This is a genomic window from Pantoea cypripedii (genome assembly GCF_002095535.1).
In the GTDB taxonomy this organism is placed as follows: Bacteria; Pseudomonadota; Gammaproteobacteria; order Enterobacterales; family Enterobacteriaceae; genus Pantoea; species Pantoea cypripedii.
Map to the genome: position 1 here is coordinate 1,955,775 of NZ_MLJI01000001.1, position 115,343 is coordinate 2,071,117.

Consider the following 115,343-nt stretch of genomic DNA (forward strand, 5'->3'; position numbering starts at 1 on the left):
GCTCTGCACGATACGCAGGCCATCAGCCAGGTCACCCTGCTGGATGTCACGACGCTGCGCTTTGCCGCTGGCGTCCACCACGTAAACGTATTTACGATCCTGGTCAGTCAGCACGGCTTTATCGTCGATCAGCAGAGCGTTGAAATCAGCGCTGCCGGGCAGGCGTACGCGGGCAAACAAGCCGGGAGTGAACTGACGTTGCTGATTATCCAGCGTGGCACGCATGCGGATAGTGCCGGTGCTGGCTGTCAGCTGGTTATCAAGGAAATCGACTTTACCGACATGGGGATAGCCCTGTTCACCGGTCAGACCGATTTCCACCGGCAGAGAGCCGCGATTTTCTCCCTTGCGCGCCATAGCCTGGTAACGCAGGAAGGTGCCTTCATCCACGTCGAAATAGACGTAGACATGATCCTGCGACACCAGCGTGGTCAGCACGCTGGCGCTGTCTCCGGCGGTCACCAGGTTGCCGATGGTGATCATCGCGCGGCTGGCGCGGCCATCAATCGGTGCGGTAACACGGGTAAAGTCGAGATTGAGCTGGGCCATATCCACCGCCGCCTGCGCGGACAGCACGGAAGCCTGCGCCTGGCTGGCGGCGGAACGGCGCTGTTCCGCCTCTTCACGCGACACCGCCAGCGTACCAATCAACTTATCAGTACGTGCCGATTCACTGCGTGCCAGCGCCGCCTGACTGCGTGCCTGCGCCAGTTCCGCCTGCGCCTGCTCCAGTGCCGCGCGGTAGGTGCGATCATCGATAGTGAACAGCACCTGGCCTTTCTTCACTTCATCGCCTTCGCGATAGTTAACCTGGTCGATGTAGCCGGATACGCGCGGGCGCAGCTGTACGCTCTGCACCGCTTCGATACGGCCATTAAAATTGTCCCACTGGCTGACTTTCTGCTGTACCACCTGCGCCACACTCACTTCGGGCGGCGGCGGTGGGGCACTTTTGGCCACACCCCGATCACAACCGGCCAGCAGGCTTCCCAGCAGCACCACTCCTGACAGGCTTACGCCCAGACGAACCCCATATGTCTGCAGATGCATTGTAGTTATTCCGCGTTAGTCAAAAAATTGAAAGGTCTTGTACAAAAAATTTTGCAACTTTGACGGTTGCATTAAAACCTGATGAGTGTAGGCTTGTGTAAACTGCATCTGCAAGAATATCTGATACACTTTATGTGCGGTTTTGATCGCAACGGATCATGCAGGGAATACCCCTACGAGAAGTGCGGCATTTAATGCAATAATAAAACTTGCATTAAATGGCATAGTCAGTACCCTTAAAGTGTAACTGCAATAGATACTGATACTGATCGCCACGGCGACGGGAGAGAATGGAATGATGAGCGACGCATTTATTCACGATCTGATCGACTGGATTGATAACAACATTGAAGCACGTCTGGATCTGGACACCGTAGCGGGTCGCGCCGGTTACTCAAAATGGCACCTGCAACGGATGTTCAAAGAACACACCGGCTATCCGCTGGGTGAATACATCCGGGCTGAGAAACTGAAACGATCGGCGGACCGACTGACCACCACCAACGAACCGATCCTCAATGTGGCGATCTCGCTGGGTTTTGACTCACAACAGTCATTCAACCGCAGCTTTAAACGCCAGTATGGTGTGGCACCCGGTGCATGGCGTCGTCATGCCGGGCACCAGCCAAGCGTTATGCAATAAACTCCGCCAGGGCCAGCGTTGCTGGCCCGCGTTTTTCCCGCCTGAAAAGCCTGCTATTATCGGCCTCCTGAACTTCAGGAAGGCACTATGTCAAAGAAACTCTGGATTGGATTGATTATTGCGCTGGTCGCCAGTTGGGCCGGGCTAAAACCGCATTTCTCCGCAGCACCCAAAACCGATATCGCGCAGCAGACCGATGCCGAAACCGTGGCGCGCTGGTTACAGCAGCATCATAAATTGCCTGATCTCTACATCACCAAAAGTGAAGCCCGCCGTCAGGGCTGGAATCCGGCCAAAGGGAATCTGTGCGATGTGCTGCCAGGCCGGGCGATTGGCGGTGATCGTTTTGGTAACCGTGAGCAGCGACTGCCGCAGCAGGCTGGACGACAATGGTATGAAGCAGACGTCAATTACGATTGCGGCCACCGTGATGCCGATCGTCTGCTTTACTCTTCAGATGGCCTGATCTTTCTCACCACCGATCACTATCGCAGCTTTAAGCCGGTACCCTGACAATGCTGACGCTGACCTTTGATTTCCATCAACTGCCCGATCGTCAGGCGTTCTATCACGCGCTGGCGCACCAGACTCATTGCCCGTTTGCCTTCGGCAACAATCTCGACGCGTTATGGGATTGGCTGACGGGCGGCATGGCGCTGCCCGCGACGCTGCATTTACGTCATTTCGATGCCTCCAGCGTGGAATTTGCGCCGGTGCTGGCGCTGCTGGAAGAGGCCGAGGCGCAGCTGGCAGGTGAGCTGCGCCTGGTGCGCGATTAAGCGTGCAGTGGCAGCAACATAATAGCCAGCGTCTGGCGGGCGCTGGCAGGTAAGTCGCCACCGCCGGTGTAGCCATTATTCTCGACAATCACGCTGTTCAGCCCCACCAGCCAGTCATAAATGTAATAGGCGGTGTGGTTAGCCGGTGCGGCAGAGAGTCGCGTCAGGCGCTGACCTGACGAGAAACTGACGCTGGGCGCGGGCGGACGGGCAAAAATAGTCTGGCCGCGATTGACCCGACTCGCCGGACGCTCCGCTTCCGGGCGCTGTAAAAAGCCCAGCCAGGCGACAAAATCCCCCAGCACCGTCATGGCACGCGAAACCTGACGATCGGTACGCGCCTCATGCGCGCTGGCCTGTGCATCCGGCTCATTCAGTGCCGTCTGTAGCTTACTCAGCATCTGATGACGGAAGCTGGCGGTGATCAACTCCTCCACCAGCAACTCCAGCGTAGGTTTATCGACGTTAAGCAGTGCCAGCAGGCTACGACTTTCCGGCAGCTGGCGCAGGTGATCCAGCCACAACGCAAAGACCTGCTGCGGAAATTGCTTATCGTTCGGGCTGCTGTGATGACGCGGTTCACTGGCGGTGACCGGCTCGTCTTTAAACAGATCGAACTCAAATCCGATGCCGAAATAGCTTTGTCCGGCGGGGGTGGCCTGCGTCTTTTGCGGTGTGCCGCCGCTGTTCTGGCTGAGCCACAGCTGACGCACCGCGTCACGTGACGGTTGCAGACGCTCCAGCAATTCACCATGCAGACCGGTACGATGTTGCAGACATTTCAGCAGCGTATCGGCGATGGTTTGTTTGCGTGCTGCCTGCTCCGGCGTGGCACTGGCTTCCGTCCAGGGTTGCAGGCGATCCACCAGTTTTTGTTGCAGCGCACTGAGTTGCAATGCCAGGCGGTCGCGACGTGCATCCGGCTGCATTTCATCCTGCAACCAGCTGCCCATGCGATCAACGCCAGCACGGTCCAGCGCCAGCATCGATCCCCAGCTCTGGCCGGGCTGCCCAATCTGACGTTGCACTGCTTCATCCACATTGATCTGTTGATGACGCGCATCGTAGGGGGTGATGGCCCAGATCAGGCGCGGTTTCTCACCGCTGGCAGGGATCGGCTGGTGCAGATGCCATTCGCGTAATGCCTGGCTGGCGAGGTCGGCATCCTGACGCTGGCTGGCGGCGGTGCAAATCAACAACAGGTCGATATCCTGCCGTGCGGCGTAAAAACCTGGCAGCAACGCGCGCTTTTGTTCCAGCAGCCGGGCGCGCAGTGCATCACGCGTTTGCAGACGCTGGCGATCGTCAAGCTGCGCACGGTCCGTTGGCGTGCCGGGTGCCGGTAGCTCCAGCATATCGGCTTCATCATACAACGCCTGACGTGGCGTCGAGCTGAGCGGGATGGTGATTTCCAGCGTCAGCAGGGCCAGCAGTCCGAGCGGCACCTGCTGTGCTTTGCCGACGCGATTGGCGACGATCGGGCACACCTCGATCATCTCCAGCAGGTCGGCATCGCTGGCAATCAGTTTCTCGGCGGGCAGTGACGCGTCATCCACCAGCAGGCTGAGCGGGGCCAGCACGCGCGGCGCGTGGCGCAGCTGATGACGCAGGTGCATCAGGCTGCGCAGGCTTTCGCTCAGTGCCGTTTGTCCCGGCCATAGCAACGCGAACAGCTGCACGCGGTCATCCACGTTCAGCCACGGGGCGAGGGCGACTGCCTGCGGCCAGAAGTGGCGATCCAGCACCTCGGCATGACGATGATAGCGACGGCTCCACGCCCACAGCGTGACCAGCGCATCACTCTCCAGTCCCGGCTCTGGTTCACTGAGACGATGGCGTTGCAGACGTTGCAAAGCGCTATCGATAGCGGCGGTATCCGGCTGTGCTTCGGTGGTGGCACAGGCCAGCATCAGGCGGATCAGTTCTGACTCGCTGAGCAAGGTGATCTCCAGCGGCCAGGCGCTGGATGAGGTTTCCCGCTGGTGGCTGAAACGGGTGGCGCTGGCAAAATCGAGATTGCCGGGATTGATATGCTGAAAATAGTTCAGGGTTTTGTCGCCAAGACGCGCCATCAGTTGCCCCTGCGCGTCGCCGACCATTTCACTCAGCAGCCAGGCTTTACCCGCCTGCGACTGACCAAATAACGCCAGCGTCACCGGACGCGCCAGCTGACGTGCCAGTGCATGGCTTTCCACCCGGGCGCGACGCAGTTGCAGGCTCAGGGTATCGCCTTCCATCGTCAGACGCGTGGAGTGCGGTTGCTGCTGTTCCACCCAGTTAAGGGCACCATCAAGGGTTTCCTGGAGCAGGCCCAGGCGTTTTGCCAGCGTGGCTGGCGGCTGTTTCTTGGCGGTTCTCATTTTTTGCAGACGCTCCCGCTATCAATCCAGTATTGCGCATTCGCATTGCCCGTGGCGGAAAGCGTATTCAGTTTCAGACTCAGCTGCTCCAGCGGAATGCGGCTGCCATCATCCAGGCGCGCCTCGCTCAGCACCAGACGTTCCGGACCGGCATTGTCCGGACCGGGTTGCACGGCAAGTTTAATCCGCAACACGCTTTCACCCGCCACTTTGCGCGCTAACGCCGGGTCGGTGATGCTCAGGCTGTAAAGCGGCGAAGCGGGCCAGCGGTCGTTTTCCAGCTGGCGGAAGCCGAGACAGACGTTACCGCGAATGCGGAAGCTGCTCTTACGATCCAGCGCGAAGGCACCGTTATCGAGATCGATCTCGCTGTAGCACAGGTTGTCATCGCTCAGCGCCTGGGTTTCATCCAGCACGCCAAGGTAGCGGATGGTGGAGTAAGGTTCGAAATCCCCGGCGCGGAACCAGAAACTGCTGAGGCGCAGATCCAGCGCCAGCAGGCACAGCATGGCACCGACCGCAGCGGTCGATTTCGGGTTATCAATACGGCCTTGTTTGTTGAACGGATACCAGTCGCTGGTGTGATAGCCTTCCAGCGACAAAATACGGCTGCCCGGCAGCGGTTGCAGGTGGCGTACCAGCGCCTGGATGCCGGGGAAGCGCGACGGGCGGCCGGTCAGCAGCAGTACATCACATTGGTACAGCGAGACCACTTCACACATGGCACGCAGCGCCGGGATGATCGCCATCCGGTGTTGCAGGAATTCGCCATGCAGCTGGGCGAGGCTGACCACCAGCGGCACTTCCAGCAGGTCAAAGCGACTGTCACCGCCGAGGGTACGCTGAATTTCACCGTTGACGAACGCCAGTACCGCGCTGCCCGGTTTTTGCGGCACCAGCTCGCCAAACAGCGCGTTGATCTCGCTGTGGCTGTCGAGCGGGTTCCAGTTTTCATAACGCTCCAGCACCGCCTGCGCCAGCGGAATAAACAGTTGCAGGGTGACCTGCTGACGCAGCGTGGCTTGCCCATCCATGCGGCTGTCGTGGCCAAACAATTTATTCATCAGCGGTTCGGGCAGCAGCAGACCGGCTTTCTGCAAACTCTGTTGTAAAGCGGGCAGGATCCACAGCTGGATCACATCCAGCAGGATGTCGTCCCCGGCCACTTTAAAGCCTTCACGGAACAGCAGCCGTGGGGTGATTTTGACGTTATTGCCCTGGCCGTCATCAAGGCGATATTGCGTGATGGCGAGATCGGTGGTGCCTCCGCCAATATCTATCGAGGCGATACGCAGGCTTTTGCCCGGCAGCTCATCGGCTTCACGCGGGCGATCGGGGCGGGCCATGCTGGTAAAGAAATCTTCGGCGCGACCGGCAAAGTTGACCTGAGTTTCGTTGAACAGCCACACCATCTGACCGCAGGTGGCTTCATCCCACTCCATCTGCACATCCGGTACCGGGCGCAGGCTTTTGGCCTGCGTCTCGGCGGTAAAGGCTTCTTCCGCCGGATGCCAGCCTTCCGCTTTCCACACCAGCGCGATGGCTTCCTGCATGCGGCGACGGAAAATTTCACGTTCCGGTTTCGGCATCGCGGAAGGCAGGGTGAGGATGACATGGCGCAGCTGACGCGGCGTCTGGCTTTGCGGCATGCGCTGCCGTTGCGCCACGCTGTTCATCTGCATCATCGCCTGCGCCAGCAATTCGCACAGCATAAAGGTCATCAGCGAGCTGCGGCTGTAGCTGGCGGAAAATACCGGCAGACGGTCATCCGCCGCCAGCGCATGTAGCGGCTGGCCTTCATCATTCAGCAGCAGGGTAAAGGGCAGCGCGGTAGCCTGTGGTTCGTCGCCGCTGCCGTTGGCATTGAAACGCCAGCCCGGCTGATAGCGCGCTTCATCCCACAGATAACGGCGTGGGCTGGAGAGGCCGGTGCTGCCCTCCGTACCGGCACGCAACAGCGCGAGGCGACTGGCTTCGCGGCCAACACGCGTCAGTGACGGCCACATAAAGGCGTTTTCACGTCCACTTTCCAGCGAGAAATTGGCTTTGCCAAAGCGGGGCTGGGCGAACTCCAGACGGCTGTCGAACAGTTCGTTGTACACCTGATGGGGTTCAGACAGGTCGCGCAGTTGTAACTCATAGGTCTGACGCAGGCCGTTGCTCTCTTCCGGGTGATCTTCCACCAGGATGCCGCAGGTGTGGGAGTTGCCGACATCAAGAATGATATCGACATTCACCGCCGGGGTTTGGGGTGACGCCGCCTGAATGGTGATTTCCGCCAGATCGAGCTGTTCGCCCAGCAGTTCCAGCAGATTCAGGTAATGCGCCTGATATTCGAATTCACGCAGTGCCTGATTCAGTTCCTGCTCGCGGCGTGATTCCAGCGCGCTGACCTGCTGGCTAAAGGTTTCGCGCAGCCAGCCATCAACCCAGGTGTGATCGAGGAATTCACCCAGTTCATAGTTGTGCCAGGCAAGGGCAAAACTGACGCCGTTCTGCGCATCGGCCTGGCTCAGACCCAGTTGCTCGCCGCCCTCGCTTTCGGCTACCAGTCGGGTGTCAAAGGCGAGGGTGATGCGATGGGTATTGCCCGCCGCATCTGGCTGTGACAGCGGAGCCAGATGCAGACGTGCCCAGTTTTCCGGGCCACCAATAAAACGACGGCCACTGGTGCAACGCAGCACCGGTAATGGCAGCCATTGATTAGCCAGCAATGTCAGTGAATCGGCCAGCGCAATATCGGATTCGGGGCGTACCACTTCTGGCGCGCTGCCATCTTCCGGGTAGAGCAAAAACTTGCCGCTATTGCCGTCAACGTTCAGGCGCAGCAGCGGGCCATTGGCTGTCTGGCGCACAAACTGGCGGCGCGCCTGCAATGCCGGCAGACGCAGGCCAAAATCGAGAAACTGCACACCGCTATCTTCAATCAGCGTGATTTTTTGTTTGTCATCGATGAGGGGTGCCAACATGGTTATTTACTCTCACGCTTGATCGTCAACGGGAAAACCTGATCCGCGCCATATTGCGCGTCACAGCTGGCAATGCCATCGCCCTGTTTACATACCAGTTCCGGCATGCGGTAGCGCGATTTGTCGCTACAGCTGGCGGTGTATCGGCTGCGAACGACCATGGTGCCCGCACTGGTCATGGCGGCGGTGACGTCGGCCTTACAGCGAATACCATCGCCCTGGGTAATCAGCGCGGTGCCTTTGCCGTTTCTGATTTGATAACGCAGGCTCGGTGGTTTGCCGGTGGGCAGATTGGTCTGGCGCAAGGTGACACGCCAGCGACCATCGAGGAAACGCACCGAACCGACGCGCACATCTTCAGCGGTGATCACCAAATCGTCGGCTTGTGCTGGCGCGGTCGGCACTGGTGCCGCAGCCACCGGGGCTGGCGGCGTCACCGCTGCGACTGGCACCGGTTCAGGGGCGACGACCGTGGCGCTGGCCTGTGGCAGGGTGGTGGCGAGTTTTTCTGCCTGGACCAGTACCGCAGGTGGAGCAATCGCTTTGCTGACCACGGGAGCCGGAGCCTGGACGACCGCAGGTGGCGCAGCTTCCGGCGAACTGTGTAGCCAGAATGCCACACCAGCGGTGGCAGCAATGGCCACTGGCAGCAGCAGTAACCATGGACGCCATGAGCGTGCCGCAGGCGGTGGCGGGATGATTTCTGCCTGCTCCGGTTCTGGCGCGGTCATCTCCGGCAGCGGTTCTTCGCTGGCGATGACTTCGGGTTCAGGTTCTGCCACCAGTAACGGCGTATCCACCACTGGCGGCGGTTCCGGCAACAATGACGGCAGTTGCTCATCAAGGCTGTCACGCAGACAGGCCAGCGCGTCATCACGCGTGCGCGCCTGTGGATCGACAAAGCCCCAGAAAGTAATCACGGGTTTGCCATCCACCAGATAGACATATTGCTGATCGGGGAATTGCAGGGTTTTACTCAGCAGCGCGCCAAACAGGCGCATAGCCGGATTCTCGGTGTCGCGCGCGCGCTGGCTCAGGGCCTGGAGATCCTGCTGATTAAGGGTGAGTTGTTCCAGTGCCTGGCGACGTTCATGATCGCTGGCCGCCAGCCACGAACGCACTTTGCCGCTGAACGGCGCGTACCAGTCGAGGCGGTCGCCGCGTTCATTGGGCTGCGGAATGGCGAGGCAGTTCGCCAGCGTGGTTTGGCGGCGCAACCGCAGGGTTTCGCGAATTTGCAGGGCAGAGGCCCAGACCGGCTGGCCGTTCTCACCCAGTGCCAGTAGCGCGTCGAGATTGCCGCTACGCAGAAAAGTTTTTGCCACTCGTTGGCCCTTATCGGTGGATGTCTGAGGCAGAGAATCGTGTGTGATTAGCGATGGTGGTGATCTTAAGCCAAATGCAGGTGAATCAAACGGCGGAAATAAGGGGGAAAACAGGGCGGTTTTCCCCGGCTGGGCGATAAATTGTGGAAAATTTAAGCGCGGGAGCGCGGTGACAGCACCAGCCAGGCCAGCATACCGCCGACCAGGCCCCAAAAGGCGGAACCGATGCCGAGCATCGATACGCCGCTGGCGGTGATCAGAAACGCGATCACTGCGCTATCGCGATGTTGTGGTTCTGCCAGCGCGCGATGCAGGCTACCGGACAAGGTGCCCAGCAGCGCCAGACCCGCCAGCGTGGCGATCAACACCTGTGGCAGCGCACTCAGCAGCATCGCGATCAGTGCGCCGGTAAAACCGGTCAGAATATAGAAGAATCCGGCCAGTGCCGCAGCCATCCAGCGACGGGACGGATCGGCATCGACCTCTTCACCCATACAAATGGCGGCGGTGATGGCAGCAATACACACCGAAAAGCCACCAAACGGTGACAGCACCAGCGCAATGGCGCCGGTCCAGCCGGTGAGTGCAGACACCGGCGGCTGATAACCATGCGCCTGAAGCGTGGCGATACCCGGCGCATTTTGCGACGCCATCGTCACAAGGAAATAAGGTATGCCGACCCCGATCAGCGCCGCCAGAGTAAAGTGAGGCGTAATCCATTGTGGCACGCTGATGCTCAATGCCTGGGGCGGAATGGCAATGGCGTGTTGTCCCAGCGCCACCAGCACACCGGCGATCAACGCCAGGATGACCGCGTAACGCGGCAACCAAAGGCGGCTGAACAGCCATACCAGGCACATGCTGCCGCACAGCGCAAAATTGCCCTGTAAGCCGGTAAACGCATTCAGGCCGAAGCGCAGCAGGATGCCCGCCAGCATGGCTGCGGCCAGCGATTGCGGAATATATTTCATCACACGGGCAAACAGGCCGGTGATTCCGCACAGGACAATCAGCACGTTGGTGAAGACAAAGACGCCCACCACTTCATGCAACGTCAGGCCGTGCAGGCTGGTTGCCAGCAGCGCGGCTCCCGGTGTTGACCAGGCCGCCAGCACCGGCATGCGTGTCCACAGGGAGAGGCCGAGCGAGGCCACGCCCATGCCAATCCCCAGCATTGAAAACCAGCCACCAATCTGTGCCGGTGTCGCACCGGCGGCCTGGGCGGCCTGGAAAATAATGGCCGCTGAGCTGCTATAGCCAATCAGTACGGCAACTAAGCCAGAAATCAGTATGGGCAGCGAAAACGAGCTGCGTGTAGTGGCGCTGATCATGCAGGGCGGTCCTTTGTGCGTTATAGCGCACATTGTTGCATGGGACGCTATAGCGCACAAGTGCTACACTGCGCGCGAGCTTGTCAGGAGATCCCATGGAAAATCTGCATCAACACCTGAGCCTGGCGCTAAAACAGTTGCGGCAGGCCAATGGCTGGAGTTTAACGCAGGCGGCGGCACGCACCGGCGTCAGCAAAGCGATGCTTGGCCAAATCGAACGCGGTGAATCCAGTCCTACCGTGGCGACGTTGTGGAAAATTGCCACCGGCTTTAACGTCCCTTTTTCCTTCTTTATCCAGCGCAGCGAACAGCCTCCGGGCATGGTGGCAACCTTTAGCCAGAGCAATGCACAGATGCAGGCCAAATCGCTGCTGCCCTACGATGCGCAACTGCGTTTTGATCTGCTGGAAGTGACACTGGCAGCGGGGGCGCAAAGTGATTCTTCGCCGCATGAAGAGGGGGTGATTGAACAAGTGGTGGTAATCGAAGGCGAGTTGCTGCTGGGGGTTGAGGGCACCTGGCGCCGTTTACAGCCGGGTGAAGCCAGCCAGTTTGCTGGCGATAAACCACATAGCTACCGCAATCCCCAGAGCACGCCATTGCGCTTTCACAGCCTGATCCACTACCCACGTCGGCCATAAGGCTTACAAATTGATACGAAGGTAAACTACACAGTTTGCCTTCGTATTTATATACTCGCGTTTCATTGTAAGGGAGATGTCGTCATGAGCGATCTGAACAGCGCCGCCGCAGCGCTGCGTAGCGTCAACGGCAAACTGGCCAGGCGTTTGCGTGAATCGGCACCACCGGGGGATCTCACCTGGTCGCAGGTGGCGGTACTCGGCTATCTGGTACGTGATGGCGCGATGACCGTAACGGAGCTGGCGCAGGCGGAGGGGGTGCGCACCCAATCAATGGGGGCGACAGTCGCCAGTCTGCTAACCGCAGGCATGGTGCTGGGTGAAGCCGATCCGCATGATGGTCGAAAAACCCGCTACTATCCAACCAAAGCCTGTCGTGAGCTGGTGGCGACTAACCGCGCCCAGCGTGATGACTGGCTGGTGAAAAGCATGGCGACGCTCAGCCCGCAGGAACAGCAAACGCTGCTGGCCGCTATTCCCTTACTGCAACGACTTGCCGACCAATAATCCTGAGAGGACTCAACATGGCTTTATCGACACTCGACGCCAAAACCGCCCTGATTGTGATTGACCTGCAACATGGGATTGTGGCGCTGCCAGTGGTGCACGATCCGAAAGTGGTGATCGAACGTTGTGCACGCCTGACCGACGCATTCCGCGCCAAAGATCTGCCCGTGGTGCTGGTTAACGTGGCTGGCGGTGCGCCGGGTCGTAATGAGCAGGCGCGCCACAGCGGCGAGCTGCCAGCAGACTGGGCGGTACTGGTACCAGAAATGACGCCGCAGCCGGGCGACATCAGCATCACCAAAAAAACCTGGGGTGCGTTCCATAACACCAGCCTGCACGAGCAGCTGCAACAACGCGGTGTGACTCAGGTGGTGGTGTGCGGTATCGCGACCAGCATCGGGGTGGAATCCACTGCGCGTCAGGCGTATGAATTAGGTTACAACGTCACGCTGGCCACCGATGCCATGACCTGCCTGAATGCGGATACGCATCAGAACAGCGTCGAACGCATTTTCCCGCGCCTCGGTGAAACCGGTTCAACGGCGGATGTGCTGGCGCTGCTGGGATAGTTCCCGGAAAAAGCGCGATAAATCGCGCCGCTACGATGGGTTGCACTTGATTCGTCGCGGCGCGATTTTTCGCGCAAATTTAATTACTGGAAGGCGTAGCTTACGGTCAGGCCAACGCTGTAGTTGCGGCCAGGCGCCGGTTCGTAGTAACGACCATTGCTCTCGTTCACAATCACCGAACCAATATAGTTGCGGTCGAACAGATTATCGACGCGGGTAAACGCATCCAGCGTCCAGCTCTCGTGGATCAACCATTTGTAACCGGTGTTCAGACCCACCACGGTGTAAGCCGGGGCTTTCACATCGTTTTCATCATCAGCGGCGATATCGCTCATATAACGCACATCGGCTCCGGCATACCAGCCGTATTCAGGCGCGTATGACAATCCGGCGTACGCCATGTTGCGCGCAATTCCTGGGATGCGATTACCGTCGCAACTGTCCGTACCACAGGCGTTGCTGCGATAGCGCGCATCCAGCAGGGTCCATGCCGCTTTCAGCCGCCAGTTCTCACCGAACTGCTGATCCAGGCCCAGTTCCAGACCACGACGACGGGTTTGTCCGGCATTTTTATAGCTGGTCCGTCCGTTGCTGCTGCTATCCGCGACGATTTCATTATCCGTATCGGTCTGGAAAATAGCGGCGGTCAGCAGGCCATAACCGATACGTTTTTTAGTCCCCAGTTCAACGGTATCGCTGGTAGCGGGTTTCAGACCGAGATTGAGTCCGGACTGTCCATCAGAGCGGTATGACAACTCATTAATGGTCGGGGTCTCAAAACCACGACCTGCAGAAACATAGGCGTTCCAGCTATCGTCGATGGCATATTTCAGAGAGGCCGCAGGCAGCCAGCGATGGTAGGTGGCGTTGCCACTGTCGTCGCCGTTGCCGGGGGTGATGTAGAAATCGTTGGAGTCAAAATTGACGGTGCTGTAACGCACGCCAGCATCCAGCGACCACTTATCCGTCAGCTGCCAGGCGGTTTGCAGATAAGGATCAAGATTCCACATCAGATTGCGTTCATTACGACGCATATCGCCCATCACGCCGTAATCGGTCACGCCGTTACTGGTGGTGAAGTTTTCGTAACCTTTGCGGCGTTCGGTCATGGTTTCATAATCGAGACCGCCGGTTACCGTGAGCGGAATGCTGAACAGGGTGTCGCGATGGGTCCAGCGAGTATCGATACCCTGATAATGACGGGTAAGGGAAATCACGCCACCCGGATGTGCCGCGTTGGTCTGCGCACTGGCCGGAATAGACTGATACTGGGTGGTTTCACGCACACCGGCGTACATCATCACGCTCAGGTCGTCGTTTTCGCTCATCTGACGCTGATAATGCAGGCCGCCCTGGGTCTGATCGACAGTTTTACGCGCGTTGTACAAGGTGACATTGCTCGCCACCTGGCGCGGGTTTTGCTGCCACTGTGCTTCGGTTAATCCGCCCGGATCCTGCGCATCCACATGAACGCTGTTGAACAGCAGCGTCAGGGTGCTGACATCATTAATACGCACACCCAGCTTCGCGTTACCGAGATTTTTCTCGGCCGAGCTATGGTCGCGATAACCGTGCGTGGTAAAGCGTGAAGCGGAGATGGTGTAGTTGACGTCCCCGGCATGGGTGCCATCGCCGGTCGCGCCGCTGGCTTTAATGCTGTTGCGCCAGCTGCCGTAACTGCCGTACCAGCTGCTGGCTTCCAGCGTGGTGGGCTGCTGGCCGGTTTGGGTTTCAACATTGATCACGCCGCCGGACGAGTTGCCATACAGCGCAGAAAAGGGGCCGCGCAGCACTTCAACGTGGTCGATCGATCCGATGTCAACGTTTGAGGTCTGGCCCTGACCATCCGGCATGGTGGCTGGGATCCCGTCCACGTACATGCGAATGCCGCGCAGGCCATAAGTGGAACGTGAACCAAAGCCGCGCACCGAAATCTGTAAATCCTGGGCATAATTTTGCCGGTTCTGGATTTGCAGACCGGGCACCCCATAGAGATTTTCCGACAGGTTAACGCGCGGTGCCGCATGGCGCATATCTTCACCAGAAACCACGCTGACCGCTGCTGGCGTATCCAGTTCGGACAAACCAGAACCGGCGGGAGTGGCGCTGACCACCATGGTATTGCTGGCGTCATCCGCTGCCAGTAACGGTAAGGGGAACACCGCAGGCAGCGCCAGCCACAGCCCCTGACGCAGTAAAGCTATTTTCATTATGAAAGACCGTAACAAAAGAAGTGAAATGTACCGGACGGAACATTATGGCGCATATGTTAATGGTTTTATCCGTTGTTGGCATTACTTTTCAAGTCTTTGATTCCGTTTTAAGAAGTTATATGGCCTCCTTTTTACTCGTTAGTTGGCTCTGAGTTTTTTCGCATATAACTCACTCTCAATTCGCCGCCAGTTCCAGACAACGATCACGGCGACAGAACAGGCAAAATCCTCACTGATGAATTCATGTTTATTTATTGCTCTGCCAGTGAATGGTGATGCATCGCAGAAGGATAGTGCGCTGTTCTGTTCTACGAATGGCGAAACACCCTATTCGGTTGAGCGCACTGCGGTGATCGCGAAAGCAGTAGCTACGACGGGAGTTGGTGTGGGTTATTTTACATATATGGCCTCAGCTGCACAGACTACCGTTAACCTTGCTGTTGCTGAATAGGCTATTTTAGCATGGCTAAGTCACCATCTGACTTGGCGGCAATGTATACGCAGGCCAAACGCCGCATGACAGCCAGAGACCTCACATTGCTTTAATGCGTAGTTTAAACAGTCACATAAAATAACGCGCATTAAATTAGAAACGATTAATACATGCCAGGTTCTAATTGTATTTGCATCACTACTCCCTTTAGCTAATAAACATCAAGGAGATTGATTATGGCCGAAGTAGATAGTCAGAAGCTTACCTCTGCTGAGTTGAGTTCATTGTTTACACCCGAAGATTATGGCGTGATTGCAAACGATCAAACCTATGCACATACCAACTCACTATGCATTTACAATATGCTGGAGGCAATCCGGACAGCAGGAGGTGGGGTAATTTGGATGAACCCAAATGCAACTTACTGGGTTGACTTTGTTAACTTCATTCCAGGTAATGTTGTTATTTATGCAAACAATGCCACTATCAAACATGTGAATCCTACTTCGGCATATGGGCGCGGTGGTCTGGTAATTGGCAGTAGCAGGGAATGGAATTACGCCACTGCTAAAGCGCTTTATGTTGCCGGAACTTATCCAGGTTCTATCAGCACATCTGGTGTTACGGACCTGCCGCTCGGCACATATCTTAGAGATAATCAGTCTTATGTTCAGGCTCAGAACGTAACAATCCACGACCTGCGAATGGAAGCATATTTCTCCAGTTCAACATCCTGGGGTGGTTATGCGATCAACTGCGTTAATGCGCAGCATGTGAGAATTTACAACCTCAAAACATACGGATGGACTCAGGCATTTAATTTTGGAAACGACTCTTCAACATCATCTCCATCATGCCATGATGTAATGGCATATGGAGTGACTGTTGAACAGGCTGATATGGTGCAGACCTATTATGCACTCGGATTTATTGCCAACTCTACAAACTGCGGTGTTGATGGTGGCACTCTGTTAACTGCAATGACAGCCGGGTCTACAAATGGTTCTGGTGTGGCTACGAACTATGTTGAAAGTGCAATAATCAGGAATATAAAAATTCCAAGCCTTGGGCTTACAACTCAATCAGAAGGGGTTTTATTAAATAATTCCAAAGGAGGGATAGTAGAAAATATCGACATAAGAAACTGCACTAACGTGATATCTACATATTTCACCGTGAGTGGTTACAACGATTCAACCATGCCGAATGTGATAAGGAACATCACAGGGCAGGGGGTAAACATAATTTCAATTTACGCTCAGTATGCACATATTGAATCCTTTGAAGGTGTTGGTAACTTTACCTATGATATTTATTTTGCAAATAATAATGCTGCAAACAACACAATCAGCCAGACACCAAAGGTAATGGGTTTTGGTGGAACTAATCTTGTGTCATGGTTTATTCAGAACAACGTAATAAGTGGCTGGATTCGTAAGTATTTCTATATCCGGCCTGCGGCAATCCTACTTAATGACAAGGCTGATACAACATCATGGAATGATAATATCACCGTTGCGACCAAGAGCGGTACCAACCTCTACTTTGAGTGGCAGATTCCGGAGGGAGTAAAGGCAGTTGATGATATCAGGGCTTATATAACGTTTGGTCCGGGTTCTCAGGATGCAGGGTCAAACTTTGAGATAGCCCTTACACAGATGGTTGCGTATGACGGTAATGCAAACACTGCACCAAATGTACTCTTCAGCAATAGCAAAACAGCCGACGGAAGTACGGGAACAACTTTAGTTGCTCAAATCACGACTGACCTTGGGATGGTTAGATTATCTGACACAAGTAATACGATATCAGGCACTACATATACAGGTCTGGCATATAGCCATTACATACGAATCCGGGCTACATCAAATGTTGCCAATAACGTTTTCAAGCATATGCGAGTTGCGGGGTATAACTAATGACTGGTTCTGAATCAAAACAAGCTTCCATGCTTTATTTTGTAAACGTTAATTATTACACAAACTCTGCGCAGAAGACGGCCATATAATCGGCGATACAACTGCTCACCGCGTAATCCCTGAACACGTACGGGAAAAAGCTAACAGGCTGCCATCTGGCAGCTTTTTTTTGAAAAAAAATCAATTGATTATAAAATCATCTCCCTTGGAGCGATTCCACTCGAAACCGATCTTCTAACACGAATAGCGCCATTTCTGCCATCAGATGGTCGGATTGATGGTATTCAGTGCAATACCAAGCGTCAGCAGACATCGGTGCAGCTAACGCCTATGTGATGAACATCAGCTCCGGTATCCTCTCGCTGAACAGATTGGTATGGATTGAGGCATTATTCTGTTGTTCCTGATTTAACGCTATGCTATTTGCTCTTACGGGTAGACCATCTCATTTCAGTAGTTGATTTTTAGGATCGACGCGGCGTAAAGGCACCGCCCATGTGTTATATCACACATAATTAAAAAAAGGACAGACAGATATTAACTCTTCTGGCGGAACGTAATATTACTGACAGAAAAACGCACCAGTATGGTCAGATGTGCGGTTTAGGTGTCATTTACTACGCAGTTGTCGCATTAAATGACGCCAGCCACGTAGTCTCAGTGACATCAGAAGGCAGATCTGCGAATATCAGAGCGTCAATATTACGGACATAATTGTCTATGATGCGTTCGTTTGAATAGCCATAATCAGGAGTGACAATACAAAGATTATCTGATGTTCGCTGAATTACTAATACAATTGAAACATTCTGCGTCGCTGAATACAGGTTATACTCAGCAGTTGAAGTCGTAAGATACATATAATATTCCTCACATGGAGTTTAAATTCAACTCAATTACTGCGGACAAGGCATCAGTACTGGTGTTGGTAAAACTGATTGAGGTCCCACTGAAGGTGGCGTAACAGAATGAGTGCGGCCAGAGGCCCGTGTTAATCGCTCCCCCGGTATCAATTGCTGCCAGATATAATGTGTCGAACGCATCGCACTTTAAAGCGAAACGGTAGGTTGCTTTTTTCTTAGACGCCAGCATCAGTGTCGCGTGACAGTGAATAGCATCAAAATTTGAATGATAAAAAATACCGGCCGCGAAATCTAATTCACTTCCTGATGTGTTTTGTATTCTTATTTTCTGGTTATTCCAGTAAATTGCTCCCTGGCCAATGCTCACAGGCCAGGTTGCTGGGGAAGTGCCAACAAAGTCGGGGAGGTCCATATTGTTCAGTATCACGGTCCTTGCGGTGCTAGTCTGGTCGATGCGAAGTAATACATATCCTGCGGGTCCTCGTAATATCCAGGAATCAAGCTCCAATTTGGCATCATTTGCAGCCTGAGAATTATTCAATGTTAGCGCATAGGTTGTCACGGTTGCTGCGGTATCAATGTCAAGAAGGTTACCTCTTGCTTTGAATGTTCTCAGGTCACGAAGCTCACCGAGAGCAACAGCGACAGAACCCTTATACCTGATTTCACAATTGTGCATTTCTCTATCCTGGCGGTCATAGAACAGAATTGTTCTGCCAGAGACTGATTCATAGATGCAACCACGCTGAATAATTTTTGCTGAACCAGATGCGTTACTGGTTCGACTTCGGTGGCAGAAAAGTGAGTTTCCTGAAGTATCAAGGACGCGAACCCTGTTCCTCTCAAATATAAGGGAACCATCCTGAATAAGATCCAGGCCTCCATATATCATTTCACCAGCGGCGTCAGTTAAGGCATTTGAGACTGCCGTCCCGGACCTGTCATTTGCCGTTGAGTATCGGTCAACATTGTTATTGGCGAAAACAATGTTCCCCATAGTGATTGCCGCCGCAACCAAATCTGACTCGCTCCCTGTTGCGAAAATAGCAAGCTCACCATTTCGGCAGTTGGTTACATAATTGTTATAGACAAAACAATTTCTTCCACCTTCAATATCTATTCCTACATCAGCGCAATGAGATACGTAATTGTCATGGATGAAAATTTTCTGACCTACAGCACCCCAAATTCCACCACCGTTGTTAAGAGAGGGGTGCGAAACTTTAGTGATGATATTCGATGATATTTCGATGTTGGTGGCTAGCCACCACATGATCCCATGACGAACGCCTTCAATATAATTATTCTGAGCTTTGCAATTTGAACACTTATAAAATTTAACAGGGATTCCTGATGTATTCAGGAACTGACAGTTGAGCACTTCGGCTCCTGTTTTTCCTGTAGGGATAAGAACACCAGCCCCATTGTAGAATATTTCTCTTACCCCATTGAAAATAATGGAACTAATTTTGCTATTGCTCCCAGCTACAAGGCAATGTGACTCTGACCCGGTGATTGTTGTGCCTGTCACATCTGCTGTTAGGGTAATTTCACAACCATTAATTGCCCTGAGACTGGCGTTGTCTGCAAGGATGCCTTCACCAGAAATACCAATTGAAACATCAAGAACTTTACTTCGAGGCTCCTGGCAAAATAGCTTCCATTTTTCCGTCTCATCACCGATGCCTGTGAAGCCATAATCAGAAGCATATAGCTCTATTGAATTAACAAAATCCTTTGCAATCGTTACTTCAACACTCATGCTTCCCCCTGGAATGTGAACTGTATGGATGTACAGCTAAGTTATATACTGTAAATTTATACAGTTCAATATGCAGAGGTGAAAATCATGGACCTCCTGCGCCAGTTAAGTGACTACTTCGGGTGACGCATCGACCTGAACGAGATAATGAATGCCCGCTATGAAGGCACAATCACGGTGGAGACTGTTGGCGGTCGGGTAGTGGTGGACACATCAATCAGATCGGGGCAGGTCCGACGATATAATGTAGGTACCCCATTGCCGTGAAATTCAATCAAACCGCTATTGTGCATTTTTGCGATGATTTACTATGCAGGAAAGCTGTAAATTATCTTTGTAAATCATCGTACTATCTGACTTTCACAACCATCCGGATTGCGCACTAAAGCTTTGCAGGGATGCAAAGAGTTGTTGTATGCTCTGCGTTACCAGATTGGTGACACTTCATACAATTCCACTCTGTGACTTCACTGTCTGGTTGGTTTTTTTGACTCTTTATTGTGACCCCTTGAGCCGTGATCGGGAGGTTTGGATGACAACTTTAGCGCGACGCTCTGTGCAAACGATTAAAAATCGCACGCAGTACGTTGACTCATTTATCGATTCTGAAACTTCAAATGAATTCACTGTGCTTCGTTTAAGTGAGCGCCAGTCCCCTCAGCGTCAACTTTTTATCGTTACACTGAATGACACTCAGGCTGATGGTGAAGTTATTCCATTCGCTGAAATTGCCACGTCATCAACGAACAAACTCCGCTATGTCGTAAAACCTTCAGAACAGTATCCGCAACTGGCGGACGCTCATCTTCTCGACATGATAGAGACAGTTATTACAATCTTTATGAATAAACATTGGAATAATAATATTCACTAATAGGTTCGCAGATATGCCCCCAGACCTGATTGGTAACTACAATAAAGATATTCACATCGAGTTGGATGGCATAAAAAGTCATCTGGAAACGAATTATCTATTTACTCGTGAAGGTGGTCTTTTCCGGGTTGATGAATATGTTCTAAATGGTGGGGCATATCATTACTACCTGGATATTTATTCAATAGGCTGCTCTGAACCTGATTTTTATCTCGACTTCGGCACGGACCTTGATGATCAGGGAATGCGGCACGATGATATCGTTGAAAATCTTTTGTCTCTTAATATGGAAGATGAGCGACGTACCAAAAAAATCGGTCGGGTTGCTTATAAGGATATGTTACTACAGGATAATGGTTTCGTGCTTTCTGCCAAACAGATAAAAAGTGTTGTCATTGACGAAGATTACCGCGCAGCTGGCCTGGCAAGGAATATATACAAAACGTTGACGATGAAGCATGAATATATTGTTTGTGATAATACACAAAGTATCTCCGGCGGATCGTTATGGGCGAGCAGTATCTTAACTATTGGCGAAGTCAGAATTTATGATACGCGCCTGAATGCTTTTGTTGATGTGCTTGCCAAAGAGGGAAAGGCTATTGGAGGATTGATTCCCTGGAGTTGCCAGACGCTCACTGCACAACAAATCGTGGAGTGGGGGCGTTCTTTTAATCCAGACTCCTGCCATCATATCGTTAATGTGCTTAATAAAGATGCACTCTATTGATAAAAAACCACCACCCGGTTTTTCCTTCTCTTTGGGATTATTTTGAATAAGTTACGAGACTTATTAATAATTACTGACCCGCGATGCGGGTTTTTTTATGCCCTTGTAACGCAATTTCTATAGCATGACGGGTTATTGCCAACGCTCAGGTTTAAAAATGTTTTTTCACCGCACCTCTGGCCTGGCTGTGCAGCTGAATTCCTGTCAGGCTAGCGTTTTTGTCCGAAACCATAGAAGGGAATGAAGATGAGTCAGCAACCCGTAGTCGCGGTATTGGGGCTGGGCGCAATGGGCCATGCCTTTGCCGCTAACCTGTTGAAGAAAGGCTTTGTGGTGCAGGGCTGGAACCGCACACGCGCCCGTGGCGAAGATTTAGTGTCTGCCGGACTGCTCCTGAGTGACAGCGCCGTCCAGGCGGTGGACGGGGCGGACGTGGTGATTGCCATGCTGTCTGACGGTGAGACGACGCTCCAGGTCATCAGTGAAGCGCAAGGTGCGTTCAATCAGGGTGCCACGCTGTGCCAGATGGGCACCATTGGGGTAGAGGCGACCGATGCGCTGATTGCGCAGCTGGCAGAAGCGCGTCCGGATATGGTGTTTATCGATGCGCCGGTTTCCGGCACCAAAGCGCCAGCGGAAAACGCGCAGATTCTGGTGATGGCGAGCGGTGATCAGAGCAAAGCCCAGGCGGCAGAACAGGTGTTTGCGGCGATTGGCAAGGGCACCCAATGGTTAGGTGCTGCCGGGGCCAGCTCACGCATGAAGCTGGTGGTTAACAGCTGGCTGATTGGTCTGATGCAGAGCCTGGCGGAAAGTACCCGTCTGGCAGAGCAGTTCGGTTTCAGCACCGACGACCTGTGGAAAGTGCTGGACGGCGGTCCGCTGGCCGCACCTTACGCCAAAATGAAACTCGGTATGATCGCCAGCGGCGACTTCACTCCGCAAATGCATCTGATCTGGGCGTTGAAAGATGCGCGTCTGGCGCTGGATGCCGCCGGTGAGGCAAAACTGCCCGCGCTGGAGAACATCGTGGATGTCTGGCAGCAGGCGGTGGACGCCGGTTATGGCGAACAGGATCTGGCAGCGGTTTATCAGTTCCTGAAGCCGTAATGCGATGACGGCGGTGCTGAACTTCGACTTCACCAGCCGTCCGCTGGTGCCCTATGCCCATGATTATGCCCACGGCGATGCAGAGCCGTGGCATTACCATGACTGCGCCCAGCTGATCCACACCCTGAGCGGCGTGGTGAAAGTGGAGACACAGCACGGCAACTGGATTGTGCCGCCCAGTCGCGGTGTCTGGTTGCCCGCCGGTACGCGGCATGCGTTGCAGATTGTGGGTCAGGTGGCGGCGCGCACGTTGTTTATCGATCCGCTGGCAAGAGCCGACCTGCCTGCCAGCTGCCAGGTGGTGCAGATCTCGCCGTTGCTACGTGAACTGATTGTCAGCGCGATTGCCTTGCCTGCAAGTTACTCAGCGGGCAGCCGTGCCGAGCGGATCTACGAACTGATTCTGGATGAAATCCGGGTGATGGATGTGCTGCCGTTCGGTTTCCCCTGGCCGGAAAGCGCCCGGCTTCTGGCGTTGTGCCAGCAGATCCAGCAACAACCCGGCGAAAATTGGACGCTGGTACGGGCCGCGGCAGAACTGTGTGTGGCGGAGCGCACCCTGGCGCGCCACTTCAGTCGCGAAACCGGTTTGCAGTTCAGCGACTGGGTGCGACGGGTGCGCATCAGTGTCGCTTTAACCCGCCTGGCGCAGGGCGACACGGTGCTGGCGGTGGCGCTGGACCTCGGTTATGACAGCCCCGACGCCTTCAGCGCGATGTTTCGCCGTCTGCTCGGGGTTACGCCAGCGAACTACTTTCCAGCGGCAGAAAAGCGTGGGCGGCGTTAAGCAGCGCCTGTAACGAGGCGCGCGCCACGTCATTGTCGATACCCACACCCCAGGCGCGCTCGCCACGACTATTCACACAACTGAGGTAGGTGACGGAGCGACTGTCACTGCGTTTGCCCAGGGTGTGTTCATGATAATCCTCAATACTCAGCGTCAGGCCATAGCGCTGGCGTAAGGCGGTGACCGCTGCGGACAGCAACCCGTTGCCTTTGCCTTCCAGACTGACCTGCTGTGTCCCTTGCTGCAGCCGGGCTTTCAGGCGCGTTTCCCCTTTCTCATCGCTATGACTTTCTGCTTCCAGCAATCGTCGCGCTGGTTGCGTCAGGCCGTAGTGTTCGCAAAACAGTTGCCACAACGCGTGGTGGGTCATCTCCTGACCATGCGCATCGGTCTGCTGCTGCACGATGCGGCTGAAGTCCTGTTGCAGGCCGCGCGGCAATTGCAGGCCGTGGTTCTGCTCCAGCAGCCAGGCGGCACCGCCTTTGCCGGATTGGCTGTTAACGCGGATCACTGCTTCATAGCTGCAACCGATATCCGCCGGATCGAGCGGCAGATACGGCATTTGCCAGATTGTTTCTTCACGTTCAGCACGCTCGGCAAACCCTTTGCGAATCGCATCCTGATGCGAGCCGGAGAACGCGGTAAACACCAGCTCACCGGCATAAGGGTGGCGTGGATGCACCGGCAACTGGTTACAGCGCGTCACCACTTCCAGCACTTGCTGGATATCGCTGAAATCGAGCTGCGGGGCCACTCCCTGGGTATAGAGATTCAGCGCCAGCGTGACGATGTCCACGTTACCGGTGCGTTCACCGTTACCGAACAGGCAGCCTTCAACCCGATTGGCACCGGCCAGCAAAGCCAGCTCGGCGCAGGCGATGCCGGTGCCGCGATCGTTATGCGGATGCACGCTGATGCTCACCTGCGCGCGCTGGCTGAAGTGGCGGCAGAAATATTCAATCTGGTCGGCATAGACATTCGGCGTATTCACTTCAACGGTCGCGGGCAGGTTGATGATCATCGGGCGTTGCGCACCAGGTTGCCAGATGGCCGCCACCGCTTCACAAATCTCCAGCGCGAATTCCGGTTCGGTAAAGCAGAAGGTTTCCGGCGAATACTGGAAGGTCCATGCGGTGTCCGGCTGGCTTTCACAGCGGGCGCGGATCTGGCGTGCACCGGCGCAGGCCAGTTCAATAATCTCCGCTTTGCTCTGGCGAAACACGCGCTCACGAAACAGCGGGGCGGTGGCGTTGTACAGATGGACGATGGCACGCGGTGCGCCGCGCAGCGCGGCAAACGTCCGGTCGATCAGATCGGCGCGTGCCTGGGTCAGTACCTGAATCGCGACATCGTCAGGGATGTGGCGCTGTTCAATCAGCAGGCGCACAAAGTCGAAGTCAGTTTGCGAGGCGGCAGGAAAGGCCACTTCAATCTCTTTAAATCCGCAGCGCACCAGCAGTTGCCAGAACTCCAGTTTGCGTGCGCTGTCCATCGGCGTCGCCAGGGCCTGATTGCCGTCGCGCAGATCAGTGGAAAGCCAGCGCGGTGCCTGGGTCAACTGGCGTGATGGCCACTGGCGTTCCGGCAGGTCAATCACCGGGTAAGGACGATATTTTTCAGCGGGTTGGGTAAGCATAGGGGTTCTCCTTAGGGTCTGCTGTCAGTCTCGCTGAAGTCATCCCGCTGCGGCTCGCCCATTGCTGACAACCACCCGTGCAAAACTGACAATTAAGACGCCACAGCCACCCCGCTTATGCACCACCTGTTTATAATTTAGAACTGAACAAAATCGGACCGGTCGGTAGGCCGGTTGGCGACCCGCCTTTTGGCTCAAGACTGATGGCTATCGAAGCATTATTCAATGGATTCAAGCCGTTTAAAGCAAAGTCACTGGTGGCCTCGCTGTTCACTAAGCCCAGCGACACAGGTGCTTTGCCTGCCGGGATTAGCCAGAGCTGCAGGCTTCGGTCGGGTTCGACGTTAACCTGGCCGAGTGGAAAGAGGCTGATCCTGTCCTGGTGACTGTTGGTGCTCACAACCCATTGTCCGGTACGCTGGGCATTATCCAGCACCGTTAGCGGCGTCAGGGCGGGTTCTCTGTAGAGGTAAGCTGAGACCAGTACCGCAATGGAAATACCCGCAGCAGCAAGCCAGGGAAGGAAACGCCTCTGCGGTGTAACCTTGTTTCTGGCAGGAAGGGCAAGGGAAATTCTCTTCCATATGACGTCAGGCGGTTTGACAGGGATAAGATGGTTATCCATCCCGGCCAGCAGAGACTCCCATCGGAATACACGCTCAGCCAGTTGAGCTTCATTCAACATCCTTCGCTGAAAGCGGATTCTGGCGCCCCCTTGCAATGTCCCCAGCGCATATTCTGCCGCCAGTGATTCATCAAGTTTGTCTCGTTCGCTCATAACCCAACGCACTCCCGAAGGTGTTCCATGCCGCGACGAATCCAGCTTTTTACCGATCCGACAGGCTGCTGTAGCCAGTCGGCGATATCCGTATGCGACATGCCCTGATAATAGGCGAGTGATATGCTCTGACGCTGCTCACTGCTTAAATGTTTCAGGCAATGATGTAGCCGCGCAACCCGCTCGGCATCCTGATTATCCTGATGTTCAGCAACCGCTGGCGTTATCTGATCTTCAACATATTCTTCGTCCGCACGGAACTGCCGGACATATCCACTTCGCAGCCAGTCAATACAGCGGTTGCGAACGATGTGCGTCATCCATGTCAGCGGCGAACTCAGGGTGCTATTAAAAGATGCCGCATTGTTCCAGACGGTGATAAAGCAGTCATGCAGGACTTCTTCTGCCCAGGGACGGTGGCGCAGCATACGCAGTGCAATCGCGAACAGATGTGGTGAGGTGAGTCGGTAGAGCTGTTCAAAGGCAGAGCGGTCGCCATCCGCAACCGCCCTGAGTAACGTTTTTTGCTGCTCAGCCTGAATTGAATCCATATTCTTTCCGGATGGTTTCACTTCCCGTTCGGAGTATAGACAATTACTTCGGCATCAGAACGTTATCAATCACATCAATCACGCCGTTTTTCTGGTTGACGTCATAGGTACTGATATTCGCGACATTACCTTGTCCGTCCTTCAGCTGGATGTTATGCGGACCATTATTCATGATCCACACAGGCTGACCGTTCACGGTTTTTAGTTCAGCGTGACCACCGCCTTGTTTAATTTTTTGTTCCAGCGCCTTCATATCATATTTCCCGGCAACCACATGATAGGTCAACACGCTGGTCAGTTTGGCTTTGTTTTCGGGCTTGAGCAGGTTATCGACCGCTCCTGCGGGTAATTTGGCGAAGGCGGCATTTGTCGGCGCGAATACGGTGAACGGACCTTTGCCCTGTAACGTATCAACGAGGCCTGCGGCCTTCACTGCGGCGACGAGCGTGGTATGGTCTTTTGAATTTACAGCATTTTCAATGATGTTCTTTTGGGGATACATTGCAGCGCCTCCAACCATGACAGAGTCATTGTTCATTGCCGCGCTAACGCCCGTTGCAATGAAAAGTGCTGCGGATACGACGGTAAGGCTGATTAACTTTTTCATCATATACCCTCATTGAAGGAGCAAAGAAGTTGCTCACGATCGGATATACGAGTGGGAAGGGGTAATGGATGCAGCTGAAAATGACTTTTTTGTGCGCCGCGATTTGGCGAAAGCGCGGCAGACGCGTAGCATAGCCCCTATGTTATCCCGTTGTTATCAGGCTATGCCTCTTTCAATTTTCGATGGTCACAACGACCTGCTGCTTAACCTGTGGCTGCATCATCGTGATGCGCCCGCTCAGGCATTTTTCTCCGGTATAGAAAATGGACACCTCGACTTCCCGCGTATGCAGCAGGGCAGTTTTGCCGGTGGCCTGTTTGCGCTGTTCGTCCCGCCGCAACGTTATATCGAGCAGGTTGCGCCCCAGCGGGCGCAGGAGCGCTGGTCGCCGCTGGAAATCCTCTGGCAGCAGCTGGCGATCCTCAAAACGCTGGTGGCTGAATCGCAGGGCCGCGCCCGCTTATGTCTGACCCACGCCGATATCGCCGCCTGCCGGGCGCAAGGGGTGCTGGCGCTGGTGGCGCATATCGAAGGGGCCGATGGTTTTGATGGCGAAGGTGAAACGCTGGCCGCGTTTTATCAGGCTGGCGTACGCAGCATCGGACCGTTCTGGAATCTGCCCAACCGCTTTGGTGTGGGCGTCACCGGTAACTTCCCCGGCTCACCGGACAGCGGCCCCGGTTTAACCGCAGCGGGCGCAGCGTTGATTGCCGCTGCGAATCAGCATCGCATGCTGATTGACGTTTCCCATATGAACGCTAACGCGTTTTGGGATACCGCGCGTTTATCCTCTGCGCCGCTGGTGGCGACGCATTCCAATGCCCATGCGCTGTGCCCGCAGCCGCGCAATCTCACCGATGATCAGCTGCGCGCCATCCGCGACAGTGGCGGCGTGGTGGGGGTCAATTTTGGCAACGCTTTTCTGCGTGCCGATGGTAAACGCGACACCGACACGCCACTGATCGAAATTGTTAAACATGTTGATCATTTAATCGCGATAATGGGCCGCGATCATGTGGCCTTTGGCTCCGATTTCGATGGCATCAGCGCGCCAGAGGCGTTGAAAGATGTTTCCGGGTTGCCACAGCTTTGCGCCTTGTTGCGCGAAAATGGCTATGATCAGGCGATACTTGAGCAAATTACCTGGGGCAACTGGCAGCGGGTGCTGAAACAGATTTGGGGGGAATAACACAATTCCCTTACCTAATCGGGGTTGATCTGTTCGTCACATTGGCGCAACATCAGCCCGCGTTGTGTATTGCGATCGGGATCACAGATCCTGGCGCAAGCATTCCATGCAGAGTTCGCTCTGCGTTAAGAGACTTAGAGGAAGAATATTATGTGGAAAAAACCTGAATTTGTTGACCTGCGTCTGGGCCTGGAAGTGACTCTGTACATCTCCAACCGCTAAGACTTCTGCCCGCCACCTGCGCGGGCATTTTGTTTTCCTTCTCCGGTCATTTCTCATGTTTATTAAAGTTCTCGGTTCGGCGGCGGGCGGTGGTTTTCCGCAGTGGAACTGTAACTGCGCCAATTGCAGCGGCCTGCGCAATGGCACGATCCAGGCTCAGGCACGCACGCAGTCATCGATTATTGTCAGCGATAACGGTGAAGATTGGGTGCTGTGTAACGCCTCTCCCGATATCAGCCAGCAGATTGCCCACACGCCAGAACTGAATAAAAAGGGCGTCCTGCGCGGCACGGCGATTGGCAGCATCATTCTTACCGACAGCCAGATCGACCATACCACCGGCTTACTCAGCCTGCGTGAAGGTTGCCCGCATCAGGTCTGGTGCACCCCCGAAGTGCACGCCGATCTCACCAGCGGCTTCCCGATTTTCACCATGCTGCAACACTGGAATGGTGGTTTGCAGCATCATGCGCTGACACCGCTGGAACCGTTCCGCGTTGATGTCTGCCGCAATCTTGAATTCACCGCCATCCCGATCCTGAGCAACGCGCCGCCGTATTCGCCATTCCGCGATCGTCCGCTGCCGGGCCATAACGTGGCGTTGTTTATTACTAACCACGCCAATGGTCAGACGCTGCTGTATGCGCCGGGCCTCGGTGAACCGGATGCGGTAATTATGCCGTGGCTGCAAAAAGCCGATTGCCTGCTGATTGACGGTACCGTCTGGCAGGATGACGAGCTGCTGACCACCGGCGTCGGTAAAAATACCGGCAAAGCCATGGGCCATTTAGCGCTTTCCTCAGCCCAGGGCATGATGGCGCTGCTGGGGTCATTACCGGCTAAACGCAAAATTTTGATTCATATTAACAACACCAATCCCATCCTGAACGAGCAGTCACCGCAGCGCCAGTTCCTGACGCAGCAGGGCATTGAAGTGAGCTGGGATGGAATGGCGATTCATCTGCAGGAGTCTTCATCGTGATCATTACTGAAGCCCTGACGCCAGCCGCCTTTGAACAGGCACTGCGCGCCAAAGGTGCCTATTATCATATTCATCACCCGTACCATATCGCCATGCACAACGGCGAAGCGACGCCGGAGCAAATTAAAGGCTGGGTGGCGAACCGTTTTTATTACCAGACCAATATCCCGCTGAAAGATGCAGCGATCATGGCGAACTGCCCGGACCCGGCGACGCGACGTAAATGGGTGCAGCGTATTCTCGATCATGATGGCAGCAACGGTCATGAAGGCGGCATTGAAGCCTGGCTGCAACTGGGCGAAGCGGTAGGGCTGACGCGTGAAGAATTGCTGTCTGAGCAGCATGTGCTGCCTGGCGTGCGTTTTGCGGTGGATGCTTACGTCAACTTTGCCCGCCGGGCCAACTGGCAGGAAGCGGCCTGTAGCTCGCTGACCGAGCTGTTTGCACCGCAGATCCACCAGTCGCGTCTCGACAGCTGGCCACAGCACTATCCGTGGATTAAAGAGGAAGGTTATTTCTACTTCCGCAGCCGCCTGAGCCAGGCGAATCGCGATGTGGAGCACGGTCTGGCGCTGGCGCTGGAGATTTTTACCAGCGCTGAGCAACAGAATCGGATGCTGGAGATTCTGCAATTTAAACTCGACATCCTGTGGACCATGCTTGATGCCATGACCATGGCCTATGCGTTGCAACGTCCGCCTTATCATACGGTCACCGACAAGGCGGCCTGGCACACCACCAGACTGGTATAACAACATGAAAGATAACCTGATCCCTGCTTTCCGTCGCGGCTATCGTCTGCAATGGGAACCCGCGCAGGAGAGCCATGTGGTGCTCTATCCGGAAGGGATGGCGAAACTGAATGAAACCGCCACCGCTATTCTGGAGCTGGTAACGGGCAAACAGGATGTCGCCGCCATTATCGCTACGCTGAATGCTCGCTTCCCGGAAGCGGGCGGCGTGGATGAAGACGTGAAAGCGTTTTTGCAGTCAGCCGTTGAACAAAAATGGATCCAGTGTCGTGAACCCGAATAAACCAGGCATTACGCCGCCGCTGTGGCTGCTGGCCGAGCTAACCTATCGCTGCCCGTTGCAGTGTCCGTACTGCTCGAATCCGCTCGATTTTGCTCAGCAGGAAAAAGAGCTGACCACTGAACAGTGGATTGAGGTGTTCCGCCAGGCACGCGCCATGGGCAGCGTGCAGCTCGGTTTTTCCGGTGGCGAACCCCTGACGCGTAAAGATTTGCCGGAGTTGATCAAGGCCGCGCGCGATCTCGGTTTCTACACCAACCTGATCACCTCAGGCATTGGCCTGACACAGAACAAGCTTGATGCCTTTGCTGACGCCGGTCTGGATCATATCCAGATCAGCTTCCAGGCCAGCGATGAAACGCTGAACGCCGCGCTGGCTGGCTCGAAAAAAGCCTTCCAGCAGAAGCTGGAAATGGCAAAAGCGGTAAAAGCGCACGGCTATCCAATGGTGCTGAACTTCGTGCTGCATCGCCACAACATCGACCAAATCGATAAAATTATCGATCTGTGTATCGAACTGGAAGCGGATGACGTGGAACTGGCAACCTGTCAGTTTTATGGCTGGGCGCACATCAACCGTCAGGGCCTGCTGCCGACGCGTGAGCAAATCGCGCGCGCCGAAGCCATCGTGGCGCAATATCGCCAGCGCATGGCGGCCAGCGGTAACCTCACCAATCTGCTGTTTGTCACGCCGGATTATTACGAAGAGCGTCCGAAAGGCTGCATGGGTGGCTGGGGATCGATCTTCCTGAGCGTCACGCCGGAAGGCACGGCGCTGCCATGTCATAGTGCACGTCAGCTGCCGGTGGAATTCCCATCCGTGCTGGAGCGCAGCCTGGATGATATCTGGTATAACTCGTTCGGTTTTAACCGTTACCGGGGTTATGACTGGATGCCGGAGCCGTGCCGTTCCTGTGACGAGAAAGAGAAGGACTTCGGTGGTTGTCGTTGCCAGGCCTATATGCTGACTGGCAATGCCGACAACGCCGACCCGGTGTGCAGCAAGTCACCGCATCACGACAAAATTCTCGAAGCCCGGCGTGAAGCCAGCTGTAGCGATATCAAAATCGCCCAGCTGCAATTCCGCAACCGCACCAATTCACAGCTGATCTACAAGCAGCGCATTCTGTGATGACCACGCGCAGCCTGCGGCTGAAGAACGGCCTGTGCTGCCATTTGCATCATCAGCCCGATGCCCGCGCCGCCGCAGCGCTGCTGCGCGTGGAGGCGGGCAGCTTGCAGGAACCGGACCGCTGGCCGGGGCTGGCACATTTGCTGGAGCATCTGCTGTTTTGTGGCAGTGAGGGCATCACAGACGATCAGCGTCTGATGCCCTGGGTGCAGCAGCAGGGCGGTCAGGTTAATGCCACTACGCAGCTCAGTCAGAGCGCCTTTTTCTTTCAGGTTCCCGCCAGTGAACTGGAAGCAGGGGTGGCGCGGCTGGTGGCTATGTTGGCGGCACCGTTACTGACGCCCGCAGCGATTACGCAGGAAAGCGCGGTGATCGACGCCGAGTATCGCTTGTTGCAGCGTCATGCGGAAACCCTGAGCGAGGCAGCGTTGCTGGATATGCTGGTGGCGCCACGTGAATTTCAGCGTTTTCGCGTCGGCAGCCTGGCCGTGTTTGGTGACAATGTCACCAGGCTGCGCCAGGCGCTTTGCGCCTTCCATCAGCAGTTCTATGTCGCGGGCAATATGACGTTGTGGTTGCAGGGGCCGCAAACGCTGGATGAGCTGGCGACGCTGGCGGAACGTTATGGTCAGCAGCTGTTATCTGGCGCGTTACAGGCGTCACCGGTATCCCCACAACCGGCCGCGCTGCGCCAGCGCCTGCTTCAGCTACCCGGCAGCGAAAGCTGCTGGCTGACGCTGCTGTTGCCGGGTGAGATGGCATCGTTGCGCGATGAAATCAGCCAGTTACGTCGTTTCTGGCTGGATGACGCGGCTGGCAGCCTGCTGGCACAATTACGTGCTGCGGGGCTGTGTGAAGATCTGAGTGTGCAGTGGCTGTGGCGCGATACGCAGCACAGCTGGCTGGCGCTCAAATTCAGCGGGCAAACCCTGACAACGCAGCAGGCACAGCATATTCAGCATCACTTCCGCCAGCATCTGCACGCTCTGACGCAAAGCAGTCCGGCGCAACGTCAGCATTATCAACAGCTGGCGCGGGAGGATTTCAGCCAACTGTCGCCGCTGGAACAACTGCGCGGTCGCGCGCTGGGTTTTGCGCCGGACGCATCCTGTGACTTTTCCCGCGTGCTTAACGCCTTGCAACAGACGCCCCCGCTGGTGCTGTTGACGCAACGCCAGTTGGCGACTAAATCGCATCAAACCCAGGGATTCAGCTTATCGGTTGCTGACTGGCCGACAGAGGCCAGCCAGCACGTAGCAAGTTTACCGTTCTGGTTTTATCCGCAGGCAGAGGCGCAAGCTTCCCGTGCGCTGCCTGACCGTGTCTTTCCGTTACTGAACGTGGACCCGGTTCAGCCGCTGGAGACCTTGCTACTGCGTCCGGCGTTTTACCAGCCTTGCAGCGATGAAGATGGCGAGGCGCGTCAGCGTTTGCTGCGTCCGGTGCTGGCTGCGCTACGTCATGCAGGCGGGCGTGGCAGTTGGCAGCTGATACAGGGCATCTGGCAACTGGTCATGCACCTCCCCAACGATGACGATGCTGCGCTTGCGGCGGTGACTCAGGTGGTGCAGGTGCTCAATATGCCCCTGGAACCTCAACCCGTCAGGGCTGCGGCAGGCATTGCGATTCGCCAGTTATTATCGGCATTGCCGCAGCAGTTGATCACCCCGCGATCCTCAGTGGGCTGGCAGGCTGCCTGGTGCGGCCAAAGTACCGCGTTGCGTGCTGATGTCGCGCGGGTGCTGAGTGATCTCCCGCAGGGGGCGACCACCTCGGCAGCTCGCTTAAACCAGGGTGTGACGGCCATCCCGTGCACAGGCAGCGATCAGGCGCTGCTGGTGTTTATCCCGCTGAGCGAGGCTGATGATGACGCGCTGGCGGCATTACGCGCGCTGGCGTTGATCTATGAACCGCGTTTTTTTCAGCAGTTACGCGTGGAGCAGCAGATCGGTTATGTGGTGACGGCGCGTTATCAGCGTGTGGCAGATGTTGATGGCATCCTGCTGGCGTTGCAGTCGCCCGATATTCCCTGGCGCGAACTGCTTGGCCATTGCAAACGCTTTCTGCGCACGCTGGATATCTCTGCCGCGCCATTTGAAGCTTTGCAGCAGTCGCTGCTGCAATGTGTCGTGAGTGACAATGCGGATGCTGCACTGAGTGCGCTGCGTCAGCAGCAGGGTTTACCCGAACTGACCAGCACGGCGATCCGCCAGCTGGAAGGGGCGCAATTGCAGCACTTGCATCAGCGCCTGCTGCGGCAACGTCGGCGCTGGCGGATTTTATTGGCGATAGGCCAGCCATGAAACTGTCGCTGGTGTGAATTGTTTCATATTGATATTGCTGAATTTTTTTGAAAATTTCGTCCAAAACTCTTCACTGTTCCCGCGCCGCATAATCCCGGACACTCTTCGGTATATTCTGAACCAAGAGGAACAACTGGTGAAAAACGTTACCCGCTTTGCGCTGCCCCTGCTGGCCGCTGCCACTCTGTATGCACCGCTGTCTCAGGCTGCTGCCATGCACTACGATCTGAACCCGGAACACACGTCAGTGATTGTGACCTGGACCCATTTCGGTTTCTCGCATCCGACTGCGGATATCCCGAACAGCAAAGGCACCCTGGTGTTTGATAAAGACCATCCGGATCAGTCACGCGTTGACGTTACGCTGCCAGTCAGCCAGATCGACACCCACGTCCCGGCACTGACCAAAGAATTCCTCGGCAAAGAGTATTTCGATACCGCGAAATATCCTTCAGCGGTATTCCACAGCACCAAAGTGGTGGCGAAGGGCGACAACAAGTTTGATGTAGAAGGGAATCTGACCTTGAAAGGCATCACCAAACCGGTAACGCTGCACGCCACGCTGAACCAGCAGGGCGAGCATCCGATGGTGAAGAAACAGGCGATTGGTTTTGATGCCACCGGCACCATCAAGCGCTCTGACTTTAAGCTGGATAAATACGTGCCAGCAGTCAGCGACGATGTGACGCTGACCATTTCGACTGAAGCGTACGCGAAATAATCGTCACTATCGCGCGGTGTTGTAAAACCCGCGCGATAAATCGCGTCGCTACCAGGCCGTGCAGGCCCGAGCCTTTAATTATTCCGCCCAGAACTTCTTCTTACTGGTTTTGCCGATGCCTGGATTACAGGTGTTGGTGGGATCGAGCTGTTTCCAGTGCTCCACATGTTCGCAGGATGCGTGATATAAATGGCCGACGTTATGTTCTGCCGGATACTTCGCCCCGCGCTGCTCCAGATACACTTTCACCGCTTCTTTGAACGCCTTCGCATCCACACCCGCCTTCAGCACATAATCCTGATGATTGACGTAGCAAAAGAAATGCCCGCAGCAGGAGTCTACCTGTACCTGCTCAGCCAGATGGTCCGGCAGGGTTAAGCGCCATGCATCGTCATTACGGCGCAGCGCCACGTCGAATGCCACCAGACGCTCATTCGGGTTATAACCGAGGGCATCACAATAGGAGATGGTGCAGCCGCCCACGCCAAAACGCACCAGAAAGGCATCCGCCGCTTCGCGCGCATCGCAGTGGAAAAAGCCGCCGCTGTGGCTGGCGAAAAACGTCTCCAGCAAGGTCTGCAATTCAGCGGTTTGCGCCGATTCCACCTTAATCATCAGATGATGTTCATATTCGCTGCGGTAATCCATGATGCGCGGTGCCACGAAGCGCGGCGTGATCTGGTTGAAGAATTGCAGCACCCGATCAACAAAATTGCGTGGCAGAAATTTCAGATGGCTGACGCGCACATCCCATTTGGCTTTATTCGCCATCAGGCGCGGCAGCGCCTGCGGACCGAGCTTACGAATCGCCAGATACATATGCTTGGCGTAGCGCACGGTGAGATCAAAGGCGTGGCGATGGATGTACTCCGCCTGCACCGGTAACTCGCTCATCTGCGTCAGCAGATAGCGGCGCAGGGCCACCAGCACCGCTTCATCATTGGTGCCGATATAGAAGGTGTCGCTGCCTGCACTGGCTTCAAAGGTGGGGAGACGGACAGCAAATACCACCACTTTGCCTGCACTGCCGGAGCTGTCATGCAGATAACGAATATCACCGTTAAAGCGGGAAGGGCTGTCGGCGGTGACGTCACGCAGGCGCTCGGCGTAATCCTCCGCCCAGATTTTGCCCTGCCAGTCCGGCTGCTCGCCGGTCTGATACTGCTGGCGGGTCAGATTGTCCAGCATGGCTTCCGGCGTGTCTCCGAGGTCAATACCCAGATGGTTGACCATCTCCAGTCGGCCATCGTCATGTATGCGGGCAAATAACGATTTCTCGGTAAATGCCGGGCCGCGACGAATCAGCGAACCGCCGGAGTTGTTGCAGATGCCGCCGACCACGGACGCACCAATGCATGAAGAACCAATCACCGAGTGCGGTTCGCGCCCGAGCGGTTGCAGAGTCTGCTCCAGCTCCGTCAGGGTCGTACCAGGGAAAGCAATCACCTGACGAGCCTCGTCGATCACCTGCACACCTTTCAACTGGCGTGTGCTGACAATCACCACTTCACGATCATAATCGTTGCCATCCGGCGTAGAGCCGCCGGTCACGCCGGTATTCGACGCCTGCATCAGAATAATGGCGTTATGCGCCACGCATACCTGAAGAATTTGCCACAGTTGCGGCAATGTCTGGGGCAGCACCACGGCCAGCGCGTCACCGCGCCCAACGCGGAATCCTTTGGTGTACCAGGCTTTATCATCAGAATGGGTTAACAGCTGTTTTTCACCTACCACGTCACTCAGTTGACGCAACATTTCCTGCGGGGATGTCATGTTTTCTCTTCTGTGTCATGTGTCTGCTGGGTTATTGGACAGGCGCAGACCGCGGAATGTCAATGATTGATCGGCGCTGACGTTAAAATAACGCACGCAAGCATTATCCCTTTATCTTCTGCGAAAAAAACGCCGCGGACCGATAAAAATGCGCGAGGTATCACAAAATAGATTTAAAGAAAAACGGCGAACAAGGAGTTAAATAGCCATGGAGGATTTGATGCCTGAAATAAATATAACCACATGAAAAATATAATAATTACTTTCTGTTGGAATAATTTAGCATGTGATGAAAGTCACAAAAAAGGCTATGAGAACATCCTTGTCAATGATCGCAGCGAATAAATTAGTGATGAAAATGTGATCTTCATTGCAAATAGAAACCCTCTTCATCGGAAGAATGAATCACAGAAGCACAGCGTGAGGAGTGGGAACAATGAGAATTGGCATGGTGATCAGTGGTGGTGATGTTACCGGCATCAATAACTTTATTTTTCAGATTTCTCGTTTAACGCAGGCCGAGATGGTGTTATTTAACGGCGGCATTCCGGGCCTGCTGGAAAATAAACATCAGGAAATTTCCCAGCGTGATTTGGTGGATTACGCCATCGCGCCTATTCCGGTCATGCAATCCGGCAGACCAACGCGGAAACTCATTCGGCCAGAATATGAATCTATTGCCAAACAGCTTAAGTCGCTACGTATTGATGTGCTGATTATGGCGGGTGGTGATGGTTCGCTGCAATTTCTGCATACGCTGAGTGAATTTGGGGTGAATTGTTTTGGCGTCGGCATGACAATTGATAATGACGTATTTGGCAGCGATTACACCATTGGTTTTTCTACCGCCTGTGAACAGGTATTAAAAGAAGTTACGAAGTTACGTAATACCGGTCGTGGTTTGCCGGGGCGGGTATTTATGGTGGAACTGCTGGGGGGCTACTGCGGTGAGTTAACGCTGCAATCGGCGATCAAATCGAATGCGGATTTTGCCCTGATCCCGGAGTGCCAGATCCCCTTACAGGAGCTGGCGCAGCGCGTCTCGCAGCGTCTGGCGGAACAGAATAGCGTGGTGATTCTGTGCTCTGAAGCCTACACCCGCGAATACTCCCCAGGATTTCAGGGAGCGATTGATACCTTAATTAAACAACTGGAACCGATGATTGCCGTGCGTATCCGTAAAACCATCATCGGTTATGGCCTGCGTAATGGCGATCCCACCTGTGAAGAAATTTACCAGGGCACCATTATGGCCAGTGAAGTCGCGCGTTGTATTCAGTCGGGAATGCGCAATAAAGCGGTCATTATTAATGGCAGCAACAAACCGATACCCATTGATTTAATAAGCATGAAAAAACGCCTGGTCGACACCGAAGGGCATCATTACAAACTCGCTAAACAACTGCATATTCTGTGAGGAGATAGCCATGCTGAAAATATTATGTGTATGCGGATGTGGTCTGGGATCCAGTTTCGCCATCGAAATGAGTGCCAAAGCGGTATTAAAGAAGCTGGAAATCGAGGCGGATATTGATCACACCACCATTTCCGAAGCCAACGCATTTAAATCCGACATCATTTTAACCCAGAAGGCATTTGCCGATGTATTAAATGCCGATGCCAGCCCGGAGCAAATGAAACGGGTGATTATTCTCAACCGGTTGACGGATAAAGCGGAAATTGAGCAAAAAATCGTGGCATTTATGAAAGAGCACAACATGAAGGTTGCTAACCATGAATAGTGTGATCAACTTCCTGGTAAAAGATCTGCTGGGGCAGGCATCGATTCTGATTGCCTTTATTGCCCTAGTCGGTTTGTTACTGCAAAAAAAATCAGCAGGCAAGGTGGTGGAAGGCACCTTTAAAACGCTGCTCGGTTTCTTAATTATGATGGCGGGTATCAACATTATTGTTGGCACGCTGACCTTCCTCAATACCATCTTTACCCACGGCTTTGGCATGCAGGGTTATATCACCGACGTTGCTGCGATTGCCGGGTTAGCGAACCGCGAGCTGGGTTCAGAAGTGGCGCTGACGCTGTTGGTGATCTTTATCGTCAACATCATCATTGCCCGCCTGACACCGTTCAAATACATTTTCCTTACCGGACAGGCGCTGTTGTGGATGGCGACCATCGGTGCGGTGATCGGCTACAAAGCGGGGCTGACAGGCTTACCTCTGATCCTTACCGGCGGCATTTTTGGTGGCGTGATGGCGGTGGTGATGCCCGCGCTGGCACAACCGGTGGTGCGGCGCATTACCGACTCGGACGACGTTGCCCTCGGCCACTTCTGCACCATTGGTTACCTGGTGACGGCGGCGGTGGCGAAAGTGGTCGGCAAAGGCTCGCGTTCTACCGAAGACCTGAAGCTGCCGGATAACTTCAAATTTCTCCAGGACACCTATTTGTCGATGGCGGTGGTGATGGTGCCGATGTACCTGATCCCGGCGGTGGCAGCAGGCCCGGCATTTATCGCTCAGTACAGCAACGGCATGAATTACCTGATGTACGCCTTTATGCAATCGATTCAGTTCGTGGCCGGGGTGTTTGTGCTGTATAGCGGCGTGCGCCTGCTGCTGAATGAGCTGGTCCCGGCGTTTCGCGGTATCGCCATGCGCATCGTGCCGGATGCCAAACCGGCGCTCGATTGCCCGGTGATGTTCCCTTATGCGCCAAACGCGGTGATCGTCGGCTTCCTTGCCACCACCCTGGGTTCCGTCGTCGGCATGCTGGTGTTCCCGATGTTCGGTCTGGCGATGATTTTACCGGGGCTGCTCACCAACTTCTTTGCCGGTGGCACGGCCGGGGTGTTTGGTAACGCGCTCGGTGGCCGTCGTGGTGCGATGATCGGCGGTTTTGTCCACGGCCTGTTTATTACGCTGCTGCCCGCGATTCTGGTGCCGATGCTGGAAAGCTACGGTTTCACCGGCGTGACCTTCAGCGATTCGGATGTCATCAGTACCGGCCTGGTACTCGGTCATGCGTTCCAGAATAACTGGCTGTTCGTCGCCCTGTTTATTGTCTTCATTACCCTGATCGCCTGGTTTGTTAACGGAAAATCTACGAAACCTCACGAGGAAAATGTTCATGAAACTTTATAACTTTACCGATCTGTTACAGGTGGCTAAACAACGTGAATTTAAAGCGCTCGGATCTTTTAATTTGCACTGTCTGGAAATGTTACCGGCTTATTTTAAAGCGGCAGAAAAAACCAACAGCCCATTAATGATTCAGATCTCCACCGGTACGGCGAAATATCTCGGTCATAAATTGCTGGTCGATGCGATTTGCTCACTGGCAGAAAGTAAAAATGTACCCACCTGCCTGCATCTCGATCATTGTTCTGATCTTGATGCGATCCAGACAGCGCTGGATGCGGGTTTCAGTTCGGTGATGTATGACGGCTCGCATCTGTCGATTGAAGAGAATATTTCCAACACGCGTAAAGTGATTGATATGGCGCGCCCGTTACATGTGTCGGTCGAAGCGGAACTGGGGGCGATTGGCGGCTCAGAGGATGGTAAATCGGTGGAAATGAACGAAACTTCGTTCACCACGGTGGACGATGCCAAACGCTTTGTGGATGAAACCGGGGTTGATATGTTAGCCATCTCCATCGGCACGGTGCACGGCCTTTACACCGGCAAAGCGCATATCCAGCATCAGCGGCTGGCAGATATCACCGAAGCGACCCATACACCGCTGGTACTGCACGGTGGCACCGGCGTCAGCGATGAAGATATGCGTCTGGCGGTGCGCAGTGGCATTGAAAAAGTGAACGTCGGCACAGAAATGAACGTGCAATGGGTGGCGCGCTGTAAACAGACGTTCGAAAAGGGCAAAGTAAACGACAGCGTGCGCAATTTTCTGGTGCCCGCTAACGATGCCGTTACCGATGTATTGGTCGAAAAAATTCAGTTGTTCCGCTAAGCATCTTTCATGACGTATTAACCTGAGGTGCCCTGGCGCCATTCGGGGCAGGAGACGCTATGTTTGGATTCAGGAAAAAGGCCCCTGAGAATAAAGGGGCGGATGAGCAGGAAATAGATCGTCAGGCTGAAAGCATCAGCGAGAAAATAACCACGCTGGAGCAGGAACTGGCAAATAATCCGCGCGCAGGTGAAACGCAAAAACAATTAATGCTGGAATATAATCGGGCATTAAGTTTATTTGCCAAAAGCCGTCGTTTCCGTCAGGAGATTGATCCACTGTTCATCAAAATCGATGAACTGCGTAATACCATTCGCAAGTCGATATAAGGAGGAGGCATGAGCATCAAACAACTGTTGCAGGAGGCGAATGCTATTCAGGTGGGCATTGACGCCCGCGACTGGCGCGAGGTGATTACGCTGGCTGCCCGGCCACTGGTCAGCGGGGGCTATGTCAAAGCCTCCTACCCGGAGGCGGTGATCGCCAACACCCTGACGCACGGCGCGTATTACGTGTTCGAAGAGGGCATCGCCATCCCCCACGCCCGACCGGAAACCGGTGTGCTGAAGGATTGTTTCAGCCTGATCCTGCTGGAGGAACCGATATCCTTTGCCGGGAGTGACAAGGCCGATATTGTCATCATGTTCGGTGCAAGCGATAGCAACGCGCATATTGAAGAGGGGATTCGTGCCATTGTCTCTCTGCTCGAAGACGAAGAAACGCTGGTGCGGTTGCGTAAGGCCGCCAGTGTCGCGGAGGTCATCGACATCCTATGACAACGCTCACTGAAGAGAAATGCGTGGTGCTGGTCAACGGTATCCCGGCTTCCGGCAAAAGCACCCTGGCCCGCGCTGTGGCGCAGCGCTTTAGCTTACCGGTGCTGACGCTGGATAGCCTGAAAGAACCGTTTATGGCCAGCTTTGCACCGGTGGATCGCCTGCGTAATCGTCAACTTGGCTGTGCGGCCTACCAGGCGATCTGGAAAATCGTCGCCCAGGCACCCGCCAGCTGTGTTTACCTGATTGATGCGTGGTTTGGTTTTCAGCCGAAAGCGGTGCTGGAGGAGGGGTTGCAAAACGCCGGAGTGACGCGGGTGCTGGAGCTATGGATGGCGATCTCACCGGATGAGGTGGTGGCGCGTTATCAGGCGCGCCTGGCACAGCGAATGCCGGGGCATCCGGGGGCAGAATACTTGCCCGAGCTGCGGCAACTGGCTGAACGGGCGCAACCGATGGCGCTGGGTCCGGTGTTGCAGCTGGATGCCTGCGCACCGGACGAGGCCGCTGCACAGGCGTGGTTACAGCGTCAGTTGCAGCGTCAGCCTGCGCGTTCGCTATCGGTATCCGGGTGAAAAAAGGTTGCCAGCAGGGCGCTGAGTTGCTGATCACCTTTGCGATCCGCCGCCAGCTGGCGACAAATATCCCCCAGTGCCTGATAGAGGCGATCGGTTGCCAGTTCACCCTGGTTAAGCGTCGCGATCTCATCCATTTCAGCCGCCCAGCGCCAGGCTTTTGGCAGCATATCCGGGGCGGCTTTTTCCATCCTTTTCAGCATGGCTGCCTGGCTTTCTGCCATCTCCTCACGCAAGGCATCGGCTGCACCAACCCGGCTGGCGTTAATCAGCATCGCTGACGTGAGCAGGGTGATGCCTTTATTGATCCCGGCATAGGACATCTTCAGCGCCGATGCCGCACCGTTTTCCGCTGACATGATACGCACCCGCAGGCCCAGATCGCTCAGGGTTGCCAGCTGGCTGGCATGGGGACCAGAAAACCAGAAGCGTGGCCCGGTGGGATTGTTCTCTCCCGGTGGCAGACCAATGATTGCCCCATCGACAAAAGGCGTGCCGGTGGCCTCAATCACCGCTGCCACCTGGTGCAGCGTTTCCGGGCTGATAGCGTTGCAATCGACATACAACGGCTTACGTGTGGCGGCGGCTAAGTGTGGTGCCATCTGCTGCGCCCAACTGAGGGCCGATTCCGGCGGCAGAATGGAAAAAATCATATCCGCCTCGCACAGCGCGGCTTCACTGGCATCGGTGATCTGTGCGGCATGCGCGCGTTGTTGGGAATCGGCAGAACGCTGGCTTAACGGGCTGATGACGCGCGCACCGTGCCGGGTCAGCACCGCTGCAACCGCCGCGCCCATCGCACCCGGTGCGGCAAAGGCAAGGGTTTTCATGATGTGATCTCACAGGAGTTAAAGAATTGAGTGTGGCTGTATTTTGTTCTGGCGAATTCCACTCTTTGGTTACAAAGCATGTTTCGTTAATGCAGATACGCCAGCATCCACCAGGCTTCTGTGATGCTGATCTCAATTTATCGTGAAACATGGAGAATGTTATGAAAATCGATCTACACGGCAAAACAGCGTTAATCACCGCATCCACCGGCGGCATTGGTTTCGCCATCGCTCAGGGGCTGGCTGCCAGCGGGGCGGAAGTGGTGCTGAACGGGCGCAGTGAAGCCTCGGTCAGCCTGGCGCGGGAAAAACTTAACGCGGCGGTTGTCGGGGCCAAAATTCACACGGTGATTGCGGATTTGGGCAGTGCGCAGGGCGCGGATACCTTGCTGAAGGGGCTGCCCGCGATTGATATTCTGGTGAATAACGCCGGGATTTACGGTCCGAAGGATTTTTTTGCCACCGAAGATGACACCTGGGAAGCGTACTGGCAGACCAACGTCATGTCCGGCGTGCGACTGTCGCGGGCGTTGCTGCCGGATATGGTGAAAAAAGGCTGGGGTCGCGTGGTATTTATCTCGTCAGAATCGGCACGCAATATTCCCGCCGATATGGTGCATTACGGCGTGAGTAAAACCGCACAGCTGTCGCTGGCGCGCGGGCTGGCGAAAGTGGTGGCGGGTTCCGGGGTGACGGTGAACAGCGTATTGCCTGGCCCGACTATTTCCGATGGCTTTGCCAGCATGATGGAAGCCGAGGTGAAACGTACCGGCAAATCGCTGGAAACGCTGGCAAAAGAGTTTGTGATGAGCCAGCGCCCGAGCTCGGTGATCCAGCGCGCCGCCACCGTTGAAGAGGTGGCGAATATGGTGGTGTATGTCTGCTCAACCCAGGCATCGGCGACGTCCGGCGCTGCGCTGCGCGTTGATGGCGGTGTGGTGGATGATATTGTGTAGCGGCGCGATTTATCGCGCAATTCTGTACACCTAATTAAGCAAAAAATCCTCACGCTGCGGGGTAAAGGTATCCAGCAGCGTGCCCGCCTCCAGACAGACGCAGCCGTGCACCACATCGGGGGCTTTATACAGCGTATCCCCGGCGCTAACTTCTTTGGTGACGCCATTGATGGTGAAAGCAAAGCGACCAGAAAGTACGTAGGTCAGTTGCTCGTGCGGATGATGATGCAGCGGGCCGACGGCTTCTTTTGCAAAACTCACCTCAACTGCCATCATGCGGCCGCCGTGTGCCAGTACCCGGCGGGTGACGCCGTTACCCAAATCTTCAAGCTGTGTGGCTTCGCGGTAAATAAACATGGTAGCTCCTCACCTGTTGTCTCGCCGTTGTGTGAGCGAACTCACAACTAAAAAGGGTTTTCACTGCTGCATTTTAGCGTCCTTTGATTAAAATGAAACAGTGTTTCAATTTAATATGAAGGATGGATCATGAAAATCGCGTTAATGATGGAAAACAGCCAGGCAGCGAAAAACGCCACTGTACTGAAAGAACTGGAGTCCGTGGCACAGCCGCTGGGCCATCAGGTGTTTAACGTTGGCATGAGCGACGAGCAGGATCATCATCTTACTTATATTCATCTCGGCATCATGGCCAGCGCACTGCTGAACAGTGGCGCGGTGGATTTTGTTATCGCCGGTTGTGGCACCGGTCAGGGCGCACTGATGTCGCTGAATATCCATCCTGGCGTGGTGTGCGGCTACTGTATCGACCCGGCCGACGCGTATTTGTTTGCCCAAATTAACAACGGCAATGCGTTGTCGCTGCCGTTCGCCAAAGGCTTTGGCTGGGGCGCGGAACTCAACCTGCGTTTCATCTTCGAAAAAGCCTTTACCGGTGCGAAAGGGCTGGGCTACCCGCCCGAACGCCGCGAGCCGCAGGTGCGTAACGCCGGGTTGCTGAACCAGGTAAAAGCGGCCGTGAACAAGGAAAATTATCTCGATACGCTGCGCGCCATTGACCCGGAACTGGTGAAAACTGCTCTGAGCGGTCCGCGTCTCCAGCACTGCCTGTTCGAACACGGGCAAAACGACGAGATCGTGCGTTTTGTCCGTGAGGTTGTGGCCTGATTCTGGTTTTTCCATAAACGACGCGCGATAAATCGCGCCGCTACAACCTGTGCAGATCCGTAGCGGCGCGATTTATCGCGCATAGCCTCAGGCGATGGCAGAGCCCATCTGTGGATGTCGGCTCGCCTCCACCAGCATTTGGGTATAGGGCACCGTTGCCTGGCCCGCCACCAGCGCATCCACTTCCAGCGTCTCCAGAACCTTGCCGTGCTGCATTACCGCCACGCGATGGCACAGATGCGCCACTACGCCCAAATCATGTGTCACCATCAGGTAGGTCAGGTTTTGCTGTTGTTGCAGGTCACTCAATAAATTCAGGATTTCTGCCTGCACTGACACATCCAGCGCGGAGGTGGGTTCATCCAGCAACAACACGCGAGGCTCCAGGATCAAGGCGCGGGCAATCGCCACGCGCTGGCGCTGTCCGCCAGACAGCTGGTGAGGGTAACGCGTCAGCCAGGCACGGTTCAGCCCCACTTTTTCCAGCATGGCAATCACGCGCTGCTGGCGCTGTCCGATACCGTGAATCTGTAGCGGTTCCTCCAGAATATCGCCGATGGTATGGCGGGGATGCAGTGAACCGTAAGGATCCTGGAACACCATTTGTACCTTGCGACACAGGTTGCGTGCGATGCGATGGGGCAGCGGCTGGTCATCAATCATCAACTCGCCCTGCCAGTGAGTGAACAACCCGGCAAGGCATTTCAGTACCGTGGTTTTCCCGGAGCCGGATTCGCCCACCAGGCCAAAAATCTCCCCGGCACGCACCGCCAGGTTGACGTCGAACAGCACCTGATGGCGCTGCTCATCTTCGCCAAAACTGAGGTTGAGATTACGTACCCCGATCATCTGTTTCATGACTCTCTCCTTAAGGTTGCAGCCAGCTGTCCTGGCGTTGCAGCACCGGCAGACGCGGGCGACGCTGGTCCATATCGGGTAACGCCGCCAGCAGCCCCTGGGTATAGGGATGCTGAGCCTGGCCCAGCTCCGCAGCGGCTAATGACTCGACCACGCGACCGGCGTACATCACCAGCACCCGGTCACAAAAGTGGCGAACCAGGTTGATGTCGTGGCTGATAAAAATCAGCCCCAGTCCGCGCTGTTTCACCTGCTCATCCAGCAATGTCAGCACCTGCAAGCGCACCGACACATCCAGCGCCGAAGTCGGCTCATCGGCAATCACCAACTCGGGATCGGTGATCAGCATCATGGCGATCATTACGCGTTGCCCCTGGCCGCCGGAGATTTCATGGGGATAGAGCTGGTAAACCCGTTCAGGATCGCGGATGCGCACCACATCGAGCATCGCCAGCGCCCGGTGTCGCGCTTCATCACGCTGTCCGGGGTGGTGGCTGCGCCACGCCTCGGCAATCTGTTCGCCGATACGCACCACCGGATTGAGCGAATATTTCGGGTCCTGCATGATCATCGAAATACGTTTGCCCCGGATGGCGCGCATCTCCGCCGGGGTGGCGCGTAACAGGTCCATCCCGGCAAACTGCATACAGCGGGCGGTGACTTGCGCGCTACGCGGGTGCAGTTGCAGCAGGGCGCGGCCCACGGTGGATTTGCCGGATCCCGATTCGCCAACAATCGCCAGTTTTTCATGGCCGAGCTGAAAAGAGACGCCGCGGACCGCCGGAGTGCTGTGGCGTCCATTGACGAAGCTGACCTGCAAATCCTGCACATCAAGCAAGGGTCGGGGGTTATTCGCTACGGGGATCGAGGATGTCACGCAGGCCATCTCCTAAGAAGTTAAACGCCAGACTATTCACCAGAATCGCCAGACCTGGCACCGTCACCACCCACCAGCACTCCAGCATGTAGCTGCGGCCGCTGGCGATCATCGCCCCCCATTCGGGATCCGGTGGCTGCGCCCCCAGACCGAGGAAGCCCAGCCCGGCAGCGGTCAGGATGATGCCCGCCATATTCATGGTGATGCGGATAATCACCGACGGCAGACACAGCGGGACGATATGCTTCCAGATTACGCGCACAGGGGAAGCACCCTGCAAACGTACGGCGGAGATAAAATCCGCCTGACGCAGCGACAGCGCCTCGGCCCTGGCCAGACGCGCAATCGGCGGCCAGGCGGTCAGGGTGATGGCGATGACCACATGCTCAAGGCCTGGACCGAGTGCCGCAACGAACGCCAGCGCCAGCACCAGGCTGGGGAAGGAGATAAAAATATCGGTGACGCGCATCAGCACGCTATCGACCTTGCCGCCGAAATACCCGGCAGTGACGCCGAGCAGCAGGCCAATCGGCCCCACGGTGACCGACACCAGCAGCACGATATACAGGGTGATACGCGCGCCCCACACCAGGCGGCTAAAGATATCGCGACCAAATTCATCGGTGCCAAACCAGTGCTGCGCGCTGGGCGGACTCAGCGCGTTATTCAGGTCCTGAATCAACGGATGATAAGGCGCAATCCACGGCGCAAACAGCGCCGTCACCAACAGCAGCAGGATGATCGCGCCACCGATGGCGGTCAGCGGGTTACAGGCCATGCACCAGAGAAACTGACCGGTGCGGGCCGCCAGACGCCGACAACGTTCCAGGCGCTCGCGTGTGGCGCTGGCGTAAGGTGTTTCCAGCGAAATCGTCATACCTTGGTCCTCGGGTCGAATACCTGATAAAGCAGATCAGAAACCAGGTTGAGCAGGACAAAAATCAGGCCGACCACCAGCACGCAGCCCATCACTGCATTCATATCGCCCAGCATCAGGCTGCCGGTGAGATAGGAACCAAATCCCGGCCAGGAAAACACCGTTTCGATCAGCACTGCGCCTTCCAGCAGTGAACCGTAAGCCAGCGCCACCACCGTCAGCAGCTGGACCAGAATGTTGCGGAAGGCGTGTTGCCAGATAACCTGCCACTCGGTCAGCCCCTTAACACGCGCGGTCAGAATGAATTCCTGCGACAGTTGCGCCAGCATAAAGCTGCGTGTCATGCGGCTGATGTAAGCCAGCGAGTGGAAGCCGAGCAGCGAGGCGGGCAGAATCAGGTGATTCAGCGCGTTGGCGAATACCGTGCCATTACCGGCCAGCAAGGCATCCACCAGCAGCAAACCGGTACGGCGCGGCACCACGCCATCGAGACTGAAATCCACCCGTCCGGCCCCCCCGACCCAGCCGAGATGCGCATAAAACAGCAACAGGCCAATCATGCCAACCCAGAAGATCGGCGTGGAATAACCGGCGAGGCTGATGATGCGCACCATATAATCCACCGGACCGTTGCGGCGTGCTGCCGCCCAGACGCCGAGTGGCACACCCAGCCCGGTACCGATGACAATCGCCAGTGTGGCCAGCTCCACCGTGGCCGGGAAGACACGCAGGATATCGTTGATCACCGGTTGACCGGTCAGCAGCGCCTGGCCGAGATTGCCGTGCAGCAGGCCGTTAAGGTAGATACCAAACTGCATCCACAGCGGTTTATCAAAGCCGAGCTGGTGATATACCTGCTGATAAGTGGCGTGGTCGGCGTCCGGGCCGACAATCGCCAGCACCGGATCGAGTGGCATCACCCGGCCAATAAAAAAAGTCAGCAACAGCAGCCCCGTGAGGGTGATCAACACCTGCCATCCACGGCTGCGCAGCTTGCGCCAGTGGCTTCGCGTCAGTTTCATTGCGCACCTCCCGCCAGGTTGTCCGGCGTTTTCCATACGTCACGTAAGAAGGTGGTCGCCGAGGGATGCGGCACATAATCCTGCACCCGGTTGTTAACCACCACCGAGTCGACCATCTGGGAAATCGGCATCAGAGCCGGGATCAATTGGTCATAACGGCGCTGGATAGCGAAGTAATCCTGCTGCTGCCGGGCGCTGTCGCGCTCCAGTAGCGCCTGGTCGATCATCTGATTCAGCTGCGCATCGTAGAAACTGGTGCGCCAGCCCTGAAAGTTGGTCAGTCGGGCGCTGTCAGCGTTATTCGGGTTGTACACCAGTGAACGCAGGCTGGAGTGGGGATGGGGTTCCACACCGCTGCCACCACGCCCGACCAGCAGGTTAAACTGCCGTTCGCGCATCGCCCCGTAGATCTGGTTACCGGTGCCGGTAATGATTTTGGCGCGGATACCGCCCTGCATCAGGGTGGATTGAATGGCGATGGCGATATTGAGAAACGGCTGATCAGCCAGCACGCGCAGCGTGGTATCAAAGCCGTGGGGATAACCCGCTTCCGCCAGTAAAGCTTTGGCGCGTGGGATATCCAGTTTGTAGCCGGGGTCGGGCAGAGTGGCGGGCATACCGGCCTGAATCGGGCGCTGATGCAGTTCGCCATAACCGGCCATCAGGGTGTGATTGATCCCCTGATAATCCACCAGATAACGCACCGCCTCACGCACTTTGGCGTTAGCGAAGTGGTCATCCTTCATACTCATCGCCAGATAATAAAGGGTGCCTTTTGGCACGGCATCGACGGTGAGATCCGGGTCGTGACGCAGCGCTTTGACATCGGGGATCGCCATATTGCTGGCAATATCGATATCGCCTTTTTCCATCATCAGCCGCAGGGTTTGCGATTCCTGTAAATGACGGAACACCACGCGCGACAGCTTCGGCGCACCGCGCCAGTAGTTATCCGCGCGATTCATACGCAGCACGTCTTTCGCCTGCCAGACATCCAGGCGGAACGGGCCGGACCCGGCTTCGTGGGTGGTCAGCCAGCGATTGCCCCAGTCACCGTTGCTGGCATGGGCCTGCACGGTTTTGCTGTCGAGCACCACCATGCTGCCGAGTGCTGCCAGCGAATAAAGCACCAGTCGCGGATCGTTGGCTTTGGGCAGGCGAATCTGCACGGTACGTGCATCCGGGGCGCTAATCAGCTGGTCCACATTGTCTTTGCTGAAACCGTAGGATTTCCACACCGAGGCCTGCGCCAGATTCAGGTGCAGCACGCGGCGCATCGACCACACCACGTCGGCACTGGAGAGTGGGTTACCGGAATGAAAGGTGACATTGTCACGCAGGTGGAAGGTGAGTTGCCTGTTATCCGGGCTGATCTCCCAGCTTTGCGCCAGCGCCGGACGCACGTCGGTTAGCTGACGTGGATCCAGCTCCACCAGCCCGTCATACAAATTGACCACGATACCCACCACTTCATTGCCGGTCATGGCGGCGGGATCGAGCGTCAGCAGGTTGTTCATATTCATCCCGACGATCAGTTGATCGTCGGGTGTGGCGGCCAATCCAGCGGGGCTGGCCGTCAGCAGCAGCAACGCGACGCAGCACGTTGTGCAACGGGTAAAGAGGTTCATAAGCAAAGTCCAGCAGGTCAGAGGTTTATTGTTGTTTGCCGTACTGCTTGTGTCGGGTATTACCAGCGATTCAGGGTATGGGTTTCAATCCAGCTAAAATTGATGTCTTCGCCCAGTCCGGGACGGGTCGGCAGATGGACAAAACCGTCGCTGTCCATCGGGTCGACCAGGCTGTGGAGATAGGCCGGGGGTTGTTCATAATCGAGGAAAGGATGCAGCAGGCCGCGCTCATACCAGCGACAGTTACGGATGGCACCCACCACGGCGAGGCTGGCGGCACCGTTGCCGTGCACTTCGCAATCCATACCGAAGGCTTCGGCCAGGCTGGCGACTTTCAGCGTGGCGGAAATCCCACCCACGCCGTTGGCCCCGGCGCGTAAAATGTCACAGGCACCGGCCTGCACCCAGTCGGCGCGGCTGTGGTGTTTGCCACCCAGGCTTTCCGGGCCGAGTACATCAATGCTCAGGTTATTCGCCAGCCAGGCATAGGACGCCATGCTTTCTTCTTCCATTGGCTCCTCAAACCAGGTGAAGTTGAGTTTTTCCAGCGCTTTGCCGATGGTGAGGGCGTCGCTGCGGCTATACCAGTGGTAGCCATCCAGCATCAGGGCGATATCCGGTCCCACCGCTTCACGCACGGCGGCGCAGGCTTTGATATCCATTGCCGGACTGGGGGCAAACGACACCGGTGGCATCCAGGTATGCAGCTTGATGGCGCGATAACCACGCGTCACCAGCTGTTCGGCAAAACGGGCGTAGTCGTCCGGAGTTGCCAGACCGCCTTCCAGTTCATCGCCACACATGGTGCTGCCATAGGCGGGAATTTTCTCGCGATAACCGCCCAGCAGCTTATGCACGGGTTGTTGCAGTTTACGACCGATCAGGTCCCACAGCGCCTGTTCCACCGCCGACAGCGCACGCTCCGTCAGTTGATGGGCGCTGCCGCGTTGCCAGTGCACCAAATCCTGCCACAGCCGTTCACGATCAAAGGCGTTTTGTCCGAGTAAAACCTTACGAAAGAAAGCATTCACCACATGCGGGCGGATCACCTCGGCGGGCGCAAAAGCGTGGCCGCAGTGGCCGTCTTCGCTGGTCAGGGTCAGTAACGCCAGCTGAGCGTCACTTTCTGCGCCGGGATGCGAATGCCCGGCGCTATCGGATACGCGGCGTGTAGGGTAGGTAAACAGGGTGACATCAATGGCGCTGATCTTCACGGCAACTCCTCCGGTAAACACATGTCCATGCCCATGACGGGCGTTATCAGGAAATTAAAACGGTGTTTCATTTCGTAATTTAGTCTTCACCTTTTGTTAACGCATTAGCCAAAGCGCGGATCATTCCGGCGATAAATTGGGCAATTGCCTGGCGGGCTGTGAGCGTTTTCACGAAAGGAGGGCGTTTTGTGAGCGGCGACACAGCGGGAGGAATGTAAAAAAATGTGTCGCCGGGGGCTTTTCATTTTGTTGCCGCCAGGTAATAGTGACGCCGCGAAATGCATTAATAATAATCATTATCATTTGTAGGGTTAGATGACATGAAGAAATGGATGTTAGCGCTGGGGTTGCTGACGGTTGCCTGTGGTGCATCCGCCAAAGTCATTACCGATGTGGCCGGGCGGCAGGTCGAGGTGGCACAGGAGTCAAAACGTATCATTCTGGGTGAAGGGCGGCAGATGTACCTGCTGGCAGCCTTCGACACCCAGGCACCGTTCCAGCGTGTGGTTGGCTGGCGTGATGATTTCCACAAAGCGGATTATGACGGTTATATGGCGTATGAAAAACGTTATCCGCAGATTAAGCAGTTGCCGACCTTTGGCGGAGCCAAAGATGGCACCTTTAATGTCGAGCAGGCGCTGACGCTGAAACCCGATTTGGTGCTGATGAACCTCGAATCAAAGCGGCGACTGACGAAGGTAAATTGATCGAGAAGTTGCAGGCGGTGGGGATTCCGGTGGTGTTTATCGATTTCCGCGAGAAACCGATGGAACATGCCGAGCAAAGCATCCGCATTATGGGCGAACTGGTTAACAATCCGCAGCGCGCAGAGGAGATTATTGCGTTTCGTCGTTCTGCCATTGCCAAAGTGACCGACCGCCTGAAAAATTTTAACGGCAAGCAGCCAAAAGTGATGATTGATCGTGCCGGCGGTTATACCGATGAATGCTGCATGTCATTCGGTAACGAAAACTTCGGCCAGATGGTTGAGCTGGCGGGGGGAAGGAATATCGCGAAGGATCTGATCCCAGGTACCTTCGGTACCCTGAATCCGGAGCAGATTATTGCCAGCCAGCCGGATGTGGTGGTGGTCACCGGCGCGAACTGGAAAAACTACAACACCGTCGGTAAATGGGTCGGCGTGGGACCGGGTGCCGATACCCAGGAGGCCGAAGCGCGCCTGCGTACCCTGATGATGCGTGATGCGTTTAAAACCCTGCCGGTGGCGCATAACGGCAATGCCCACGCGATCTGGCATCAGTTCTACGACAGCCCGTATCAGTTTGTCGCCATTCAGGCGCTGGCAAAATGGCTGCACCCGGAATTGTTCGCTGATCTCGATCCGGATGCCACTTTCCGCGCGTTCCATGAAAAATTCCTGCCGCTGCCTTATCAGCCAGGTTACTGGGTGACACTGCCAGCGGATCGTTCCTGATAAATCGCAGGCAATAAAAAAGGATTTGGCAGCAACGCCAAATCCTTTTTTTCTGTTCACACATCGGCTGGTAACCGGGTGTTGAACGGGGTGCTCAGCACTCCTCACAAAACGAATCATAAAATGTGCAGAGAAAGATTTCAAGTTTGGCTCAACTACTGTATGGTTGTACAGGTGTTGAGTGTCGGGCGTCGCTTCATTGTTTTCTGATGACTCCCAGGGGCGCGGATTGTCAAATCCCGGCAGGTACCAGGTGGTGCTGGCCTGTGGCTTTCACAATGAGCGTCGCTCAGCACTCCTCACAGATGTGCTCAGGCGTTCGGCGGGTGGAGTCAAAGTCCCGGATGCCGGAAGGCGCGCTCCTGCAGAGGAGAAGGAAAGTGATGGAACTGATTAGATTGCTGCTGGATTTAGTCCGCGTCATCTTGCAGATCATCGTTGCCCTTTTGCAACTGACCGGTCAGGCACACTGATCGGAACTTGAATCAAGGCGGAGCTAACCACTCCGCCTTTTTTCGTGGCTACGCCAGCAGGGCGGCGGCGGCCAGCAACCGGCGGTCGTCGCCTGCGGCAAATTGCAGTTCGATCCCGACCGGAATGCCATCCGGCGTTTGCGCCAGCGGCAGGCTGATACCCGGCAGGCCCACCACGGTTGCCGGTTCGCAATTGGCAATCAATTGACGAAACAGCGCGTTGGCCTGTGCAATCAGTGGTGGCAGCAACGGCACGCTGGGAAAGATCAGGCCATCGAGCTGATGCTGATGAAAAACCGCCTGATAGCGTGCGGTGAGCAACGGTTTCCAGTGGTTTACGGCTTCCTGATATTGTTCAGCGCTGACGGTGGCGGCATCCGCCAGCAACGCCTGCACATCCGGGCTTTTCACCGCCTGCTTAAGTTGCTCAAAAGTAAACTGGCTGCCGCGCTGTTGCAGATAATGTGGCAGATCGCGCAGCATTTCATAGGAAGCCATTGGATAGCCGGCTTTCACCGCCAGTTCCGCCACGTCGGCGATTTCCACCTCAATCAGCGTCACGCCGCGTTCGCGCAGGCGCTGCAATACCGGCTCCGCTGCCTGCACCACCGCAGTTTCACAACCGGACCAGAAATGCGCGCGCGGTATCCCCAGGCGCAAACCATCAAGCGCCACCGTGGGCAGTTCGGACTCACCGCTAATGGCGGCATCGAGCGCGATCACCTCGTCGATGTGTTGCGCCAGAATTCCAGCGGTATCGCGGCTGACCGAAATGGGCGCGATACCCTGTTGCGGATAACGCAACAGCGAAGGGCGAAAACCGATCAAACCACAAAATGAAGCGGGCAGCCGGACAGAGGCCCCGGTATCGGTGCCGATACTGGCAGGGACGATCCCCGCCGCCACGGCCGCCGCGCTGCCGCTGGAGGATCCCCCCACCACGCGTCCGCAGAGAAACGGATGCAGCACATCCCCCTGAGCCACGTTCAGCCCGCTGGTGCCGGAAGCCAGCTCATGCATACTGGCTTTACCGATAATAATGGCCCCAGCCTGTTGCAGGCGGGTGATGATTTCAGCATTACGGCCGACGATTTCTTCCGCCAGTAACGCGGTGCCGATGCTGGTCGGCATCCCCGCCACATCAATATTGTCTTTGACCACCAGAGGCAAACCGGCGAGCGGTGCTGTGCCGGTGCTTAACGCGGCAGCCGCTGCCAAAGCAGGCTCCGTCGCCAGCCAGCTCAGGCTATTAAGATGGCGTTGTTTATAAGCCTGCAACAACGCCCGATGCAGTCGTTCACCGGATTGCGCCATGGTTTACCCCATCGCCTGCGGGCGTTCGCTGCCTTTTACCGTGGCGCGATGCATCACGCGGCGGTAAGCAACATCATCGTAAGGGGTGGCCTGATGCATGGTGCAACGGTTATCCCAGATCAGCAGGTCATGGGCCTGCCATTTATGGCGATAGGTAAAGGTTTCACTGATGGCGTGGGCGTTAAGGCGTGCCAGCAATGCTTCGCTCTCCTCCGGCTCCAGGCCGACGATCTCTTTCACGATATCCTGGCCGACAAACAGCGACGGACGCCCTGTTTCCTGATGGCGGCGCACCAGCGGGTGGACGACATCCGGCGTTGCCGCTTTTTGCTCGGCGCTGAGCGGTTCGCGGTCGGCAAAGGCTTTGGCGTAGTAGGTAGAATAGGAATGCACGGCGCTCAGCGGCTGAATCAGGCGTTTGGTGTCGTCATCCAGCGCATCATAAGCAGCAAACATTGAGGAAAACAGCGTATCAGCCCCCACCGGCGGCACTTCCACCGCGTGCAGCACCGAGCCAAAGCAGGGCACTTCGTAGTAGGACCAGTCAGAGTGCCAGTTCCAGCCTTCTTTATGGTTGCCAATCGGCTTGCCGTCCTGTTTCACATTCGACAGCACATACAACTCGGGGTACGGCGTGGTCAGAAACTGGCTCAGTACATGGACCTGAAGCTCACCGAATTCACGCGCAAACGCGACATGCTGTGCTTCAGTCACTGGCTGGTGACGTAACAGCAGCACGGAGTGGGTATTGAGCGCGGTGCGAAGTTCAGCAAATGTCGCCGGATCAATGGGTTGTGTCGCATCGATGTTCAGCACTTCCATGCCGATATGATCTGTTAACGGGCGTAACTCTAACATCGGTAACCTCCTGAATGTTTACTGACGATAGCTGGGATCGAGTTTGTCCAGCAGACGGATAAAAGCGGGCCACTCGCGCTCACCACGCAGGCGGATATCCCCTTCACATTGATTAAATTGACGGGCGGCTTTCTCGGAGACCGCTTCCGGTGGCAGCAGCAATTTGCTGCCGCTGCCCTGCGCCATCAGCTGAATGCGCGCAGCGCGTTCAAAGTAGTAAGCGAGCATAAAGGCTTCCGGAATGGTGCGACCGGCCGCCAGGATGCCGTGGTTGCGCAGCACCATTACCTGGTGCGGACCCAGATCGCGTACCAGCCGGGCGCGTTCATCGGTGTCCAGCGCCACGCCTTCATAGGCGTGATAACCGAGGCGATTCCAGAAATGCATCGCGAACTGGCTCACCGGCTGTAAGCCTTCTTCCAGCGCGGAAACCGCCGTGGCGGCATCGGAGTGGGTATGCAATACGCAGATGGCGTCTTCACGGGCCGCGTGGATGGCGCTGTGGATGACAAACCCGGCGCGGTTCACCTCATAGTCACTCGGTTCCAGTGCATTACCTTCCAGATCAATTTTGATCAGGCTGGAAGCGGTGATCTCAGGGAAAAACAGGCCATACGGGTTGATCAGAAAGTGGTGTTCCGGCCCCGGCAGGCGTACAGAAATGTGGTTGTAAATCAGGTCATCCATGCCGAAATGCGCCACCAGCCGATAACAGGCGGCAAGCTGAATACGAAGTTGCTGTTCGGTTTGCGTCATGATTATTTCCACCAGATAAAAGTTGTGTCGATCCAGGCCAGCAGGCCATACAGCGCGATGCTGACCAGTGAAGAAACCACCACGGCCGCCCACACCGTGAGCAGATCCACCTGCTGGGTGGACTGGAAGATGGTCCAGCCGATGCCCTGATACGCCCCCAACATCTCAGCAACGATGGCCACGATGATGCTGCGCACCAGGCCAACACGCAGCCCGCTGACAATGTTGGGCAAGGCGGCAGGCAGTTGCAGCTTGCGCATGATGGTGACGCGGCTGGCACCGAAGCTGCGCATCAGGTTGATCATCTGCGGGTCAGCTTGTTTCAGCCCATGCAGGCTGTTGACCAGAATCACAAAGCTGACGGCCAACACCACCAGCACGATTTTTGACATGGCCCCCATGCCAAACCAGATCAGCGCCAGCGGGATCCAGGCCACGGTGGGCACCGAGTTAATTGCCACCGCCAGCGGCATCAGGATGGCTTCCAGTGGACGAAACACGGTCATCAGCATCGCCAGCAGCAACCCGGCCAGCAGGCCCAGCGCGAAGCCACTAAGTGCCTCCAGCAGGGTCCAGCCCATCGATAACCACAGGCTGCTGCCGCTGCTGATGATCGCCAGCACGATGCTGTGCAGCGAAGGCAAAACAAACGGAGGAATATCAAACAGCCAGATACTGCCTTCCCACAGCAGGATCAGGCTCAGCACGCCGCAAATCGGCGGCAGAAGTTGGCGTATCACGGCTATTTTCCCCACCATGCTAATTTCCTCTCACAGCGCTCCACCACGGCATACAGCAGCGCCCCCGTTAACCCGCAAATGACGATTAACGTCCACATACGCACCACATCTTCGTTGTACATCGACTGGATCAGCAGCACGCCCAGCCCAACGGTGTCGCCAAACCACTCGCCGACAATCGCGCCGACCAGGCTCAGGGAAATGCCCAACTTAAGGGCGACGAAAATCGAGGGGGCGGCAGCGGGGAAGTGCAAAACCAGAAAACGCTTCATCCCGCTGGCGCCAAAACTGCGCAGCAGGCTGATATGCAGCGGGTCCACCATTTGCAGCCCGCGTTTGGTATTGAGCGTGACCGGCAGAAACGTCAGGTAAAAAGCAATCATCACCTTGGCAAACAGCGTATTGCCGAACCAGATCACCACCAGCGCGCCAAAGGCGATCACCGGCACGGTTTGCGAAACGACAAACAGCGGAAACCAGGCGCGATCGATCCAGCTGACGTAGAAAAACAGGATGCCGCAAGCCACGCCAAATGCGGTGCCGAGCGCAAAGCCCAGCAGCGTCTCCAGCGCGGTGCGTCCGGTGCTGGCCAGCAGCTGCGCCGCATTTGCCTGGATATCCTGCGCCACCATCATGATTGACGGCAGGTAGCGCGGGCTGATGGAGAACAGCGTGACGCTGCCCTGCCAGAACAGCAGCACCAGTAGCACCGTGACCAGCAGTGGATGAGTCAGCAGGCGCTTCGTCATGATTGCCCCTCAAGCTGGGTAAAGCGGAACGACTTCATGCTTTCTTCTTCGATCGCATCGAGCAGGCGCTTTTTGATGGCGATAAATTCAGCAGAAGTCACGATATCCGCGGTACGCGGCCGGGGCAGGTCAATCGGTTCGATACATTTGATGGTGCCAGGGCGCGCGCTCATCACCACCACTTTGCTGCCAAGAAAAATCGCTTCGTCAATGTCGTGGGTGATAAACAAAATGGTGCGGCGATGCTGTTCCCACAGCTGGAGCAGCCAGCGCTGCATCAGCGTACGCGTTAGCGCATCCAGCGCGCCAAAAGGTTCATCCAGCAGCATCAGATCGCGCTGAAACAGGAAGGTGCGCATCAGGGCGACACGTTGTCGCATGCCGCCGGACAACTGATGGGGGTAGCTCTGTTCAAAACCGCTCAGACCGAAGCTGGGAAACAGCGCCTCGGCCCGTTTGCGCGCGTCCTTGCGCGCAATGCCTTCACATTCCAGTGCCAGAATGGCGTTATCCATAATGGTGCGCCACGGCAGCAGCAGATCGCGCTGCGGCATAAACGACACTTTGCCCAGCAACTCGCCATCCTGCTGTGACAGGCCTTTAAACAGGATGGCACCGTCGTTATCCGGATTGATCAGGCCAGCGATCATGTTAAACAGCGTCGATTTGCCGCAACCGGAAGGACCCACCAGCGTGACAAACTCCCCTTCATTCACCGTCAGGTTGACGCCAGAGACGGCGACCACCGGCTTCTGCGCATCGCCAAAGCGTTTCCATAAATTATCCAGCTGCAACAGGGGCAGTGAGTTTTTGGGTGCAACGGTCATCAGGCTTCTCCGCGCGGGCTTTAGTTGAGGGTTTTGTCTGCTGCCGGGACTTTCTGCCAGAAACTCAGATCAAAGGTTTGATTCACGTCCACCGGCTGTTTCAGCGCGCCGTATTGCACCAGCAGCTTCATCATCTTCTCTGCCTTCGGCATATCGACGTAGCCCAGCCCCGGTGAACCCTGCGGATACATCAGCGTGGCGATGGTATCGAGCATCGCCACCTGGTGTTTACGGTCGAGGCTCGGGTTGGTTTTCATCAGGATATCGATGGTTTCAGCGCGGTGGGTAAGGGCGTATTTCCAGCCTTCCAGCGTGGCATCCACAAACGCCTGAACTTTTGCCGGATCTTTTTCCACCATGGCTTTCGAGGTGATCAGCGCATCCTGCTGCGTGGTGACGCCGACATCGTCCGGCGAGATCAGCTTCAGATTGGTCACGCCTTTCTCTTTCAGCGTGTTGTATTCGTTGTACAGGGTGACGGTCGCGACATCGACCTGCTTATCAATAAACGGGTTAAGCGACACCGATTGCGGCAGCAGGGTGATATCGTCTTTCTTCAGGCCCGCAGCACCCAGCGAGGCCAGCAGGGGATACTGCACCCCGGTAAACCACACTGACACCTTCTTACCTTTAAAATCTTTGAAACTGTTGATACCGGAATCGGCATAGGTGACAAAGGCAAACGGGGTGCGCTGCTGCGACATGGCCAGCGCCACAATCGGCAGGCCTTTTTCCCGTGCTGCCAGCACGCTCTCCATGCCGCCCGCCAGGCCGAAGGTATCGGCACCGGAAGCGACTAAAGTCTCAACGTTGATGTTCGGGCCACCGGGATTGATAGTGACATCCAGCCCATGTTGTTGATAAAAGCCTTTTTCTTTTGCGACATAAAAACCGGCGAACTGCGCCTGGGCCAGCCATTTCAGGCGGACTGAAACTTTCTCCGTGGCAGCCTGCGCGGCACTGGCGAGCAATGCGGTGCAGAGTAATCCAGTCAGACAACGGCGGACGAACGGTGAGGTGAATCCTGGCATTGGTTTATCCTCTGGTTTCGGGTGTCAAATAGCCTGGTAATGTCTTACGTACTCAATTTATGTATACATCTCATCGCTTCTGAAATAACGGTGATGCATTACCGGACTTGCAGGATATGTGCCAGCTTCGATAAAGGGCATTGACCCGCGCCAGAAATCAGCGACAATACGCATTAGGTAGTGATGCAATGGATGTATACCTAAAGTAATTTAAGGTATGCAAAAAGGATCATATCAGTGCAACCTGACGAGCAAAAAGCACCATGAGTGAGCAAAAAAGTCTCTCCCGCCTGGCGGGAACATCGCTGGCGGATGGCCTGAAGCAGAGCCTGGAAAAAGAGATCGCCAGCGGTGTGCTGGAACCCGGTAAACGTCTGGACGAAAAGGAAATTGCCGCACGCTTTGATGTCTCACGCACCCCGGTACGTGAGGCTTTTCGCCTGCTGGCAGCGGATGGGCTGGTGGATCTGAATGGCCGCCAGGGCGTGATGGTCCGGGCGCTTGGCATGAATACGTTGCTGGAAATGTTTCAGGTGATGGCCGAGCTGGAGGGACTCTGCGCCCGGCTGGCAGCGCGGCGGATCGCGCCGGATCAGTTGCACCAGCTACGCCAGATCCATCAACAGATGGCAGATCAGGGCACCTCGATCTCACCCGCCGCGTTCTATGACATGAACCTCAGCTTTCATGAGGCAATCTATGCCTTTGCCCGTAATGAGTTTTTAGCCGAGGAGACGCGGGCGCTGCGTAATCGTGTGGGCGTGTATCGCCGTCGAGTCACCTTTCATCCGGGTCGGGTCAATAAAACGCTGGAGGAGCACGGCGCGATTGTCGAAGCCATCGCCCGTAACGATGCTGATGCCGCACACGATGCGATGCGTAAGCATCTGACTTTACTGGGTGACGATCTGGTGGATTTTATCGCGGGTTTCGCCGGATAAATAAATTTGCTTTCCTGGTATGCAAATTGCTTTGTTTTGTATACCTAACACGGAGAGCACAACATGAAACTGAATCTGAATGGCAAAAGCGCGCTGATCACGGGCGCATCAAAAGGGATTGGTGAAGCGACAGCACGGGTGCTGGCTGCGGAAGGTTGCACCTTACATCTGGCGGCGCGCAATGGCGCGGCGATGCGCGATTTGCAGCAGGCGTTAATCGCGGAATATGGCGTCAGCGTCTCGGTTTATGAAAAAGATCTCAGCTCCACGGCGGCGATGGAGTCGCTGGCGGCGGAAGTAGGGGCCATCGATATTCTGGTCAACAACGCCGGGGATATTCCTGCGGGATCACTGGATATCGTCGATGATCAGGCCTGGCGCGCCGGTTTCGATCTGAAAGTCTTCGGCTATATCTCGCTGTGCCGTCTTTATTATCCGCAAATGAAAGCCGCCAAAAGTGGCGTGATCATCAATGTCATCGGCAATTCCGGCGAGAACTGGGACGCCAGCTACATTGCTGGCAGCACCGGCAACGCGGCGCTGATGTCGTTCACCAAAGCGCTGGGGGGCCGCAGTCTCGATGACGGTATCCGCGTTATCGGCATCAACCCTGGCCCGGTAGCGACCGATCGCATGCTGAAAATCATGAAGCGCAAAGCGATTGATATGCTGGGTGACGAAGCGCGCTGGGAGGAGCTGTTCGCGCTCTATCCGGGCAAGCGTCCGGCGACGTCAGAAGAAGTGGCGGACCTGGTGGCGTTTATGTCTTCCGATCGCGCCGGTTATATCAGCGGCACCAATATCACTATCGACGGCGGCATTGCTGCGCGTGGATCGGTCATCTAACCGGGAGCGCAGCATGTCAGATATCTATACCCGTAACGCCTGGTTTGATCAGCTATTTGCCACCGAAGGGCTGATCTGGATGGGGCAAAATACCAACCATTTACCTGCACACCCGGCGGTGCTGGCGGCGCTACAAGCGTCGGTGGCTGCCGCCGAGTTTAACGCCTATGCGCCGCCGCTCGGTTTTGAATCGCTGCGCCGTGCCATCGTTAATGACATTGGCGTCGCTGGTGTCGAAGCGATGGTAACCGATGGCGGCGTGAATGCGCTGGCGACGTTGTGCCGGGCACGCTGCCGTCCCGGCACCACCTTCGTCACCACCGATCCCAGCTGGAAATGGCCATGCCAGTTTGCGCAGCAGATGGGATCGCAGGTGATTCAAATCCCTATCTGGAATGAGGTTTGTCATTATCGCCTGACCCCGGAAGCACTGGCGGCGGCGGTGGATGACAACACCGCCCTGATTTACCTCGTCGATCCGAATAACCCGCTGGGTATTCACTACAGCCGTGAAGAGTTGCAGGCGTTTATCGCCATTGCCCGTCGCCACAATGCGTTGCTGATTCATGACTGCACCTATCGCGATTTCGCCCCGGACCATGTTGCTGCGCTGGGACTGGATAGCGAGCAGGTGGTGATGTCGGTGAGCTTTTCGAAATGGCTGGGACTGGCAGGGTTGCGCGTCGGCGCGTTGATCGCCGCCCCGCAATTGCTGGCAGAACTGGCGCCGTACAACGGTGGCGTGCTGGGGGCCAGCGTACCGGCACAGCGTGCGGCCGAAGCCGGGCTTCAGGTGAAAGAGGAATGGATGGCCCGCTTACTGGCGGCCGATCACCACAATAAGGCGTTGATTGCTGAAGCGGTCCGGGCAGTACCCGGTTTGTCTTTGCCGGTATATCCCTCTGGCGGAAACTTCCTGGTGATCGATGTCACTGGCGCAGACATTCGCCCGGAAGCGCTGGTGGAGTGCTATCTGCAACAGGGCATTCAGATCCGTCATGGCGGTTATCACACCGCAACCTTCGGCGATCGTTTTATCAAAGTCAGCACCACGGTTCCCGCTGCCTGGGCAGAGAAGTTTGCTGCACTGCTGCCGGAAATGGTGGCGCAGGCCGCGCAACAGCAGGAATTCCGTCAACCCTTCTGAGGATCGAACCATGTTTATCACCACCAATGATGATGTGCAGCTGTGGGTCGAAAGCACCGGTACTGGCCTGCCGATTCTTTTTATCCACGAATTTGGCGGCAACTACGATAGCTGGCAGCCGCAAATTCATGCCTTCAGCCGTCGTTATCAGTGCATCACTTATGCGGCACGTGGCTATCCGCCCTCTTCGGTGCCGACGCAGTTAGAAGCCTACTCACAACAACGTGCGGTGGAAGATGCGCTGGCGGTGCTGGATGGTCTGGGTATTGAGCAGGCACACATTGTCGGTTTATCGATGGGCGGGTTTGCTGCATTGCATTTTGGCCTGAATGCGCCTGAGCGTGCGCTGTCGCTGACCATAGCCGGGGCGGGTTACGGCTGCGAGCCGGAAACCGAAGCCTATTTTCGTCAGGTCTCGCTCCAGGTGGGGGAAAACTTTGCCAGCCAGGGCGCTAAAAAGTTTGCGCCGACCTATGCGCTGGGTGCCAGCCGTGTGCAGTTCCAGAATAAAGATCCGCTGGGCTGGCAGCGTTTTGCCGATCGGCTGGCAGAGCATGACTCGCTCGGGGCATCACTCACCATGCGCGGGGTGCAGGCGCGTCGTCCGGCCTTTTATCAGCTGGAGCCACAGATTCAGGCGTTGCAGTTGCCCGTGCTGATTATGGTGGGGGACGAGGACGATCACTGCCTGCAACCGGGCCTGTACCTGAAAAAGCATCTGCCCGCTGCCGGGCTGGCGATCCTGCCGAAAACCGGCCACACCCTCAACCTGGAAGAACCGCAGCTGTTTAATCAACTGCTGGCGGAGTTTTATGCCCAGGTGGAGAGCGGCAACTGGGGCGAGCGCGATCCGCGCGCCAATCCGGCGCAGATTATGCGTACCGACTGATACCAGCGAGCAGGAGATATGATGAAAATTGCGGGTGAACGCCTGTGGCAGCGGTTGATGCAAATGGCACAAATCGGTGCCATTCCCGGTGAGGGTGTTAATCGCCAGGCATTGAGTCGGGAAGAGGAGGAGAGCTGGCAGCTGATGCAGCACTGGGCGCAGGAAAGCCAGCTGGAAACCTGCGGCGATGCGGCAGGAAATTTGTTTGTGATTTTACCGGGGCTTGACCGCCAGGCAGCGCCTTTGCTGCTGGGCAGCCATCTCGATAGCCAGCCCACGGGTGGACGCTTTGATGGCGTTTACGGCGTGCTGGCCGCGCTGGAAGTGTTGACGGTGCTGCGCGAGAGCGGCCTGCAACCTGGCTGCGATGTGGTCGCCGTCTCCTGGATGAATGAGGAAGGATCGCGCTTTGCACCCGGTATGATGGGTTCCTCCTGGTTCGCCGGGGCGCGTGATCTGGCGGCGATTCACGCCGTCGCCGACGCCGGTGGGGTGACGGTGGGTGAGGCGCTGGCAGCCATCCGACAAAGGATGCCGTTGCCGGTTTGGCGCGGCAGCTGGCCTCCGGCGGCTTATCTCGAAGCGCATATCGAGCAGGCAACCGTGCTGGAAAAAAGCGGAGCGACCATCGGGGTGGTGAGCGGGATTCAGGGGAAAGTCACCTGGCAGGTGACGCTGCACGGCGAACGCGGCCATGCGGGCACCGTCCCGATGAAAGAACGGCGCGATGTGCTGCGCAGTTTTACCCGCATTGCTCAGCAACTTTATCAGGTCACTGGCGACGCCGATCCTCAGGTGATGTTTACCATCGGGCGGGTGGAGATGCAGCCCAATGCGCCTTCGGTGATCCCGGATGAACTGACGTTTCGTATCGACCTGCGTCATCCACAGGAACCGAGGCTGACAGCGTTGGCAGCGCAAATCGAACAGATCATCAATGCGCTGGCGGCACCCTGCCAGGTGGAAATCTCCCGGCTGAGCGAAGCTGCACCAAATGCCTTTGATCCCCGCCTGCAGCAGATGATCGCCGGGTCTGCCCGCGAGCGGGGTTATCCGGCTATTTCGCTGCTTTCAGCGGCCGGTCATGATGCGCGCTATCTGGCAGCCATTTGTCCTGCGGCGATGATCTTTATTCCCTGCCGGGCGGGGATCAGTCATGCTCCCGAGGAGTGGTCTGAGCCAGAACAGGTGTGTGCCGGGGCACAAGTGTTACTGGATGTGGCGGTGAAGTGGTTGGGGGGATAACACCGGCCACTTACCGCACGGACCGGTAGCGGCGCGATTTATCGCGCAGTTTTTGTGGCTGCATCTTGAAAAGAGCGCGATAAATCGCGCCGCTACGGCTATCCTGTGGATTCTTCACGCAATTTGTTACCTGAAACAGGATGCCACAGGAATGTCTCACCCCTCGTCGCAAACCCCCTCAGCAGCAGGCAGTCCGCTCTGGCTGGCGCTGCTGGTAGCGCTGACCTTTTTTATGGAAAACCTCGATGCCACGGTGATTGTCACCGCGATACCGCAAATGGCGCATGAGTTTGCCGTTGGCCCGGTGGCGCTCAACGTCGGCATCAGCGCCTATTTGTTAGCGGTGGCAATATTTATCCCGATCAGTGGCTGGCTGGCGGGACGCATTGGGGCGCGCAACCTGTTTGCCGCCGCCATTCTGTTGTTTACCCTGGCATCGGTGTTGTGCGGCGTCAGCGACAATCTGCCATTTTTCACCTTTAGCCGGGTGTTGCAGGGGATTGGCGGAGCCTTGATGGTGCCGGTGGGGCGAATGGTGGTGCTGGGCGTCACGGCGAAAAAACATATGGTGAAAACCATCGCGGTGATTACCTGGCCTGGCTTGATTGCACCGGTGCTGGGGCCGCCGCTGGGTGGTTTTATCGTCACTTATGGTCATTGGTCGTGGATCTTCTGGCTGAATATCCCGTTAGGCATACTGGCGCTGCTGGCCACCTTCAGACTGGTACCGAAAACCCATAACACCTCAGCGCGGCCGTTTGATGGCCTCGGCTTTGTTTACACCGCCTTAGCCTGTGTCGCGCTGGTCACCGGGCTGGAATTGCTGGGACACAGCGAGTTGACCAGCGGATTGTTGCTGATGGCGGTGGGCATCGTCAGTGCGGTACTGACCTACCGCCACAGTCTGCACCATCCGGCACCGTTGTTGCCTTTCGGCACGCTGTCGATCCCAACCTTCCGCAGTACGGCGATTGCCGGATCGTATTTCCGTGCCTCCATCAATGCGATTCCTTTCCTGCTGCCGCTGTTGTTTCAGCTCAGTTTTGGCTGGAGCGCGGTGCAGGCGGGATCGATGGTGTTGTGGGTGTTTGCCGGTAATCTGGCAATGAAACCTGCCACCACCTGGCTGATGAATCGTTTTGGATTCCGCCGCATCCTGCTGTGGAATGGCTTGATTAGTCTGCTGGCGATTCTCAGTTGCGTGCTGCTCAGCCCCTCACTCAGCTATTTCGCCATCGCCACTATTCTGTTTATTGGTGGTCTGACGCGCTCGCTGCAGTTCAGTTGCTATAACAGCCTCGGATTCGCCGATGTACCGCAGGAAAAGATGGCGGATGCGTCGGTCATTTTCAGTATCTTCTTCCAGTTCAGCATGAGTGCCGGGATCGCGATTGCTGCGCTGCTGATGCGTATCTCGATGGGATGGCGCGAGAGTACCGTGCCAGGCCAGGCGGATGTGAACGTGGCATTTATCGGTGTGTCATTGCTGGTGGCTTGTTCGCTGATCAATGTCTATCGGCTGGAAAAGAATGCCGGGCAGCAACTGCTGAAGCAGTGAATGAATACGCTATGTGACTTGCCATCTGGCTGTCATCCAGGCCGGTTAAATTGATGTCTCGTCGCTGCCCTGTGGCAGCCAGGTTATCCAGACATCTGACCACTACGGAGTTTTCGCTATGGCACTCGCTGCTGTGCAACCGGCCAAATTACAACATACCGTTATCGATCCCAGCGTGCGTATGCGTGAGACCAGCATTGGTCAGCAGTGTGAGATCCTCGCACACAGTTACCTTGAATACTGCGAGCTGGGGGATTTCTCTTACGTAGGTGAGCATTGTTGTATTGCTGATGCGCACATTGGTCGCTTTACGGCTATCGCTAATCAGGTACGCATTGGCGCACCGAATCATCCGATGGATCGGGCTTCCCAGCATCGTTTTACCTATTGCCCGGAATATTATGATAACCAGGCACAACGTGATGCCTCCTTCTTTGCCGATCGCCGTGCTGATCGGGTGATCATTGGTCACGATGTGTGGATTGGTCATGGGGTGATTGTGCTGCCCGGCGTCACGGTGGGTGATGGGGCGGTGCTGGCGGCGGGGGCTGTGGTGAGCAAAGATGTGCCACCTTACACTATCGTCGGCGGCGTACCGGCCAGGCCAATTCGTGTGCGTTTTACGCCAGCCATCGCTGCGCAGCTTCAGGCGATCGCCTGGTGGCACTGGCCGCTGGAGAAGATCATGGCACATCTGGCGGATTTTCAGTCCGGCGACATTGACGCATTTTGTCAGCGCCACGGTCAGTAAATCCGTCGGACTTGTTTGTGGTTTGCCCCACCCGGTTATCTCAAGTAAACTCAAAATGACCCATTTTTGAGATTGCTTGCGATGAAGATACGCCGTCCACCCACTACGTTGGTTGAAACCATGAGCGCCGCAGAGATGACGGCGCTACTTGAGGTGCACGCCGAGTGGGACGAACGCTACCTGCATTATGATGAACTTTATCGCAGGCTGAGTAATCGTACAGCACGTGATGCGGTCTGGACCGCCTTAAAATTTAAACGGCGGAGTACCGCACAGGTATTTTCGCTGGCGGCTCAGCCCGTCATGTTCAATCTGACGCATAAAATCAATACCGCGATTTCAACCGTCGATCGGCTTACCTTTGCGCGCAATGGGGCGCCTTCGGACGAGGATGCCGCATCTTACCTGATGTCACAACTGGTGATGGAGGAAGCGATTTCCTCCAGTCAGCTGGAGGGGGCGGCAACCACCTCGCGCGTGGCGATGGAATTGCTGGCTATCGGACGCGCCCCGCGCAACGAAGACGAAAGCATGATCATGGGTAACTGGCGTCTGATGCAACATATCGTCGCGTTGGGCGATGCACCGCTGACGCGCAGCGATATCCTGGCTATTCATCGTATTGCCTGTGCGGATATTAATGACGGGAAATATCATCCGGGTGAAGTGCGGCGTAACAATGATATTTTTGTTGCCGGACGGGATGGCGAAATCATTCATCAGCCGCCTGATTTTCAGCAGCTGGATGCCATGCTGGATGCGTTGTGTGAGGAAGTACAGCAACTGGAAGCAAAGGGCACGCATCCACTGCTGGTCGCCTGTGTGCTGCATTTTGCCATTGGCTACATCCATCCCTTTAGCGACGGGAATGGCCGCACCGCACGCGGGTTGTTTTATCATCATCTGATTCGTCGGGGTTATAGCGCTTTCCGCTATATTTCGATCAGTAAATTACTCAAAGCGGCGGCGGTGAAATACGGCATCTCTTACCTGTATAGCGAAACTGATGACATGGATCTGACTTATTTCATTCAGTTTCAATGTGATGTGGTAGTACGTGCCGTGAATGCTTTTACCCAACAGTTGGCGACCCTGCACCAGGAGCGTGAACGGCTGACGCAGTGGGTCGAGACGCATTTAACCCTGAGCAAAGGCGAGCTGGATATCATGGCGATGGCGCTGAATGCGCCTGGCTCGTTACTCAGTGCCTCGGGCGTAAAAGCCCGGCTGGGGATTGCGGATAATACCGCACGCAGCCGCCTCACCGCGCTGGCAGAACAGGGGATTCTGCGCCCGCTGAAAGAGGGGAAAGGGACGGTATATCAGGCGCCGGTGTCATTGCGCAAACTTAAGGAATGGCTGGCGAAGTCAGGCTGACGTTGCCAGCCATTCACATTATCTTCTGACGCAGCGGTTGGGCTGTTGGCACCGCTTCCGGTTTCAATCCCACATGCAACAGAATTTGACTGCGATAATTTTCATCATTGTCGCGAACCTCATCGCTGAGTAACACGCCAGCTTCATTAACATTTTTTCCGGCCACTTTCACTTTGTCGCGTGCCGCGCTGCGCATCCACTCATACTCAATATCGATATGGCCGCTGTCGATGCAGCGAATGCCTTGTTGACTGAGATCATAGGCCAGCACTGTCGCGGTAGGACCAAGTGAAATCAGTACCAGGTCGAAATCACGCCCGTGTGCCAGCACGGCGCTGTAAAGATCGTTGTAGAGTGAAAAAGCATTACGATTCAGCGTGGTGATACGTTTAATTTCTGCCGCCCCCGCCAGCAGATCATTACCCATACCTAAACGCGTGCCACTGCCTTCCACAATTAAAATTTTTTATTTTCAAACAGCTGTTTAAATTTGGTAAACATCACGGCGGATAACGCCTTGTCTTTATAATCATGGTACGGTCTGGTGACTGAGGTATTACCATACAGATATTTTCTACTTAATAATGGCTCATAACGCAGAAAGCAAAATGATTTATGGAAAAACCAGAACAGGGCCGAACCGAACCGCATATTCCCGGTGCCACGAAATGCATCGGGCATACAGATCAGACAACTGGGGTTGTTATTAACGCCTCGCCGCATGATCTCTTTTAAACGAATGGAAAGGCGTTCATCAAATGCCTGAAAACCAATGTTTTTGAATAACGTCATTTCCAGCTCACCATCGCCATAGCGGCTGATGGAGAGGTGATCGTTTTTCAGCAGCAGGTCAATGGTTTGCTCGGGTGAGAGTACCTTATATTGTTTAACACGCGCATTGGCCCGCGGGTATTTGAAAGCGGCATGGGTAAGTTTAAACGGAAAGCGTAATTTGCGATAAAGTGAATTAGCGCTGATCATCATTAACCTTCTGTTATAGGCGGGCTTGCCGCAGGGCAGTCGCGTGACTTATATCACGGCATGTTGTTTATTGGCGTCTGAGGAAACTCTCAAATTAACTTCCTTGCAGAATTACTTATCATTGAGAAATAAAAACCCTGCGGAAGAAAAATAAAAAACCTATAAAATCGTGAGGTTCTATTATTTTACCCAGGATAATCCTTATCGCCCTATTTACCACTGGTTAAATAAATTCATTTGATGAATGAGGGTAATTGCTGCGCGTGGGCACCGTTCTCCGGGCGTCCCGCTCGGGTTATCGCGTCGTTAAGATAATCCCAGCAATTTCAGCAGCAGCTGCACGAAGTTTTGCAGGGCAAAAATCACCAGCACCGCACCCCCCACCACATTAATGAAGTAACCGATTTTCTGGATGTTGATGAGTTTGGCCGAAGTCAGCAGGGCGCAACATACCACCACCAGCCACAGACTCATAATCAGGATATGTACCGTGGCTAACAGCAGAAAGTGACTCAACGCCGCCTGTTTACCGGCAAACTGCGACACCACGGTGAGATAAAGCATCACCGCTTTAGGGTTCAGCACATTGGCCAGCCAGGCATCAATGATGGTGGTTTGTCGGGGACGACGGGAAACATAAGGCGACGCCACATTGCGCCCCCGTTTAATCAGCTGTAACCCGAGCCAGAAGAGATAGATGGCTCCGGCGAAACTGAGCAGGGTAAAAATAGCCGGGGAGCGTATTAGCAGGGCGCTGATCCCGGAGCCAATCAACAGCGCATGGGTATAGATACCCAATGTGGTCCCGATAATAATCGCTGCCAGGCCACGGTAACCCGACGTCAGGGTATTGTTAATCGCCAGCGTGAAGCTGGCTCCCGGTGACAAGGCGATTGGCAGGATGGCGATAATAAACGCAACGAGATTCGAATCCATAATGGCAAGCGACGGGCGATAAGCTGCTGATGGCAATGTGAAATAATTCTGATGAAAATTCGTGACTAATGCAATGTGGCTAAGCAGGATAGTGATAAGTATCCGCTAATAATCACAGAAAGGATTTGCTATGACCCTCGCCTGTTTACATACCGCTGCCAGCAATATCGCTATTTTTGATCAGGCCGCCGCCAGCCTCGGCATGCCACCCACGGCCTTAAACCATCTGGTGATGCCACATCTGCTGGCCGAAGCCGAGTTGAGTGGCGGCATGACGGGCGAGCAGCAGGCGCATCTGACCGCGTTGCTGCATAGCCTGACACCGTGGTTTGATGCGATTCTGATTACCTGTTCTACCCTGGGGCCGGTAGCGGATAGTTTCCACAACGATGCCAACGGCTGCGTTGTCTGGCGCACTGACGGCATGCTGGCCGATGAAGTTCACCGCCGGGAGGGGAAGTCCGTAGTGTTATGTGCGGCGGAATCGACGCTGGCAGCAACCACCGCCTTGTTTTGCCCGCCTGCATGGAGCGGGCAACAGCCTGAAGTGCGCCTGATTCCCGATGCCTGGGCCACGTTTAAAGCCGGTGATCAACTGGGGTATCGGCGGCTGATTAAGCAAGCGGTGGAGAAAGCCCGTGAGCAGGGCGCGGTGAATGTGGCACTGGCGCAAGTGTCGATGGCGATTGCGGCGCAGGATTTCAGCGAAGAACAACGCCCGTTAACCAGCCCGCAGCTGGCATTGCGTTGCGCGATAAATCGCTCGTTTTCGTAGCTACCTACCGTCTTGAGCGTCAATCCCTGGTGCGAATAAATTCGCACCCTACGCCTGTAGGGGCAGCATTAATGCCAACCAGGTCAATAACCGCACGGAGCCGTAGCGGCGCGATTTATCGCGCAATTCTGTGCACCGTGCCGGTAAACCCCGCGCAATAAATTGCGCCGCAACAATCCGGTGCGATATTTCACTGCGGAGTTCAATTATCGCCCCGCAATCCCGCAAAGGTGCCGATCATGCGGCATGTTCGATCTTTTCACTTTACTTACATACACCATCAACGGTTGTTTGTTAGACTCCCGCGCTGAGAATGAACGTTCACTATAGGGTTAACCATGATGGTTTTTCAGCGATATGTCATTGCGGGTCTGGCGTTTCTCATTGTCGCCTGCGACCAGAGTGCAGAGAACAAACCCGGGGCAATGGTCACGGAAGTTGGCGTAAAAACGCTGCAAACAGAACCGGTGACACTGACCAGTCAATTGACAGGGCGGGTCACCGGCACCATGACGTCAGATGTACGTCCGCAGGTGGGAGGGATTATCCAGAAACGCCTGTTTACCGAAGGGGATGAGGTTAAAGCCGGTCAGGTGCTTTACCAGATTGACCCGGCCAGTTATCAGGCCAGTTATGACGAAGCGGTCGGGCAACTCAAAAATGCCATCGCGGTGGTGAAAAGCAGCAAACTGAAAGCCGAACGTTATGCGGCGCTGGTGAAAGAGAACGGTGTTTCCCGTCAGGATGCCGATGATGCGGAAGCCACTTACCAGCAGAATATTGCTTCGGTTGCGCAGTACAAAGCGGCGGTAGAAAGTGCGCGTATCAACCTGAATTATACCCAGATCAAAGCGCCGATCAGCGGCCGTATTGGCATTTCATCGGTGACACCCGGTGCGCTGGTGACGTCCGAGCAGACCACGGCACTGGCGACGATTCGCGCCCTCGATCCGATTTATGTCGATCTGACCCAGTCCAGCGTGCAATTGCTGAAGCTGAAACGCCAGCAGGCGTCACTGAACCAGAACAGCGATGAGGTGCCGGTGACGGTGCAGCTGGAAGACGGCTCTACTTATGATCGCACCGGTAAGCTGGAACTGACTGAAGTCTCGGTGGATGAATCGACCGGTACCGTCACGCTGCGCGCCATCTTCCCCAACCCGGATCACCAACTGCTGCCTGGCATGTATGTCCGAGCCAGTGTCACCAATGGTGTGAAAAACGATGCGATCCTGGCGCCGCAGCAGGGGATTACCCGTGATGCGAAAGGCAATGCCACCGCGCTGGTGGTGGATAAAGACAACAAAGTGGCAAGCCGTGAAGTGGTGACCGATCGGGTGATTGGCAACAAATGGCTGATCGACAGTGGCCTGCAAAGCGGCGACAAGCTGATTGTCGAAGGGACTGGCAAAGTGCAGCCAGGCCAGACCGTGAAAGCGGTAGAAACGGGCACCACCACCACGACTGACACCAGCGCGAATACCGCCGGAGGAAACTGATTATGTTGGCTCAGTTCTTTATCCGCCGACCGGTGTTTGCCTGGGTGATTGCCATCTGCATCATGATGTTCGGTATCCTCAGCATCAAAAACCTGCCGATTGCGCAATACCCTGATGTGGCACCGCCGCAAATCAGTATTCAGGCAACCTATACCGGTGCGTCAGCGGAAACGCTGGAAAGCAGCGTGACCCAGGTGATTGAGCAGCAACTGACCGGTCTTGATGGTTTGTTGTACTTCTCGTCTACCAGTACCGCGTCAACCGGCCAGGTCAAAATCACCGTCACCTTCGAACAGGGCACTGACCCTGATATTGCCCAGGTCCAGGTGCAAAACAAGGTGCAGCAGGCGGAAAGCCGTTTGCCGGACGCGGTGACCCAGCAGGGTGTGACCGTCGAGAAGGCACAGAGTGACTTCCTGCTGATCATGGCGCTGTACGACAAAAACAACAAAAGCACCTCTGCGGACGTGGCTGACTACCTGGTCAGTAACATGCAAGACACCTTGGCTCGTCTGCCGGGCGTCGGTAGCGTGCAGGTGTTTGGTGCGGAATACGCGATGCGTATCTGGCTGGACCCGGCGAAACTGGCTTCCTATTCATTGATGCCTTCTGACGTGGAAACCGCGCTGGAAGCGCAGAACACCCAGGTCTCATCCGGTCAGTTGGGGGCACAACCCGCCAGTAAAGAGCAGCAACTGGTCGCCACTGTGCGTTCCCGTTCGCGTCTGCAAACGCCAGAGCAGTTCCGCAATATCGTACTGAAAAGCCAGACAGATGGTTCAGTGGTACGGTTGAGCGATGTGGCGCGAGTGGAAATGGGGGATGATGACTACAGCGCCAACGTGCTGGCCAATGGTCATCCGGCCTCGGGTATCGCGATTCAGCTGGCGTCCGGTGCCAACGCACTGTCCACCGCCGAGGTCGTTAAATCCACGGTCGATGAGTTCCGTAGCAGCCTGCCAACCGGTTATGACATCGCCTATCCGCTCGACAGCACCGACTTCGTTAAAATCTCGATTGAAGAGGTGGTCAAAACTCTCGTTGAGGCGATTGTGCTGGTGGTGATCGTGATGTTTGTGTTCCTGCAAAACATCCGTACCACGTTAATCCCGGCGATTGCCGTTCCGGTGGTGTTGCTCGGCACCTTTGGCGTGCTGGCGGTGTTCAACTACTCGATCAACACCCTGACGATGTTCGGGATGGTGCTTGCCATCGGGCTATTGGTGGATGACGCCATCGTGGTGGTAGAAAACGTTGAGCGCGTGATGCGTGAAGAACATCTGCCGCCACGGGAAGCGACCGAAAAATCGATGAAGGAGATCACCGGTGCGCTGATCGGTATTGCGCTGGTGTTGTCGGCGGTGTTCCTGCCCATGACTTTCTTCAGCGGTTCAACCGGCGTTATCTATCGCCAGTTCTCCATCACCATTGTGTCTTCGATGGTGCTGTCGGTGATCGTCGCCCTGACGCTGACCCCGGCGTTGTGCGCCACCATGCTGAAACCGCACGATCATGAAAGCGGGCAGAAAGGCTTTTTCGGCTGGTTTAACCGCAGCTACGAGAAAATCCAGGCGCGTTATCACGATAAAGTCGGGCATGTGATTCACAGCTCGGTGCGTTACCTGCTGCTGTACGCGGTGCTGCTGATTGGTTGTGCCTTTATGTATCTGCGTCTGCCGACCGGCTTCCTGCCGACTGAAGACCAGGGTTATATCATGGTGCAATACACGCTGGCTCCGGGTGCCACGGAAAACCGTACCAGCGAAGTCCGTCGTCAGATCCAGCAATACTTCGCCACCAAAGAGAAAGATAACGTCAACGTCAGCATGCTGGTGAACGGCTTCAGCTTTGCCGGTAGCGGGCAGAACGCCGGTGTGGGCTTTATCTCGTTGAAAAACTGGAGCGAACGTAAGGGCGCGGCCAATACCGCTGATGCCATTGCCGGACGCGCCATGATGAACCTGTCCGCTATCCGTGATGCGCAGGTGTTTGTCCTGTCGCCGCCGTCCATCTCAGGTTTGGGTCAGTCGAATGGCTTTACCTTCGAATTACAGGGACGCGGCGCCACCGATCGTGACCAGTTGCTGAAGCTACGCAACCAGTTGATTGCCGATGCCAATCAGGACCCGGTGCTCAGCAGCGTTCGTGCCAATACCTTGCCAGATCTGCCGCAGTTGCAGGTGGATATCGATGACGAGAAAGCCCAGTCGCTTGGCCTGACCATCAGCAATATCAACAGCACGCTAAGTGCGGCGATTGGCGGCACGTACGTCAATGACTTCACCGATCGCGGCAGGGTGAAAAAGGTCTACATGCAGGGTGATGAAGAGTTCCGCAGTAAACCAGAGGATATCGATAAATGGTTTGTGACGGGTACCGATAGCGACGGTGACACCACGATGGTGCCGTTCTCGTCATTCTCTACCTCGCACTGGACTTATGGCCCGGATGTGCTGTCTCGCTACAACGGTCTGTCGTCCTATGAGATTCAGGGGGCGTCGGCAAGCGGCAAAAGTTCCGGTGATGCCATGACGGCGATGGAGAAGCTGGCGAGTAAATTGCCACAAGGCACCACCTTTGCGTGGAGCGGTTTGTCCTACCAGGAGCGACTGGCCGGTAACCAGGCGGTATCGCTGTATGCCATCTCGCTGATGGTGGTGTTCCTGTGTCTGGCGGCGCTGTATGAAAGCTGGTCGGTGCCGTTCTCGGTAATGATGGTGGTGCCACTGGGTGTGTTTGGCTCCCTGCTGGCGATTACGCTGCGCGGTCTGGAAAACGATGTTTATTTCCAGGTGGCACTGCTGACCATCATCGGTCTGTCGACCAAGAACGCCATCCTGATCGTGGAATTCGCTGAGGATAACTACCGCCGAGGGGAAAACCTGGTGAAAGCGGCGATGCACGCGGCATCGATGCGCTTGCGTCCGATCATTATGACCTCGCTGGCGTTTACTGCCGGGGTATTGCCGCTGGCAATATCGACCGGTGCGGGTGCTAACAGCCGTATCGCCATCGGTACCGGCATTATCGGCGGTACCATTTCCGCCACGTTGTTAGCCATCTTCTTAGTTCCGCTGTTCTTTGTGCTGGTCCGTCGCGTATTCCCTGGGATGCCGCATAGCCATGCGAGCCACACTGCAATTGCTGAGAAAACGGGGGAATAACATGTCAGCAAAACTTTTAGTGATCTTTTTACCCTGTTTCCTGGCGGGCTGTGTCTCACTGGACCCGGACTATAAACGACCAGAAGCCCCGGTGAGCAAAACCATGCCTTCCGGCGAGGCCTATCGTTCATTGCAGGGCGCTCAGGCGGCTAATTATCGTGATATCGGCTGGCAGGAATATATTCTCGATCCGCAACTGCGTCAGGTGGTGGCGATGGCGCTGGATAGCAGTCGCGATCTGCGTGAAGCAGTCGCCAGTGTCAAAGCCGCCCATGCGCAGTACGGTGAGGAACGGTCGGAGTTATTCCCAACCATCAATGCGGGTGTCAGTGGCACCCGTTCACGAGCCCTGACGGGCGAAGGCAACCAGACTGCGATCAGCAACAGTTATGAAGCCGAGGGCAGCGTCAGTTCATTCGAGCTGGATTTGTTTGGCAAGAACCAGAGCCTGACGCGCGAGCAATATGAAACTTATCTCGGCACGCTGGAGGGGGCACGCAGTACGCGCCTGACGGTGTTGTACAACACCGCAGATTACTGGTTACAGCTGGCGGCCGATCGCAGCAATCTGGCGATCGCCAAAGATACGGCGGAAAGCGCCCGTCAGTCGATGGAAGTGACGCGCAAGCAGATGGAACATGGCACCGCCTCAATGGTGGATCTCTCCTCTGCTGAAACCACTTATCACTCGGCGATGGCGGATGTGGCCAGTTACACCACGGATGTGGCGCAGGATAAAAACGCGCTGGATTTGGTGGTGGGACGCAGCGTGCCGGATAACCTGTTGCCACAGGGTATTGATGCGCTGGGGCAGGCATTCCGCGAGGTGCCAGCCGGTGTTTCGTCGGATGCGCTGTTGAATCGTCCGGATGTACTGGAAGCGGAACATAACCTGAAGTCAGCCAATGCCAGTATTGGCGCGGCGCGCGCCAACTTCTTCCCCACCATCTCGCTGACCACCAGCGGTGGCGTGGGCAGTTCTGACCTTTCTTCACTGTTTAAAAACGGTGCCGGGATTTGGTCGTTTGCGCCGAGCATCTCGCTGCCGATTTTCACCGGTGGTTACAATATTTCGCAGCTGAAATACACCAAAGCGGAGAAGGAATACTACGTCGCGGCGTATGAGAAAGCGGTGCAAACGGCGTTCCAGGAAGTGGCGGATGCGCTGGCACGGCGTGGCACCATCAACGACGAGTTAACCAGCCAGCGTAATAACGTGACGGCCTCGCAGACCTACTACCATCTGGCAGATCTGCGTTATCGCAACGGCATTGATACCTACCTGGATGCACTGACCGCGCAGCGCACGCTGTATAGCGCGCGCACCAGCCTGGTGACCACCCAACAGGCCTATTACCTGAATCTCATCACTTTCTACAAAGTGATGGGTGGCGGGACCGCATTGAAAGAGTCGGAACTCAAGCTGTAAAATCCCGTGGGCCGATTAAATATCGGCCCACGACGACGAATTCGTACATTTTTTTTGATGAGGTTTCAAATTGACCAGGAAAGACTTTGAAGATTTTACGCTCCAGCGCAAACAGCTGATTATTAGTGCGGCGAAAGTCTGTTTCAGTCGTTCTGGTTTTCATGGTGCCAGCATGGCAGAGATGAGTGCTGAAAGTGGGCTGGGTGCGGCACAGATATATCGTTACTTCAGCAGCAAAGAATTATTGGTGATTGAAACGGTAAAGGTCATCGCGACAGAATGGCGCACCTTTCTGGAAAATAAACTCAGTCAGCAACCGCAGATGGCAGATATTATTGCCAGAGATTCGGTATTCTGGCAGGGATGGTCAATTAAGGACCAGTGTTTATTGCTGGAAGTCTATTCTGAGGCTTCACGTAATGCCAGTGTGCGTGACATTCTCGCTGAGCAAGAGCAACAATTAATTGCCATGCTGGATAATGTATTTCAGCAGCGGGAACCCCAGGCGACGGCGGAGCAACGTTTTAATCAGATCCATTTTTTGTTACTGCTGATTGATGGTGTGGCCTGTCGTACTTTTGTTGACGATGGTTTAGATCAACAGGAACTGGCGCGTCTGAGCACGATTCTCAGCGAGCATTTATTGCCTTAATTTATTGTTTAACCACGGTATTGTTCACGTCGTTGATAATGCCGTCAAAAAATGGCACAAAGGACGGTGCAATGTCGCGTTGTTTCATACTGCGGCGGATAATAATGCCGTCAATAATCAGTGACAGCACATATAAGCGGGTATGGATAACATTGCTGTCTTTCTCAGGATGCAGTGCCTGTTCTTTAGCAATAAAATTATCTTTCAGATTTTGCCAGGCATTGGTCATGATTTGCATAATGCGCGGGTTACGCATCGATTCAGACGATATTTCCATTAATAACACAATATCATTTTCCACTTCACGCGGTACCAGCCCGGCGGAAAACAACGGCAGGCGTGCCTGACCCCCTGATTTGGCAATTTTTTCCAGATCATCATTTAAGCGATCTTTTAAACGTTGCGTGATGTTTAACACCAGCGCTTCGATAATCGACTCTTTATTGGTGAAATATTTATAAATCAAACCCACGCTGATATTTGCCTCACGGGCAATATTCTGGATTGAAGTCTGGTGAAAGCCTTTAAGCCGCATGCATTGTTCTGCTGCGGCAAGAATTTGCTCTGTCCGATTCATTTTGTATGGCCTGCGGAAAGTAAGCGCTTATTTTACGTAATTTCCGCAACGATGGCGAATGATCAATTGTCAAAAAATTTGATTTAACCGAGCAAATCCCCCTACTGGTGTGCAATTTTCCAGTCACTATCATGGTTGCCATAAACTGATTTTGTGGAGGCTGAAAATGAACGTGTTACGTGCACAGCGCGACCAGCTGTTTGAATATGGTCCTTTTACCATTCGCCGCCAGCGTCCTGGCGAGGCGTTTGGCCCGCTGGCGATTGTGGATCAGATGACGCTGAAAACCGGCGCGCGCGTACCGATGCACAGCCATCAGAATGATGAGATCTTCACTTACGTCTGGCGCGGTTCCTCCCAGCATCAGCATGAAGATGGCGAACGCACGCCGCTTAACGCCAAACGCGTGATGGTGGTGAATGCTGGTGACGGTTTGCGTCATGAGGAATCGGCACCGCTGATCGAAACCGAAATGTTGCAGGCGTATATCCGGCCCGCCAGCGCGGGTGGCGAAGGGCGGGTGCAGCAATTCACGCGTGGCGAGGGCGCAGCGATAAATGCCTGGACGCTGTTGGCCGGACCTGAAGGCAGTGATGCACCGCTGACGTTACGTCAGGCGGTGTATGCCTGGGATCTGAAACTGGAAAGAGACCAGCAAATTCAGGTGCCGCAGCGTGAGGGCTTTGCCGTCTGGATCACCCTGCTGGAGGGTGTGGTGCGTATCGGTGAGCAGCGGTTGCATAAAGGTGATGCGGTCAGCGATGCGGCATCACTGCCGGATATTCGCGGAGAACGTGATGCCACGCTGATCTGTTTCCTGGTGAAAGCCGATGCGCCCGCGGTGCTGAGTGGTACGGTCAGCGGGCAATAATCATCGCGCGCTGAGTGCGGTTGTAGGCAAGAATGCTGATAACCGCACATTCCCCCCCCGATCAAAACACTTCTCATTTTCACATCCTGTTAACGATCCGTGACCCGCCTCTTAGTTTTGCAGCGTCGAGCCGTGCAATATTCTGACATATCGCAATACTAGATATATCTAATTATTCGTTATCGCACCGTCATCCACGTCATCAATGCAGGGAGAAATCATGGATCTGGGCATACGCAATAAAATCGCTTTTGTCTGCGCGTCGTCACAGGGGCTGGGGCTGGCGTGTGCGCAGGCACTGGCGGCAGAAGGGGTGCGCGTCACGCTGAACGGGCGTTATGAAGCCAAATTGCAGGACGCTGCTCAGCGGTTGCGTGAGGAAAATCCAGCGGCGGAAATCAGCTACATCTGCGCGGATTTAACCAGCGAGGCCGGGCGTAGCAGCATCATCAGCGCTTTACCGCAGGTTGATATCCTCGTTACCAACAATGCCGGGCCACAGCCTGGGGCATTAACGGACTGGGAAGCGAGCGCGTTGCGTGAGGCGATGGAAGCCAACTTTATTCCTGCGATTCAGCTGATCCGCGCCTGGCTGCCTGCCATGCAGACACAGGGCTTTGGCCGCATTATCAATATCACTTCGGCGATGGTGAAAACGCCACATTACATGATGGGGCTCTCCACCTCGGCGCGTGCGGCGTTAACCGCGATGTGCAAAGCGATCAGCCAGGACGTGGTGCGTGACAACGTCACCATAAATAACCTGCTGCCGGAGCGGATCGATACACCACGCCAGGAATTTATGCTGCAACGCCTGATAGCCAAAGAGGGCATCAGCCGCGAAGAGGCACGCCAGAGGAATGTGCAATCCATTGCCGCCAGACGCTACGGCACACCGGCTGAATTTGGTGCCGCCTGTGCGTTTCTGTGCAGCCAGCAGGCCGGGTTTATTTCGGGTCAGAACCTGCAACTGGATGGCGGCTCCTATCCGGGGTTGATCTGATGACTGAGCTGATTCATCAATTGCTGGCGTTTGAACAGCAGCGGCAGCGCGCGCTTATCGAAGCGGATTTAACCGCGCTGGAAAACATGCTGGCAGCGGATCTTATCCATATCCACAGTACCGGCATGGTGCATAACAAAGCGCAGTTTCTGGCGCATGTGAAACGGATGGGGGGATTTGTGGCTATCCAGCGTGACCCTCCGGAAATTCGTATCGAAGGTGATATCGCCATCCTGACGGGCAACACCCGTAACCGGGTGCGGCGGCTGGAAACCGGTGAAGAAGCAGAGCGTTACGGCTTCTCGACGCTGGTACTGCGCCGTATCGCCGGTGGCTGGCAAATTCTGCTCTCGCAGTTAACCCCTCATCAGGTCTGACAGCAAAGGAAAACAGCATGAAACTGGTACGTTTTACCGAACAGGGCCGCACCCGCATTGGCAAAGTGGTGGGGGATCAGGTGATTGATCTCTCTGGTGTACCTGGTGTGGGGGATTCCATGCGCCAGCTGCTGGCAGGATTAACGCCGCTGCGCCCGCGCCTCGCAGCAGCAGGTTCTCCGGCCTTCGCGTTAAGTGCGGTACAGCTGGAAGCGCCAATTCAGGACGCGCAGAAATTTCTCGGCATTGGCATGAATTACCGCAAACATGCGGAAGAAGCGCGTCAGGCGGGCATTCCGATTCCGCAAAGCCAGCTGTGGTTTAACAAACAGGTTTCCTGCATCAACGGGCCGTTCGCACCGGTGGTGAAACCCGATGCCAGCAACAAAATGGATTACGAAATCGAACTTGGCGTGGTGATCGGCAAACGCTGTCGTCACGTTAAAGCCAGTGAGGCGGCAGGCGTGATTGCCGGTTATCTGATCGTCAACGATGTCTCGGCGCGTGACTGGCTGCACAAGTCACCGACCTTCACACTGGGTAAATCCTTCGATACCCATGGTCCGATCGGGCCGTGGATCACCACTGCCGATGAAATCCCCGATCCCCTGCGGCTGGAGATGAAGTTGTTCGTCAATGGCGAACTGCGTCAGCATGCCGACAGCGGCGACATGATTTACGACATCTATGAGCAAATTGCCTATCTCTCGACGGTGATGACGCTGGAGCCGGGCGACATTCTGGCGACTGGTACGCCCTCCGGCATCGGTGCGCCGACCGGACGCTTTTTACAACCCGGTGATGTGATGCGGCTGGAGATTGCAGGCCTCGGTCATATCGAGAATCCGGTGGTTGCCGAAACCTGCCAGGAGGCATGATGACCCGTGACAACTTTCGTGATTACCTGATGCCTGCGGATGCCGAACGTATCGGGCTGGCGCGCGGTGTCGATCTGCAAACCTATGGTGCGCGGATGCTGGCTACCGACAAAGCGCAAAAACTCAGGGCGCACTGGCAGGCGATGCTGGATGAAACTTTTCGCGGTATCACCAGCAATGGCGAAGTGCAGCCGGATCTGTTTGCCCTGCGCGATGAAGGGTTTGCGGTGGAGGAGGCGGTCAGGGCGGCACAGGCATTATTGTCCACGCTGGATAGCGCGCAACAGCAGCAGGTGAGTTATGCCATCGACGCCAAACAGTGGCGTGCCTGGTACAACCCGGAAATTCCTTTCAATGATTATGGTGTCCGGCTGGATGAAACCGCCGCGCCAACCCGTGAAGCTTTCTGGTCCTTACTGCAAAGCTGCACCAGCGCACGCGGTTTCCGCAAAGTGCAGCAGGTGATGGATGCCAACCATTTTCTCGGTGAACTCTACGATCTCACCCACATCATGAACCGCTGGAGCTTCCATTTTCTGCTGTTTGGCACCCCCTCGACCACGCAGCCGTGGGGTTGGTCGATCTACGGTCATCATGTGGCGTTTTGTTGCTTTATCAGCGGCAGGCAACTGGTGATTGCGCCGACCTTTTTTGGCGTTGAACCCAATGTGATCGAACGGGGTGATGCCAGCGATTGCGTGCTGTTCCGTGAAGAGGAGCAGCTCGGTCTGGCGTTGATGCAATCCCTTAGCAGCGATCAACAACAACGCGCCACCATTTATGCGTTGATGGAAGACCCGTTGATGCCTGCCGAACGCTTTAATTTTGCCGATCAACGCCATCTCGGTGGCGCGTTTCAGGATAACCGGGTGATCCCGCTGGAAGGGGTATGCGTGGCGGAGTTTACCCCGGCGCAGCGCGCCAGCCTGATGGCGCTGGTGGCGGTATTTGTCGATTTTCTGCCGGATGGCCCGCGAGCCTGGCGTCTGCGCCAAATCGAAGACCATCTGGATGACAGCTGGTGGAGCTGGATTGGCGGCCACGGTGATGACGATGTGTTTTATTACCGCCTGCAAAGCCCGGTGGTGATGCTGGAGTTTGATCATCACAGCGGCATGTGGCTGACCAATGAGCAACCGGCGCGTTTCCACATTCACACCATCACCCGCATACCCAACGGCAACGACTACGGCAAGGCATTGCTGTCGCAGTTGCAGAAGTAATCTCAGGCTGCAAAGCCTGAACTCCTGTCGTACCGGGTGACGTCGTTTTGCCCGGGTAACCCAAAGTGTCAATTGACCGTTCCCTCACGGGACGCGGATGGTTTCGCTGTGCCTAAAAAAGGTCGGCATTAATGCCGACCCTACAAGGACGTAGGGTGCGCATTGATGCGCACCTGCAAACCCTACACATTATTACGAGGTTATCAGGCAATGCATGTTCAGAAAAAAACCAAAATTGCTGCATTAACCGTAGTGCCTCTGGCGTTGTTCTGCGGTAACTGCTTTGCGGAGGCAGCACCTGCATCTGACTCCGACAGCTTTAATGACTGGCTCACACAAGGCAATATCTCGGGCGAGCTAAAAACCATGACCTTCTTTAAAGAATTTAGCGGCACTCTGCCCAATAAACGCACCAGCTCGGCGGGAGGGGATATCCAGTACCGCAGCCCGCAGGCGGCGGGATTTAGCGTGGGATTGGGGGTCTATGGGGCCTATAACTTTGGATTAAACAACGACGATCCGGAAAAGACCGAGATCTATCTGCCATCCGAAGACGTGACCGTGCTGGGTAAGGCCTTCCTGCGTTATCAGGGATATGGCTTTGATCTCCAGGGCGGACGTATCGGGCTGGATACGCCCTTCGCCAATGAAGGTGAAGGCTGGACCATGATCCCGGCGCTGTATGAAGGGTTTGGCGGCAGCTATGCCCTGAATAACACCGGCGACTTCCGGCTGAATGCGTACCGCATTTATCGGTTCAAACCCGAAAGTTCGGACGAATTTGGCAAAGGCGATGCCGGTGCCCCTGAGATTGAAGACACCAGCATGCCATCGGTGGACAGCAATGGCTTCACCACCGTGGGCCTGCGCTATGGGCAGCAATGGAACACCCTCGCCGAAGCCTGGTATTACAACTTTGATAAACGCGCCCAGCTGGGTTATGGCGGGGTGCAACTGCCGGTCTCCGCGCTGAAGTTTGGTAACTGGACGCCGTACTGGGGCGCGCAATATCTGCATGAATGGGACGCCAGCGATCAGGCGTATCCCTATCACAACATCGATACCGACCTTTATTCCGGGCGTATCGGCATGAAAACGCGCAATCACGATCTCTATTTCGCCGCGACCTATGTGCCGCGTAAAGAGGATGCCTTCCTGAGTGGGGGGTTCTTCGCCCCTTATAGCTACGGCATTTATGACCATACTCCGCTGGAGAGCGGTCAACCACTGGTTTCGATGGTCACCACCAACCAGCCCGGTAAGGCGTTTGCCCTGCGCTATGCGTATCACGACGAGAAGTACCTCGGGGTGTTTGGCCTGACGCGGCTGGAACTGGAAGACTCCAGCGGCATTTACTATCCGCTGCCGGCCGAGAATATCAACGCGGCCTTTATGATTCTCGGTTACAACGTCACGCCACGCCTGCATCTGGAATTCGAGTTTGACTACGTCCATTCCCCTAATGAGGTGACGGGCAACTATCACGCCGAGCGCCTGCGTCTGGTGTACCGCTTTGGCGCGAAAATGGCGGATGACGATTATTAATCAGGAGGCAATATGGCTACACGCGAAAGCATTTATATCGACGCTTTTCCCCATGCGAATCCGATCCCGGCTGCGTGTCGGGTGGGATCGATGCTGTATTCCGGGGTGATTTATGGCCGGGACCCACAGACGCAGCAGGTGCCCGCCGATTTGGGCGAGCAGTGCGCGCTGATGTTCCGGCATATGGCGAGCATCGTCTGTGCGGCAGGCGGCAGCATGGAAGATGTTATCAAGGTGACGTTATGGATGCAGGATAAAACCCAGCGCGAGGTGGTGAATCGCTACTGGCTACAGGCTTTTCCGCAGCCACATTCACGCCCGGCACGTCACGCGCTGGAGGGCAACTTCAGCGGCAATACCTTAATTCAATGCGACTTTATTGCCGTGCTGGCACGCTAATCCCCTGATAGCGGGCAGTATTTGTATCTGCCCGCCGCTTTCTCTATATTGCCTGTGAGTCATATCCATCTGGACTATATCGAAAATTTCGATATATTTAAATTCAGTGAGATTTGTGTGGTTATTCAGGTAACAGCGCGGGGGCAGACATGGTCGGACAGAGCGAATTGGACACGCAACCTGCGGGTGGCAAAACGGGCCGCCGGGCGCGCGCCTTTGATTATGGCGAATTACGTCTGTTATTGCTGGCAATTATCGCCAAACAACCCAGCCATGGCTACGAACTGATTCATGAAGTCAACGAACGGCTGGGCGGCACCTATAAACCCAGCCCCGGCGTACTCTATCCGGCCTTAACCTGGCTCTACGATCGCGGCTACGCCGAAATCGATTTAGAGAAAGGTGGACGCAAACGCTACACCATCACCGAGGAAGGGAATGCATTCCTCAGCGCCAATAAAACCGTGATTGATATGCTGGTGGCGCGCGTGGTGCCGAAGGGGCAAGGGCACGGCAAGTCACCGCAGGCGATTGTGGAGGCGATGGATCATCTGAAACGTGCACTCAGCCTGCGCGCCAAAATGGAACCGGTAGCGGAGCAGGTAGTGACGCGTATCGGAGAGATTATCCATGTCGCGGCCAACCAGATCGAAGCCCTGCTCAATGCGCCGATGCTGAGCGATGGGGCGGCAACATGCGTGGCCAATATCGTCACCCCTAACGGTGAGCGTTTTCTGCGCCGCCTCGGCAGCCATTTTCAGCATCGCACGCCGGTGGTGATGGATGAAAACAGCGGCCATTTCCGCATGAGTATGGGCGAAGTGCGGATGGAAGCGCTGGACGGCATTTTTCGTGTCACCTTAACCGCGCTGAATGACGAAAAACTGATTGAGATGCAACATATTCTGGTGCGTCATCTGGAAGAGGCCGCAGTGCGGGAAACGCTGGACGTGGTGTGGCAGCCAGCCTGACCCGCGCCGCCACGGTTTTGTGCAATTAACGGAAATCCGCCGCCAGTGCCGAGGTGGCTTTCACCAGCAGCCCGACATCACTGCCCACCGCGACAAAGGTGGCACCCAGCGCCAGATAACGCGCACAAAGTTTCGCATCGGCACTCAGAATCCCCGCCGCCTTGCCATGTGACTGAATGCGCAGCAGCGCCGCTTCTACCGCCTGCTGTACCTCAGCGGCGGCGGGTTGTCCCGGATAGCCCATATCTGCCGCCAGATCGGCCGGACCAATAAACACCCCATCGACACCCTCAGTGGCGGTAATCGCATCCAGCTGCGCCAGGCCCGCACGGCTTTCCACCTGCACCAGCAGACAAATCTGCGCATTGGCGGTGGTCAGATAATCCGGCGTGCGGTTAAAGGCCGAAGCCCGTGCCAGCGCCGCACCCACACCGCGTATGCCGTGCGGCGGATAGCGCACCGCTTTCACCAGCGCCTGCGCCTGTTCTGCACTCTCCACCATCGGGATCAGCAGCGTCTGCGCGCCAATATCCAGCAGCTGTTTTATCAACCAGGGGGCATCCATCGGTGCACGTACCACGGCATGTGCCGGTGCTGCCGCCAGTGCCTGGAGCTGGCTCATCAGCAGCGGCACATCATTGGGCGCGTGTTCACCATCCAGCAGCAGCCAGTCAAAACCGGCAGCGCCGCAAATCTCGGCGCTGTAGGGGCTGGCCAGTGCCAGCCACAGGCCAATCTGCGCCTGTTTGTGTTGCAAAGCCTGTTTAAAACCATTGATCGGTGCGGACATCGTTGCCTCACGCAAAGTAGCAGCTGACCGAGCCATGACGGCCATAGTCAGCATGGATGGTATCGCCATGACGGGCCTCAATCGGGCGGATAAAGGAACCGGCCAGCACAATCTGTCCGGCGGCGAGGTGGTCGCCATACTGCGCCAGCCGGTTTGCCAGCCAGGCAATGCCGCGTGCCGGATGGTTCAGCACTCCCGCCCCCAGCCCGGTTTCCTCAACGGTGGCATTACGCGACACAATCGCGCCCAGCCAGCGCATATCAACGTTTTCCGGGGAAAATAACTGGCTGCCCAGCACCACACCGGCATTGGCGGCGTTGTCGGACACGGTATCGACGATGGTGCGCGCTTTGCCACTGGCGGCATCGCTGCGCACGATGCGGGTATCCAGAATTTCCAGCGCGGGTAACACGTAAGCCGTCGCCGCCAGCACCGCTTCGACATCCACATCCGGCCCGTGTAACGGTGACTTGAGTACAAAGGCCAGCTCCGCTTCAATACGCGGCTGAATAAAACGTTCGGCGGGAATGGTGGCACCATCGTCAAACACCATATTGTCGAACAACACGCCGGAGTCGGGGGTGTCGATGTTCAGGGCGTATTGCATCGCTTTTGAGGTCAGGCCAATTTTCCAGCCAATCACCTTGCGCCCCCCCTCAATCTTTTGCCGCACCCACGCCTGTTGCACCGCGTAAGCATCGTCCAGCGTCATCGCCGGGAAGCGCAGCGATAGCAATCCGGTCTGACTGCGGCTGTGTTCGGCCTGATCGAGCGCCTCTACGGCGGTTAATAATTCGCTCTGGCTCAGCATCATCACACCTCATCCTGAACGGTATTACGCAGGGTGCCGATACCCTCGGCATGCACTTCAATCACATCGCCCGGTTTCAGCCAGACGGGAGGATCAAAACGCGCTCCAGCCCCGGTGGGGGTGCCGGTAAAGATAATGTCGCCGGGATTGAGCGGAATAAAGGTGGAGATATAGGCGATGATCCAGCTAAACGAGAAGGTCATATGGCGGGTACGATCGTCCTGACGCAGCTCGCCATTCACATGGGTGGTTAAACGAATATCAGCCAGCTGTGCGGCATCGCTGAACGGCACCAGCCACGGGCCGATTGCCCCGGAGCGATAGAAGTTTTTACCCTGGGTCACGTTAAATTTGCTGTGGCGCACCCAGTCGCGCACCGTCCCTTCGTTACCGACGGTAATGGCGGCGATATGGTTCAGCGCCTCACTTTCAGCAATGCGGCGACCGGCTTTACCTATCACGATCACCACTTCACCTTCGTAATCGAGTTGCTCGCTCTCGGCGGGGCGCAGCAACGGTTGCTGATGGCCGGTGAGGGACTCGATGAAGCGCACAAACATCGACGGATAATCCGCTGCCGTCTGCCCGTCTTTATATTCCGCGTTGCGGTTGGGATAGTTGACGCCGATGCACAGGATTTTACCTGGCTGGCTCAGCGGCACTTCGTACTGAATATCGGCCAGCGCGTAATCCACCGGCAGGTTTTGCGCCTCAGCCGCCAGGGACGCCAGCGCCTGATCGGCAATCACCGCATCCAGCGTCGGCCAGCGTGTGCCAAAGCGCGGCGTAAGATCGATAACACCGGCACCGCTGATCAAACCATATCCCTGCAACCGACCTTTGTCGGCTGAAAAACGGATAAATTGTGGTCGTTCCACGGGTTTTCTCCTTCTTTTAGCAAAAATACGGCGAGCAGAAGCCCGCCGCTCCCAGCATGGTGGCTGAGCAGTGTTCAAGACACAGGAGGGTTTACGGCGTTGACGCAGCGCCGTGGCGCGTTATGCCAGGTTAAACATGCGCGCGGCGTTGCCGCCCAGAATATTGGCTTTATCCTCAGCGCTGATATCCAGACCTTCGATGGTTTCAATGCCCTTGAAGAACCAGTCTTTACGGATCGGATAGGAGCTGCCGTAGAGGATATTTTTGCCGCCAATTACCTTCACCGCGGCTTCCAGCTGCGCTTTACCCCATTGCGGCGCACCGGAGGTGTCGAAGAAAATGTTGTTGCTCAGCTGCGCGCGCAGGTTGCCGGTGCCGGTCTGGAAACGATCGACGGCATCGTTGAACTGATGTTGCGGCGGAACCAGCATATCGGCGAAGGCATAAAACGCGCCGCCCAGCATGGAGTGGATAAAGCGCAGGTTGGGCAGCTCATCGAACATGCCGCTGAACAGCTCGCGACCCACCGCTGTTGCCTGGTCAATGCAGCGACCAAACTGACGACGCTGGTTGGTGTAAGGCAGCACCGAGTTGAAATCCACCGGCAGCGGCGTGTGGTGCACCACCACCGGGACGCTCAGGTCGTTGAGGAATTTCAGGTACGGACGGAATGCCGCGTCGTCGAGGTAAATCTGGCCGTAGTGGGCGACGATCTGCGCGCCACGGAAGCCCAGCTGATTCAGGCAACGATCCACTTCGCGCAGGCAATCTTCGGTGCCCCACGGCGGCACCACCGCCAGCGCCGACATGCGGCCTTCACTGCGTTGCACGTATTCGGCCATGCGGGTGTTGACCTCTTTGCAGGTCTCCAGGTCCAGCCACTCCTGCCACACCGGCAGACGGAAAATGGCGTGATCAACCCCGGCTTTTTCCATGTCAGCCAGCTGGCTTTCCAGCGTGTATTGCCCTTCGGCGTAGTTCAGGTTAACGAAGCCTTTCGGCTGCTCGATGATCAGCTGGCTCAGTTCTTTGCCTTCGATTTTCTCTACGCGGGTATGCACGCCATATTGTTTCGGTACGCAGTTGAGAAATGAATTCAGCAGCTTCTTGTCAGAAAACAGCTCGCCTGGCAGCCAGTGCATATTGGCATCGATGATCTTGCTCATAGTCAGTTCCTTTATCTCAATTATTTAGGGGTGGCAAAAACCGATTGGTACTTCGTCGGTTGGTCGGTCTCTTTTTCTGTCGGAATGCGCATACCGGCTTTGGCGTGGTATTCGCTAAAAATCGACAGGGCTTCTTCATGGGGAAAGATTTTTTCGATGTCGTCGAACGGCTTACCGCCGCTGCGTTCCTCGACGATACGGCGTACCACTTCCGGGCCTTCGCCGCGTGATGCCAGCACCAGCCAGTTCACTTTTTCACGTCGTTCCAGCTCGTAAGCCTGCAAGGCGGCAACCGGGTCACTGATACTGGCGAGTTTCTCCGCCACCACGCGCGCATCGACAAAGGCCTGGCAAACGCTGTTGCCACCGCGTGGATACATGGCGTGCGCGGCGTCACCGAGCAGGGTGATGCGGCCAAACGACCATTGCGGCAATGGGTCATGATCGATCAACGGGAACAGATAACATTCGCGGGCGTTGCGGATCATCGCGCTGACATCGAGGAAATCGAGCTGGCAGTCATCAAATACCTGTTCGATCTCTTTGACGCCGGTTTCCTGGTTCCAGTCTTCTTCGGTTTGCGGCTTCTCGTCCTGTTCAATCACCCAGTTCACCAGCTGGTTGCCCTGACCATCGACGTTGTTCTGAATCGGATAGACGATCAGCGTGCCCTGACGAATCGGGTCGCCGATGTGCAGAATGCTGCCGCCAGTTTTGAACGGCGGCATCACCGTGACGCCGCGATACAACGTCAGGCCGGAGAAGTGGCTGCGGGCGGATTCCGGCAACAATTTGCTGCGTACCACCGAACGGATACCATCCACGCCAATCACCACATCGGCACGCACGCTGTTCGGCGCATTGAGGTTTAAGCGGGTATCGAAATGGACGGTCACGCCGCTGTCATCCTGCTCGAAATGGCTGCAACGACAGCCGAGGGTGATGGCGTCAGCGCCCAGACGTTGCTGTACCGCTTTGTACAGCATCATTTGCAGGTGGCCGCGATGGACAAAACGCTGGTCATAGTCGTAGCCCATATGCTTGCCGCACTGCTCGCCGAAGATTTGCTGACCGTAGCCGGTGTAAAAAATCGATTCTTTCGCTTCCACCGAGATGTCGACAAAGGCGTCGTACAGGCCCAGCTCGGTGATTTCTTTTACCGCGTACGGCTTGATATCAACGCCGACGCCCAGCGGTTTAATCTCGGCCACCGCTTCAAACAGGCGGGGGCGAAAGCCCTGCTGATGCAGGCGCAGAGCGGTTGCCAGTCCGGCCGGGCCAGCACCAATAATGACGATATCCAACATGATGACTTCCTCTTGTTATTCAGCGTTCAACTATGACTTTTCAGGGTATTGGTTTTGAGGTCGTGACCGGTTTGCCGCTGCACATCGCGCAGCCAGATCGGCAGCCCTGCCAGACACACCACCAGCCCGGCGATCACCAGCAGCGCCAGCGACTGCGGGTCTTCGCTGCTTTGCGCGGCGATAAACAGCGGCGGGCCTAAGAACACGCCGACCAACGTCAGCTGGGTGATCAGCCCGCTGGTGGCCCCAATGCTTTCGCGTGAGGGCGCGACCACCGGGGCCAGTGCCCACATGCCCACCAGCAGGCCACTGCCAAACATAAACACCCACGAGGCAACGACGGAAACCATAAAGCCGAGCGGCAGGGTGTAGATCGCCAGAGCAGGCGCACCGGTGAGAATCAGGCCGACCACGCCAATTGCGGCGGCTTTCACGCCCCGGTTCAGCATCGCGCCGACCATCAGGCAGCCGATGCCGTTGCACACCATCGCCACCACGTTCCAGTGCGCGACTTCCAGCACCGGCACGCTGTAGCGTTTGGCAAGATAAGGGGCGAGGGTGGAGATAATGCCGGTCTGCAAAAAGGCGTCGGCACCGAATGAAATGCCCAGCAGGTAGATCAACGGGCTTCTCAGTACCGCGCGTAAACCACGGGTACGCGAGAACTGCGCTTTCTCCTCAGCGGTGCGGCGCGGCAGACTCACGGTGGCGACAAACGCCAGCGCCAGGGTGAGGGCCGAATGCGCCACGAAGGCGGCTCGCCAGCTGCCAAAATGCTCCGCGAGGCCCGCTGAGAGAAACGGCAGCAGGAAACTGGCGGGGACAAATGTCGACCACAGCGCCATCGCCATATTGCGTTGTTTGCCAGTGGTGATGCGGATCAACAGCGTCACCGCCGCCACGGCGGTTAATACATAACCGATGCCGGTGATGATGCGTCCGGCCAGCAACAGATTGAAGGCCGGGGCGGCGACCACGCAGATATCGCCTGCGACAATCACCACCGCACCTGCCAGCAACACCACCCGGTCACCGATCCGGTCAACGAGGTAACCCGCCAGCAGGGCGCCGAGCGCCACCATCAATGACGGCAGCGACATAATCAGCCCGATCTGGCTGTGTTCAAATACCTGGAACTCTTTGGCGATGGAACCTAACTCGGTGACTGCTTCACTGACGGTCATCGCCGCCATTACGCCAAGCGCATAGGCGACCAGAATTCTGACCAGCGGATTTTGAATGAATGTACTCACGATCCTTTCTCCCAATGGCTGATTTCATAACGTGCTCAGGGTTTACCGGGGATGGCCGGTACGCCTAACCATCATTGGCAAGGGCGAGAAAGCGCTCCAGCGTGGGCGGATCGACGGGGATTTCCGGCTGAATAACCGGGACATGGGCGAAAGGCGTCGCTTCGGTGAACCATTTGTTTTGCGCCGGTAATCCCCACTGATCGGCGCGTTTGGGATCGGCCAGGTTCCAGCCGAGGGCCGGTTCGATATCGATATGCTGGTAATGGGTATTAAACAGCTCGATACGATGTCCATCCGGATCGCGGAAGTAGACAAACAACGCGCCACTGATACCGTGGCGGCCCGGGCCGCGTTCGAGCTGTGGCGCGTAACCCAGCGCTCCGGCCACATCGCAGGCGCGGATCATGTCGTTGGTATCTGGCAGGGTGTAGGCAAAATGATGCAGACGCGGCCCCGGCCCCTGGGTAAAGACGATATCGTGCGGATTCCCCTTGCGTTGCAGCCAGACGCCCCACAGATGCTGATCCTGCTCAACCTGAGACCAGGTATATTCACTGACGCGAAAACCCAGCGGTTGATAGAACGACCAGGCCTGGCGCACATCGCTGGTCTGGAGCTGGTAATGATCGAGACGCTGGGCGCTGGCACCACGGTAATGCTGATACTGTTTCAGCATCCGCTCACAGGGTGCCATGGACGCGCAAAACTCCAGCGGTACGCCAACATTGTCACTGACATGCAGGGTCAGGCCCTGATAAGGTCGCTCCACCACGGCGGTTTCCCGGCCCTGTAAGGCAAAATATTCTTCCGCTTTGTAGATATCGTCATCGCTGCGCACCCGCATGCCGATGCGAGCACAGTGAACATCCGGCGATTTTTTTAATACCAGGCTGTGATGGCCGCGTTCTTCCAGACCGCGCAGATACACGCTGGAATCATCCTCGTCACTGACCACCAACCCGATGAGATCGGTATAGAACTGTTTGCTGACCGCAAGGTCGCGAACGTTCAGGACAACATGACTGGCACGCGTCACGTTGAAAGGTGGCTCCAGAACCAACTCGTCGATCTGTGGCATGGGTATGTTCTCTCTTTCAGATTAAACCAAGGGTAGCGCTGTTGTAATAAATTTAGATATATCGTGTTAATAGATATATCTCATAATATTGCCGCGATAGGAGATCGCGCGCACAGTTCGAAGGGAAAATTTTGGAAAGTTGTGAAGGCGCTTTGTATCGCACTGTATCTGCGTCGCTCACCAATACATCGCGAGGCAAAAAACCGGGTTGTCAGAAACAACCCCAATACATCGGCATGGTGTTATGTAGGCGTTGTCACTCATCAATCAAATTTCTGGAGATACCGCCATGTTTCGTAAACCCTTGCTGGCTACATTGATCACCGCGACTGCGCTGTTTGCTGCCACCCATGCCGCTGCGGCAACCCCGACCGAAGCCGATTATGCGCAGGCGTTTCACACCATCCATCAGGTGAAAGCTGGGGTGCTGAACGTCGGCTATGTCGATATCGGTCCGCGCGATGGACAGCCGGTGATTCTGCTGCACGGCTGGCCTTACGACATCAACAGCTACGCCAGCGTCGCGCCACAACTGGCGGCGCGTGGTTATCGCGTGATCGTGCCGTATCTGCGCGGTTATGGTTCCACCCGTTTTCTCTCCGCCAGCACGCCGCGTAATGGACAACCCTCAGCGCTGGCTGCCGATACCGTGGCGCTGATGGATGCGCTGGGCATTAAACAGGCGGTGTTTGCCGGTTTTGACTGGGGCGCACGTACCGCGGATATCGTGGCGGCACTGTGGCCGGAGCGGGTCAAATCCCTGGTTTCCGTTAGCGGTTATTTGATCAGCAGCCAGCAGATTGGTGAAAAACCGCTGCCCCCGCAGGCCGAGCTGCAATGGTGGTATCAGTTCTATTTCGCCACTGAACGTGGCCGTGAAGGTTATGCGAAAAATACCCATGATTTCGCCAAATTAATCTGGCAGCAGGCGTCCCCAGGCTGGAAATTCAGCGATGCCACCTTTAACCAGAGCGCTCAGGCGCTGGATAATCCGGACCAGGTGGCCGTCACCGTCAGCAACTACCGCTGGCGTATCGGGCAGGAGAAAGGCGAACCGCAATATGCGGCGTATGAGAAAAAACTGGCCACTCTGCCGGTGATCAGCGTGCCGACCATTACCATCGAAGGGGATAACAACGGTGCGCCCCATCCGGCTCCGGCGGCGTATCGGGCCAAATTCAGCGGCAAATATGAACATCGCACCTTTAGCGGCAATATCGGACACAATCCACCGGCAGAAGATCCGCAGGATTTTGTCAAAGCGGTGGTTGATGCCGCAAAGATGTGATTTTGTGGTAATAATTTGTTTTCGGACCGGTATTTTGTACCGGTCTTTTTTGCATTCATCCTTTTAAGCTGACTGATGACAGGGGGTTGTTTTGGAGCATATTGATCACATCCTGGTTGTTGATGATGACCGGGATATCCGCGAACTGGTCACCGACTATCTGATCAAATCCGGCTATCGCGCCACCGGCGCTGCCAATGGCCGGGAAATGCGCGCGCTGCTGGCGGCCAATGCGATTGATCTGGTGGTGCTGGACATTATGATGCCCGGCGACGATGGCCTGACCTTATGTCGTCAGCTACGTAGCGACCCGCAGCGTAATCTGCCGATTCTGATGCTGACCGCGCGCAGTGAAGACAGCGATCGCATTCTTGGGCTGGAAATGGGCGCGGATGATTATCTGGTCAAACCCTTTGTCGCCCGTGAACTGCTGGCGCGGATCAAAGCGATTCTGCGCCGCACCCGTGCTTTGCCACCGAATCTGCAAATCACCGAGACCGGTCGCCTGATTGCATTTGGTGACTGGCAGCTGGATACCTCGGCGCGTCATCTGCTGGATAACGAAGGGGTGATTGTGGCGCTGAGCGGGGCAGAATATCGCCTGTTGCGCGTGTTTCTCGATCACCCCCAGCGGGTATTAACCCGTGACCAGCTACTGAATCTGACGCAGGGACGTGAGGCCGAGTTGTTCGAGCGCTCCATTGATTTGCTGGTCAGCCGCCTGCGTCAGCGTTTACGTGAAGATGCGCGCGAACCCGCCTACATCAAAACGGTACGCAGCGAAGGTTATGTACTGGCGTGCCCGGTGATGATCAAAGAGGTGAATCTATGAGGCTGTGGCCGCGTTCGCTGCTGTCCCGGCTGGTGCTGATTGTCCTGCTGGGACTGGTGCTGGCGAACGGGATGACGGTGGTCAGCCTGATGATTGAGCGCATGAGCAGCGCCAAAACCGTGATGCTCGGCAACCTTGAGTATGATGTCGCCACCAGCGTAGCGATTCTCGATCATCTCTCACCCGCAGAACGACCGGGCTGGCTGGCAAAACTGGCGCGCGGTAACTATCGCTATGAACTTTCACCGGGTCAGGCTGGCCCCTGGCCGGACAGCTGGCGTGCGCGCGATGCCATCCGTTCGCTACAGGAGACGCTCGGTGGGCACTATCCCTTAACCTTCAGCAATATCCCCGGCCCGAAGTTACATATTCAGGCCCATATCACCCTGCACGATGGCGCACCGCTGACGCTGGATCTGTGGCCGCGCATGCCCGCCATTGCTCGCTGGTTGCCGGTGGTGTTGTTTGCTCAACTGGTGCTGCTGGCATTCTGCGCCTGGATCGCCGTGCGCCAGGTGGTGCGTCCTTTTATGCGCTTCACCGAGGCGGTGGAAGGGCTGAAACCGACCCGTGCCAGTATCATGCCGGAAAGCGGTCCGGCCGAGGTGCAGCAGGCGGCACGCGCCTTTAACGCCATGCAGCTGCGCATCCAGGATCATCTGAAGGAAAGGGCGCAGATTCTGGCCGCCATTTCCCATGATCTGCAAACCCCGATTACCCGTATGAAGCTACGGGTAGAAATGTCGGAACAGCCGGAACTGCGCGATAAGCTGCTGGGCGATTTAGATAATATGAGCCGCCTGGTACGCGAAGGCATCGATTATGCGCGATCGGCACAGATACCGGATGAAACGCCACAGCGGGTAAGCCTCAATGCGTTCCTTGATAGCATCGCCTGTGATTATCAGGATGTCGGCAAAGCCGTGACCTTTTTGCCCTGTAGCGGCAAAGATAACTTCAATGTTCGCCAGCAGGCGCTACGGCGCATCATGACCAACCTGATTGATAATGCGCTGAAATTTGGTCATCAGGCCGAGGTGTTATTGCTGAACGGCGCGGATGGCAGCATGGCGATCCACGTGCGTGATAACGGGCCAGGTATCCCGGAAGCGGAGCTGGACGCGGTGCTGGAACCTTTCTATCGCGTCGAGAATTCACGTAATCGCCATACCGGGGGGACCGGCCTGGGGCTGGCTATCGCTGCGCAGCTGGTCAGCCAGATGGCCGGTAGCCTGACGTTAAGTAACCGGGCGCAGGGTGGGCTTGATGTGCAGATCCTGTTGCGTGAGTAAAAAAGTCCCCCTTTTGTAGCCTTATGTATCAACACCGCCCTGGGATATTTACTGAGACAAAAAGGGGGGATGGCGGAAACGTCGTGAACACATCAGCTGGGTTAAATAAGCGCACTGCCAGATAACGCAGTGGTTGATTTCACTCCATCACATTCACGAGGTTTCCGATGAAAAAGTTTCTGTTTAGTGCCCTTGCCGCTGTCACGCTTACCGCTTCTTTTGCCTCTCTCGCCGCGCAGGAAAATCCCGCGGTTAACACCGTGGTGCTGGTGCATGGTGCCTTCGCGGATGGCAGCAGCTGGAATCGGGTGATTCCGCTGCTGCAATCTCACCACATCAAAGTTATTGCGGTTCAACTGCCACTGACCTCCTTACAGGATGATGTTGCCGCCACCCAGCGCGCCATCGACCGCGCGCCGGGCAATGTGGTGCTGGTGGGCCACTCGTGGGGCGGCACCGTCATCACTGAAGCCGGTAATAATCCACGCGTGAAGGGCCTGGTGTATGTCGCTGCTTTCGCACCGTCCGTCGGACAATCGACCGGCGATCTGGCCGGAAGCTACCCATCCCCGCCAGGCAGTGCCGCTATTGCCAAAACGCCGGACGGTTTCCTTTACCTGCCTGCGCCAACGGTGGCGCAGGATTTCGCCCAGGATTCGCCCGCCAGCCAGCAAAAACTCCTCACCGTGACCCAGGGGCCGATTCGCGCTGCGGCCTTTGGCGACAAAGTCAGCCACGCCGCCTGGACGCAAAAACCGAGCTGGTATCTGGTCAGCACGCAAGATCGGATGATTAACCCCGACCTGGAACGGGCGATGGCGCAGCACATCCACGCCAGTGTTAGCAGCGTGGCGGCCAGCCATACCTCAATGCTGAGCCACCCGACCACGGTCGCTCAGGTGATTACCCGTGCCGTTGATGGCGTCAATGCCCAATAACTTCTCTGGAGGTGACCTATGTCGTTAATTATCGCGTTTCTGGCGGGGATGCTGACGTTACTGAGTCCCTGCACATTGCCGGTCATCCCGTTTGTTTTTGCCAGCGTGCGCGGCAAACGAGGGCAAATGGCCGCGTTGCTGGCGGGTATGGTGCTGGTATTCACCGTTGTTTCCCTGCTGATTTCGGTGGCAAGTAGCTGGGTGACCCAGGTGACGGCCGCAGGGCGCTGGCTGGCCCTGTTGTTCCTGGCGCTAACCGCCATCACGCTGCTGTCCACACGGGCGGCGCAATTTATCACCACGCCTTTTATGCTGCTCGGCAACCGTATCAATAATGCCAGCAACCAGCGCACCGGCCTGGCGGCGGCACTGCTGGCCGGGATGGCGATCGGTATGCTGTGGTCACCCTGCGCAGGGCCGGTACTCGGGGCGATCCTCAGCCTGGCGATAACCGGCCAGCATGCTTTCTCGGTTGGTTTGCTGCTGGCGGCCTACGGTGCCGGATGTGCGTTGATGCTGGGGGTGTTGTGGTATGCCGGACATGAATTGCTCACCCGTCTGCGTCCTGGGCTGGCAATGATGACGCGCTGGCGTCAGGGGGCCGGGGTATTGATGCTGGCGTCGGTGGTGCTGCTGGCCAGCGGCCGGCAGGGGGCGTTGCAGGCGGCACCGGCGCTGGCGCAGAATCTTGAGCAGCGGCTGAGCCACTTTCTGCCGACCAGTTCGCCAAAAATTACCCCGGTGCCGGTGGTGGAACAGACGCAAAGTGCTATGCCGGGCCTGGAAGGTGGCACCGACTGGTTCAATAGCGCGCCGCTCAGTCGGGCAGATCTCAAGGGCAAAGTGGTGCTGATTGATTTCTGGACCTATGACTGCATCAACTGCCAGCATACGTTGCCGCATGTCCGTGACTGGGCGAAGAAATACCAGGCGGATGGCCTGACGGTGATCGGCGTGCATACCCCGGAATATCCGTGGGAGCGGGATCCGGCGGCGGTCGCCCGGGCGATCAAACAATGGGGGCTGCCATACCCGGTGGTGGCGGATAACAACTACAGCATCTGGAATCGCTTCGGCAATAGGTACTGGCCCGCCCATTATATTTTCGATGCCCACGGCCAGCTGCGTTACACCGCGTTTGGTGAAGGCGATTACGCCGGGCAGGAGAAGGTGATCCAGCAGCTGTTGCAGGAAGCTAAAGCGTAAAACAGCGCCGCTCGCGTAGCGGCGCAATTTATTGCGCTAAGGCGCGAAGGTTAACGCGCGTGGTTCCAGAAACGCGGTGATGCCCCATTGGCCCATTTCCCGTCCGATGCCCGAACTGCGGAACCCGCCAAAGGGCGCGCGCGGTTCATGTGCCAGGGTATTAATCATCACTCTGCCAGCCAGAATCTGCTCACCAATCTGGCGCGCCCGGCTTTCATCTTCGCCGATCACCAATGCCGAGAGTCCATACCGGGTATCGTTCGCGATGGCGATAGCCTCCTGTTCATCCCGATACGTTAACAGGCTGAGTACCGGGCCAAAGATTTCTTCCTGGGCGATGCGCATATCATTGCTGACATCAGTAAATAATGTCGGTTTGACATACCAGCCGTGGGTCAGCGGCTCCGGTCGGCCGACGCCTCCGGCCAGCAGACGCGCGCCCCGTTGTGTACCCAGTTCAATGTAACGTTGCACGCGTTCCCATTGCTGCTGGTTAATCATCGGGCCGATGGTGGTGCTGGCATCCGCCGGATCGCCAGAACGCTGGCGCTGCACGGCGGCGGTCAGAGCCTGCTCAAACTCGGCTTTACGTTGTTCTGGCACCAGGATACGCGTCCCGGCAATGCAGGCTTGTCCGCTATTGATAAAACCGGCCTGCACCGCAAGTTCGGCAGCGCGTGTGGCATCGGCATCGGGCAAAATCACGGTGGGGGATTTACCTCCCAGTTCCAGCGTCACGCGTTTAAAGCTGTCGGCGGCGCTGCGCAGAATGGTTTGACCGGTGGCGGTGGAACCGGTAAAGGAGATTTTCGCCACATCCGGGCTGGTACTGAGGGCATGACCCACCGTGGCACCACGACCGGTGACGATGTTAAATACACCGGGCGGTAATCCGGCACGATCCAGCGCTCGGGTAACAACGTCGGTTTGCAGTACGCTAAATTCACTCGGTTTGATCACCGTGGTACAACCGGCGGCGATCGCCGTGGCCAGCTTATGGCAGATAAAGCCAGCGTTGCTGTTCCACGGGGTGATCAGCGCGGCCACCCCGAGTGGCAGCATCTGCACGCTGGCGCGTCCTGCCTGTTGCTGAAAGGAATACGTTTGCAGTTCTGTCATCACCTGTCTGATGACATCCGCAGGATAGGTTGCCATCCATTGCGAACGTGAGGACGGCGCACCATATTCTTCGCGCACCGCCTCATGCAGCTCTGCTTCACATTGCTGCATGGCGTGAAACATCGTTTCCAGCAGCGCCAGCCGTTGCGCGACGCTATATTGGCTAAATGCCGGGAAGGCGGCTTTGGCCGCTGCGATGGCGTGCAATGCATCGCTTTCATTAGCCAGCCGGGCGGTGCCGATAACACTGCCGTCAGAGGGTCTGATAATATCCATCCTCTCGGTGCCTGCCGGGGTGACAAAGCGGCCATTAATGTAGATATGTTCGATTGAGCGCATGGGCTGTTCTCCTGTAAGGCTGTGGTGCAAGGAAAGTAGCACGCACGCGATGTCGCTATAATCCGCCTGACCCTGCAAAGGGTATTGCGTTTAACGGAATAATTGATGAATCGAACCGGTATCAGTGAACTTGAAATCATGCTGACAGTGGCGCGGCGCGGCAGTTTTAGCGGCGCAGCCAGTGAGCTGGAAATCTCCCCGTCTGCCGTCACCAATGCCGTCGCCGGGCTGGAAAAGCGGCTGGGTGTGCGGCTGTTTAACCGCACCACGCGCAGCGTCGGGTTAACCGAGGCCGGACAGCGCTTTATGGTGAAGGTTGCACCTGCGGTCGAGCTGATCCGCAGCGCGTCTGCGGAGATCGCCAGCCTGCCCGCCGATCCTGCCGGGTCGCTGCGCATCAATGTGCCACCAGAAAGTTGCGCACTCTGGTATGACGAAATTTTGCTGCCGTTTCTCGCTCGTTACCCGCGTATTCGCGCGGATATTCACAGCCAGAAGGATAAGGTGGATATTATTGCCGCGGGCTTTGATGCCGGCATCCGTCTGGCAGATGATATCCCGGCCGATATGATCCCGGTGAAGCTAACGCCGCCGTTGCGCATGATCCTGGTGGCATCGCCCGATTATCTTTCCCATGCGGGTACGCCGCAGCAACCTGAAGATTTGCATGAGCATCGCTGCATCTGTATGCGTATGGCCGACGGCAGCATTTACCGCTGGGAATTGAGCCATCAGCAACAAAGCTACAAGGTGCAGGTGGAGCCGCTGCTCACCGTCAACGATCTGGCTTCGGCGCAGAAAGCGGTGGTGGGGGGATTGGGCATTGCCTGTATGTCAGAACGGCATATCGCGGCGGATGTGCTGGCGGGCAGGGTGATTCAGTTGATGCCGGAGTGGCAGGTCAATCTCGGTGCGTTGTGTCTGTACTATCCTGGTCACCGTTTAGTACCGCCTGCCTTAAAGGCGTTGACGGAGTTTATCCGGCAAGTGATGGACGCACGAAATCTGTAACGGCACGATGTATCGCGGACATTTCTTTACTCATATTTGATGTGGGTATTTAACATCTGGCGAATATTAAAGACAAATAAAACACCCGATTAATATTTTATTTTCCTGGTTGTTGATAAAACAATATCTTGCATCATATCACCGTGCCTGGATCATAAAAAACAAAATAGTCTTCAGGATGATTCTTTTTTACAAAAAACTATAAAATCTATAATGTTATTTTTGTAAGCTTATCCATAGTTTTAAAAATCCTGGAGGAATAATGCAAAGAACTATCTACGATATCGATGTTGATATTGCAAATTTAAATCAAGCCATAAAAAATCACTATGAATGGTCAAACAAATTGCTCGAAATTAGTTTATTCGGTGGCAACTTTGACAGAACCTTAGAAGGAGAACATTCACACGAACATTGTGATTTTGGTAAATGGGTTGATGCGGTGTTAATTAAATATGATTTCAATGAGAATGATTTATTACGCATTTCAGATTCGCATAAAAAAATGCATCAATCGGTCAGGGACATTATCGCCGCTATCAAAATCAATGCCTTTACCCACCCACAGCTCAAAGAATACTTCCATAAACAGAAAAACTTCCTTGATGCCGTAGATACTTACAAGTCGCGCCTGTTGGCAAGCCGCAGTGCCTACGATGCGCTTACCGAATTACCGATACGTAGCAAGTTGTACAGTGATTTTCCACGTTTGCAGGAGCGATGTACGCGGAACGACAAAGATCTGTATCTGATTATCCTGGATGTCGATCATTTTAAAACCGTCAATGATGGTTATGGTCACAATGGCGGCGATGCAGTGCTTAAAGGTCTGGCTAATTTGCTGGTGGCAAACATGAGGAAATACGAGAGATGTTATCGTTATGGCGGTGAAGAATTTGTTATTCTGGTGGAAAGTCAGCGTCTTGATGATATCAAAAAAATCATCGCAAGACTGATGGTGAAAATTCGCAACGAAACATTTTTTTATGAAAATAGCGCAATCAATATCACGGTGACATCGGGTGTTGCTCTGGTTAAAGAAGGGGGAACACTGGAGAGTATTATCGAGCTTGCAGATAAAGCGATGTATTACGGCAAACAGCATGGTCGGGATGTTTGTATGCTGAATCATAATAATGAGATTGGACTCTTTTACAAATAATCACACCATAACCTTTCCCAGCCACGTGACGCGGGAGCCTGCGCATGCGCGCTTTCCTGCGGCACCAGTGAGCCAGCGCACAATCCCGCATTAAACTTTTTCTGCTGCCATCGGCTAACCCACTGAAAGCCAGAGCCCTCTGTACAAATGCCCAAATTGTCTCGGGCATTCACACCTTAACGCCCTGATTTGCGCCGGATACGCTGCACCCACCCTGACCCTGTGGAGAAAAATAATGAAAATTGCTATGCGTCTGGCGTTACTTTCTGCCCTGGCCTTCAGCGGCTCGCTGATGGCGCAAACCTTCGTCTATGTGTCCGAGGCCAGTGATGGCAACATTGCCCGCTATGCCCTGAATGATAAAACCGGGGCGCTGACCTTACTGGGCCAGACATCGGCGGGCGGTAAAGTGATGCCGATGGCGCTCAGCCCCGATCATCACCGTTTATATGCTGCGATTCGCAGCCAGCCACTGCGGCTGGTGAGCTGGACGATTGATGCGCACAGCGGTGACCTGACACAGGCAACCGAAGTGGCGGCAGCGGCCAGTTATCCTTATATCAGCGTCGATAATCGTGGGCGTTTCCTGTTAGGTGCATCCTACGATGGCGATGTGGTGCATGTTTATCGGCTGGCGAAGGATGGCAAAGTAGAAGCACCGCCGGTGGCGGCGTATAAAACCGGCCATGTGGCCCATTCGGTGATCACCGATGCCACCGGACATTCGGTCTATGTCGGCAACCTCGGCGTCGATCGGGTACTGCAACTGAATTTAACCCCGGACGGCAGCCTGACGCCGATTGGCAACGGCTATGTGGCGACCGCCGCTGAGAATGGTCCGCGCCACTCGGTGATGTCGCCTGATAACCGTTATTTGTATAACGTCGGTGAAATGGGCGGTGTGATTACGCAATTTAAGCGGCAGCCAAACGGCGCACTGGATAAAGTCGCCGAATGGCCCAATGCGGTCGCGGCGAAATATCAGTTGCAACATGGGCGCGAACGTCCGGCAAATTATAACGATCCCACCCCGCGTATCTGGTCAGCGGATATCCGCATCACGCCTAATGGTCATTTTTTGTATGTGACAGAACGTACCAGCAGCACGGTTACGGGTTATCGTGTCAATAAAGATGACGGCAAACTGACGCTGATTGGCAGCTGGCCGGTGGAGAAACAGCCGCGCGGCATTGCCATTTCACAGGATGGTAAATGGCTGGTTGCCAGTGGGGAGAAAAGCGACGTCACCGGCAGCTATGCCATCAATCCGCATAGCGGGGTGCTGAAAAAGGTGGGCAGCGCACCAGCGGGAGGCGATGCCAACTGGGTCACGATGGTGACGTTTAACTGAGTGGCGCACGGTGCCGGGGAAAAACGCGTGATAAATCACGCCGCTACGGTCAGATGTGGCCTGTAGCGGCGCGATTTATCGCGCGGGTCTTTCCGGCATCCTGCACGGAATTGCACGATAAATCGTGCCGCTACAAATCTGCACAGCTATTTAATCCTGATTATGTGAATGTGAAGCCCCCGCGTTAATCTCATCAAAGATTGCCGCACCGGCCTTAAACACTAACGATTTTAATAAATCAAATTTTATCAGCGCATCTTTATCAATTTCCTGATTCGGAGCCAGATATTCATAGGCCTGCTCGGCCACCCGATGCCAGATACTCACCATAAAATCAGCATTTTGCTTGATAAAATAGAGCAGGAATTGATGGTTGTTATAACCAATATCCATAAGTTGTTTGAGTTCTTTGCGTTTTTCCTCAGACTCATCACTGAAACGGTTACGATAGCGTGCTGCGTGTAAGCCTAAATATTTATATCGAAACTCACCAATTTTTATTCTGTGTATGGCGTCGGTGGTGTATCGCGATAGCTGGTCACAGAAACGCTCCAGAAACTCCGTGTCGCGCATCAGGTATTCAACCATATGTCCTCTGTCGGACAACAGTTCTTTGCCATACTCTTCGATGCCGCGAAAGCTGAATTTCTTCATTAAATTATAACTTTCGATATAGACCTCAGGAGGGGTATACGCATAATCCAGGCCATTGTTGATATGTCCGGTTTCGTGTATGGCTACCTGTTTAAAAATGTCATCATTCGGTATTTTTTGCGTATAAATATGCTTGTGCTGGTCATCAAAGGTGGTGAAGGCGATATCACCGGGGCTGAAAAATAATTTTTCCGCATCATCTTTAAAACATCCGGCAACCAGTTGACCATTTTTGGCAAATCTTTCCTCAAAAATCCGGAATCTGTCTGGGGTAACGGCCAGTATGTTATTTTGTAATCTTCTGAAGTCTGAGGTGAACGATCTGACCTCCTCTGCAGTAAAGATTTTTCCGGTAAATTCAGTGAGGATATCCCCCATTAATTTCGGGTGAAGGTTGTTATTAAATAGATTGCTAACCATCCTTGCCTGAGAATGGAGTTCATTTATGTTGGCACTCAGGCGTTGAAAAAATGCCGGGTATTTTTTTTCAAAGTCATGTTTGTTTTTGGTTTTTAAGGAATACTTTTTTTCATCCGGGATGTCAGGGGGGAGTATTCCATCGAGGATTTTATTAATCCTCAGGTTGACCTTGATTTCGCGCTCAGGATAGTCTTTGTAATACATCTCCAGGCTGTCTTTGAATGCCCGGTTCTGATATTGATACGTTTTTATTTTTCTGTCCAGATTTTTGAGTTCTTTAATAATTTTGTCTGCTTTCGGGTAAAAGGTTTCTTCCTCTGGATACATGGCATGATATATCTCTATGGCACGGGAAAATTTCTTAAATCCGCTGTCAATAGTTGCAGCCGTTTCCCATTTGGCAAATTTGTCGATAAACTCACTGGCGGCAGGGAATTTTCCGCGGATAAAATCAATCGGCAAATTCTTTGCTAACTCCTTCATCATCTTGCGGCAGGTGATTTCGGCAAAGTGGGGTGGGTCCGGAAGTTTGTTACCTTGTTTAATTAACGCCTGCATCGCCGTTTTGCGCTGGTGATCCTCATGGGGATTCAATGCCATATAACCATAGGTGAGCGGGCTTAGCATATCCGTGTAAAATGGCGCTTTCGTGGAAATATCGCGCGTTGCCCGGACTGGCATACTATTCCTGTCGATGGGATCACCCCGCCAGGTGCGGAAGAAATCGTTAAATTCAGAAAGCTGGTGAAATTGAATCCTGTTTTTATCGTCTTTCCACTCAGTGATGATGGTGTCACCATCATCTTTTTTCACCCAGAGGCGTACGGGTCTCCAGCCGGGTGGAGTAATCAGATTATTAAAAAAGGTTTCGGTAATATTGGCGGTATTAAAATCAATTTCGGCAAATTCTTTTTTAAAATAAATTACGCCATATTTATCTAAAACCCGCATGTCCTGTTCCAGCCGTTCGGTTTTTAATGCATTTAGCGTATTGCTCTCAATGTGAGAAAGGAAATTATTAACGTCGAGGTTGAGTTCCTGATTAGTGGATGTATCAAAGACAGTGGCATGTCTGGTGGGCAGAAGTAAAAAGTTTTTCTGATCGACCCGGTAATTTTTCACACCCTGAGCGGTATTGAGTTGACAATAAATCTGGTCGGTTATGGTATTCCATTGGACATCAAGGATTTTTACCCGCGAGGGGAGCGGGCGAAGATTGAGGGAATCATGACTTAGCATCCAGCTCAGGCTGCTATGGAATAACGTCGAATTCGCCAGATAGTTTTTAACCTGACTATCCTGCAGGTACATTTGCTCCTCAAGTTGTACGACGCCTGGCGGATGCAGACTCGCCTGCCCGGCATTGTTTTTTATTTCTGCTCGGATGTTTTCTGTAATTTTCCCCACCACGGAACGCGCCACATAGGCAGCAAACTTAACCAGTTTGCTGCTTTCCCCTTCCGGAGACGCATCGTACAGACAAGTTGCGGCATCCTCCAGAGTGAGCAAGGCTTTTTTTTGCAGTATCTGGTTGGTCAAGAATATCGTCCAGTGCCTGCTTGCAGGATTCAATCGGGATGAATTGCATGATTAAATTTCCTGAAAAATTGAGTACCGCATCCGCAACGCCAGGGGCGCTGGTTGGTACTGTGATTAATTCAGGGAAGCGTAGCCTGGCAATATTCTGGCTTAAATTCTGCATGTAAAAATGCCAGTTCTGCTTGTAGTTGGCACCCGGTACGTTTTTTTTGTCGCCAACAAAAAACGTCGTTTGTGACAATTGATGCACACCTTGTGCAGACAGGCGTGCCACAAATGCATTTTTACCCTGATTATTGATCCAGCGGGCATAGTGGTCTTTATTGTTATAATGTCCTGAATCGTCATAGGCGAGTGGTGCTGCGAAATTATTGAGTGCCGGAATCTCTGAGATAAAATAGCAGCGTCTGATGCGTTCGAAATCTGCGGTGATAACAAAACCAATAAAATGGCGTATTTTAACCCGGTCTGACGCATTCTCCGAGGTAATAAAATGGATTTCCAGCCCCTGAGGCTCTTTCGACGCCGCCAGGAAAAAGTCCTGGTCCACCGCAGGTATCTGGTTGAGTGCCAAAGCACAAAGCTGGCCTTCAATATCCACTAATTTCTGATAATCGGCTTTAACCGTGCTGACCTGTTCTCCGCCGGATTGTATCTGATGATAAATTTTGTTGTTGAGATACAAAGCGTGAACCAGTAATCCGCCTTCAGCTTCGAGAAGATTGAGATAATCGCACAAGCGGTGGGTGCCTTTTTGTAGCAAACTATCGAAACGTGAAAATCGGTTGAGTAAATAGTCTTCCGAGAACCGCAGTAAGGTTTGCATACCAAATTGTTTTAACTTATCAATCGAAAGATTATTTAATTTATCCTCATTGGCAATGATTCCTGCCCCCACGCTTAACAGCACGCCACTCGGAGAGAGCACAATTTCCGCACTGATATCCTCTTTATTGATTAAGCGAAAGCAGGGAAAGTGGTTTTTGACAAATTCAACATAGAGAAATTGCAGTTTTGCTATTACGGTTTCACTTTCCAGAAAAGCAGGCAAGGGGTAGTCAGTATTTATCACTGAGGCCAGTAGATTATTTTTAAAACTATTTTGCAGATCGATAAGAATATTATTCAGTGCGGCAAATGACGTGCTTTCAGGGCGAATCACCGTCATAAGATTGCTAAAAGTCGCCGAAAGGAGTTTACCTGGATCAGGAATCAGGCGATCAATCCGCTCAATCAAAATATCAGTCACCTGCTGTTTTCCTTCTGGATGGTTTATCCAGGCATGCAGCACTTCCTTATTCTGCGCAAAGCGTGAACCCTCGAACAACCGTGTAACGAGTTTAAGCAGTGGTTGGTCGTCGAACGCACAGCGTTGATGGAGAGTTATCACCAGTTTTTTGCAGAGAAATACCACTTCCTCCAGAGGCGTCCATTGCGGCTGGGTCGTTCCTGCCAGTTCGGTGAAACAGGCATGAATTTTGTCATCCAGCCGCGTTGCGGGTAGCTGTCCAAGCCATTGTTGTGCCTGTATTAACATGTCACTGAGATCGCGGGCAACCAGCGGTGGCTGTGTTATCCGGCACGATCCCTGAGGTTTTCGCTGTTCTGATGGGCCAAATAGCCGCGTCATACTGTCCTGCGTGACCGCCGGGGGCAATGCTGAGGTTCTGGCCGTCGTTGCGGTTGTTCGGGGGCGGGTTGGAAAGGTAAAGGGGATTAAAATCTTTTTGTCGCGCTCGAATAAGTTAATCTCGTAATCAATCACTTGCGCCCGCGACATCGGCGTTGGCGTTGGCGGTATCTCAGCGGGGGTTGTCTCCTCATCATATTCATAGAATGGCCAGTCATCATAAGGGGCCATCGGCCCGAAGGGATCGAGGTCGCTGGCGTCTTCGAATTCCTGCGCCCCGACCAGTGGCAGGAGATGCCAGCCCGACGCTGGCATCGATACTTTTTCCCGCAGAGCATAAGGCGCAGCCAGCGGAGCAGGGGCCGCTGGCGGTACCTGAGCACAACAAACCCCATTGTTTACCGGTTCGCTTAGCCCGGCGATCTGCCACGGATGGCGGTAAAACGCGGTGGGATAACCGGCCGTAGCGCGATTTAATGCGCGGTTGATCTCAATCTCTGCCAGGTGTTCATTACTCACGCACACCCGTGTTGCCAGATTGTTTTCAATGCCAATACCGGCGATAGCGAAAGCGGCGGTCTGGTTATCCGCCGGTTGCACAATGCCTGACGGACATTTCGGGACGCGCAGGCAAATCGACTGCCCCTGACGAAGCCGCAACGCTGGCTGGGCAACGTCACCAGGCAGATTGATAACCGATTTAAACCGTAATGCTGTATCTGGCCCAGCGGTATCGATGATCGCACTGGCATTTAACCGTTGCGTGGGGTGCGGTGTTGCTGTGGAAAAAGTCAGGGCGGGCAAGTTGATATCGAGATAAACGCTGATCCAGGGTGCCAGCCTGTTTAGCAGGGGCAGCAACAGGGTAGAGCGCGGTTGCCAGAAGGTCATCTTTTCCAGGCAACGCCTGAGCTGCTGCACAAAGGTATGGCAAATATCCCGTTCTTCTTGCTTCAGACTGCACAGCCATTCCCTGCGACTCGCCACATAGGCGTCAATCCACTGTAACGCCCTGGTGGCGTCATCTGCGGTTGAGACAGCAAGCACCAGCGTATTGAGACGATAGATAAAATTATTCACATCGGGATGGTTTGCGCTAACACGCAACAATCCGGGGAGCTGGCGGGTGGCTTTGCCGATGGCCTGTTTTTGCAGCAGGCTGAGAAGCCACATCGTCAGTAGCTGGGCGGCGGCCAGCGGGGGCGCTTCTATGCCTCGGGGATTGGCAACGGCGAGGGCACGAAAGTAGCTACCGACATTGCTCAGAGCCTGTCGAATGCCTTCCGCTGGGGTGCGTGGCAATTGATGATTGCTGGAGAGCATGGCCAGGCTGTTACGCAGAGACTGGCAGATCCCGCTCAGGGAAAATACCGCGTTACGACCAGGCTGGGGCGCAGTATGACTGGCGCAAGCGGATGATATATTGGCAGCACCCGTCATCAGAAACTCCTTCATGGTGAATGGCTGGCAAGGGAAGTGAAAGGAGTAAAACCTGGACAGACCCCCCTGGTTTTACAAGGAGGCTCATGTGATGAAATGATGAAAAATTTCTGAACTGAAACCTGATAAGGTCTAGCCGTACCAGCTATAGCCGCGCGGTACGCGGGAAAACCCGGCTTCTTTCAGTGCTGGCAGCAGCGGTGATTGCCCGGCGGGAAGGTCGTCGATACGTTCCAGGGTAAAGTTAAGATGCTTCTCGCGCTTGAGTGCCGTGCCCAGCGCCAGCACTGCCGCATGCATTTCATCACCGGTAGTTTTGGCGGTGAATGTCATCAATTCTTTGCCACCCTGCGGCAGATAAAGCAGGACCTCGCCACGCACCATCACCACCAGTGCGCCATTGCGGCGTGTGGGGCGATTGCCTGTCAGGCTTTGCGGCCAGGGAAGTTGCACACCAAAGGGATTGGCGGGATCAAGTACCGCAAGGGCGACCGGACTGGCGCCGCTGTGCTGACTGCTGGCGAGCTGGCGCAGGCGGTCAATCGCCGTATGGTCAGCAAACTGCGCGGCACCCATCCCGGCAACAAACCGCCCGCGTAACAGTCGTCCGGCATCTTCCAGGCCACGCAGCAGCGGTTGTAACGCCGGGAACCCGCCGGGCACCTGTTCTGCGATGGCTGCACCACGGCTGATGACGCCAAAGCGGTCCAGCATATTTTCTGTCAGCGCCAGCGCGCGCTCGGTATCGGCAAGGGGCGGACGCATAACCAGCGACCAGCGGCCCGCCATGCTGTTGAGGCCAGGGCCGGTGCTGATACGGGCAGCGGGCGTGCTATAGCTGATGCGTCCGCGCCGGGGGCGGCTGGGACGGGAACGCGGTGTGCTGCTCTGGCTGCTCAGGGTGCGCAGTGCTGACCAGGTGTCGGTGGTGAGATAACCGCGCCAGGCCAGATCCCACATCGCTTCGTAAACCAATGAGGAATCAGCGGTTTCATCTGCCAGATGCGGCAGTAACTGACGCACAAACCAGCCGCTGCCGTCCTGCAACAGCGTCAGGATCGATTGTTGTAGCGGTGTCAGTGCCACGGTTTTTCCCTCGTCTGGTGCAGGAAGCGTTTCAGCGGCGTAGTCATTTAAATGCAATGACACCAACCCCTCACTGGCCCCCTGAGCGCGTTGTCCGCTCCAGATTACCTCACCGCTGGAGAGCAGTTCATCCAGCATCGCGGGCTGGTAATCACGCACCCGGACAGGAAAAATTTGTGATTCCCACAGCGCAGCGGGCAATGCGACCCCCGCCAGTTGTTCGATCACCCGCAGCACGCCGTTGCTGCCACTCAATGCGCCCTGGGCCTGACGGGCCGCAGCATCGCTCAATACGCCCTGACGCTCCAGCAACAGGGTGACATAAACCGCCTGATTCACCGGTTTAGTGGCTTCGCGCGCCGCCTGCAACGAACGGATGCGCAGGCGACGGAATACGGATTCCGCCACCCATTGCGGTTCGTCGGTGTCGGCTGCGGCAAAGTCGCCTTTCAGCACCTTGTCCTGCTGGCGCAGCACCTCCAGCGCATCGTCGGCGACGACGCGCCCCAGCCCGAAATGCCGGGCCATTTGTGACGCCGTAAACAGCGCATGGGTCCGGGCGAAGCGGCTAATCAGGTCGTATAACGGACGCGCTACCGGCTGGAGCAGCACGGCGGGTAGGGTATCGGGCACGCTGCTTCCCAATGCATCGCGCAGCCGCGCGGCATCCTCAGTCACCGCCCAGCGCGTGTCACCGGCCATGTTGACCGGGAAAATCCGTTGCGCCTGCTGTAGCGCCGTTAAACCGGCATGCAGTGCTTCTTCGCCGCTGTAGCGTAGCGCCAGTTCCGTAGTCGAAAGGGGGCCGATTTCACGCAACAAATCCACCAGTGCTTCGCGACTGCTGGCGTGATAATCAGGCAGCGTGCGTTGTAATTCCTGCTCCACGCGGGCGACCACCTCGGGAGCCAGCAGTTCGCGCATATCGACCTGGCCCAGCAGGTCACTTAATAGTTTGCTGTCCAGCGCCAGCATGGAGGCGCGTTTCTCTGCCTGGGGAGCATCGCTGGCATACATAAACTCAGCTACGTAACCAAACATCAGCGGGGCGGCAAACGGTGAGGGCGAATCGGTACTGACCTCCACCAGCTGAATCTCTCCCTGTTGCAGACGCAACATCAGATGATGCAAGGCGGGTAAGTCGTAGACATCCTGTAAACATTCGCGAGCGGTTTCAATCAGGATGGGAAAATCATCAAACTGGCGGGCAACTTCCAGTAACTGCCCGGCACGTAAACGTTGCTGCCAGAGGGGCGAACGTTTACCGGGATTGCGGCGTGGTAACAGCAGCGCACGCGCCGCACATTCGCGAAACCGGGCAGCAAACAGCGCCGACTGGCCGACGGATTGGGTCACCACCCGTTGTAGCTCATCAGGCGCAAACAGGAACATTTCAGCGCCGGGGACTCGGCCTTCACTGTCCGGAAAACGCGCCACAATGCCATCATCGCTGGCGACCACGGCAGGATCGAGACCCATGATCCGGCTGATGCGTTCTGCCACCGCCAGTGCCCAGGGAGCATGCACGCGCTGGCCGTAAGGCGAATGCAAAATCACGCGCCAGTCGCCGGTTTCATCGCGGCAGCGTTCAATCAGTAAGCTGCGATCGGTTGGCAAGGTGCCGGTGGCCTGGTGTTGTTCGGCAATCAGCGTCTGAATATTATGGCGTGCATATTCATCCAGGGTGTCGCCTGGGGAAGCACCCTGATCAATGGCGCGCAGATAGCGCCCAATCGCTTCACCGAGTGCCGCAGAGCGGCCAACCCCCTCGCCATGCCAGAAGGGCAGACGCGCCGAACGTCCGGGGGCTGGTACTACCACTACCTGATCATGCGTAATTTGCTGAATGCGCCAGGAAGTGGCACCGAGGGTGATGATGTCATTGACCCGCGATTCGTACACCATCTCCTCATCCAGCTCGCCCACGCGTCGCGCGCCCGCCTGTTCTTCCCCTTCAGGCAGCATGACGCTGAACATACCGCGATCCGGGATGGTCCCGCCGCTGGTCACCGCCAGATGCTGCGCGCCCGGACGGCCACTGAGGGTGTGGTTGTGGCGGTCCCAGATGATGCGCGGGCGTAAATTGGCGAATTCGTCGGAGGGATAGCGTCCGGCCAGCATATCCAGCACCGCATCAAAGGCGCTACGTGGCAGAGTGCGGAAAGGGTCGGCACGCCGGACCTGCTCAAACCAGCCATCAACCTGCAAAGTATCCATCGCGGCGGCCGCCACCGTATGTTGTGCCAGCACATCCAACGGGTTGTGTGGCGGAGCGATGGCATCCAGCTTTCCGGCCAGCATGGCATCCACCGTCACCGCGGTATCCACCAGGTCCCGGCGCGTGCGCGGCCAGAAAATACCCTTAGGGGTGCCGCCAACCTGGTGCCCGGCACGACCCACGCGTTGCAGCGCACTGGCGACCGACAACGGTGCCCCGACCTGCATCACCAGGTCGATATCACCCATATCAATGCCCAGTTCCAGGCTCGATGTTGCCACCACGCAGCGCAGTTTTCCCGCCTTGAGGGCGGTTTCAATCTCCAGCCGTTGTTCTTTCGACACTGAGCCATGATGCGAGCGGGCGATAAAGGTATCGGGCGTTTGCACCCGTTTTTCGGTGCCACCGGTGAAGGAGCCGTAGCCGAAGGATTCTTCCGGTTCTGTTGGTTGTTCTCCCCGCCGCCGCGCGTAGAGTTCGTTGAGGCGTGCGGTGAGTTTCTCCGCCAGACCGCGTGAATTAGTAAACACCAGCGTGGCCCGATGGCGCAGCACTTCGTCGAGGATACCGGCTTCGATATGCGGCCAGATCGATCCGGCAGCCAGGGTCGCATCCTGAGCAGCGCGCGCATCGGGACGCTGCTGAATATCGGTCATATCGGCAACCGGGACGGTGATGGTCAGTTGCAGGGGACGCTTTGCGTCGGGGTTGACCACCAGCGTTTCACCCGCACCGCCAAGGAAACGTGCCACCACCTCGGGTGGGCGTACCGTTGCTGACAGACCGATGCGTTGGGCTGGCTGGGCCAGCAGTGCATCGAGTCGCTCCAGACTGAGCGCCAGATGAGAGCCGCGCTTGCTGCCCGCCACCGCATGGACTTCATCGACGATCACCGTTGAGATGCCCTGTAGCGTTTCGCGTGCTTTGGAGGTCAGCAGCAAAAACAGCGATTCCGGCGTGGTAATCAGGATATCGGGTGGACGTCGTTGCAGCTGCGCCCGCTCAGCACTGCGCGTGTCACCGGAGCGCATCCCCACCGCCAGCGCGATCTCCGGCTCGCCTTGCTGACGGCGCTGTGCTTCAACGCCCGCCAACGGCATTTGCAGATTGCGCTGGACATCAGCGGCCAGCGCTTTAACCGGGGAGATATACAGGATGCGGGTTTTGTGGCTGCGTTCGACGGATGCTGCCTGGCTGCGTTCACGGAACAAGGCATCAATCGCATGCAGAAAAGCCGCCAGCGTCTTACCGGAGCCGGTAGGGGCGATCACCAGACAGTTTTTCCCGCTGGCAATGGCCTGCCATGCTTCGGCCTGGACCGGTGTCGGGGCCCGAAACGCAACACGAAACCATTGCTGTGTCGCGGGTAAGAAATGACTGAGCGCTGCATCTGACATCCGCTTTCCCTGATTGCTTAATCGGTACACTTCTCAGTTTAGCGAAGTCGAAGGAGGAAAATCAGGGTATATACTTGTTTCTTTGGTTGGTTTCTTCATCAACAGGAGTGAATGATGGTTATGTTGAAGCGCGCGCTGCTGCTGGCGCTATTTCCGGCCTCAGTGCTGGCCGCCCCGATTTTTACCCTGCAATCATCCGATTTTACCGACAACGCGATGCTGGAAAAGGCGTTTGCCGGTAACGCGCAAGGCAATCCTTCCTGTACCGGTGACAATGTTTCCCCGGCCCTGAGCTGGTCCAATGCGCCCACCGGGACACGCAGTTTCGCCCTGATGATCACCGATCCGGTGGGAGGAAAGGGGCTGGGCGTCACGCATCTGGTGGCCTATAACATCGCCGCCGATCGCACGTCCTTTGCCCAGGGGGAACTGGCAAAAGGTACCGGTTATACCGGGGGCAAGAACTCTCCCGGCACCACCCGCTATTACGGCCCGTGTCCGCCGGTGGGAAGCGGCGTGCATCACTACAACTTTGTGCTGGTTGCTACCGATTTACCGCCTGACCAGTTACCGGCGGGGTTAACCCATGATGCGCTGGTGACGAAATTAAAAGGCCATGCCCTGGGTGCCGCCACCCTCGTCGGACGTTTTACTAACGATCACTAGCGGCGTGATTTATCACGCAGGAAATGGCTGAGTCAGATACTCCAGCCATTTTATTGAAACGATATCTTCCATGTTTTTAGCGCTAAAAACTTGAGATGAGAACAAATGGTCGGTAAACTTTTGCACAGGAGGATTTATGAGTATTACGTCGATTGTGCAAAACGAGATCGCCCATTTTGAACCCGGCAAGTTATTCACTTACCGGGATATTCCGACTTATCGCCTGTCACCAGACAGCACGATAAAGACGATGGGTAAGCTGGTTAAAGCAGGAGAGGTCCGTCGATTTTCCAAAGGCAATTTCTATCGTCCTAAACAGGGTATCTTCGGTGAACTCCGGCCATCTGATAGCGAAAAGATCAAAAACCTGTTGTACAAAAATGGCAAACTGGCAGGGTATGTCACAGGTTTAAGTCTCTATAATCGACTCGGCCTGACCACTCAGGTTCCTGGCACGGTAACCATTGCGACTGAGAAAGCCAGACAGGTTAAAAATTTCGGTAATATGGTGGTCAGGATGGTACCCGCGCGTGCGCCTGTCAGCGCGAAAAACCTGCCTGCACTTGAATTTCTTGATGCGTTAGCCGATATCCGCTTCATCCCGGATGCGACCCCCTCAGAATCGCTACGAAAATTGATGGTGATATTGCAAGCCCGTGACCGGGTGGCGCTAAAAAAGCTGATTGAGCTGGCGCTTGACTACTACGCACCATCGACTAAAGCCCTGCTTGGTCTGGCACTGGATATCACGGGCGTTGCCGATAGTTTACGTCTCTATGAGTCGATGAATGTCACGACCCGCTATAAAATCGGCATTGATGAATGGCCGTTAGCCACGAAGAAATGGAATATTGAATGAATTTACATGAAGACAGGGACGTTTGGCTGGAACTGGTGCATATCACCGCCGATCACTTCGCGATACCGGCGGTGTATGTCGAAAAGGATTACTGGGTGACCTGGGTGCTACGTAACCTTAGCCTTTCAGCCTTCCGGGACAGATTGATCTTTAAGGGCGGGACGTCGCTGTCAAAGGCGCATAGGCTTATTCACCGCTTTTCTGAAGATATCGATCTTGCGGTGCATGTGACGGGGATGTCAGGCAGCCAGGTGAAACAATTAATCCGGGATGCTGAGATCACCATTACCGAGGGGTTAAGTTATATCCCCAATCATCCGGCAGAATCAAAACATGGTTCTTTTCGTAAGACGTGGCATAACTATCCACGCATTATAGCGGGCGATTTTGCGCAGGCTTCTCCTCAGTTATTGCTGGAAATTAATGCCTTCACCACACCAGAACCTTTTTCACCCATGCCGATAAAGACGCTGATTGCTGAGGCACTTTTCCACATGGGACATGCTACGAGCGCAGAACGCTATGGGTTGGGTGAGTTCACGGTCAATGTATTAAATATTGAAAGAACGGTGGCAGAGAAAATCATGGGACTGGTTCGTGCTTCCCGCGAGAAGGCACCTGATATTGCCCTGAAATCCCGCATCCGTCATATTGATGCTCAGAGCGGTTCACAAGCAACTCACCTTGTTTAACGCTGCGTAGCGGCGCGAGAAATCGCACCGCTACCAAATTTCCGTCAGGTGTTGTATCCCAGTTCTTCAGAAATGGCGCGGGCGGTGGCGACCACTGGCCCCATCAGCTTTTTCACCCCGATCTGTTGCATCTTGGCGGTGGGTAACGATATCGATACCGCGTAAGGCACGCGTTGCTGGATATCGAACACCGGGGCGGCAATGCATGACACGCCCAGTTCATTCTCTTCACGATCCATC

The 115,343-nt window shown here is 55.5% G+C and carries 101 protein-coding genes and 2 pseudogenes (2 of these 103 cut by a window edge); 61 read left to right on the forward strand and 42 right to left on the reverse strand.

Annotated features, from left to right (window positions below):
• On the reverse strand, positions 1-1,050 hold the 5' portion of the coding sequence (locus HA50_RS09115) for an efflux RND transporter periplasmic adaptor subunit (protein WP_084874463.1). The gene continues 105 nt to the left of window position 1, outside the view; 1,050 of the gene's 1,155 nt are visible here — the first part of the coding sequence; it begins with the start codon at positions 1,048-1,050; the stop codon falls past the left edge of the window.
• A 295-nt stretch (positions 1,051-1,345) separates the two neighbouring features.
• Here HA50_RS09115 and HA50_RS09120 point away from each other — a divergent pair, with 295 nt between their 5' ends.
• From HA50_RS09120 to HA50_RS09130, 3 genes are all read left to right on the forward strand, one after another.
• On the forward strand, positions 1,346-1,693 hold the full coding sequence (locus HA50_RS09120) for a helix-turn-helix domain-containing protein (RefSeq protein WP_084874465.1): 348 nt from the start codon (positions 1,346-1,348) through the stop codon (positions 1,691-1,693).
• An 87-nt stretch (positions 1,694-1,780) separates the two neighbouring features.
• The gene (locus HA50_RS09125) at positions 1,781-2,206 is read left to right on the forward strand and encodes a ribonuclease domain-containing protein (protein WP_084874467.1); all 426 of its coding nucleotides are present in this window, start codon (positions 1,781-1,783) and stop codon (positions 2,204-2,206) included.
• Positions 2,207-2,208: 2 nt separating this feature from the next.
• Positions 2,209-2,472 (forward strand): barstar family protein, encoded by a 264-nt coding sequence (locus HA50_RS09130; protein ID WP_084874470.1) that lies wholly within the window; start codon positions 2,209-2,211, stop codon positions 2,470-2,472.
• Here HA50_RS09130 and HA50_RS09135 read toward each other — a convergent pair.
• From HA50_RS09135 to HA50_RS09150, 4 genes are all read right to left on the reverse strand, one after another.
• Positions 2,469-4,832, reverse strand: a complete 2,364-nt coding sequence (locus HA50_RS09135; protein ID WP_084874472.1) for a virulence factor SrfC family protein — start codon at positions 4,830-4,832, stop codon at positions 2,469-2,471. The genes HA50_RS09130 and HA50_RS09135 overlap by 4 nt on opposite strands.
• Positions 4,829-7,801, reverse strand: coding sequence for a virulence factor SrfB (locus HA50_RS09140; protein WP_084874475.1), 2,973 nt, complete (start codon positions 7,799-7,801; stop codon positions 4,829-4,831). The genes HA50_RS09135 and HA50_RS09140 overlap by 4 nt, the downstream gene beginning before the upstream one ends.
• Before the next feature lie 2 nt (positions 7,802-7,803).
• A complete protein-coding gene (locus HA50_RS09145) occupies positions 7,804-9,126 on the reverse strand; it encodes an SrfA family protein (protein ID WP_084874477.1) in 1,323 nt (440 codons plus the stop codon).
• A gap of 152 nt (positions 9,127-9,278) precedes the next feature.
• Positions 9,279-10,457, reverse strand: coding sequence for a benzoate/H(+) symporter BenE family transporter (locus HA50_RS09150; protein WP_084874480.1), 1,179 nt, complete (start codon positions 10,455-10,457; stop codon positions 9,279-9,281).
• A 95-nt stretch (positions 10,458-10,552) separates the two neighbouring features.
• Here HA50_RS09150 and HA50_RS09155 point away from each other — a divergent pair, with 95 nt between their 5' ends.
• The 3 genes from HA50_RS09155 to HA50_RS09165 all read left to right on the forward strand — a co-directional run bounded on the left by HA50_RS09155 (position 10,553) and on the right by HA50_RS09165 (position 12,174).
• On the forward strand, positions 10,553-11,098 hold the full coding sequence (locus tag HA50_RS09155; protein ID WP_084874482.1) for a helix-turn-helix domain-containing protein: 546 nt from the start codon (positions 10,553-10,555) through the stop codon (positions 11,096-11,098).
• An 84-nt stretch (positions 11,099-11,182) separates the two neighbouring features.
• Positions 11,183-11,605 carry a MarR family winged helix-turn-helix transcriptional regulator gene (locus tag HA50_RS09160; RefSeq protein ID WP_084874485.1) on the forward strand — a complete coding sequence of 141 codons (423 nt, stop codon included), beginning with the start codon at positions 11,183-11,185 and terminating at the stop codon, positions 11,603-11,605.
• Positions 11,606-11,622: 17 nt separating this feature from the next.
• Positions 11,623-12,174: an isochorismatase family protein gene (locus tag HA50_RS09165; RefSeq protein WP_084874488.1), complete on the forward strand. Its 552-nt coding sequence runs from the start codon at positions 11,623-11,625 to the stop codon at positions 12,172-12,174.
• An 83-nt stretch (positions 12,175-12,257) separates the two neighbouring features.
• Here HA50_RS09165 and pqqU read toward each other — a convergent pair whose 3' ends face one another.
• Positions 12,258-14,384, reverse strand: coding sequence for a TonB-dependent receptor PqqU (gene pqqU / locus HA50_RS09170; RefSeq protein ID WP_084874490.1), 2,127 nt, complete (start codon positions 14,382-14,384; stop codon positions 12,258-12,260).
• Positions 14,385-15,056: 672 nt separating this feature from the next.
• On the opposite strand from pqqU, the gene HA50_RS09175 reads away from it, so the two are divergent.
• Positions 15,057-16,739: a hypothetical protein gene (locus HA50_RS09175; protein WP_244193568.1), complete on the forward strand. Its 1,683-nt coding sequence runs from the start codon at positions 15,057-15,059 to the stop codon at positions 16,737-16,739.
• An 870-nt stretch (positions 16,740-17,609) separates the two neighbouring features.
• Here the strand turns inward: HA50_RS09175 and HA50_RS09180 are convergent.
• On the reverse strand, positions 17,610-19,364 hold the full coding sequence (locus HA50_RS09180; RefSeq protein ID WP_084874493.1) for a right-handed parallel beta-helix repeat-containing protein: 1,755 nt from the start codon (positions 19,362-19,364) through the stop codon (positions 17,610-17,612).
• A gap of 532 nt (positions 19,365-19,896) precedes the next feature.
• On the opposite strand from HA50_RS09180, the gene HA50_RS09185 reads away from it, so the two are divergent.
• The 4 genes from HA50_RS09185 (at position 19,897) to HA50_RS09200 (ending at position 22,865) form a co-directional block, all read left to right on the forward strand.
• On the forward strand, positions 19,897-20,238 hold the full coding sequence (locus tag HA50_RS09185; protein ID WP_084874496.1) for a hypothetical protein: 342 nt from the start codon (positions 19,897-19,899) through the stop codon (positions 20,236-20,238).
• Between the two features lie 13 nt (positions 20,239-20,251).
• Complete coding sequence (locus HA50_RS09190) at positions 20,252-20,968, forward strand: hypothetical protein (RefSeq protein WP_084874499.1); 717 nt, start codon at positions 20,252-20,254, stop codon at positions 20,966-20,968.
• A 246-nt stretch (positions 20,969-21,214) separates the two neighbouring features.
• Positions 21,215-22,078, forward strand: a complete 864-nt coding sequence (locus tag HA50_RS09195; RefSeq protein WP_084874502.1) for an NAD(P)-dependent oxidoreductase — start codon at positions 21,215-21,217, stop codon at positions 22,076-22,078.
• A gap of 4 nt (positions 22,079-22,082) precedes the next feature.
• A complete protein-coding gene (locus HA50_RS09200; RefSeq protein ID WP_084874504.1) occupies positions 22,083-22,865 on the forward strand; it encodes an AraC family transcriptional regulator in 783 nt (260 codons plus the stop codon).
• Here HA50_RS09200 and leuA read toward each other — a convergent pair.
• The 4 genes from leuA to HA50_RS09220 all read right to left on the reverse strand — a co-directional run bounded on the left by leuA (position 22,816) and on the right by HA50_RS09220 (position 26,437).
• Positions 22,816-24,501, reverse strand: a complete 1,686-nt coding sequence (gene leuA, locus HA50_RS09205) for a 2-isopropylmalate synthase (protein ID WP_084874507.1) — start codon at positions 24,499-24,501, stop codon at positions 22,816-22,818. The genes HA50_RS09200 and leuA overlap by 50 nt on opposite strands.
• Positions 24,502-24,631: 130 nt before the next feature.
• The gene (locus HA50_RS09210; RefSeq protein WP_084874510.1) at positions 24,632-25,279 is read right to left on the reverse strand and encodes an anti-sigma factor; all 648 of its coding nucleotides are present in this window, start codon (positions 25,277-25,279) and stop codon (positions 24,632-24,634) included.
• Positions 25,276-25,830 carry an RNA polymerase sigma factor gene (locus HA50_RS09215; protein ID WP_084874513.1) on the reverse strand — a complete coding sequence of 185 codons (555 nt, stop codon included), beginning with the start codon at positions 25,828-25,830 and terminating at the stop codon, positions 25,276-25,278. The genes HA50_RS09210 and HA50_RS09215 overlap by 4 nt, the downstream gene beginning before the upstream one ends.
• Before the next feature lie 43 nt (positions 25,831-25,873).
• Positions 25,874-26,437: a fasciclin domain-containing protein gene (locus HA50_RS09220; protein ID WP_084878437.1), complete on the reverse strand. Its 564-nt coding sequence runs from the start codon at positions 26,435-26,437 to the stop codon at positions 25,874-25,876.
• A 163-nt stretch (positions 26,438-26,600) separates the two neighbouring features.
• Here HA50_RS09220 and HA50_RS09225 point away from each other — a divergent pair, with 163 nt between their 5' ends.
• The 8 genes from HA50_RS09225 (at position 26,601) to HA50_RS09260 (ending at position 34,018) form a co-directional block, all read left to right on the forward strand.
• Complete coding sequence (locus HA50_RS09225) at positions 26,601-27,626, forward strand: dipeptidase (RefSeq protein ID WP_084878440.1); 1,026 nt, start codon at positions 26,601-26,603, stop codon at positions 27,624-27,626.
• 150 nt (positions 27,627-27,776) lie between these two features.
• The gene (pqqA, locus tag HA50_RS09230; RefSeq protein ID WP_010617686.1) at positions 27,777-27,848 is read left to right on the forward strand and encodes a pyrroloquinoline quinone precursor peptide PqqA; all 72 of its coding nucleotides are present in this window, start codon (positions 27,777-27,779) and stop codon (positions 27,846-27,848) included.
• A 55-nt stretch (positions 27,849-27,903) separates the two neighbouring features.
• The gene (gene pqqB, locus HA50_RS09235) at positions 27,904-28,830 is read left to right on the forward strand and encodes a pyrroloquinoline quinone biosynthesis protein PqqB (protein WP_084874515.1); all 927 of its coding nucleotides are present in this window, start codon (positions 27,904-27,906) and stop codon (positions 28,828-28,830) included.
• The gene (pqqC, locus tag HA50_RS09240; RefSeq protein ID WP_084874518.1) at positions 28,827-29,582 is read left to right on the forward strand and encodes a pyrroloquinoline-quinone synthase PqqC; all 756 of its coding nucleotides are present in this window, start codon (positions 28,827-28,829) and stop codon (positions 29,580-29,582) included. Before pqqB ends, pqqC begins: the two co-directional genes overlap by 4 nt.
• A 4-nt stretch (positions 29,583-29,586) precedes the next feature.
• Complete coding sequence (gene pqqD, locus HA50_RS09245; RefSeq protein WP_084874521.1) at positions 29,587-29,865, forward strand: pyrroloquinoline quinone biosynthesis peptide chaperone PqqD; 279 nt, start codon at positions 29,587-29,589, stop codon at positions 29,863-29,865.
• The gene (gene pqqE / locus HA50_RS09250) at positions 29,852-30,994 is read left to right on the forward strand and encodes a pyrroloquinoline quinone biosynthesis protein PqqE (RefSeq protein ID WP_084874524.1); all 1,143 of its coding nucleotides are present in this window, start codon (positions 29,852-29,854) and stop codon (positions 30,992-30,994) included. The genes pqqD and pqqE overlap by 14 nt, the downstream gene beginning before the upstream one ends.
• Complete coding sequence (gene pqqF / locus HA50_RS09255; protein ID WP_084874527.1) at positions 30,994-33,297, forward strand: pyrroloquinoline quinone biosynthesis protein PqqF; 2,304 nt, start codon at positions 30,994-30,996, stop codon at positions 33,295-33,297. Before pqqE ends, pqqF begins: the two co-directional genes overlap by 1 nt.
• Before the next feature lie 136 nt (positions 33,298-33,433).
• Entirely contained in the window at positions 33,434-34,018 is a 585-nt protein-coding gene (locus HA50_RS09260; protein ID WP_084878442.1) for a YceI family protein, read from the forward strand.
• 78 nt (positions 34,019-34,096) lie between these two features.
• On the opposite strand, the gene dld is transcribed toward HA50_RS09260, so the two are convergent.
• On the reverse strand, positions 34,097-35,794 hold the full coding sequence (gene dld, locus HA50_RS09265) for a D-lactate dehydrogenase (RefSeq protein ID WP_084874530.1): 1,698 nt from the start codon (positions 35,792-35,794) through the stop codon (positions 34,097-34,099).
• 436 nt (positions 35,795-36,230) lie between these two features.
• On the opposite strand from dld, the gene HA50_RS09270 reads away from it, so the two are divergent.
• From HA50_RS09270 to HA50_RS09300, 7 genes are read left to right on the forward strand one after another with little or no spacing between them, the layout of a single operon-like run.
• Complete coding sequence (locus HA50_RS09270) at positions 36,231-37,211, forward strand: 6-phosphofructokinase (protein ID WP_084874533.1); 981 nt, start codon at positions 36,231-36,233, stop codon at positions 37,209-37,211.
• 10 nt (positions 37,212-37,221) lie between these two features.
• Entirely contained in the window at positions 37,222-37,536 is a 315-nt protein-coding gene (locus tag HA50_RS09275) for a PTS sugar transporter subunit IIB (RefSeq protein WP_084874535.1), read from the forward strand.
• Positions 37,529-38,896: a PTS sugar transporter subunit IIC gene (locus HA50_RS09280; protein ID WP_084874538.1), complete on the forward strand. Its 1,368-nt coding sequence runs from the start codon at positions 37,529-37,531 to the stop codon at positions 38,894-38,896. Before HA50_RS09275 ends, HA50_RS09280 begins: the two co-directional genes overlap by 8 nt.
• Positions 38,883-39,725 (forward strand): class II fructose-bisphosphate aldolase, encoded by an 843-nt coding sequence (locus HA50_RS09285; protein WP_084874541.1) that lies wholly within the window; start codon positions 38,883-38,885, stop codon positions 39,723-39,725. The genes HA50_RS09280 and HA50_RS09285 overlap by 14 nt, the downstream gene beginning before the upstream one ends.
• 59 nt (positions 39,726-39,784) lie before the next feature.
• Positions 39,785-40,054 carry a hypothetical protein gene (locus HA50_RS09290; protein WP_084874543.1) on the forward strand — a complete coding sequence of 90 codons (270 nt, stop codon included), beginning with the start codon at positions 39,785-39,787 and terminating at the stop codon, positions 40,052-40,054.
• Positions 40,055-40,063: 9 nt separating this feature from the next.
• On the forward strand, positions 40,064-40,501 hold the full coding sequence (locus HA50_RS09295; protein ID WP_084874546.1) for a PTS sugar transporter subunit IIA: 438 nt from the start codon (positions 40,064-40,066) through the stop codon (positions 40,499-40,501).
• Complete coding sequence (locus HA50_RS09300; RefSeq protein ID WP_084874549.1) at positions 40,498-41,076, forward strand: P-loop nucleotide/nucleoside kinase family protein; 579 nt, start codon at positions 40,498-40,500, stop codon at positions 41,074-41,076. The genes HA50_RS09295 and HA50_RS09300 overlap by 4 nt, the downstream gene beginning before the upstream one ends.
• On the opposite strand, the gene HA50_RS09305 is transcribed toward HA50_RS09300, so the two are convergent.
• Complete coding sequence (locus tag HA50_RS09305; RefSeq protein WP_084874551.1) at positions 41,043-41,906, reverse strand: NAD(P)-dependent oxidoreductase; 864 nt, start codon at positions 41,904-41,906, stop codon at positions 41,043-41,045. The two genes, HA50_RS09300 and HA50_RS09305, sit on opposite strands and share 34 nt — an antisense overlap.
• Before the next feature lie 161 nt (positions 41,907-42,067).
• On the opposite strand from HA50_RS09305, the gene HA50_RS09310 reads away from it, so the two are divergent.
• A complete protein-coding gene (locus tag HA50_RS09310) occupies positions 42,068-42,862 on the forward strand; it encodes an SDR family NAD(P)-dependent oxidoreductase (RefSeq protein WP_084874554.1) in 795 nt (264 codons plus the stop codon).
• 30 nt (positions 42,863-42,892) lie between these two features.
• On the opposite strand, the gene HA50_RS09315 is transcribed toward HA50_RS09310, so the two are convergent.
• Positions 42,893-43,219, reverse strand: a complete 327-nt coding sequence (locus tag HA50_RS09315) for a cupin domain-containing protein (protein WP_084874558.1) — start codon at positions 43,217-43,219, stop codon at positions 42,893-42,895.
• A 129-nt stretch (positions 43,220-43,348) separates the two neighbouring features.
• Between HA50_RS09315 and HA50_RS09320 the strand changes: the two genes are divergently transcribed.
• On the forward strand, positions 43,349-43,987 hold the full coding sequence (locus HA50_RS09320) for an RpiB/LacA/LacB family sugar-phosphate isomerase (RefSeq protein ID WP_084874560.1): 639 nt from the start codon (positions 43,349-43,351) through the stop codon (positions 43,985-43,987).
• An 87-nt stretch (positions 43,988-44,074) separates the two neighbouring features.
• Here HA50_RS09320 and HA50_RS09325 read toward each other — a convergent pair whose 3' ends face one another.
• The 6 genes from HA50_RS09325 to HA50_RS09350 are packed head-to-tail and all read right to left on the reverse strand — an operon-like array spanning position 44,075 to position 50,463.
• A complete protein-coding gene (locus tag HA50_RS09325) occupies positions 44,075-44,836 on the reverse strand; it encodes an ABC transporter ATP-binding protein (RefSeq protein WP_084878447.1) in 762 nt (253 codons plus the stop codon).
• Positions 44,837-44,855: 19 nt separating this feature from the next.
• Entirely contained in the window at positions 44,856-45,722 is an 867-nt protein-coding gene (locus HA50_RS09330; RefSeq protein WP_084878445.1) for an ABC transporter ATP-binding protein, read from the reverse strand.
• Entirely contained in the window at positions 45,694-46,599 is a 906-nt protein-coding gene (locus tag HA50_RS09335; protein ID WP_084874563.1) for an ABC transporter permease, read from the reverse strand. The genes HA50_RS09330 and HA50_RS09335 overlap by 29 nt, the downstream gene beginning before the upstream one ends.
• Positions 46,596-47,621 carry an ABC transporter permease gene (locus HA50_RS09340; protein WP_084874566.1) on the reverse strand — a complete coding sequence of 342 codons (1,026 nt, stop codon included), beginning with the start codon at positions 47,619-47,621 and terminating at the stop codon, positions 46,596-46,598. The genes HA50_RS09335 and HA50_RS09340 overlap by 4 nt, the downstream gene beginning before the upstream one ends.
• Complete coding sequence (locus tag HA50_RS09345) at positions 47,618-49,249, reverse strand: ABC transporter substrate-binding protein (RefSeq protein ID WP_084874569.1); 1,632 nt, start codon at positions 49,247-49,249, stop codon at positions 47,618-47,620. The genes HA50_RS09340 and HA50_RS09345 overlap by 4 nt, the downstream gene beginning before the upstream one ends.
• A gap of 59 nt (positions 49,250-49,308) precedes the next feature.
• Positions 49,309-50,463, reverse strand: coding sequence for a mandelate racemase family protein (locus HA50_RS09350; protein WP_084874572.1), 1,155 nt, complete (start codon positions 50,461-50,463; stop codon positions 49,309-49,311).
• 320 nt (positions 50,464-50,783) lie between these two features.
• Between HA50_RS09350 and HA50_RS09355 the strand changes: the two are divergent.
• A pseudogene (locus tag HA50_RS09355) lies at positions 50,784-51,898 on the forward strand (ABC transporter substrate-binding protein).
• 521 nt (positions 51,899-52,419) lie between these two features.
• On the opposite strand, the gene HA50_RS09365 reads toward HA50_RS09355, so the two are convergent.
• The 7 genes from HA50_RS09365 to HA50_RS09395 are packed head-to-tail and all read right to left on the reverse strand — an operon-like array spanning position 52,420 to position 58,646.
• On the reverse strand, positions 52,420-53,685 hold the full coding sequence (locus tag HA50_RS09365; protein WP_084874574.1) for an amidase family protein: 1,266 nt from the start codon (positions 53,683-53,685) through the stop codon (positions 52,420-52,422).
• 3 nt (positions 53,686-53,688) lie between these two features.
• A complete protein-coding gene (locus HA50_RS09370) occupies positions 53,689-54,543 on the reverse strand; it encodes a TauD/TfdA dioxygenase family protein (RefSeq protein ID WP_084874577.1) in 855 nt (284 codons plus the stop codon).
• A gap of 18 nt (positions 54,544-54,561) precedes the next feature.
• The gene (locus HA50_RS09375) at positions 54,562-55,299 is read right to left on the reverse strand and encodes a class II aldolase/adducin family protein (RefSeq protein WP_084874580.1); all 738 of its coding nucleotides are present in this window, start codon (positions 55,297-55,299) and stop codon (positions 54,562-54,564) included.
• Between the two features lie 2 nt (positions 55,300-55,301).
• Entirely contained in the window at positions 55,302-56,057 is a 756-nt protein-coding gene (locus HA50_RS09380) for an ABC transporter permease (RefSeq protein ID WP_084874583.1), read from the reverse strand.
• Entirely contained in the window at positions 56,042-56,788 is a 747-nt protein-coding gene (locus tag HA50_RS09385; protein ID WP_084874586.1) for an ABC transporter permease, read from the reverse strand. Before HA50_RS09385 ends, HA50_RS09380 begins: the two co-directional genes overlap by 16 nt.
• The gene (locus HA50_RS09390) at positions 56,785-57,615 is read right to left on the reverse strand and encodes an ABC transporter ATP-binding protein (protein WP_084874588.1); all 831 of its coding nucleotides are present in this window, start codon (positions 57,613-57,615) and stop codon (positions 56,785-56,787) included. Before HA50_RS09390 ends, HA50_RS09385 begins: the two co-directional genes overlap by 4 nt.
• A gap of 20 nt (positions 57,616-57,635) precedes the next feature.
• A complete protein-coding gene (locus HA50_RS09395; RefSeq protein WP_084874591.1) occupies positions 57,636-58,646 on the reverse strand; it encodes an ABC transporter substrate-binding protein in 1,011 nt (336 codons plus the stop codon).
• A 263-nt stretch (positions 58,647-58,909) separates the two neighbouring features.
• On the opposite strand from HA50_RS09395, the gene HA50_RS09400 reads away from it, so the two are divergent.
• From HA50_RS09400 to HA50_RS09435, 8 genes are all read left to right on the forward strand, one after another.
• Positions 58,910-59,587, forward strand: coding sequence for a GntR family transcriptional regulator (locus HA50_RS09400; RefSeq protein ID WP_084874594.1), 678 nt, complete (start codon positions 58,910-58,912; stop codon positions 59,585-59,587).
• Positions 59,588-59,650: 63 nt separating this feature from the next.
• Positions 59,651-60,433 carry an SDR family oxidoreductase gene (locus HA50_RS09405; RefSeq protein ID WP_021183342.1) on the forward strand — a complete coding sequence of 261 codons (783 nt, stop codon included), beginning with the start codon at positions 59,651-59,653 and terminating at the stop codon, positions 60,431-60,433.
• Between the two features lie 13 nt (positions 60,434-60,446).
• Positions 60,447-61,580: a pyridoxal phosphate-dependent aminotransferase gene (locus HA50_RS09410; RefSeq protein ID WP_084874596.1), complete on the forward strand. Its 1,134-nt coding sequence runs from the start codon at positions 60,447-60,449 to the stop codon at positions 61,578-61,580.
• A gap of 10 nt (positions 61,581-61,590) precedes the next feature.
• Positions 61,591-62,469, forward strand: a complete 879-nt coding sequence (locus HA50_RS09415) for an alpha/beta fold hydrolase (RefSeq protein ID WP_084874598.1) — start codon at positions 61,591-61,593, stop codon at positions 62,467-62,469.
• Between the two features lie 18 nt (positions 62,470-62,487).
• A complete protein-coding gene (locus HA50_RS09420) occupies positions 62,488-63,714 on the forward strand; it encodes a hydantoinase/carbamoylase family amidase (RefSeq protein WP_244193569.1) in 1,227 nt (408 codons plus the stop codon).
• A gap of 151 nt (positions 63,715-63,865) precedes the next feature.
• A complete protein-coding gene (locus HA50_RS09425; RefSeq protein WP_084874602.1) occupies positions 63,866-65,272 on the forward strand; it encodes an MFS transporter in 1,407 nt (468 codons plus the stop codon).
• Positions 65,273-65,390: 118 nt separating this feature from the next.
• Entirely contained in the window at positions 65,391-66,023 is a 633-nt protein-coding gene (locus HA50_RS09430) for a DapH/DapD/GlmU-related protein (RefSeq protein WP_084874604.1), read from the forward strand.
• An 81-nt stretch (positions 66,024-66,104) separates the two neighbouring features.
• Entirely contained in the window at positions 66,105-67,400 is a 1,296-nt protein-coding gene (locus HA50_RS09435) for a Fic family protein (RefSeq protein ID WP_084874607.1), read from the forward strand.
• A gap of 13 nt (positions 67,401-67,413) precedes the next feature.
• Here the strand turns inward: HA50_RS09435 and HA50_RS09440 are convergent.
• A pseudogene (locus HA50_RS09440) lies at positions 67,414-68,381 on the reverse strand (GT-D fold domain-containing glycosyltransferase).
• Between the two features lie 306 nt (positions 68,382-68,687).
• Entirely contained in the window at positions 68,688-69,317 is a 630-nt protein-coding gene (locus HA50_RS09445; RefSeq protein WP_084874609.1) for a LysE family translocator, read from the reverse strand.
• 130 nt (positions 69,318-69,447) lie between these two features.
• Between HA50_RS09445 and HA50_RS09450 the strand changes: the two genes are divergently transcribed.
• The 5 genes from HA50_RS09450 to HA50_RS09470 all read left to right on the forward strand — a co-directional run bounded on the left by HA50_RS09450 (position 69,448) and on the right by HA50_RS09470 (position 76,836).
• Complete coding sequence (locus tag HA50_RS09450; RefSeq protein ID WP_084874611.1) at positions 69,448-70,092, forward strand: glutamate racemase; 645 nt, start codon at positions 69,448-69,450, stop codon at positions 70,090-70,092.
• A 338-nt stretch (positions 70,093-70,430) separates the two neighbouring features.
• Positions 70,431-71,591 carry an efflux RND transporter periplasmic adaptor subunit gene (locus HA50_RS09455; protein WP_084874613.1) on the forward strand — a complete coding sequence of 387 codons (1,161 nt, stop codon included), beginning with the start codon at positions 70,431-70,433 and terminating at the stop codon, positions 71,589-71,591.
• Between the two features lie 2 nt (positions 71,592-71,593).
• Entirely contained in the window at positions 71,594-74,755 is a 3,162-nt protein-coding gene (locus HA50_RS09460) for an efflux RND transporter permease subunit (protein WP_084874615.1), read from the forward strand.
• Between the two features lies 1 nt (position 74,756).
• Positions 74,757-76,184: an efflux transporter outer membrane subunit gene (locus HA50_RS09465; RefSeq protein ID WP_084874618.1), complete on the forward strand. Its 1,428-nt coding sequence runs from the start codon at positions 74,757-74,759 to the stop codon at positions 76,182-76,184.
• A gap of 70 nt (positions 76,185-76,254) precedes the next feature.
• Positions 76,255-76,836: a TetR/AcrR family transcriptional regulator gene (locus HA50_RS09470; RefSeq protein ID WP_084874620.1), complete on the forward strand. Its 582-nt coding sequence runs from the start codon at positions 76,255-76,257 to the stop codon at positions 76,834-76,836.
• Between the two features lies 1 nt (position 76,837).
• Here HA50_RS09470 and HA50_RS09475 read toward each other — a convergent pair whose 3' ends face one another.
• Positions 76,838-77,413, reverse strand: a complete 576-nt coding sequence (locus tag HA50_RS09475; RefSeq protein WP_084874623.1) for a TetR/AcrR family transcriptional regulator — start codon at positions 77,411-77,413, stop codon at positions 76,838-76,840.
• 166 nt (positions 77,414-77,579) lie between these two features.
• Here HA50_RS09475 and HA50_RS09480 point away from each other — a divergent pair, with 166 nt between their 5' ends.
• From HA50_RS09480 to HA50_RS09515, 8 genes are all read left to right on the forward strand, one after another.
• Positions 77,580-78,284 (forward strand): pirin family protein, encoded by a 705-nt coding sequence (locus HA50_RS09480; protein WP_084874625.1) that lies wholly within the window; start codon positions 77,580-77,582, stop codon positions 78,282-78,284.
• A gap of 220 nt (positions 78,285-78,504) precedes the next feature.
• Positions 78,505-79,287: an SDR family oxidoreductase gene (locus tag HA50_RS09485; RefSeq protein ID WP_084874628.1), complete on the forward strand. Its 783-nt coding sequence runs from the start codon at positions 78,505-78,507 to the stop codon at positions 79,285-79,287.
• Positions 79,287-79,664 (forward strand): nuclear transport factor 2 family protein, encoded by a 378-nt coding sequence (locus HA50_RS09490; protein ID WP_084874629.1) that lies wholly within the window; start codon positions 79,287-79,289, stop codon positions 79,662-79,664. Before HA50_RS09485 ends, HA50_RS09490 begins: the two co-directional genes overlap by 1 nt.
• A gap of 17 nt (positions 79,665-79,681) precedes the next feature.
• Positions 79,682-80,542: a fumarylacetoacetate hydrolase family protein gene (locus tag HA50_RS09495; RefSeq protein WP_084874632.1), complete on the forward strand. Its 861-nt coding sequence runs from the start codon at positions 79,682-79,684 to the stop codon at positions 80,540-80,542.
• Positions 80,539-81,765: a DUF3500 domain-containing protein gene (locus HA50_RS09500; RefSeq protein ID WP_244193570.1), complete on the forward strand. Its 1,227-nt coding sequence runs from the start codon at positions 80,539-80,541 to the stop codon at positions 81,763-81,765. Before HA50_RS09495 ends, HA50_RS09500 begins: the two co-directional genes overlap by 4 nt.
• Before the next feature lie 210 nt (positions 81,766-81,975).
• Positions 81,976-83,310, forward strand: coding sequence for a hypothetical protein (locus HA50_RS09505; RefSeq protein WP_084874637.1), 1,335 nt, complete (start codon positions 81,976-81,978; stop codon positions 83,308-83,310).
• Between the two features lie 12 nt (positions 83,311-83,322).
• Positions 83,323-83,709 (forward strand): RidA family protein, encoded by a 387-nt coding sequence (locus HA50_RS09510; RefSeq protein ID WP_084874641.1) that lies wholly within the window; start codon positions 83,323-83,325, stop codon positions 83,707-83,709.
• 149 nt (positions 83,710-83,858) lie between these two features.
• Entirely contained in the window at positions 83,859-84,680 is an 822-nt protein-coding gene (locus HA50_RS09515) for a DUF2218 domain-containing protein (protein WP_084874644.1), read from the forward strand.
• 25 nt (positions 84,681-84,705) lie between these two features.
• On the opposite strand, the gene hpaI is transcribed toward HA50_RS09515, so the two are convergent.
• The 7 genes from hpaI to hpaD form a co-directional block, all read right to left on the reverse strand.
• Entirely contained in the window at positions 84,706-85,470 is a 765-nt protein-coding gene (hpaI, locus tag HA50_RS09520; RefSeq protein WP_084874647.1) for a 4-hydroxy-2-oxoheptanedioate aldolase, read from the reverse strand.
• A gap of 7 nt (positions 85,471-85,477) precedes the next feature.
• Entirely contained in the window at positions 85,478-86,281 is an 804-nt protein-coding gene (gene hpaH, locus HA50_RS09525; protein ID WP_084878449.1) for a 2-oxo-hept-4-ene-1,7-dioate hydratase, read from the reverse strand.
• A gap of 2 nt (positions 86,282-86,283) precedes the next feature.
• Positions 86,284-87,159 carry a fumarylacetoacetate hydrolase family protein gene (locus tag HA50_RS09530; RefSeq protein WP_084874649.1) on the reverse strand — a complete coding sequence of 292 codons (876 nt, stop codon included), beginning with the start codon at positions 87,157-87,159 and terminating at the stop codon, positions 86,284-86,286.
• Between the two features lie 120 nt (positions 87,160-87,279).
• The gene (locus HA50_RS09535; RefSeq protein ID WP_084874651.1) at positions 87,280-88,326 is read right to left on the reverse strand and encodes an amidohydrolase family protein; all 1,047 of its coding nucleotides are present in this window, start codon (positions 88,324-88,326) and stop codon (positions 87,280-87,282) included.
• Between the two features lie 20 nt (positions 88,327-88,346).
• Positions 88,347-89,633 carry an FAD-dependent monooxygenase gene (locus tag HA50_RS09540; protein ID WP_084874654.1) on the reverse strand — a complete coding sequence of 429 codons (1,287 nt, stop codon included), beginning with the start codon at positions 89,631-89,633 and terminating at the stop codon, positions 88,347-88,349.
• A 26-nt stretch (positions 89,634-89,659) separates the two neighbouring features.
• On the reverse strand, positions 89,660-90,886 hold the full coding sequence (locus tag HA50_RS09545) for an MFS transporter (RefSeq protein ID WP_084874656.1): 1,227 nt from the start codon (positions 90,884-90,886) through the stop codon (positions 89,660-89,662).
• Positions 90,887-90,950: 64 nt separating this feature from the next.
• On the reverse strand, positions 90,951-91,964 hold the full coding sequence (hpaD, locus tag HA50_RS09550; RefSeq protein WP_084874657.1) for a 3,4-dihydroxyphenylacetate 2,3-dioxygenase: 1,014 nt from the start codon (positions 91,962-91,964) through the stop codon (positions 90,951-90,953).
• Positions 91,965-92,253: 289 nt separating this feature from the next.
• Between hpaD and HA50_RS09555 the strand changes: the two genes are divergently transcribed.
• The 5 genes from HA50_RS09555 (at position 92,254) to HA50_RS09575 (ending at position 97,520) form a co-directional block, all read left to right on the forward strand.
• A complete protein-coding gene (locus HA50_RS09555) occupies positions 92,254-93,252 on the forward strand; it encodes an alpha/beta fold hydrolase (protein WP_084874659.1) in 999 nt (332 codons plus the stop codon).
• Positions 93,253-93,343: 91 nt separating this feature from the next.
• On the forward strand, positions 93,344-94,084 hold the full coding sequence (locus HA50_RS09560; RefSeq protein WP_084874662.1) for a response regulator: 741 nt from the start codon (positions 93,344-93,346) through the stop codon (positions 94,082-94,084).
• Positions 94,081-95,376, forward strand: coding sequence for an ATP-binding protein (locus tag HA50_RS09565; protein ID WP_084874664.1), 1,296 nt, complete (start codon positions 94,081-94,083; stop codon positions 95,374-95,376). The genes HA50_RS09560 and HA50_RS09565 overlap by 4 nt, the downstream gene beginning before the upstream one ends.
• Before the next feature lie 167 nt (positions 95,377-95,543).
• The gene (locus tag HA50_RS09570; RefSeq protein WP_084874666.1) at positions 95,544-96,314 is read left to right on the forward strand and encodes an alpha/beta fold hydrolase; all 771 of its coding nucleotides are present in this window, start codon (positions 95,544-95,546) and stop codon (positions 96,312-96,314) included.
• An 18-nt stretch (positions 96,315-96,332) separates the two neighbouring features.
• Complete coding sequence (locus HA50_RS09575; protein WP_084874669.1) at positions 96,333-97,520, forward strand: cytochrome c biogenesis protein DipZ; 1,188 nt, start codon at positions 96,333-96,335, stop codon at positions 97,518-97,520.
• Positions 97,521-97,556: 36 nt separating this feature from the next.
• Here the strand turns inward: HA50_RS09575 and HA50_RS09580 are convergent, their stop codons facing one another.
• Entirely contained in the window at positions 97,557-98,978 is a 1,422-nt protein-coding gene (locus tag HA50_RS09580; protein ID WP_084874672.1) for an aldehyde dehydrogenase family protein, read from the reverse strand.
• Between the two features lie 105 nt (positions 98,979-99,083).
• Here HA50_RS09580 and HA50_RS09585 point away from each other — a divergent pair, with 105 nt between their 5' ends.
• The 3 genes from HA50_RS09585 to HA50_RS09595 all read left to right on the forward strand — a co-directional run bounded on the left by HA50_RS09585 (position 99,084) and on the right by HA50_RS09595 (position 102,502).
• The gene (locus tag HA50_RS09585) at positions 99,084-99,989 is read left to right on the forward strand and encodes a LysR substrate-binding domain-containing protein (protein ID WP_084874674.1); all 906 of its coding nucleotides are present in this window, start codon (positions 99,084-99,086) and stop codon (positions 99,987-99,989) included.
• Between the two features lie 262 nt (positions 99,990-100,251).
• Complete coding sequence (locus tag HA50_RS09590; RefSeq protein ID WP_084874677.1) at positions 100,252-101,151, forward strand: diguanylate cyclase; 900 nt, start codon at positions 100,252-100,254, stop codon at positions 101,149-101,151.
• 235 nt (positions 101,152-101,386) lie between these two features.
• On the forward strand, positions 101,387-102,502 hold the full coding sequence (locus HA50_RS09595; protein ID WP_084874679.1) for a lactonase family protein: 1,116 nt from the start codon (positions 101,387-101,389) through the stop codon (positions 102,500-102,502).
• A gap of 150 nt (positions 102,503-102,652) precedes the next feature.
• Here the strand turns inward: HA50_RS09595 and HA50_RS09600 are convergent, their stop codons facing one another.
• From HA50_RS09600 to HA50_RS09610, 3 genes are all read right to left on the reverse strand, one after another.
• The gene (locus HA50_RS09600; protein WP_139810914.1) at positions 102,653-105,115 is read right to left on the reverse strand and encodes a hypothetical protein; all 2,463 of its coding nucleotides are present in this window, start codon (positions 105,113-105,115) and stop codon (positions 102,653-102,655) included.
• Positions 105,012-107,549, reverse strand: a complete 2,538-nt coding sequence (locus HA50_RS09605; protein ID WP_139810915.1) for a hypothetical protein — start codon at positions 107,547-107,549, stop codon at positions 105,012-105,014. Before HA50_RS09605 ends, HA50_RS09600 begins: the two co-directional genes overlap by 104 nt.
• A 768-nt stretch (positions 107,550-108,317) precedes the next feature.
• Entirely contained in the window at positions 108,318-112,886 is a 4,569-nt protein-coding gene (locus tag HA50_RS09610; RefSeq protein ID WP_084874688.1) for an ATP-dependent helicase, read from the reverse strand.
• 114 nt (positions 112,887-113,000) lie between these two features.
• Here HA50_RS09610 and HA50_RS09615 point away from each other — a divergent pair, with 114 nt between their 5' ends.
• The 3 genes from HA50_RS09615 (at position 113,001) to HA50_RS09625 (ending at position 115,103) form a co-directional block, all read left to right on the forward strand.
• Positions 113,001-113,552: a YbhB/YbcL family Raf kinase inhibitor-like protein gene (locus HA50_RS09615; RefSeq protein WP_084874691.1), complete on the forward strand. Its 552-nt coding sequence runs from the start codon at positions 113,001-113,003 to the stop codon at positions 113,550-113,552.
• Between the two features lie 136 nt (positions 113,553-113,688).
• On the forward strand, positions 113,689-114,411 hold the full coding sequence (locus tag HA50_RS09620; protein WP_084874693.1) for a DUF6088 family protein: 723 nt from the start codon (positions 113,689-113,691) through the stop codon (positions 114,409-114,411).
• Positions 114,408-115,103, forward strand: coding sequence for a nucleotidyl transferase AbiEii/AbiGii toxin family protein (locus HA50_RS09625; RefSeq protein ID WP_084874696.1), 696 nt, complete (start codon positions 114,408-114,410; stop codon positions 115,101-115,103). The genes HA50_RS09620 and HA50_RS09625 overlap by 4 nt, the downstream gene beginning before the upstream one ends.
• Positions 115,104-115,147: 44 nt before the next feature.
• Here the strand turns inward: HA50_RS09625 and HA50_RS09630 are convergent, their stop codons facing one another.
• Positions 115,148-115,343, reverse strand: the 3' portion of a protein-coding gene (locus HA50_RS09630; RefSeq protein WP_084874699.1) for an IclR family transcriptional regulator. 617 nt of this gene lie beyond the right edge of the window; 196 of the gene's 813 nt are visible here — the last part of the coding sequence; its start codon lies off the right edge, out of view; it ends in the stop codon at positions 115,148-115,150.

Coding starts and splice junctions, on each gene's coding strand:
- HA50_RS09120 (WP_084874465.1), top strand. CDS start 1,346: ATGATGAGCGACGCATTTATTCACGATCTGATCGACTGGATTGATAAC.
- HA50_RS09125 (WP_084874467.1), top strand. CDS start 1,781: ATGTCAAAGAAACTCTGGATTGGATTGATTATTGCGCTGGTCGCCAGT.
- HA50_RS09130 (WP_084874470.1), top strand. CDS start 2,209: ATGCTGACGCTGACCTTTGATTTCCATCAACTGCCCGATCGTCAGGCG.
- HA50_RS09135 (WP_084874472.1), bottom strand. CDS start 4,832: ATGAGAACCGCCAAGAAACAGCCGCCAGCCACGCTGGCAAAACGCCTG.
- HA50_RS09140 (WP_084874475.1), bottom strand. CDS start 7,801: ATGTTGGCACCCCTCATCGATGACAAACAAAAAATCACGCTGATTGAA.
- HA50_RS09150 (WP_084874480.1), bottom strand. CDS start 10,457: ATGATCAGCGCCACTACACGCAGCTCGTTTTCGCTGCCCATACTGATT.
- HA50_RS09155 (WP_084874482.1), top strand. CDS start 10,553: ATGGAAAATCTGCATCAACACCTGAGCCTGGCGCTAAAACAGTTGCGG.
- HA50_RS09160 (WP_084874485.1), top strand. CDS start 11,183: ATGAGCGATCTGAACAGCGCCGCCGCAGCGCTGCGTAGCGTCAACGGC.
- HA50_RS09165 (WP_084874488.1), top strand. CDS start 11,623: ATGGCTTTATCGACACTCGACGCCAAAACCGCCCTGATTGTGATTGAC.
- pqqU (WP_084874490.1), bottom strand. CDS start 14,384: ATGAAAATAGCTTTACTGCGTCAGGGGCTGTGGCTGGCGCTGCCTGCG.
- HA50_RS09175 (WP_244193568.1), top strand. CDS start 15,057: ATGGCCGAAGTAGATAGTCAGAAGCTTACCTCTGCTGAGTTGAGTTCA.
- HA50_RS09180 (WP_084874493.1), bottom strand. CDS start 19,364: ATGAGTGTTGAAGTAACGATTGCAAAGGATTTTGTTAATTCAATAGAG.
- HA50_RS09185 (WP_084874496.1), top strand. CDS start 19,897: ATGACAACTTTAGCGCGACGCTCTGTGCAAACGATTAAAAATCGCACG.
- HA50_RS09190 (WP_084874499.1), top strand. CDS start 20,252: ATGCCCCCAGACCTGATTGGTAACTACAATAAAGATATTCACATCGAG.
- HA50_RS09195 (WP_084874502.1), top strand. CDS start 21,215: ATGAGTCAGCAACCCGTAGTCGCGGTATTGGGGCTGGGCGCAATGGGC.
- HA50_RS09200 (WP_084874504.1), top strand. CDS start 22,083: ATGACGGCGGTGCTGAACTTCGACTTCACCAGCCGTCCGCTGGTGCCC.
- leuA (WP_084874507.1), bottom strand. CDS start 24,501: ATGCTTACCCAACCCGCTGAAAAATATCGTCCTTACCCGGTGATTGAC.
- HA50_RS09210 (WP_084874510.1), bottom strand. CDS start 25,279: ATGAGCGAACGAGACAAACTTGATGAATCACTGGCGGCAGAATATGCG.
- HA50_RS09215 (WP_084874513.1), bottom strand. CDS start 25,830: ATGGATTCAATTCAGGCTGAGCAGCAAAAAACGTTACTCAGGGCGGTT.
- HA50_RS09220 (WP_084878437.1), bottom strand. CDS start 26,437: ATGAAAAAGTTAATCAGCCTTACCGTCGTATCCGCAGCACTTTTCATT.
- HA50_RS09225 (WP_084878440.1), top strand. CDS start 26,601: ATGCCTCTTTCAATTTTCGATGGTCACAACGACCTGCTGCTTAACCTG.
- pqqB (WP_084874515.1), top strand. CDS start 27,904: ATGTTTATTAAAGTTCTCGGTTCGGCGGCGGGCGGTGGTTTTCCGCAG.
- pqqD (WP_084874521.1), top strand. CDS start 29,587: ATGAAAGATAACCTGATCCCTGCTTTCCGTCGCGGCTATCGTCTGCAA.
- pqqF (WP_084874527.1), top strand. CDS start 30,994: ATGACCACGCGCAGCCTGCGGCTGAAGAACGGCCTGTGCTGCCATTTG.
- dld (WP_084874530.1), bottom strand. CDS start 35,794: ATGACATCCCCGCAGGAAATGTTGCGTCAACTGAGTGACGTGGTAGGT.
- HA50_RS09270 (WP_084874533.1), top strand. CDS start 36,231: ATGAGAATTGGCATGGTGATCAGTGGTGGTGATGTTACCGGCATCAAT.
- HA50_RS09275 (WP_084874535.1), top strand. CDS start 37,222: ATGCTGAAAATATTATGTGTATGCGGATGTGGTCTGGGATCCAGTTTC.
- HA50_RS09280 (WP_084874538.1), top strand. CDS start 37,529: ATGAATAGTGTGATCAACTTCCTGGTAAAAGATCTGCTGGGGCAGGCA.
- HA50_RS09285 (WP_084874541.1), top strand. CDS start 38,883: ATGAAACTTTATAACTTTACCGATCTGTTACAGGTGGCTAAACAACGT.
- HA50_RS09290 (WP_084874543.1), top strand. CDS start 39,785: ATGTTTGGATTCAGGAAAAAGGCCCCTGAGAATAAAGGGGCGGATGAG.
- HA50_RS09295 (WP_084874546.1), top strand. CDS start 40,064: ATGAGCATCAAACAACTGTTGCAGGAGGCGAATGCTATTCAGGTGGGC.
- HA50_RS09300 (WP_084874549.1), top strand. CDS start 40,498: ATGACAACGCTCACTGAAGAGAAATGCGTGGTGCTGGTCAACGGTATC.
- HA50_RS09305 (WP_084874551.1), bottom strand. CDS start 41,906: ATGAAAACCCTTGCCTTTGCCGCACCGGGTGCGATGGGCGCGGCGGTT.
- HA50_RS09310 (WP_084874554.1), top strand. CDS start 42,068: ATGAAAATCGATCTACACGGCAAAACAGCGTTAATCACCGCATCCACC.
- HA50_RS09315 (WP_084874558.1), bottom strand. CDS start 43,219: ATGTTTATTTACCGCGAAGCCACACAGCTTGAAGATTTGGGTAACGGC.
- HA50_RS09320 (WP_084874560.1), top strand. CDS start 43,349: ATGAAAATCGCGTTAATGATGGAAAACAGCCAGGCAGCGAAAAACGCC.
- HA50_RS09325 (WP_084878447.1), bottom strand. CDS start 44,836: ATGATCGGGGTACGTAATCTCAACCTCAGTTTTGGCGAAGATGAGCAG.
- HA50_RS09335 (WP_084874563.1), bottom strand. CDS start 46,599: ATGACGATTTCGCTGGAAACACCTTACGCCAGCGCCACACGCGAGCGC.
- HA50_RS09340 (WP_084874566.1), bottom strand. CDS start 47,621: ATGAAACTGACGCGAAGCCACTGGCGCAAGCTGCGCAGCCGTGGATGG.
- HA50_RS09345 (WP_084874569.1), bottom strand. CDS start 49,249: ATGAACCTCTTTACCCGTTGCACAACGTGCTGCGTCGCGTTGCTGCTG.
- HA50_RS09365 (WP_084874574.1), bottom strand. CDS start 53,685: ATGGCGCAATCCGGTGAACGACTGCATCGGGCGTTGTTGCAGGCTTAT.
- HA50_RS09370 (WP_084874577.1), bottom strand. CDS start 54,543: ATGTTAGAGTTACGCCCGTTAACAGATCATATCGGCATGGAAGTGCTG.
- HA50_RS09375 (WP_084874580.1), bottom strand. CDS start 55,299: ATGACGCAAACCGAACAGCAACTTCGTATTCAGCTTGCCGCCTGTTAT.
- HA50_RS09380 (WP_084874583.1), bottom strand. CDS start 56,057: ATGGTGGGGAAAATAGCCGTGATACGCCAACTTCTGCCGCCGATTTGC.
- HA50_RS09385 (WP_084874586.1), bottom strand. CDS start 56,788: ATGACGAAGCGCCTGCTGACTCATCCACTGCTGGTCACGGTGCTACTG.
- HA50_RS09390 (WP_084874588.1), bottom strand. CDS start 57,615: ATGACCGTTGCACCCAAAAACTCACTGCCCCTGTTGCAGCTGGATAAT.
- HA50_RS09395 (WP_084874591.1), bottom strand. CDS start 58,646: ATGCCAGGATTCACCTCACCGTTCGTCCGCCGTTGTCTGACTGGATTA.
- HA50_RS09400 (WP_084874594.1), top strand. CDS start 58,910: ATGAGTGAGCAAAAAAGTCTCTCCCGCCTGGCGGGAACATCGCTGGCG.
- HA50_RS09405 (WP_021183342.1), top strand. CDS start 59,651: ATGAAACTGAATCTGAATGGCAAAAGCGCGCTGATCACGGGCGCATCA.
- HA50_RS09410 (WP_084874596.1), top strand. CDS start 60,447: ATGTCAGATATCTATACCCGTAACGCCTGGTTTGATCAGCTATTTGCC.
- HA50_RS09415 (WP_084874598.1), top strand. CDS start 61,591: ATGTTTATCACCACCAATGATGATGTGCAGCTGTGGGTCGAAAGCACC.
- HA50_RS09420 (WP_244193569.1), top strand. CDS start 62,488: ATGATGAAAATTGCGGGTGAACGCCTGTGGCAGCGGTTGATGCAAATG.
- HA50_RS09425 (WP_084874602.1), top strand. CDS start 63,866: ATGTCTCACCCCTCGTCGCAAACCCCCTCAGCAGCAGGCAGTCCGCTC.
- HA50_RS09430 (WP_084874604.1), top strand. CDS start 65,391: ATGGCACTCGCTGCTGTGCAACCGGCCAAATTACAACATACCGTTATC.
- HA50_RS09435 (WP_084874607.1), top strand. CDS start 66,105: ATGAAGATACGCCGTCCACCCACTACGTTGGTTGAAACCATGAGCGCC.
- HA50_RS09445 (WP_084874609.1), bottom strand. CDS start 69,317: ATGGATTCGAATCTCGTTGCGTTTATTATCGCCATCCTGCCAATCGCC.
- HA50_RS09450 (WP_084874611.1), top strand. CDS start 69,448: ATGACCCTCGCCTGTTTACATACCGCTGCCAGCAATATCGCTATTTTT.
- HA50_RS09455 (WP_084874613.1), top strand. CDS start 70,431: ATGATGGTTTTTCAGCGATATGTCATTGCGGGTCTGGCGTTTCTCATT.
- HA50_RS09460 (WP_084874615.1), top strand. CDS start 71,594: ATGTTGGCTCAGTTCTTTATCCGCCGACCGGTGTTTGCCTGGGTGATT.
- HA50_RS09465 (WP_084874618.1), top strand. CDS start 74,757: ATGTCAGCAAAACTTTTAGTGATCTTTTTACCCTGTTTCCTGGCGGGC.
- HA50_RS09475 (WP_084874623.1), bottom strand. CDS start 77,413: ATGAATCGGACAGAGCAAATTCTTGCCGCAGCAGAACAATGCATGCGG.
- HA50_RS09480 (WP_084874625.1), top strand. CDS start 77,580: ATGAACGTGTTACGTGCACAGCGCGACCAGCTGTTTGAATATGGTCCT.
- HA50_RS09485 (WP_084874628.1), top strand. CDS start 78,505: ATGGATCTGGGCATACGCAATAAAATCGCTTTTGTCTGCGCGTCGTCA.
- HA50_RS09490 (WP_084874629.1), top strand. CDS start 79,287: ATGACTGAGCTGATTCATCAATTGCTGGCGTTTGAACAGCAGCGGCAG.
- HA50_RS09495 (WP_084874632.1), top strand. CDS start 79,682: ATGAAACTGGTACGTTTTACCGAACAGGGCCGCACCCGCATTGGCAAA.
- HA50_RS09500 (WP_244193570.1), top strand. CDS start 80,539: ATGATGACCCGTGACAACTTTCGTGATTACCTGATGCCTGCGGATGCC.
- HA50_RS09505 (WP_084874637.1), top strand. CDS start 81,976: ATGCATGTTCAGAAAAAAACCAAAATTGCTGCATTAACCGTAGTGCCT.
- HA50_RS09510 (WP_084874641.1), top strand. CDS start 83,323: ATGGCTACACGCGAAAGCATTTATATCGACGCTTTTCCCCATGCGAAT.
- HA50_RS09515 (WP_084874644.1), top strand. CDS start 83,859: ATGGTCGGACAGAGCGAATTGGACACGCAACCTGCGGGTGGCAAAACG.
- hpaI (WP_084874647.1), bottom strand. CDS start 85,470: ATGTCCGCACCGATCAATGGTTTTAAACAGGCTTTGCAACACAAACAG.
- hpaH (WP_084878449.1), bottom strand. CDS start 86,281: ATGCTGAGCCAGAGCGAATTATTAACCGCCGTAGAGGCGCTCGATCAG.
- HA50_RS09535 (WP_084874651.1), bottom strand. CDS start 88,326: ATGAGCAAGATCATCGATGCCAATATGCACTGGCTGCCAGGCGAGCTG.
- HA50_RS09540 (WP_084874654.1), bottom strand. CDS start 89,633: ATGTTGGATATCGTCATTATTGGTGCTGGCCCGGCCGGACTGGCAACC.
- hpaD (WP_084874657.1), bottom strand. CDS start 91,964: ATGCCACAGATCGACGAGTTGGTTCTGGAGCCACCTTTCAACGTGACG.
- HA50_RS09555 (WP_084874659.1), top strand. CDS start 92,254: ATGTTTCGTAAACCCTTGCTGGCTACATTGATCACCGCGACTGCGCTG.
- HA50_RS09565 (WP_084874664.1), top strand. CDS start 94,081: ATGAGGCTGTGGCCGCGTTCGCTGCTGTCCCGGCTGGTGCTGATTGTC.
- HA50_RS09570 (WP_084874666.1), top strand. CDS start 95,544: ATGAAAAAGTTTCTGTTTAGTGCCCTTGCCGCTGTCACGCTTACCGCT.
- HA50_RS09575 (WP_084874669.1), top strand. CDS start 96,333: ATGTCGTTAATTATCGCGTTTCTGGCGGGGATGCTGACGTTACTGAGT.
- HA50_RS09580 (WP_084874672.1), bottom strand. CDS start 98,978: ATGCGCTCAATCGAACATATCTACATTAATGGCCGCTTTGTCACCCCG.
- HA50_RS09585 (WP_084874674.1), top strand. CDS start 99,084: ATGAATCGAACCGGTATCAGTGAACTTGAAATCATGCTGACAGTGGCG.
- HA50_RS09590 (WP_084874677.1), top strand. CDS start 100,252: ATGCAAAGAACTATCTACGATATCGATGTTGATATTGCAAATTTAAAT.
- HA50_RS09595 (WP_084874679.1), top strand. CDS start 101,387: ATGAAAATTGCTATGCGTCTGGCGTTACTTTCTGCCCTGGCCTTCAGC.
- HA50_RS09610 (WP_084874688.1), bottom strand. CDS start 112,886: ATGTCAGATGCAGCGCTCAGTCATTTCTTACCCGCGACACAGCAATGG.
- HA50_RS09615 (WP_084874691.1), top strand. CDS start 113,001: ATGGTTATGTTGAAGCGCGCGCTGCTGCTGGCGCTATTTCCGGCCTCA.
- HA50_RS09620 (WP_084874693.1), top strand. CDS start 113,689: ATGAGTATTACGTCGATTGTGCAAAACGAGATCGCCCATTTTGAACCC.
- HA50_RS09625 (WP_084874696.1), top strand. CDS start 114,408: ATGAATTTACATGAAGACAGGGACGTTTGGCTGGAACTGGTGCATATC.